At 41.3% G+C, this 115,343-nt stretch carries 86 protein-coding genes, 2 tRNA genes and 1 pseudogene (2 of these 89 cut by a window edge); 29 read left to right on the forward strand and 60 right to left on the reverse strand.

Features of this window, described 5'->3' with window-relative positions; all coding sequences use genetic code 11:
• The 3 genes from mazG to rlmD all read right to left on the reverse strand — a co-directional run.
• On the reverse strand, positions 1–502 hold the 5' portion of the coding sequence (gene mazG / locus EGC86_RS07670; RefSeq protein ID WP_165872392.1) for a nucleoside triphosphate pyrophosphohydrolase. Its footprint begins 350 nt before the window's first position; 502 of the gene's 852 nt are visible here — the first part of the coding sequence; the start codon lies at positions 500–502; the stop codon falls past the left edge of the window.
• A 61-nt stretch (positions 503–563) separates the two neighbouring features.
• Positions 564–2,771: a GTP diphosphokinase gene (gene relA, locus EGC86_RS07675; protein ID WP_059746431.1), complete on the reverse strand. Its 2,208-nt coding sequence runs from the start codon at positions 2,769–2,771 to the stop codon at positions 564–566.
• Positions 2,772–2,955: 184 nt separating this feature from the next.
• Complete coding sequence (gene rlmD, locus EGC86_RS07680; RefSeq protein WP_123777138.1) at positions 2,956–4,323, reverse strand: 23S rRNA (uracil(1939)-C(5))-methyltransferase RlmD; 1,368 nt, start codon at positions 4,321–4,323, stop codon at positions 2,956–2,958.
• 102 nt (positions 4,324–4,425) lie between these two features.
• On the opposite strand from rlmD, the gene barA reads away from it, so the two are divergent.
• The 6 genes from barA (at position 4,426) to EGC86_RS07710 (ending at position 12,212) form a co-directional block, all read left to right on the forward strand.
• Positions 4,426–7,284, forward strand: coding sequence for a two-component sensor histidine kinase BarA (barA, locus tag EGC86_RS07685; protein ID WP_123777139.1), 2,859 nt, complete (start codon positions 4,426–4,428; stop codon positions 7,282–7,284).
• Positions 7,274–7,870, forward strand: a complete 597-nt coding sequence (locus EGC86_RS07690; RefSeq protein WP_123777140.1) for a YjaG family protein — start codon at positions 7,274–7,276, stop codon at positions 7,868–7,870. Before barA ends, EGC86_RS07690 begins: the two co-directional genes overlap by 11 nt.
• Before the next feature lie 84 nt (positions 7,871–7,954).
• The gene (locus tag EGC86_RS07695; RefSeq protein WP_011636519.1) at positions 7,955–8,155 is read left to right on the forward strand and encodes a DUF3319 domain-containing protein; all 201 of its coding nucleotides are present in this window, start codon (positions 7,955–7,957) and stop codon (positions 8,153–8,155) included.
• 88 nt (positions 8,156–8,243) lie between these two features.
• Positions 8,244–9,212, forward strand: coding sequence for an AEC family transporter (locus EGC86_RS07700; RefSeq protein ID WP_059746435.1), 969 nt, complete (start codon positions 8,244–8,246; stop codon positions 9,210–9,212).
• Between the two features lie 128 nt (positions 9,213–9,340).
• Positions 9,341–10,999, forward strand: a complete 1,659-nt coding sequence (gene recN, locus EGC86_RS07705) for a DNA repair protein RecN (RefSeq protein ID WP_123777141.1) — start codon at positions 9,341–9,343, stop codon at positions 10,997–10,999.
• A gap of 148 nt (positions 11,000–11,147) precedes the next feature.
• The gene (locus EGC86_RS07710; RefSeq protein WP_123777142.1) at positions 11,148–12,212 is read left to right on the forward strand and encodes a hypothetical protein; all 1,065 of its coding nucleotides are present in this window, start codon (positions 11,148–11,150) and stop codon (positions 12,210–12,212) included.
• Between the two features lie 131 nt (positions 12,213–12,343).
• Here the strand turns inward: EGC86_RS07710 and EGC86_RS07715 are convergent, their stop codons facing one another.
• The 9 genes from EGC86_RS07715 to glyA all read right to left on the reverse strand — a co-directional run bounded on the left by EGC86_RS07715 (position 12,344) and on the right by glyA (position 19,886).
• Positions 12,344–12,835 carry a phosphatidylglycerophosphatase A family protein gene (locus EGC86_RS07715; protein ID WP_011636515.1) on the reverse strand — a complete coding sequence of 164 codons (492 nt, stop codon included), beginning with the start codon at positions 12,833–12,835 and terminating at the stop codon, positions 12,344–12,346.
• 9 nt (positions 12,836–12,844) lie between these two features.
• Positions 12,845–13,801 carry a thiamine-phosphate kinase gene (gene thiL, locus EGC86_RS07720; RefSeq protein ID WP_123777143.1) on the reverse strand — a complete coding sequence of 319 codons (957 nt, stop codon included), beginning with the start codon at positions 13,799–13,801 and terminating at the stop codon, positions 12,845–12,847.
• An 87-nt stretch (positions 13,802–13,888) separates the two neighbouring features.
• Positions 13,889–14,293, reverse strand: coding sequence for a transcription antitermination factor NusB (gene nusB / locus EGC86_RS07725; protein ID WP_011636513.1), 405 nt, complete (start codon positions 14,291–14,293; stop codon positions 13,889–13,891).
• A 13-nt stretch (positions 14,294–14,306) separates the two neighbouring features.
• Complete coding sequence (ribH, locus tag EGC86_RS07730) at positions 14,307–14,783, reverse strand: 6,7-dimethyl-8-ribityllumazine synthase (protein ID WP_011636512.1); 477 nt, start codon at positions 14,781–14,783, stop codon at positions 14,307–14,309.
• 123 nt (positions 14,784–14,906) lie between these two features.
• Complete coding sequence (gene ribBA / locus EGC86_RS07735; RefSeq protein ID WP_011636511.1) at positions 14,907–16,010, reverse strand: bifunctional 3,4-dihydroxy-2-butanone-4-phosphate synthase/GTP cyclohydrolase II; 1,104 nt, start codon at positions 16,008–16,010, stop codon at positions 14,907–14,909.
• A gap of 124 nt (positions 16,011–16,134) precedes the next feature.
• Entirely contained in the window at positions 16,135–16,794 is a 660-nt protein-coding gene (locus EGC86_RS07740; RefSeq protein WP_123777144.1) for a riboflavin synthase, read from the reverse strand.
• A 64-nt stretch (positions 16,795–16,858) separates the two neighbouring features.
• The gene (ribD, locus tag EGC86_RS07745; protein ID WP_123777145.1) at positions 16,859–18,004 is read right to left on the reverse strand and encodes a bifunctional diaminohydroxyphosphoribosylaminopyrimidine deaminase/5-amino-6-(5-phosphoribosylamino)uracil reductase RibD; all 1,146 of its coding nucleotides are present in this window, start codon (positions 18,002–18,004) and stop codon (positions 16,859–16,861) included.
• Between the two features lie 64 nt (positions 18,005–18,068).
• Positions 18,069–18,518, reverse strand: a complete 450-nt coding sequence (gene nrdR, locus EGC86_RS07750; protein ID WP_011636508.1) for a transcriptional regulator NrdR — start codon at positions 18,516–18,518, stop codon at positions 18,069–18,071.
• A gap of 114 nt (positions 18,519–18,632) precedes the next feature.
• Entirely contained in the window at positions 18,633–19,886 is a 1,254-nt protein-coding gene (gene glyA, locus EGC86_RS07755; RefSeq protein ID WP_123777146.1) for a serine hydroxymethyltransferase, read from the reverse strand.
• Between the two features lie 261 nt (positions 19,887–20,147).
• On the opposite strand from glyA, the gene ettA reads away from it, so the two are divergent.
• The 8 genes from ettA (at position 20,148) to EGC86_RS07795 (ending at position 34,280) form a co-directional block, all read left to right on the forward strand.
• Complete coding sequence (gene ettA / locus EGC86_RS07760) at positions 20,148–21,815, forward strand: energy-dependent translational throttle protein EttA (protein WP_123777147.1); 1,668 nt, start codon at positions 20,148–20,150, stop codon at positions 21,813–21,815.
• 288 nt (positions 21,816–22,103) lie between these two features.
• Complete coding sequence (locus EGC86_RS07765; protein ID WP_011636505.1) at positions 22,104–23,339, forward strand: hypothetical protein; 1,236 nt, start codon at positions 22,104–22,106, stop codon at positions 23,337–23,339.
• A 320-nt stretch (positions 23,340–23,659) separates the two neighbouring features.
• Positions 23,660–24,700 carry an efflux RND transporter periplasmic adaptor subunit gene (locus EGC86_RS07770; protein ID WP_425376022.1) on the forward strand — a complete coding sequence of 347 codons (1,041 nt, stop codon included), beginning with the start codon at positions 23,660–23,662 and terminating at the stop codon, positions 24,698–24,700.
• Entirely contained in the window at positions 24,700–27,804 is a 3,105-nt protein-coding gene (locus tag EGC86_RS07775) for a multidrug efflux RND transporter permease subunit (protein ID WP_123777148.1), read from the forward strand. Before EGC86_RS07770 ends, EGC86_RS07775 begins: the two co-directional genes overlap by 1 nt.
• A gap of 17 nt (positions 27,805–27,821) precedes the next feature.
• Entirely contained in the window at positions 27,822–28,295 is a 474-nt protein-coding gene (locus EGC86_RS07780; protein ID WP_123777149.1) for a LabA-like NYN domain-containing protein, read from the forward strand.
• Positions 28,296–28,828: 533 nt separating this feature from the next.
• Entirely contained in the window at positions 28,829–32,659 is a 3,831-nt protein-coding gene (locus tag EGC86_RS07785; RefSeq protein ID WP_123777150.1) for an EAL domain-containing protein, read from the forward strand.
• 342 nt (positions 32,660–33,001) lie between these two features.
• Complete coding sequence (locus EGC86_RS07790) at positions 33,002–33,814, forward strand: substrate-binding periplasmic protein (RefSeq protein WP_123777151.1); 813 nt, start codon at positions 33,002–33,004, stop codon at positions 33,812–33,814.
• A gap of 34 nt (positions 33,815–33,848) precedes the next feature.
• Positions 33,849–34,280 (forward strand): acyl-CoA thioesterase, encoded by a 432-nt coding sequence (locus EGC86_RS07795; RefSeq protein ID WP_123777152.1) that lies wholly within the window; start codon positions 33,849–33,851, stop codon positions 34,278–34,280.
• 65 nt (positions 34,281–34,345) lie between these two features.
• Here EGC86_RS07795 and EGC86_RS07800 read toward each other — a convergent pair whose 3' ends face one another.
• Positions 34,346–35,848 (reverse strand): putative bifunctional diguanylate cyclase/phosphodiesterase, encoded by a 1,503-nt coding sequence (locus EGC86_RS07800; protein WP_123777153.1) that lies wholly within the window; start codon positions 35,846–35,848, stop codon positions 34,346–34,348.
• Between the two features lie 124 nt (positions 35,849–35,972).
• Complete coding sequence (locus EGC86_RS07805; protein ID WP_011636497.1) at positions 35,973–36,815, reverse strand: HDOD domain-containing protein; 843 nt, start codon at positions 36,813–36,815, stop codon at positions 35,973–35,975.
• A 247-nt stretch (positions 36,816–37,062) separates the two neighbouring features.
• Here EGC86_RS07805 and trhP point away from each other — a divergent pair, with 247 nt between their 5' ends.
• Positions 37,063–38,427 carry a prephenate-dependent tRNA uridine(34) hydroxylase TrhP gene (gene trhP, locus EGC86_RS07810; RefSeq protein ID WP_123777154.1) on the forward strand — a complete coding sequence of 455 codons (1,365 nt, stop codon included), beginning with the start codon at positions 37,063–37,065 and terminating at the stop codon, positions 38,425–38,427.
• A 12-nt stretch (positions 38,428–38,439) separates the two neighbouring features.
• On the forward strand, positions 38,440–38,697 hold the full coding sequence (locus tag EGC86_RS07815) for a YfhL family 4Fe-4S dicluster ferredoxin (RefSeq protein WP_123777155.1): 258 nt from the start codon (positions 38,440–38,442) through the stop codon (positions 38,695–38,697).
• 192 nt (positions 38,698–38,889) lie between these two features.
• Here EGC86_RS07815 and EGC86_RS07820 read toward each other — a convergent pair whose 3' ends face one another.
• On the reverse strand, positions 38,890–40,440 hold the full coding sequence (locus tag EGC86_RS07820; protein WP_011636494.1) for a sigma-54-dependent transcriptional regulator: 1,551 nt from the start codon (positions 40,438–40,440) through the stop codon (positions 38,890–38,892).
• On the reverse strand, positions 40,440–43,049 hold the full coding sequence (locus EGC86_RS07825) for a PAS domain-containing hybrid sensor histidine kinase/response regulator (protein ID WP_123777156.1): 2,610 nt from the start codon (positions 43,047–43,049) through the stop codon (positions 40,440–40,442). Before EGC86_RS07825 ends, EGC86_RS07820 begins: the two co-directional genes overlap by 1 nt.
• Before the next feature lie 553 nt (positions 43,050–43,602).
• Here EGC86_RS07825 and EGC86_RS07830 point away from each other — a divergent pair.
• From EGC86_RS07830 to EGC86_RS07840, 3 genes and pseudogenes are all read left to right on the forward strand, one after another.
• Positions 43,603–46,281 carry an Ig-like domain-containing protein gene (locus EGC86_RS07830; protein WP_123777157.1) on the forward strand — a complete coding sequence of 893 codons (2,679 nt, stop codon included), beginning with the start codon at positions 43,603–43,605 and terminating at the stop codon, positions 46,279–46,281.
• Between the two features lie 292 nt (positions 46,282–46,573).
• Positions 46,574–48,022, forward strand: coding sequence for an ice-binding family protein (locus tag EGC86_RS07835; RefSeq protein ID WP_123777158.1), 1,449 nt, complete (start codon positions 46,574–46,576; stop codon positions 48,020–48,022).
• Positions 48,023–48,125: 103 nt separating this feature from the next.
• Positions 48,126–48,359, forward strand: a pseudogene (locus EGC86_RS07840) (4Fe-4S dicluster domain-containing protein).
• A 110-nt stretch (positions 48,360–48,469) separates the two neighbouring features.
• On the opposite strand, the gene ubiT reads toward EGC86_RS07840, so the two are convergent.
• Entirely contained in the window at positions 48,470–48,967 is a 498-nt protein-coding gene (gene ubiT, locus EGC86_RS07845) for a ubiquinone anaerobic biosynthesis accessory factor UbiT (protein ID WP_123777160.1), read from the reverse strand.
• A gap of 140 nt (positions 48,968–49,107) precedes the next feature.
• Here ubiT and ubiU point away from each other — a divergent pair, with 140 nt between their 5' ends.
• The 4 genes from ubiU to EGC86_RS07865 all read left to right on the forward strand — a co-directional run bounded on the left by ubiU (position 49,108) and on the right by EGC86_RS07865 (position 53,303).
• Entirely contained in the window at positions 49,108–50,109 is a 1,002-nt protein-coding gene (gene ubiU, locus EGC86_RS07850; protein WP_123777161.1) for a ubiquinone anaerobic biosynthesis protein UbiU, read from the forward strand.
• Between the two features lie 9 nt (positions 50,110–50,118).
• Positions 50,119–51,060, forward strand: a complete 942-nt coding sequence (locus tag EGC86_RS07855; protein ID WP_123777162.1) for a U32 family peptidase — start codon at positions 50,119–50,121, stop codon at positions 51,058–51,060.
• 443 nt (positions 51,061–51,503) lie between these two features.
• Positions 51,504–52,781: a YjiH family protein gene (locus EGC86_RS07860; RefSeq protein ID WP_425376023.1), complete on the forward strand. Its 1,278-nt coding sequence runs from the start codon at positions 51,504–51,506 to the stop codon at positions 52,779–52,781.
• Between the two features lie 156 nt (positions 52,782–52,937).
• Positions 52,938–53,303 carry a PilZ domain-containing protein gene (locus tag EGC86_RS07865; protein WP_102035935.1) on the forward strand — a complete coding sequence of 122 codons (366 nt, stop codon included), beginning with the start codon at positions 52,938–52,940 and terminating at the stop codon, positions 53,301–53,303.
• An 89-nt stretch (positions 53,304–53,392) separates the two neighbouring features.
• On the opposite strand, the gene radA is transcribed toward EGC86_RS07865, so the two are convergent.
• Positions 53,393–54,772 carry a DNA repair protein RadA gene (gene radA / locus EGC86_RS07870; protein WP_123777164.1) on the reverse strand — a complete coding sequence of 460 codons (1,380 nt, stop codon included), beginning with the start codon at positions 54,770–54,772 and terminating at the stop codon, positions 53,393–53,395.
• 429 nt (positions 54,773–55,201) lie between these two features.
• Between radA and EGC86_RS07875 the strand changes: the two genes are divergently transcribed.
• Positions 55,202–57,586: a PilZ domain-containing protein gene (locus EGC86_RS07875; RefSeq protein ID WP_123777165.1), complete on the forward strand. Its 2,385-nt coding sequence runs from the start codon at positions 55,202–55,204 to the stop codon at positions 57,584–57,586.
• A 149-nt stretch (positions 57,587–57,735) separates the two neighbouring features.
• Here the strand turns inward: EGC86_RS07875 and EGC86_RS07880 are convergent, their stop codons facing one another.
• Together EGC86_RS07880 and serB are read right to left on the reverse strand one after the other, a co-directional pair.
• Positions 57,736–58,644 carry an alpha/beta fold hydrolase gene (locus EGC86_RS07880; RefSeq protein ID WP_123777166.1) on the reverse strand — a complete coding sequence of 303 codons (909 nt, stop codon included), beginning with the start codon at positions 58,642–58,644 and terminating at the stop codon, positions 57,736–57,738.
• 118 nt (positions 58,645–58,762) lie between these two features.
• Entirely contained in the window at positions 58,763–59,749 is a 987-nt protein-coding gene (gene serB / locus EGC86_RS07885; protein WP_123777167.1) for a phosphoserine phosphatase SerB, read from the reverse strand.
• 162 nt (positions 59,750–59,911) lie between these two features.
• Between serB and EGC86_RS07890 the strand changes: the two genes are divergently transcribed.
• Positions 59,912–60,604: an AhpA/YtjB family protein gene (locus tag EGC86_RS07890; RefSeq protein ID WP_123777168.1), complete on the forward strand. Its 693-nt coding sequence runs from the start codon at positions 59,912–59,914 to the stop codon at positions 60,602–60,604.
• Between the two features lie 75 nt (positions 60,605–60,679).
• Here the strand turns inward: EGC86_RS07890 and deoD are convergent, their stop codons facing one another.
• The 10 genes from deoD to pnp form a co-directional block, all read right to left on the reverse strand.
• Positions 60,680–61,390 carry a purine-nucleoside phosphorylase gene (gene deoD, locus EGC86_RS07895; RefSeq protein WP_123777169.1) on the reverse strand — a complete coding sequence of 237 codons (711 nt, stop codon included), beginning with the start codon at positions 61,388–61,390 and terminating at the stop codon, positions 60,680–60,682.
• A 101-nt stretch (positions 61,391–61,491) separates the two neighbouring features.
• Positions 61,492–62,709 (reverse strand): phosphopentomutase, encoded by a 1,218-nt coding sequence (locus tag EGC86_RS07900; RefSeq protein WP_123777170.1) that lies wholly within the window; start codon positions 62,707–62,709, stop codon positions 61,492–61,494.
• A 12-nt stretch (positions 62,710–62,721) separates the two neighbouring features.
• Positions 62,722–64,053, reverse strand: a complete 1,332-nt coding sequence (gene deoA / locus EGC86_RS07905; protein WP_011636477.1) for a thymidine phosphorylase — start codon at positions 64,051–64,053, stop codon at positions 62,722–62,724.
• 127 nt (positions 64,054–64,180) lie between these two features.
• A complete protein-coding gene (gene deoC / locus EGC86_RS07910; protein WP_011636476.1) occupies positions 64,181–64,954 on the reverse strand; it encodes a deoxyribose-phosphate aldolase in 774 nt (257 codons plus the stop codon).
• A gap of 379 nt (positions 64,955–65,333) precedes the next feature.
• The gene (locus EGC86_RS07915; protein ID WP_011636475.1) at positions 65,334–66,173 is read right to left on the reverse strand and encodes a nucleoside-specific channel-forming Tsx family protein; all 840 of its coding nucleotides are present in this window, start codon (positions 66,171–66,173) and stop codon (positions 65,334–65,336) included.
• Between the two features lie 362 nt (positions 66,174–66,535).
• Positions 66,536–67,798 (reverse strand): NupC/NupG family nucleoside CNT transporter, encoded by a 1,263-nt coding sequence (locus tag EGC86_RS07920; protein ID WP_011636474.1) that lies wholly within the window; start codon positions 67,796–67,798, stop codon positions 66,536–66,538.
• Positions 67,799–67,975: 177 nt separating this feature from the next.
• Positions 67,976–68,737 carry a TatD family hydrolase gene (locus EGC86_RS07925; RefSeq protein ID WP_123777171.1) on the reverse strand — a complete coding sequence of 254 codons (762 nt, stop codon included), beginning with the start codon at positions 68,735–68,737 and terminating at the stop codon, positions 67,976–67,978.
• Between the two features lie 275 nt (positions 68,738–69,012).
• Complete coding sequence (gene prfC, locus EGC86_RS07935; protein WP_011636471.1) at positions 69,013–70,593, reverse strand: peptide chain release factor 3; 1,581 nt, start codon at positions 70,591–70,593, stop codon at positions 69,013–69,015.
• Between the two features lie 76 nt (positions 70,594–70,669).
• Positions 70,670–71,581, reverse strand: coding sequence for a lipoprotein NlpI (gene nlpI, locus EGC86_RS07940; RefSeq protein WP_123777172.1), 912 nt, complete (start codon positions 71,579–71,581; stop codon positions 70,670–70,672).
• 146 nt (positions 71,582–71,727) lie between these two features.
• On the reverse strand, positions 71,728–73,824 hold the full coding sequence (gene pnp, locus EGC86_RS07945; protein WP_011636469.1) for a polyribonucleotide nucleotidyltransferase: 2,097 nt from the start codon (positions 73,822–73,824) through the stop codon (positions 71,728–71,730).
• Between the two features lie 396 nt (positions 73,825–74,220).
• Here pnp and EGC86_RS07950 point away from each other — a divergent pair, with 396 nt between their 5' ends.
• A complete protein-coding gene (locus tag EGC86_RS07950) occupies positions 74,221–76,257 on the forward strand; it encodes a putative bifunctional diguanylate cyclase/phosphodiesterase (RefSeq protein WP_123777173.1) in 2,037 nt (678 codons plus the stop codon).
• A gap of 1,135 nt (positions 76,258–77,392) precedes the next feature.
• Here EGC86_RS07950 and rpsO read toward each other — a convergent pair.
• From rpsO to rlmE, 14 genes are all read right to left on the reverse strand, one after another.
• Positions 77,393–77,662: a 30S ribosomal protein S15 gene (rpsO, locus tag EGC86_RS07955; protein WP_011636467.1), complete on the reverse strand. Its 270-nt coding sequence runs from the start codon at positions 77,660–77,662 to the stop codon at positions 77,393–77,395.
• A gap of 141 nt (positions 77,663–77,803) precedes the next feature.
• The gene (truB, locus tag EGC86_RS07960) at positions 77,804–78,757 is read right to left on the reverse strand and encodes a tRNA pseudouridine(55) synthase TruB (protein WP_011636466.1); all 954 of its coding nucleotides are present in this window, start codon (positions 78,755–78,757) and stop codon (positions 77,804–77,806) included.
• The gene (rbfA, locus tag EGC86_RS07965) at positions 78,757–79,188 is read right to left on the reverse strand and encodes a 30S ribosome-binding factor RbfA (RefSeq protein WP_011636465.1); all 432 of its coding nucleotides are present in this window, start codon (positions 79,186–79,188) and stop codon (positions 78,757–78,759) included. The genes truB and rbfA overlap by 1 nt, the downstream gene beginning before the upstream one ends.
• Positions 79,189–79,254: 66 nt before the next feature.
• On the reverse strand, positions 79,255–81,900 hold the full coding sequence (infB, locus tag EGC86_RS07970; RefSeq protein WP_011636464.1) for a translation initiation factor IF-2: 2,646 nt from the start codon (positions 81,898–81,900) through the stop codon (positions 79,255–79,257).
• A gap of 25 nt (positions 81,901–81,925) precedes the next feature.
• Positions 81,926–83,425, reverse strand: coding sequence for a transcription termination factor NusA (gene nusA / locus EGC86_RS07975; protein WP_011636463.1), 1,500 nt, complete (start codon positions 83,423–83,425; stop codon positions 81,926–81,928).
• A 31-nt stretch (positions 83,426–83,456) separates the two neighbouring features.
• A complete protein-coding gene (gene rimP / locus EGC86_RS07980; protein ID WP_041413431.1) occupies positions 83,457–83,912 on the reverse strand; it encodes a ribosome maturation factor RimP in 456 nt (151 codons plus the stop codon).
• Positions 83,913–84,081: 169 nt separating this feature from the next.
• A tRNA-Met gene (locus EGC86_RS07985) sits at positions 84,082–84,157 on the reverse strand.
• An 81-nt stretch (positions 84,158–84,238) separates the two neighbouring features.
• Positions 84,239–84,325: transfer RNA gene (locus EGC86_RS07990), tRNA-Leu, on the reverse strand.
• Between the two features lie 13 nt (positions 84,326–84,338).
• Positions 84,339–84,674 (reverse strand): preprotein translocase subunit SecG, encoded by a 336-nt coding sequence (gene secG / locus EGC86_RS07995; RefSeq protein WP_059746473.1) that lies wholly within the window; start codon positions 84,672–84,674, stop codon positions 84,339–84,341.
• 4 nt (positions 84,675–84,678) lie between these two features.
• Positions 84,679–85,461 carry a triose-phosphate isomerase gene (gene tpiA, locus EGC86_RS08000; protein ID WP_011636460.1) on the reverse strand — a complete coding sequence of 261 codons (783 nt, stop codon included), beginning with the start codon at positions 85,459–85,461 and terminating at the stop codon, positions 84,679–84,681.
• Positions 85,462–85,600: 139 nt separating this feature from the next.
• Complete coding sequence (gene glmM, locus EGC86_RS08005) at positions 85,601–86,938, reverse strand: phosphoglucosamine mutase (protein ID WP_011636459.1); 1,338 nt, start codon at positions 86,936–86,938, stop codon at positions 85,601–85,603.
• Between the two features lie 54 nt (positions 86,939–86,992).
• Positions 86,993–87,772, reverse strand: a complete 780-nt coding sequence (gene folP, locus EGC86_RS08010) for a dihydropteroate synthase (RefSeq protein WP_425376024.1) — start codon at positions 87,770–87,772, stop codon at positions 86,993–86,995.
• Positions 87,773–87,895: 123 nt separating this feature from the next.
• The gene (ftsH, locus tag EGC86_RS08015) at positions 87,896–89,869 is read right to left on the reverse strand and encodes an ATP-dependent zinc metalloprotease FtsH (protein WP_123777175.1); all 1,974 of its coding nucleotides are present in this window, start codon (positions 89,867–89,869) and stop codon (positions 87,896–87,898) included.
• Positions 89,870–89,915: 46 nt separating this feature from the next.
• A complete protein-coding gene (gene rlmE / locus EGC86_RS08020) occupies positions 89,916–90,545 on the reverse strand; it encodes a 23S rRNA (uridine(2552)-2'-O)-methyltransferase RlmE (protein ID WP_011636456.1) in 630 nt (209 codons plus the stop codon).
• A gap of 90 nt (positions 90,546–90,635) precedes the next feature.
• Here rlmE and yhbY point away from each other — a divergent pair, with 90 nt between their 5' ends.
• Entirely contained in the window at positions 90,636–90,935 is a 300-nt protein-coding gene (gene yhbY / locus EGC86_RS08025) for a ribosome assembly RNA-binding protein YhbY (RefSeq protein WP_011636455.1), read from the forward strand.
• Between the two features lie 67 nt (positions 90,936–91,002).
• Here yhbY and secF read toward each other — a convergent pair whose 3' ends face one another.
• From secF to dnaK, 12 genes are all read right to left on the reverse strand, one after another.
• The gene (gene secF, locus EGC86_RS08030; protein ID WP_123777176.1) at positions 91,003–91,926 is read right to left on the reverse strand and encodes a protein translocase subunit SecF; all 924 of its coding nucleotides are present in this window, start codon (positions 91,924–91,926) and stop codon (positions 91,003–91,005) included.
• 4 nt (positions 91,927–91,930) lie between these two features.
• Positions 91,931–93,742: a protein translocase subunit SecD gene (gene secD, locus EGC86_RS08035; RefSeq protein ID WP_123777177.1), complete on the reverse strand. Its 1,812-nt coding sequence runs from the start codon at positions 93,740–93,742 to the stop codon at positions 91,931–91,933.
• A gap of 136 nt (positions 93,743–93,878) precedes the next feature.
• The gene (locus EGC86_RS08040) at positions 93,879–94,514 is read right to left on the reverse strand and encodes a hypothetical protein (RefSeq protein WP_011636452.1); all 636 of its coding nucleotides are present in this window, start codon (positions 94,512–94,514) and stop codon (positions 93,879–93,881) included.
• Between the two features lie 447 nt (positions 94,515–94,961).
• Positions 94,962–95,438, reverse strand: a complete 477-nt coding sequence (greA, locus tag EGC86_RS08045; RefSeq protein WP_011636451.1) for a transcription elongation factor GreA — start codon at positions 95,436–95,438, stop codon at positions 94,962–94,964.
• Between the two features lie 230 nt (positions 95,439–95,668).
• Complete coding sequence (carB, locus tag EGC86_RS08050; RefSeq protein ID WP_011636450.1) at positions 95,669–98,890, reverse strand: carbamoyl-phosphate synthase large subunit; 3,222 nt, start codon at positions 98,888–98,890, stop codon at positions 95,669–95,671.
• A 23-nt stretch (positions 98,891–98,913) separates the two neighbouring features.
• Positions 98,914–100,071 (reverse strand): glutamine-hydrolyzing carbamoyl-phosphate synthase small subunit, encoded by a 1,158-nt coding sequence (gene carA / locus EGC86_RS08055; RefSeq protein ID WP_123777178.1) that lies wholly within the window; start codon positions 100,069–100,071, stop codon positions 98,914–98,916.
• A gap of 174 nt (positions 100,072–100,245) precedes the next feature.
• The gene (dapB, locus tag EGC86_RS08060; protein ID WP_101085767.1) at positions 100,246–101,058 is read right to left on the reverse strand and encodes a 4-hydroxy-tetrahydrodipicolinate reductase; all 813 of its coding nucleotides are present in this window, start codon (positions 101,056–101,058) and stop codon (positions 100,246–100,248) included.
• Between the two features lie 83 nt (positions 101,059–101,141).
• Positions 101,142–101,759 carry a BamJ family beta-barrel-assembly machinery protein gene (gene bamJ, locus EGC86_RS08065; RefSeq protein ID WP_101085769.1) on the reverse strand — a complete coding sequence of 206 codons (618 nt, stop codon included), beginning with the start codon at positions 101,757–101,759 and terminating at the stop codon, positions 101,142–101,144.
• A 79-nt stretch (positions 101,760–101,838) separates the two neighbouring features.
• Complete coding sequence (locus tag EGC86_RS08070; protein ID WP_123777179.1) at positions 101,839–102,645, reverse strand: M48 family metallopeptidase; 807 nt, start codon at positions 102,643–102,645, stop codon at positions 101,839–101,841.
• A gap of 122 nt (positions 102,646–102,767) precedes the next feature.
• Positions 102,768–104,000: a DEAD/DEAH box helicase gene (locus EGC86_RS08075; protein WP_123777180.1), complete on the reverse strand. Its 1,233-nt coding sequence runs from the start codon at positions 103,998–104,000 to the stop codon at positions 102,768–102,770.
• Positions 104,001–104,103: 103 nt separating this feature from the next.
• The gene (gene dnaJ / locus EGC86_RS08080) at positions 104,104–105,234 is read right to left on the reverse strand and encodes a molecular chaperone DnaJ (RefSeq protein ID WP_011636444.1); all 1,131 of its coding nucleotides are present in this window, start codon (positions 105,232–105,234) and stop codon (positions 104,104–104,106) included.
• Positions 105,235–105,345: 111 nt separating this feature from the next.
• Positions 105,346–107,262, reverse strand: a complete 1,917-nt coding sequence (gene dnaK / locus EGC86_RS08085; RefSeq protein WP_123777181.1) for a molecular chaperone DnaK — start codon at positions 107,260–107,262, stop codon at positions 105,346–105,348.
• Between the two features lie 779 nt (positions 107,263–108,041).
• Here dnaK and EGC86_RS08090 point away from each other — a divergent pair.
• A complete protein-coding gene (locus EGC86_RS08090) occupies positions 108,042–108,377 on the forward strand; it encodes a hypothetical protein (RefSeq protein ID WP_011636442.1) in 336 nt (111 codons plus the stop codon).
• A gap of 82 nt (positions 108,378–108,459) precedes the next feature.
• Here EGC86_RS08090 and EGC86_RS08095 read toward each other — a convergent pair whose 3' ends face one another.
• The 4 genes from EGC86_RS08095 to EGC86_RS08110 form a co-directional block, all read right to left on the reverse strand.
• Entirely contained in the window at positions 108,460–109,734 is a 1,275-nt protein-coding gene (locus tag EGC86_RS08095; RefSeq protein ID WP_123777182.1) for a glutamate-5-semialdehyde dehydrogenase, read from the reverse strand.
• A gap of 10 nt (positions 109,735–109,744) precedes the next feature.
• Entirely contained in the window at positions 109,745–110,854 is a 1,110-nt protein-coding gene (proB, locus tag EGC86_RS08100) for a glutamate 5-kinase (protein WP_123777183.1), read from the reverse strand.
• A gap of 283 nt (positions 110,855–111,137) precedes the next feature.
• On the reverse strand, positions 111,138–112,427 hold the full coding sequence (locus tag EGC86_RS08105; RefSeq protein ID WP_123777184.1) for an NCS2 family permease: 1,290 nt from the start codon (positions 112,425–112,427) through the stop codon (positions 111,138–111,140).
• A gap of 885 nt (positions 112,428–113,312) precedes the next feature.
• Positions 113,313–114,851: a M17 family metallopeptidase gene (locus tag EGC86_RS08110; protein ID WP_123777185.1), complete on the reverse strand. Its 1,539-nt coding sequence runs from the start codon at positions 114,849–114,851 to the stop codon at positions 113,313–113,315.
• Positions 114,852–115,033: 182 nt separating this feature from the next.
• Between EGC86_RS08110 and EGC86_RS08115 the strand changes: the two genes are divergently transcribed.
• On the forward strand, positions 115,034–115,343 hold the 5' portion of the coding sequence (locus EGC86_RS08115; RefSeq protein WP_123777186.1) for an aminoacyl-histidine dipeptidase. It continues 1,154 nt past the right edge of the window; the window shows 310 of its 1,464 coding nt (coding positions 1–310); its start codon is at positions 115,034–115,036; its stop codon lies off the right edge, out of view.

Raw genomic sequence — 115,343 nt, forward strand, 5'->3', positions numbered from 1 at the left:
CTCGATGTTGAATTTTTCGTGCTCTAGATAACGCTGGTAATGCTTGAGGGATATCATCTAACGCTGAGTGCAGTTGTTTTTGCTGACGTTCATTGGCTTTTAACGAATCCCACGCTTGGCTTAAATCGTGAGTATTGGTAATGGCACCAACAACGTTGTTTTCTGGCTGAGCAAATACATGTGGATGACGGCGAATAAGCTTATCGCTAATTCGCGCTACTACCGTAGAAAAATCGAACTTACCTTGCTCTTGCCCTAATTGGCAATAAAACACTATCTGAAACAATAAGTCGCCCAGTTCATCAGGTAACTCTTCCCATGCTTGTCGCTCAATAGTATCAACAACCTCATAAGCTTCTTCTAAGGTAAAGGGCACAATACTGGCAAAATCCTGCGCTTGATCCCAAGGACAACCAGACTCGGGGTTGCGCAATTGCTGCATGATGGTCAGTAACGATTGAATATCTGCCACAGAAACGGTCCTCTCTTGTAAAGATAAAATCTAATGAAAAAGGCACCTAACAAGTAGATGCCTTCTCGATAAGTCCATGATGTTAATTACGTTATAATCGGCGCGACTCAATCACACCATCAACAAGCGACAGTTTACCGAGAATCCGTGATAAGCCATCTAAATTATACAATTCAAGTTCAAGCTCTACGGTGGCCGTTTGGCTTTTAACATCAGAAGATGAACTCATGGCCATCACATTGGATTTCTCTGCCGCTAGCACTGTGGTTAAATCTCGTAATAAGCCACTGCGATCATGGGCAAGTACTCTAACGCGAATACGATAACCACCAGAGTAGTTTTCACCCCAAATCACATCGACACTGCGTTCTGGGTGGGCACGCATTAATTCTTTCACTTGCTCGCAATCACTACGGTGCACAGAAATTCCCCGCCCCATAGTAATATAACCAAATATTTCATCGCCGGGAACGGGTTGGCAACAACGCGCAATGTGGCTCATTAAATTACCAACGCCATTAACTTCGACTTGGCCTTTACTCGACTTTTTAGGCTTATGCGATGCTTTCTTTATAATGTCTTCAAGTAAGTTTTCGTCAGTGTCTTCTACTTTGCGAATTTTGGTATCGGTAAAATTAACCACTTGATTTAAGCGTAAATCGCCGCCACCGATAGCCGCCAGCATGTCATCCATAGAGTTTAAATTAAAGCGCTCTACCGCCACTGCCGCATCTTTAACTTTAAGACCCACTCGGGCTAATTCAGACTCAAGCATCTCTTTACCCGCGGCAATATTTTTATCGCGGTCTTGTTGCTTAAACCAATGTTGAATTTTTGAACGCGAACGTGACGACTTGATATAACCTAAATTAAGATTGAGCCAGTCACGCTTTGGGTTAGGCGTTTTTGAAGTGATAATCTCAATGCGCTCACCCGTTTCAACTTGGTACGTGAATGGCACAATACGGCCGTCGACTTTTGCACCAATACATTTATGACCCACTTGAGAGTGAATATAATAAGCAAAGTCGAGCACAGTTGAGCCTAAAGGTAAGTCAACGACTTCACCACTTGGGGTAAATACATAGACTCGGTCTTCAAATACTTGGCTGCGGACTTCGTCAACCAAATTACCACTTTCAGCGACATCTTCTTGCCACTGTAAAATTTTACGTAACCAGTTAATTTTTTCTTCGTAACCCGTTTGTTTGGTATTACTGGCACCTTCTTTGTATTTCCAGTGCGCGGCAACTCCAAGCTCAGAATCTTGATGCATCGCCTCAGTACGAATTTGAATTTCTACTGTTTTGCCTTCAGGACCTACGACTACTGTATGAATAGATTGATAGCCGTTCGGTTTTGGATTTGCTACGTAATCGTCAAACTCACGCGGAATATGGTGCCAAAGGTCATGTACAACCCCTAACGCGCCATAGCAATCTTGTAATCTTTCGGTGACAATACGCACTGCACGAACGTCAAAAAGCTCATCAAACTTGAGATCTTTGCCCTTCATTTTTCGCCAAATACTGTAAATGTGTTTTGGGCGACCGTACACTTTGGCGCGAATATCATCGCTATCTAAACGTTGCTGTAACTGGGTGACAAACTTGTCGATAAACACTTCTCGGTCGACACGCTTACCATCAAGCTGTTTAGCAATGTCTTTATAAACGGTTGGATGCAAGTAGCGAAAAGAAATATCTTCAAGTTCCCACTTTAATTGACCAATGCCCAAACGGTTAGCGAGTGGCGCATAAATATCAGCAATTTCACGTGCTAATAACACCCGAGTTTCTTCATCGGCGTTTTTGACCGCACGCAGTAAGCATACACGTTCGGCTAATTTGATCACTACGGCGCGAACATCTTCAACCATGGCTAATAACATTTTTCGAATGTTATCTATTTGCGGTTCGGCATCGCGCGAGTTTTGACTGACTTTTAATGCGCCAATGGCATTCATGGTCACAACACTGGCAACTAACCTCGCAAGGTTTTCACCGTATTGCTCTAGAATTTGCTCTTCGTTGAGAACACCCGCATCGAATAGCAAAAATAATACTGCGGCTTGTAACGTTTCGATGTCCATATTCAGCGGCGCTAAGATTTCGATCATTTCGCGAGCGCGCGCAAGCAGTTCAGTATGAGCCAGTTTGTTTTTAACCGGTAGGGCCTCAACTTGCTGGATCAATACCAATAACTTCTGAGCATCATCTTTGTCGTCGAGATAACGAGCGACCCACTCATCTAATTGGAATGCTTGCGTATTAAAATGTGCTTCGCGAACAGATACCATGAACCCTTCCTTAGCCGCATGACCGACTGACATCCAACCATATGCACATGGCATAGTGTGCATAAATGGTGTTAACACCAACTGAACAACCTATCTTGAAGCGCTATATTCTTTTGTCAATTCAATAGCGTTCAGTTGGCCAATTTTTTAGCATACCTATCGTAAGCGGCTAAAAAATCGTTGTTTAAATATTTAATTCAAATAACACCATGGCTTCAATATGATGTGTCTGTGGAAACATATCGACTAATCCCACTTGGGCAATTCGATATCCACTGGCTAATAATACACTACTGTCACGTGCTAAACTTGCCGGATTACATGAAACATACACCACTTTTTTAGGTTGCATTTTCTGTAACCATTGTAAACTTTCAAAAGCACCGGCTCGAGCAGGGTCCAGCAACAGTTTATCAATTTTGCCTAACCATGTTTGTGCCGATAGATCAGCACTTAAATCCGCATGATAGAAAGTCACATTATCCAATTGGTTGTCGACAGCGTTTTGCTTGGCTTGTTGCACCATCTCAGGCACACCTTCAACACCAATGACTTCTGCAGCCTTTAATGCCAACGGTAAACTGAAATTACCCACACCACAGAATAGATCTAAAATACGTTCACCTGGTTGAGGGTCTAACCATTCGATGGCTTGATCGACCATGGCCTGATTAATAGCACCATTAACTTGGACAAAATTACCAGGAGTGAATGAACAACGAACAGCCTCCTGTGCAAGATGATAATAAGGTAACGCGACAGCTTCATCACCAGCTGGCAGCAAGGGAAACAATTGGGTTAATTGACCAGCATCATCTTGCAATAACAAGTTAAGTTGGTGCTTTTCGGCAAACCCCGTTAACCAACGAATATCAGATGCTGGCAACACTTTAGTCACTCTTAATACCGCAAATTTACCGTTATCAGCTTGGGTGAGTTCAACATGCCCTAAACTGGCCTTAGCTTTAAGTTGATTTAAATTAGCCGCTAATGGGGTAATTAAAGCGGACAATGACTCAGATAACACAGGGCACTGTTGAATAGAAACAATTTTATTGCTATTTCCTGCGCGAAACCCAAGTTGTAACCGCTGAGTATTTTTATCAAATAATGTGGCCAATCTTGCGCGTCGTCTATAATGCCACGCCTCACCCGCTATAGGGTCAGCGACAATATCAGCATCAATAGCTTTAGCACTCGACAACTTGCTGATGAGATCAACCAAAGCAGTTTGTTTATGCTCGCGTTGTGCATTAGTGTCCATGTGCTGCAAATCACAACCGCCACATTGTTGATAATGTGGACAATGAGGTTTGATTCGATTAACCGATGCAGACTCAATAGAGATGAGCTTGGCTTTAGCGTAGCTTTTCTTTTGTTCGACAAATTGCACCGTAGCGGTCTCTCCCGGTAACACTCCCGGAATAAACACTATTTTGCCTTGATGTTGCGCTATACCTGCACCTAAATGGTCAAGTTGAGTGACACTGAGGCTTAACTTTGCTGATAATTGCTTAGATTTGTTCGGTTTTGCTTGGAAAAATTGTGCCATTTCGGCCTCAGGTATTGAATAAAAAACTAGTCAAGAGTGCGCCATATCTGGCAGTCTAGACGGAATAACAGCGATTTAGTAACAGGGATATACCTAACAGCCATGAAAAGTGCCAACAATATGACCAAATACAGCCTACGCTCTTGGGTTCTGGTACTTGCGTTAGCGCCCACGATTGTAGTAGGTATTCTACTTGGAAGTTATTTCACGATAAACCGCTTTTATGAATTGGAACAAACCTTAATTGAAAAAGGCAGCAACATTGTTGAGCCATTAGCCATTGCTAGCGAATTTGGCATTATCACTCAAGATCGTGAATCAACTAAACTTTTACTCGCCGCCTCGCAAATAAACAATGCATCCCTGATCCTATCTATTGCTGTTTTTGATGCCGAAAACCAACTCTTTGTCACTTCGCACTACCACAAAGATTTTGAAACTATGCGTTACAAACAAACGTTGGCAAACTTAATCGGCACAGAACATGAAACAATTGGCGATACCTTGGTCATTCGTGTGCCAATAATATCCCATACAGGGTTAGAACCAAAACATGTTGCCAGTATAAATCGCCAAAGTAACGGTGATATCAATAATAATACTTCTGCCAATGGCGTCGTTACGCCTATTTACAATAATCAACAAGAGCGAATTTTAGGCTATATATCAGTATTACTAAATAAAGAAAACGCCCTACTCGAACAACATCGAGCAGCTATAGCCGCGTTTATTATCGTATTAATCGGGGTGCAATTTAACCTATTTTTTACCTTCCGCTTAGTCAAGCACGTGAACTACCCCATTACTGAAATGGTGCGAGTGGTAGCCAAAATTCGTGAAGGTAAACTCGATACTCGCCTAGAAGGCAACTTGATTGGTGAACTGGATCTGCTTAAACGAGGGATCAACGCAATGGCTGGCTCATTGTCTGAATACCACGATGAAATGCAGCAAAATATTGATCAAGCGACCTCTGATTTACGTGAAACCCTCGAGCAGATTGAAATTCAAAACGTTGAGCTCGATATTGCCAAAAAACGCGCGCTTGAAGCGAGTCGGATTAAATCAGAGTTCTTAGCCAACATGTCGCACGAGTTACGAACGCCACTCAATGGTGTCATCGGATTTGCACGACAGTTATTAAAAACACCACTGCATACTAGCCAGCTCGATTACATAAAAACCATTGAACGCAGTGCCAGTAACCTACTGGGTATTATTAACGATATTCTCGACTTCTCTAAACTGGAAGCCGGTAAAATGATATTAGAAAAAATGCCTTTTGCACTGCGAGAAACGCTAACTGAAACCCTGACTATTATTGCAGGTAGTGCGCAAGAGAAAGGCCTAGAACTGGTTATCGACATTGATGCTAATGTGCCAGAAAGTGTCAGTGGCGACGCGATGAGAGTCAGCCAGATTATTACTAACTTAGTTGGTAACGCTATCAAATTTACCGACAAAGGCAGTGTCATACTCAAAATACACTTAGTGGGTCAGGACGAAGATAACATTACCCTGCGCTGCGAAGTTATTGACACCGGTATTGGTATTGATGAGAGTCAGCAAGAATATTTATTCCAAGCATTTGGTCAAGCCGACTCATCCATTTCACGCCGCTTTGGTGGCACAGGATTGGGCTTAGTGATTACTAAACGCTTAATCAATCAAATGGGTGGCCAGATAGGCTTCACCTCTGCCCCTAATAAAGGCTCAAATTTCTGGTTTATTCTGCCGCTTGGGATCAGTCAATTTGAAATTGGCGAAGTGTTGCCGGTTGATGCGTTGCTGCACAAATCAGTCTTATTGTATGAACCACGGGAATTAACCCGCGATACATTAAATCGCCGCTTGGTGTCATGGCAATTAATTATCACTAATGTTGCTAATCCAGAAAATCTTACCTCAGTGTTACAAACTAAAAACAGCAAATTTGATTACATCATCATGAGCTGTCATGGTTTTGCCGACAATGCGTCTTTTATCCATTTATTACAACAAGCCAAACAACATACCGACTGCCTGATTTTGTTGCATGACTGCTTAGACCAAGACATGATAATCAATGTGCTAAAAGTCAACGCTGATGTGTTGCTCAGCACCCCGGTGAGCGATTTTACCCTAGCGCATCATTTAATATATCCGCCAGTACCTTCTACTTTTGTGAGTTTACCTGAGCAGATAAATCTCGATGTAACACAACGCCTCAATGCATCAGTATTGGCCGTTGACGACAACATGGCCAATCTAAAGTTAATTGATACTTTGCTCAAAGAATTAGTCGACAATGTGGTGACCGTTAACAATGGCGCGGATGCGATTCAACAAGCTAAAAAACAACCATTTGATTTAATCTTCATGGATATTCAAATGCCAGGAACCGACGGCATAACCGCAACCCAGCAAATACGTTCAGAATCACTAAACCGTAATACGCCGATTATTGCAGTAACGGCACATGCTATAGCCGAAGAGCGTGAGAATATTTTGGCTAGCGGTATGGATGGTTTCTTGCCTAAACCGATTGATGAATTATCACTAAAAAGCGTCATTAGCCGCTGGATAATTAAACCCCAATTTACCCATTTTGATACTCATGTTCTCAATTGGGATTTATGCTTAACCCAAGCAAACCAGAAAACCGATTTAGCCTTAGATATGTTAAAGATGTTGGTTAATTCATTACCTGAAACAACCGCTACTATCGATAAGGCATTAATAGCCAGAGATGCAGAGACACTATTGCAGGCAGTGCATAAACTTCATGGCGCAACATGTTATTGCGGCGTACCGACCACACAAAAGCTGTGCCGGGATATTGAGTCAGCATTAAAGCATAAAATTGACATCGATGACCTAGAACCTGAAATACTAGAGTTACTTGATGAGTTAACTAAGGTAGAATCAGCTGCAAATCAAGTGATAAACCAGCTATCAGTGGATGTTCCCCATGACCAGTAAAACCGGTTTTTTTAAACGCCTAAAGGCATTGTCGTTACCTCAGAAGCAGCTTTTTGCACTCGCACTGTGTCAAAGAATGCTCCCAAACTATCAATTATTTTCTGAAGTATGTGAATTTGGCCAACCGCAGGTATTAGGTACTGCACTAGAGTTATTATGGCAAAGCCAATATGACAAAAAGCTTAAGTTCAATATTGATGTGCATTTACAGCGCCTCGATGAAAACACCCCTGATCCTAGCGACTTTGAAGCCTATGGTGCTTATCCTGCCATGGATGCGGCTGTTGCCATCGCCACCTTAATGGGTGCGATAGATGGAAAAATAGAAGAAGATATTACTAACATCAGTAAGTTATCATCAAGCACCGTCGCCAATTATATTGAAGCTATTAGTGATGAATCATTAATGGATGAAGAACTCGATGAGTTTGTTTTTTCGCATCCAGTAATGGAACAAGAAAAAGAATTACAAGGCATGTTACTCGACATTATCGAAGCCAATCCAGACATAACCAGCGAACTGGTTAAAGGTTTGCGTAAGGATATTATCGAAGCTGGTGTGTCTAATATTGGTATTAGCCTGTAGTTCGAACTTGTAGAACAAATCGATTAATGTCAATCAACATCATTTAGCCTGAAATTATTCAGGCTTTTTATTGAGTCTCGTGCAATGAGAAGAATTTTTTATCAAGGTTTCACTTTCAGTAACGCCAATGGTAAAACTGATGACTGGACACTAGTAATTGGTAATCAAGTACGAGTAGGTTCGTTATTTGAATTAAGAAGGCAAGTGCATTTTTTTTCTGAACTGGGAATATTACCCCCTCCGAAAATATCAAAGGCGAATTTAGCCTTAAAATCTGACAAATAATCACTCGTTTAACTTTAGCCTAATTGCATCTGCCTATCGAAAAGCAGTAAAGTGATCTTATTATCATTTTGCTAAGGAATTGCGAGGGATGTCCAGTATTCTTACCCCGCTAATCGCTGTATTTATTATTATGCTGCTCGGCAGTATTGTTCAAAAAATGCGACTGTTGCCAGCAGACACCGATTTGATCCTCAATCAGTTTGTCTATTACATTGCTTTCCCCGCAATATTACTGATTGTGCTAGCTGAAACGCGCATTGAAGACATTATTCAATGGGGCTTTATCGGTGGGTTTAGCCTAGCGATGGTCATTACTTACGCCTTAGTGATTGTTGTATCACTACTTAGCACACCTAAGAAGCAAGCCGTTGCGGCAATGCGCGCATTAAACGCTACCTTTGGTAATACCGCATTTATTGGTATTCCATTGCTGAGTTTATTATTCCCAGGTCATAAAATGGCATTAGTCGCTGCAGCGATTGCCAGCTTGTTGTCGGTGTTCATGTTTGCTTTTGCTTTAGTATCAATTGAGCTAGCCAGCCGTGATAAACAATCAACCGACCATGCCATCGTCATCATGGCTAATGCCCTGTATAAAAACCCCATCGTGGTTGGCAGTGTTATTGGCATTGGTTTATCAGCACTGCATATTACCTTACCGGATAGTCTGGCCTTAATGTTACACCAGGTGGGAAATACCTCTAGCCCATGTGCACTGTTTGCCATAGGAATGGTACTTGCCAAAGCGTTACGACATCAATCTGACACAAAGATGTTCAGTATTGGTTTGATTGCGGAACTGAATTTAATCAATTTACTCAAGTTAATTATTCAACCATTAATCGCCTTTGGATTACTCAAACTGTTCGGCGTAGAAAAGGAATTACTGACCATGGGAGTTATTTTAGCAGCGTTACCAACGGCAGCAAGTGTGTATCTTTTAGCCGACCGCTACCAAATTAACGCCAACGTCAGCGCCCAAGGCATTTTATATGGCACATTAATCACTTTTATCAGCTTGCCAATAATAGAAACACTCTTAAAATCCATTGCTTAATGATCAATCAAACCTAGATGATAAAATAGTCAACGATAATTATTGCTCAACCACTTTACTGTATATAAAATCAGTATATACTGTTTATCAATACAGTGGTTTGGTAGTTTCATTGACAGGAATTCATTATGCTTTGCCAACTCAGCATCAACAACTTTGCTATAGTGCGCTTTTTAGAACTCGACTTTAAAGCCGGTATGACAAGCATCACCGGCGAAACAGGTGCAGGTAAATCGATTGCTATCGATGCGCTTGGATTATGTCTTGGTAATCGAAGTGATGCCAACACTGTCAGGCCTGGAGCCAACAAAACTGAAGTAAGTGCACGATTTACCCTTCATGATGTTCCTTTAGCCAAACGCTGGCTTGAAGATAGCGATCTTGATGCTGAAGATGAGTGTATATTGCGTCGAACCATTAACAGTGATGGACGCTCAAGAGCCTACATAAATGGTAATCCTGTGCCTGTGACGCAATTAAAAGCCATCGGTCAACTATTGATTGGTGTTCACGGTCAACATGCACATCACGCAATGCTTAAAAGCGAGCATCAATTAAACCTACTCGACCACTATGCTAACCACAAAATACTGCTTGATAGCGTTAGCGCTAGCTATCAACGCTGCAAACAAGTGGAAAATGAGCTAAAGCATCTTGAGCAAGCTCAGCACGAACGCATTTCTCGTCAACAGCTACTGCAATATCAAGTAGAAGAGCTTAATGAGTTTAACTTAGGCTTGGAAGAATTTGATGAAATTGAACAAGAACACAAACGCTTAGCCAATGGCACAGATTTAATTGAACGTTGCCAAGCAGGGTTACACTTATTGACCGAAAGTGATGAAGGCAATATAGAATCTCTGCTTAATAAAGTGGCCAGTATTGCTGATACGCTTCAAGGTTATGATGAATCCCTTGCGCCTATTAGTACTATGATTAGCGATGCGTTAATTCAAGTACAAGAAAGCGCTAGCGAAATTGAAAGTTATTTAAGCAGTTTAGAACTTGACCCAGAACATTTTGCCTATTTAGAAAAACGCCTTTCAACGGCAATGCAATTGGCGCGTAAGCATCATGTGAGTGCAGATAAGTTGGCGCTACATCATCAAGCATTGATGAATGAATTAACCGAACTTGCTGACGATGAAACTAAATTAGATGGTATAAGACAACAACTTGAAACCACCAGAAATGCCTATTTAACCAATGCACAAAAACTGAGTCAAAGTCGTAGTCGTTATGCCAAAGAATTAGACAAGCTAGTCACTCAGTCTATCCATGAGCTCAATATGCCTAAGGGTAAATTTACCATTCAGATTAATCATAATCCGGACAACATTTCAGTTAATGGCTGCGATAGCATTGAATTTATGGTTACCACTAACCCTGGGCAACCATTACAACCGATTTCTAAAGTAGCCTCTGGCGGTGAGTTATCGCGTATTGGATTAGGGATTCAAGTGATCACAGCTAAAAAAGTCGCCACTCCAACACTCATATTCGATGAAGTTGATGTGGGTATTTCTGGACCAACGGCATCGGTAGTCGGTCGTATGTTACGTAGCCTTGGTGAGTCGACTCAAGTGTTATGTGTCACCCATTTGCCGCAAGTTGCGGGTAATGGCCATCAACATATGTTTGTGAATAAATTTAATAAAGGTGGCAACACCGAAACGACCATGCAGACCCTAGATAAAGATCAACGGGTGAATGAACTTGCGCGCTTATTAGGTGGTGATGTCATTACAGAAAATACCTTGGCTAATGCCCGTGAGCTGTTGCAATAATCGTTATGCACTTATAAAAAGTAAATCAATATGTTAACGTAAAGTTAAATAGATTTACGGATAAATCATAATGATGAAAGTAATAAAGGGCTTGGGTATTTTTGTCGGGCTAATATGTAGCTTACTGGTATTTACCGTTGTCTGTTTAGTGGCCATTAATGCAACAGACAGAACAAAGTCACCTAACACTCTTTTAGTTGAAAACTGGCTAAAACAGCAACCTATAGATCCTAGCGAAAATGGCTATGAGTATGCAATTACTATCGTAGGCACAATAGGAGATGATAAAACAAATGATAAAAAACCATTAATCAGCTTCAGCGAGCAAGAAGTTGAGTTAACTGACAATTTTAAAACCGCTTGTTATCAAACGGATTTGATAATATGCAGTGAATTTATTAGCGATAATAGCGATAGTATTAGAAATGTTATTGGCGCTCATAAAGCCAATATACAACAATATAATACATTATTAGATATGCCTTATTGGCAAGAAGAACCACAGTCTTTAACCCCAAATAATCAAGCTCACTGGGGTCTGCTTTTTAAGTTAAGAGATGTTCGTCAGCTTGCTGCGATAATAAGTGTAGATACATCTGACAACAAACTTGACCAACAAGCTGCAGTAGCATTTTTAAACAAAGATGCACATTTTTGGAATATGGTTTATCACTCATCTCGCTCAACACTCAATCATATGATTGCCGTTAACATGATAAAATATCAGCTTAATTTAGCTAGCACTTTAGCTAAGACCACAGATGCAGCTGTTGTAACCAAAGTCACAGCTTGGCAAACATCATTCGAGTTAACTGATAGTGATTTTGAACGGATATTTTCTGGAGAATGGCTTTTTGCCCATAACGTTACAGAACAAATGTTAATTGAAGTGCAGTCTGATAGCGTGGCTTTTTATGAGAAATGGTTAGCATATGCGTTGCTTAAGCCAACAGACAGTGACAATCTCATGGCCGAGTATATTGTCAGCCTAGTAAAGGAACCGGTTTCAACGACCTCTATGCACACACTCAAAGAACCAAATTATTGTTCTAACGACAATTATTTTCAGCAATTATGGATGTTACGCTACAATCCGATTGGTAAACTATTTAACTGCACTGTTTATGGAACAGATTACAAACAACGTTTAACTAATATGAATACAGAGTTAGAGCAATTGCGGACTAATCTACTTACCGCAAAATCATCCTAATAAGTAGCTGCAACTGATTAAGTATAAGTATTATCGACAAAAAAGAGCACAAATATGCTCTTTTTATGTATTAGGTGCGTTTATAATCATTGTTATAATCAGCTACTTATAATCTGGTATTGATAAAATATTTATAGATAATAGACCGCTAGTTGTACACCGATTAACGAAAATATTCCCGCCAATACATCATCAATCATTATCCCAAAACCGCCATGCACTTTGGCATCGAGCCAGCGAATAGGCCATGGTTTTACGATATCAAAAAAGCGAAATAGTACAAAACCAAGTGCTAACCACATAAAACCTAAAGGCGCTGCAATCATGGTGATCATCAAGCCAACTACTTCGTCCCATACAATTGCACCATGGTCATGTACGCCCATATCTTTAGCTGCTTTGCCACAAATATAGAATCCAGCGAGCATGCTAATACAGGTAATGATAAGGTAATTAGTTAAGCTTAACTGTTGCATGAGTAGCACGATGGGAACAGCGGCTAAAGTACCAAAAGTACCCGGTGCTTTTGCCGCTTTACCGCTGCCAAAGCCTAATGCCAAAAAGTGAATTGGATTGGCTAAAGACAGTTTTTTTACGAATTTATCTTGGGTTAATAGTCTCATAGTAATCAATTAAAAATGCACAAAGCCACGTGAAATTGGGTTAAATTCTAGCCCATTTTCTACTAGTTTTAATTTATCACCTGCACTGATTTGGCCAATTTTAACAAATTTTACACCAGCATGAATTAACGCTGTATCAATTGCGCCACGTTGAGACTCAGGAACCGTAAACAATAACTCGTAGTCTTCACCACCAGTAAGTGCATAACTTAATGCATCTTCATGGCTGAGATTGGCTTTAATTGAGTTTGATAACGGAATTTGATTCACATCGATGACGGCGCCCACTTTTGATGCCGTTAATATATGCCCAATGTCAGACATTAAGCCATCTGATAAATCGATAGCACTGGTGGCGAGTGTACGAAGCGCTTGGCCTGCTAAAACACGAGGCGTTGGGTAATAATGACGATTAATTAGGTATTCTTTATCTTCAGTGTTAACTGTTTTGACTCCTCTGAGGATATCAAGACCTAAAGCTGAGTCACCTAATGTGCCTGTCACATAAATCCAATCACCTATTTTTGCACCATCACGGGTTAATGCAGTGCCTTTAGGAACTTGGCCATTAATCGTAATACTGATACTGCGAGGTCCACGGGTAGTATCACCACCAATTAAGGCAATACCATAATATTCTGCAATCTCGAACAAGCCTTCACTGAAATGTGCTAACCAAGGCTGGTCAACATCAGGTAAGGTCAACGCTAAGGTAAACCAGGCAGGTTCAGCTCCCATTGCGGCGAGGTCAGAAAGGTTAACCGCTAACGATTTATAACCTAAAGCATGAGCAGGAATGTTTGCTAAAAAGTGGACGTTTTCAACAAGGGTATCACAAGAAATCGCTAACGATTTATTGTCTGCAGGATTCACTAACGCACAGTCATCGCCGATGCTTAACTCAACATCGCGCCTTTTTAGGCCTTTATTGCGGAAGTAATGTTCGATGAGTTGGAATTCTTTCACATTCAGTCTGGTACGGTAAACCGTCCACCTTAATTTTGAAACAATTGATAACAAATGAAAACGGTATCCGAAGATACCGTTCTGGTGTTACTTATGCTTCACTAACTTATCAAGCAAGCCGTTGACAAATTTGTGACTATCTTCAGCACCAAACGCTTTCGCTAACTCGATACCTTCGTTAATCGCCACTTTAAACGGCACATCTTTACGGAAGGTCAACTCATAAGTTGCCAGACGCACAATGGCTTTTTCTACTGGTGATACTTCTTCAAACTTACGATCAAGATGCGGCTTTAACAGCTCATCAATTTGCGATGTTTTTGATGCTACACCAGTTAACAACTCACGAAAATAAGCGACATCAACACCGTCAGTGTTCTGTTCAGTTAAAAACTCATGTTCTACGTCAGCAACTTTGTTTTGACTTAACTGCCATGAATAAATGGCTTGAACGGCTAAACGGCGGGCCTTACGGCGCTCTGAAGGTTTCATACTTTTCCTACTATTACAGCTGTTGTTCTAGTTGTTGCAGTACATTAACCATTTCAAGCAAACTAAGGGCTGCTTCGCCACCTTTATTACCTGCTTTAGTACCTGAACGCTCAATAGCTTGTTCAATGGTATCTGTAGTTAATACACCGAATGAAACAGGAAGATCATACTCTAATGCAACTTGTGCAAGACCTTTGTTACATTCACCAGCAACAAATTCAAAATGAGGTGTACCGCCACGAATGACAGCACCTAATGCAATGATACCGTCAAACTTTCCACTTGCAGCCACACGTTTTGCAGCAAGTGGTAATTCAACTGCACCAGGTACGCGAACAACTGTAATGTTGTCGTCACTGACCTGGCCGAAACGCTTTAATGTGTCTATTGCACCATCAAGCAGACTTTCAACTAAAAAGCTATTGAATCGCGATATTACGATCGCCACTTTGGCATTTTTCGCTTCGATATTACCTTGAACTACGTTCATTCTATCTTACCTAAATTAGCTAAAGCACCCAGCTCGGGGCAAAAAGAGGCGTCATGATATCACAGCCAAAAGCCCTGAGCGCTATGCAATTAATGAATTTGTTAAATTTACCATCAGCCAAAATTATTCAGCTATATAATCAGTCACTTCTAAACCGAAACCAGACAGTGAATGATAACGTTTTGGCGAACTGAGTAAACGCATAGTGCTGACACCTAAACTCGACAGAATTTGCGAGCCTACGCCAACACGACGAGATGTTCCTTGCCACATAGCTGGCGCTGGAGATTGACCATTGTCTTCAGCTTCAAACGCTTTTACTTTGGCCAATAAATTACTCGTATGTTCATCATTACCCAATAACACTAAAACACCACCTTCTGAAGCTATCCGCTCCATGGCTTTTTCTAATGGCCAACTGCGCTTTTGATCACGTTCCGAATGCAGTAAATCATTGAAGGTATTTTGTAAATGCACTCGTACTAAGCAATTCGGTTTTACGTCATCTTTAATCAAGGCGTAGTGTAGTTGATTATCGATAGTGTCTCTGAAGGTCACCATAGTAAACTCACCAAAACGAGTCGGTAATTTACACTGAGCTTCGCGTACAACCGTGGTTTCATTCGTATTACGGTATTCAATTAAGTCTGCAATAGTACCGATTTTAATCCCATGCTTTTCGCTGAATATTTCTAAATCGGGCCGGCGCGCCATGGTGCCATCTTCGTTTAAAATTTCAACAATCACACCAGAAGGCTCACAGCCAGCTAAGCGTGCTAAATCACAACCGGCTTCAGTGTGACCAGCGCGTATTAATACTCCGCCCTCTTGTGCCATCAACGGAAAAATATGCCCAGGTTGCACTAAATCAGAGGCTTTGGCGTCTTTGGCAACAGCAGCTTGTACAGTCACTGCACGGTCATGAGCAGAAATACCTGTTGTGACTCCAGTAGCCGCTTCAATTGACACGGTAAAATTCGTCGAGAACTGGGCATTGTTATTGGTAACCATTAAAGGCAAATTAAGCTGCTGACAACGCTCTTTGGTCATTGTTTGGCAAATTAATCCACGGCCATAGGTTGCCATGAAGTTGATTGCTGCTGGCGTCACTTTATCAGCGGCCATGATCAAATCACCTTCATTCTCTCTGTCTTCATCATCCATCAAGATAACCATCTTACCTTGACGAATATCTTCAATGATTTCTTCTATGCTATGTAGCGCCATTGTCAGACCTTTATTTAGTAAGTGTTTGATTTAACATTTAGGTATTAAATCTACTGGTATTGCGAATTATCTATAGAGTACAAATGCTGTTTTACTGTCGCAATTAACGTAAAAATTGTCGCGTTTAACGTAAAAAACCTGATTTAACGAGTAACTCCATGGTCACGCCCGATGAAGGCTGCACATGGTTAGCCTCCGGTTGCATTAAACGCTCTAAATAGCGCGCGATTAAATCGACTTCGATATTGACACTATCACCTACTTTTAAATCCACCAGCGTGGTTTCACCAGCAGTGTGAGGCACAATCGTTAATCTAAAACGAGCACCATCAACTTCATTCACGGTCAGACTAACGCCATCGATAGTGATCGAGCCTTTGTGAGCAATATAGCGACTTAATTGAGCTGGTACCGATAACCAAAACTCGAGTGCCTTGCCTCTGTAAGCGCATTGCTCAACTTTGGCAATGCCATCAACGTGTCCACTCACCATGTGTCCACCCAATCGAGTGGTTGCCGTCACCGCTTTCTCTAGATTAACTTTCTGACCTACTTGATAATGACTAAAGCCCGTTAAGTCAACGGTTTCTGCCGATATATCAGCAACGTAACCATCACCTAAACGCTCAACAACGGTCAAACACACGCCATTGGTTGCAATACTATCACCTAGCTTTACGTCGGTTAAATCCAACTTACCACTGGCAACCGTTAAGCGGATATCGTTACCTTTACGATCAATTTTACGTAATGTGCCAAGGGCTTCGATTATTCCAGTAAACATAATGACTCACTTTTTGCTGTTAAACTTTGCTGTTGCTCAGGTTTTAGCCATAGCAACTCGCACATTAATAGGGTTGATTATATCTGAGGATATAACGCTTATCTTGTCCTACGTTACGTTCATCAATTAGTTGCAGTGCAGGCGTTTGTTCCATTGTACTGTAATCAGGTAACTGCAACATATTACGTCCATGGCTACCGAGGATTTTAGGCGCTTGATAAAGCACTACCTCGTCAACGAGCCCTTGGGCGACAAATGCCCCCGCTAAAGTGGCCCCCGCTTCAACTAAAACAGAATTAGCATGCTGACCTAAATACGTTAGCAAGGCTAACAATGGAATTCTGCCCGACGAGTCACACGTTAACTGAAGAAAAGATACATGTTCTGGAAATTCTGCCTTGACGCTTTCGGGATAATGGCAACCAGAAACCAGTAAAATAGGACTTTGAATTGAAAATAATTGCTGTGTTGCGGTTAATCTTGCGCGACTGTCTAGCACAACCCTTAAGGGTTGAAAGAATTCATCTTTTGTATGACGAGTGGTTAACTCACCTAGCGTCTCATAGCGCACATTAAGGCTAGGATCATCGACAAGAATGGTTTCAACACCTGTGATTAATGCACAGTGGCTAGCACGGTATTTTTGCACATCAGCTCTTGCTGCACTGCCGGTAATCCACTTTGACACTCCATTAGACAAGGCCGTTTTACCGTCTAAGCTGGCGGCTATTTTGACGGTTATCCAAGGAAGCCCTGTTTTCATCCGTTTCATAAAACCCAGGTTAAGGTCATAGGCCTGTTCGCAGAGCAATCCAACATCAACCTCAACACCAGCCTCACGTAATAGGGTAATCCCGCGGCCAGACACTTCAGGATTTGCATCGGTCACTGCGACCACAACTCTGGCAACTTTGGCGTTAATTAAGCCTAAAGCACAAGGTGGTGTGCGACCATAATGGCTACAAGGTTCAAGAGTGACATACGCGGTGGCACCTTCAGCAGACAAGCCATTATCATGCACCATTTGCAGTGCATTAACTTCGGCATGCCCTTGGCCCGCACGTTGATGATAACCCTCACCAATAATCTTATTCTGATAAACAATGACACAACCGACACAAGGATTTGGCCGTGTTGTATAACGGCCTTTCTCGGCAAGGGCGATGGCACGATTCATCATTTGGGTGTCAAAGGTGGACCAGTTAGACATGGGAGATAATCTCTTATTGCTTAAATGCCATTAAAACCATTAAAACAGATATTATTACGCAACATTACTTTTGCAATTTAGCAATGGCTTCACCAAATTGGGATACATCTTCAAATGCGCGATAAACCGATGCAAAGCGGATATATGCCACTTTATCAAGGCTCATCAACTGTTCCATCATCAGATTACCAATCATTTCAGAATTCACTTCACGCTCACCTGTCGCGCGCAGCGTTGATTTAATTTTAGTTAATGCTTGCTCAATTTCATCAATTGAGACTGGGCGTTTTTCGACCGCACGTAGCATGCCGCCACGCAATTTTTCTTCATCGAATGGTTGTCGAGTGCCGTCGCGTTTGATGACGCGAGGCATGACTAATTCTGCGCCTTCAAACGTGGTGAAACGTTCATGGCATTCAGTACATTCCCGGCGGCGACGTACTTGGTGACCATCAGCCACTAATCGAGAATCTATAACTTTGGTATCGGTCGCGCTACAAAAAGGGCAATGCATTGAACCTCCTGCAGAAAAAAACAAAATGGCCGCTAACAATTAGCGGCCATTAAAGTTTATCCTATTTGTTGAACAAGGTTAACCTAAACCTGTATCAACAAACATCCAATACGATTAACCGTATACAGGGAATCGAGCACATAAGGCTAAAACTTGGCCTTTGACGCGGTCGGTTACAGCAGTATTAGTTGCATCATCAAGAATGTCACAAATCCAACCGGTCAATTCTTTCGCTTCTGCTTCTTTAAAGCCACGACGAGTGATTGCTGGCGAACCAATACGGATACCAGAGGTAACAAACGGTGAACGAGGATCGTTAGGCACTGAGTTTTTATTAACAGTAATGTTTGCGCTGCCTAATGCGGCATCAGCTTCTTTACCGGTTAAATCACGACCAATTAAATCAACCAACATTAGATGGTTTTCAGTACCGCCAGAAACGATTTTATAACCGCGAGCTAAAAACACTTCAACCATGGCTTTCGCGTTTTTAACCACTTGCTGCTGGTATACTTTGAATTCTGGCTCTAATGCTTCTTTAAATGCAACCGCTTTACCCGCGATAACATGCATTAAAGGACCACCTTGGCCACCCGGGAATACCGCTGAGTTCAACTTCTTATACAACACTTCATCATCGGCTGCAGAAATAATAATCCCGCCACGAGGACCCGCTAATGTTTTATGAGTTGTAGACGTAACCACGTGTGCATGTGGAACTGGCGTTGGATAAACACCAGCAGCAATTAAGCCTGCTACGTGTGCCATATCAACAAATAAGTATGCACCAATTTTGTCTGCAATTTCGCGCATTCTTGCCCAATCAACAATACCTGAGAATGCAGAGAATCCGCCGATAATCATTTTAGGCTTATGCTCAATGGCTAAGCGTTCCATTTCGTCATAATCAATTTTGCCAGCTTCATCGATACCGTAAGGAATGATGTTGTAAAGCTTGCCAGAAAAATTCACTGGTGAACCATGGGTCAAATGACCACCATGAGCAAGGTTCATCCCTAAAACGGTATCACCCGGTTGTAACAACGCCATAAATACTGCGCTGTTTGCTTGCGAGCCTGAGTGAGGCTGTACGTTGGCATAAGTTGCACCAAATAATTCTTTTGCGCGTTCAATAGCCAATGTTTCAACAACATCAACGTATTCGCACCCACCATAATAACGCTTGCCTGGATAACCTTCAGCATACTTGTTAGTTAACTGTGAACCTTGCGCTTCCATCACACGTGGACTGGTATAGTTTTCAGACGCAATCAATTCAATGTGTTCTTCTTGACGACAAGTTTCATCTTCAATGGCTTTAAATAATTCTGGATCATAATCCGCAATATTCATCGCTTTCTTCAACATGGTAGCTCCAACATCATTATATAAATAGTAGGGTTGCGCGGTATTCTACTCTGCAACGATAATGATTTACAGTACAAACAACATGAAATTCACTGTGTTCTGAATACAAAACGATTCATGTTAATAACGCTAAGCTAGCAGATTCTTTAGCGAATTGAGTCTAATAAGCACGCTAGATAAAATCACACAATTGCCTGTTGAGTTCAGCACATAATACAGTAGAATTATCACCATCTTTGTTGACAATTAGACAATATAATTATGGCTCAATTTGTATACAGCATGCTTCGTGTGGGTAAAATTGTCCCACCTAAAAAGCAAATATTAAAAGACATTTCATTAAGCTTCTTTCCTGGCGCCAAAATTGGTGTACTCGGGTTAAACGGTTCAGGTAAATCAACATTGCTGCGCATCATGGCGGGAATAGATACCGAAATTGAAGGTGAAGCACGCCCAATGCCTGGGTTAAAAATTGGCTACCTACCGCAGGAACCGCGCTTAAACGAACAACAAACTGTGCGCGAAGCCGTTGAAGAAGCCCTAAGCGAAGCTAAAAATGCACTAATACGCTTAGACGAGGTCTATTCTGCTTATGCTGAGCCCGATGCAGACTTCGACACACTTGCAAAAGAGCAAGGCGAATTAGAAGCCATCATCCAATCTCAAGATGCACATAATCTTGATCATATTCTTGAACGTGCTGCTAACGCATTACGTCTCCCCGATTGGGATGAGAAAATTGCCGTACTCTCTGGTGGTGAACGTCGCCGAGTGGCCATTTGTCGTTTATTGCTTGAAAAACCAGAAATGCTATTACTCGACGAACCAACCAACCATTTGGATGCCGAGTCAGTGGCATGGTTAGAGCACTTTTTACAAGAATATAACGGCACTGTGGTCGCTATTACTCACGACCGTTATTTCTTAGATAATGCTGCAGGTTGGATTTTAGAACTCGACCGCGGCGAAGGTATTCCATGGGAAGGTAACTACTCATCTTGGCTTGAACAAAAAGATGCGCGCTTGTCCCAAGAATCGTCCACAGAAAGCGCACGCCAGAAAACCATTGCTAAAGAATTAGAGTGGGTACGCCAAGGTGCTAAAGGTCGTCAATCAAAAGGTAAAGCCCGTATGGCTCGCTTTGAAGAATTGAACACCAACGATTACCAAAAGCGTAACGAGACCAATGAACTGTTTATCCCACCAGGACCTCGCTTAGGCGACAAAGTCATTGAAGTAACTAATTTAACCAAGTCATATGGTGACCGCGTACTGATTGATGATTTGACCTTCACGGTTCCTAAGGGCGCTATCGTCGGTATTATTGGTGCTAACGGTGCGGGTAAATCAACCTTATTCAAAATGATCTCAGGCGAAGAACAACCAGACAGTGGCTCTATTTCTGTCGGTGATTCGGTTCAAATTGCCTCGGTTGATCAGTTCCGTGATTCGATGAATGACAAAAATACCGTGTGGCAAGAGATTTCTGGCGGCCAAGATATTATGCGCATCAACAACACTGAAATTTCTAGCCGTGCTTACGTAGGCCGCTTTAACTTCCGTGGTGGCGATCAGCAGAAAATAATTGGTTCATTATCGGGTGGTGAGCGCAACCGAGTTCACTTAGCTAAGCTATTACAAGCTGGTGGCAACGTATTGTTACTCGACGAACCCACCAACGACTTGGATGTTGAAACATTACGAGCACTAGAAGAAGCTTTATTAGAGTTCCCTGGTTGTGCAATGGTTATTTCCCATGACCGTTGGTTCCTTGACCGTATTGCGACCCATATATTGGATTACCGTGATGAAGGTAAAGTGAGTTTCTATGAAGGTAACTACACTGAGTATTCAACTTGGTTAAAGGCCACCTTAGGCACCGATGTAGTGGAACCGCATCGATTAAAATACAAGCGCTTAAATAAGTAACCTGTCTGTAGTAAAAGTGTTGAATAATAAAGCAGAGCCTTAGCGCTCTGCTTTATTATATTAGCCACTATTTGAAAGATTATTGTCTATATTGAACAATCGAGATGCCGACAAGTGTCAAAATTTTGTCAATTTATTGTGAGCAATGCACCACAATCTGTTTGTAAAGCCAAAATAACTTCAGTATTATAAATTATTAATGGATTATTTTACTCTTTGCTGATTACACTCAGCGCAATACAGAGTGTCGATGGTTCCAGCTTGTAGAGAAATTTAATGGAGATATCAGTGAGATACGGTTCAATTAGCCTTGCTTTATTGTGCTTATACGCAAGCAACTCATTTGCGGCACTCGAAGTCATTACCACGTCAGAAAAGCAGACTCTCAATAAAATTGAAAATCAATATGATATCGATACCCTGCTAATCACTGTTAACGACAAATTCTCACAGCTTAATAAAAAAGCCTATGACGTTGAAGGACTGAAAAAAACAATCGTTTCAGAACAACAACGTTATGATGAGCTAATTACAGAATTACCTAAGGTTATTCGTGCTAAAACGGGGCTTCCTGAAACCTATAAACAAATTGAAGAATCCGTCAATTTAGTCGATGAATTAACCCTAAAAGCAGAAGAAGACAGCAAGCGTCTTGAAACTGAAAAAGTTGAAATATTAACTGAATATGAGGCGATAAATAAAAAACGTGCCGCTAAAAGTCAGCAACTATTTAAACTCAAAACTGATATTACTAATCGTTTAATTGCAGATTTATCTAAATCAAGCAGCACACTGCCAGTCAATATTAATGGTTCGACTGAGTGTTCAAAATATCAAACTATCGCAGATTGTTTGAAAGAGTCTAAAAGCAGCATTTTATCAAATACCCGTAATGAATCGCCGTTTTTAAATGACAAAAGTGTTTTATTGTCATATGAAGTTATCGACGCCAACATGAATATGAGAGGCGATTTACATTATAAAGTGGCGATGAACTTTAAGCCTTCTTATAACGATAAAATCGACTCAATGTTAAATGAAGAATTAGGCCTTAAGTCAGCGATGGTGACGTTAATCAGTAACGTACCCGCAGATTGGTATATCAATGGCACCAAAGTGGGCACGGGCAAAAAACTTTTTCACGAGATCCCTTTAGGTAAACACGGCATTTTAGCGTCTTACCAAAATCAAGATAAATCTAGCGTAGAAAATGTTGAAGGTAATGGCGTATTTAATTATAAATTTGCCAATGTTACTTCGTCTAACAAAGCCAGTAACCAAGCTAAAGTGGTGGCAGCAGAAGTCCCTAAAGGCATTCTTAAGCCAACAGTTAAACAACCACAACCTATCGCCCAAAAAGCGAAAGCTAAATACACCTTGTTTTCTGACCAAACCAGTATTAAGTTGAGTGATGATGACGCAAAAAAGAAATCATCAGATAAAGGTTATGAATATTTTATGGGTGTTACACCTGTCAATAAAAAGCAAAACATTGAATTTACTAACGAGCCTATCGAGAAGTAATGTTCTAACCAGTGTTTTAACATAACTGTTTATTCAGCTTGGCTGACATAAATCAAAGCCATATCTTCGGATATGGCTTTTTTTGTTGCTATAACATCATTAAAACGACTATCGATATGCGCCTTGTTACAAAGAAAATTAAAAGATTTACATTACTTTACGCTGAATTAAGCAAATATACTTACAATAAGCTGGCATCAATCACCGGCTAGTCGTTAGCCTATGTCGTTGTGCAACGACACCATCAATTATTGCTTATAGAGATGTGTATTTACATGATCAACAAACTTGGCCAATGTCTTTTTTCAACTACCGTATTGATGATGGGATATATTGGGTTTATTCCCAATGGTATTGCCGCGCCCACACCTCCCCGCGCAGAAAAAGTGGTTCCGGTCATCACCGCCACCGTTGAACAGCATGAGCTTTCGCAATCAATTACCTTAATCGGAAAACTGGCTGCTACTCACTCGGTAATGATAGCGCCGCAAGTCGCAGGCAAAATAGATAGCATAGCGGTCACATCCAACCAATATGTCAATAAAGGCCAGGCTCTGCTGACGCTTGATAACCGCAAAGCTAAAGCCAGCGTGACCGAAGCTCAAGCTTATTATCAAGATGAAGTGCGTAAGCTTAATGAGTTTAACAAGTTGATTCACGTTAACGCCATCACTCAAACAGAAATAGAAGCTCAAAAGTCCAGTGTTGATATCGCTTTCGCTCGACTTGAATCAGCCAAAACAGATCTTGATTACCATACTCTAGCCGCGCCATTTTCCGGAAATACTGGTTTGGTTAACTTCAGCCGAGGCAAGATGGTCAGTATCAATGAGTCACTATTAACACTTGATGATTTATCGGTGTTACAGCTCGATTTACAAGTTCCAGAACATTATCTCTCTTTGTTAAGTACAGGGATGTCGGTAAACGCTTCCAGCAGAGCATGGAATAAAACCATTTTTACAGGCAAGATTATCGCAATTGATCCACGCGTCAATTCACAAACACTCAACCTCAATATTCGCAGTCAGTTTGATAATCAAAAGGGTAAATTAAAGCCCGGTATGATGATGTCGGCAACACTGGTATTTCCAAGCGTGTCTTCCCCTATTGTTCCGGTACAAGCACTTGAATATTCTGGTACCAAACGTTATGTCTACGTAATCAACCAGGACAACATCGCCACACGCACCGAAGTGATGTTAGGGGCCAGAATTGACGATCAAGTGTTACTCGAATCTGGCATTAACATCGGCGACCACATCGTCGTCCAGGGGCTGGTAAATATGCGTGACGGTGTCAAAGTAAAAGACTTAGCTAAGCAAAATAAAACAAGCCCTGTTAAACAGGAGCAACAATAATGTGGCTAAGTGATACGGCGGTAAAGCGCCCTGTAGTTGCGATTGTTTTAAGTTTATTACTGTGTGTTTTTGGCTTGGTATCGTTTTCTAAATTGTCAGTTAGAGAAATGCCCGACGTACAAAATCCGGTAGTGACAGTGATGACCACTTATAGCGGTGCATCAGCCACTATTATGGAAAGTAAAATCACTAAGAGCCTTGAAGATGAATTAACTGGCATCAGCGGTATTGATGAAATCACCTCAACCACTCGAAATGGCATGTCACGTATTTCCATCGAGTTTGAACTAGGGTGGGATTTAACCGAAGGCGTGAGTGATGTACGAGATGCCGTTGCTAAAGCCCAGCGTCGCTTACCTGATGAAGCTGATGATCCAATTGTATCTAAAGATAATGGCACTGGTGAACCGTCGATTTACGTCAACTTAAGCTCTGAAAATATGGATCGTACTCAACTCACTGATTACGCCCAGCGGGTATTGGAAGACAGATTTAGCTTAATTACTGGCGTGAGTTCAGTTAATATTTCTGGTGGCTTATATAAAGTCATGTATGTACAACTAAAACCGCAATTAATGGCCGGTAGAAATGTAACTACCAACGACATTATTAGTGCCTTAAATACCGAAAATCTTGAAACACCCGGTGGCGAAGTCCGTAACGACACCACCGTCATGTCTGTTAGAACAAAACGTCTATATTACAGCCCAGAAGACTTCAACTATTTAGTTGTCCACACCGCTGACGATGGTACGCCTATTTACCTTAAAGATGTCGCTAGCGTATTCATCGGTGCAGAAAACGAAAACTCGACCTTTAAAAGCAACGGCATCGTTAACTTAAGCTTAGGTATAGTGCCGCAATCTGATGCCAATCCATTAGACATATCACTGCAAGTACAACAAGAAGTCGATAAGGTGCAGAGCTTTTTGCCAAAAGGAACGCAATTGGTTGTCGATTATGATGCCAATGTGTTTATTGCGCGCTCGATTAATGAGGTTTACAACACCCTATTTATTACTGGGGTACTGGTTATTCTTGTGCTGTACATTTTTATCGGTCAAGTACGGGCAACCCTTATTCCAGCAGTAACAGTACCTGTATCGTTAATTGCCGCATTCATGGCGGCATATAGCTTAGGTTACTCCATTAACTTATTGACCCTAATGGCGCTTATTTTAGCCATTGGCCTAGTGGTTGATGACGCCATCGTTGTGGTTGAGAATATCTTCCACCATATTGAACAAGGTGAACAACCTATACTTGCTGCGTATAAAGGGACTCGCGAAGTCGGTTTTGCTGTGATCTCAACAACACTAGTACTGGTAATGGTATTTTTACCTATTTCATTTATGGATGGCATGGTCGGGTTATTGTTTACAGAGTTCTCCGTAATGTTGGCAATGTCGGTGCTGTTTTCATCCCTTATCGCCCTTACACTTACCCCAGTGATGAGCAGTAAACTATTAAAGGCCAATGTGAAGAAAAATCGTTTTAATATCGCTATCGATAATGGCTTTAATCGTTTAGAGCAACGTTATCGTAGTATGGTCAAATGGGCATTACACTGGCGCATAGCAGCACCATTCATAATTATTGCCTGCATCGGTGGTAGCTACTTACTCATGCAACAAGTCCCTTCGCAACTCTCACCACAAGAAGATCGCGGAGTATTATTTGCGTTTATTAAAGGCGCCGAAGGCACCAGTTATAATCGGATGGTTGCCAATATGGACATTGTTGAAAACCGATTAATGCCACTATTGGGTCAAGGAGTGGTGAAATCATTTAGTGTTGAAGCGCCAGCATTTGGCGGAAGAGCGGGAGATCAAACCGGATTTGCGATTATCCAGTTAGAAGACTGGCAAGATCGTGATACCGATATTAAACAAGCATTAGCATTAATCAGCCAAACGTTAAAAGACATTCCCGATGTCATGGTACGCCCAATGCTGCCAGGATTTAGAGGTCAATCAAGTGAACCCGTTCAATTTGTACTTGGTGGCTCTGACTATGCTGAGTTATTTAAATGGGCCCAAGTACTGCAACAAGAAGCCGATGCAAGCCCTATGCTGGACGGGGCAGATTTAGATTACGCAGAGACCACACCAGAACTTGTTGTGACGGTAGACAAGCAACGAGCTGCAGAGTTAGGGATTAGCGTTGCAGAAATAGCGACAACCTTAGAAATCATGTTGGGCGGCCGCAGTGAAACAACCTTTGTTGAACGTGGCGAAGAATATGATGTATACCTTCGCGGTGATGAAAACAGCTTTAACAGCGTCACAGACCTCAGTAAGATTTACTTTAGAAGCAGCAAAGGCGAATTAATCACCCTTGATACCGTCACCAAAGTTGAAGAAGTAGCTTCACCACAGCGATTAAGCCATACCAACAAGCAGAAATCGATCACCATCAAGGCAAATTTAGGCGAAGGTTATACCCTTGGCGAAGCCCTCGACTTTTTAGAACAACGCGCAATAACATTACTGCCAAACGATATTTCAATTGCCTACACGGGTGAGTCAAAAGACTTTAAAGAAAACCAAGCGGGAGTGCTGATTGTATTTGCTTTAGCACTGCTGATTGCTTATCTGGTATTAGCGGCTCAATTTGAAAGTTTTATCAATCCTGCAGTGGTGATGTTTACTGTTCCAATGGGTATTTTTGGTGGTTTTATTGGTTTAGTTCTAATGCATCAAGGGATGAATATCTATAGCCAAATTGGCATGATCATGTTAATTGGTATGGTAACTAAAAATGGTATTTTAATCGTTGAGTTTGCTAACCAACTCCGTGACAGAGGCTTATCGCTCGACAACGCTATTATTGACGCATCAGCTCGTCGCTTAAGACCCATTTTAATGACAGCCTTTACCACCCTTATTGGTGCTATACCATTAATAGTATCTACCGGCGCGGGGAGTGAAAGCCGCATTGCAGTTGGAACTGTGATATTCTTCGGCATGGCATTTGCGACGGTTGTCACCCTATTGGTTATCCCCGCAATGTACCGACTTATTTCTTCGTCAACCCACTCTCCAGGGTTTGTTGAAGCACAACTTAATGACGCCATTGCTGCTCAAAAAGCGCAACAGCCTTAATCTTCACAGGTGTAATAATGACAACGCTTGCCGTATTTGTAGATGTGCAAAATATTTATTACACCTGTAAGCAAGGTTTTGGGCGTTCATTCAATTACCGAGCTTTATACAAACATTTGTCGGCACAGGGCACTATTAGCCACGCTATCGCTTACGCTATAGCCCCGGCAGATGACGGTCAGGTTAAATTTCAAGATGCACTAAAACATATTGGCTTTACGGTTAAAACTAAACCTTATATCCAGCGTAGTGATGGTTCTGCCAAGGGAGATTGGGATGTTGGGATTACCATCGACATGCTTGAGATAGCACCTACGGTGGATGAGGTTATTTTACTGTCTGGTGATGGTGATTTCGATTTATTACTCAAAAAAATCAATCAAACGACCACATGCTACACCCATGTATTAAGTGTTGAGCGCCTCACAGCAAAATCATTAACAGATCAAGCGCAGCACTTCACCGCAATCGATGCCTCGCTTCTTATTTAAATAACCTAAACTCGGCATAACAAACGCCCCCTCAAACAGCACTTTGCCTTGCTAACGGCGTTATTTTTCTACACGTGAAGACTTGTAATAGGTCAGCTATTGCCCCTTCAATTCGCCTTGTTAGCAAAAAAATAACAAACTTAATAGTGGTTAATGACTAAGGTATGAATATTCATATTTCAAACGCTTACAAAAACTTCAGGTTATATACAAACACTTAGAATATCGACCCACCTATTAGCGTATACAACAAAACTGCACATGCGACAAAAACATCGCTAACAATGATACCGACAATAAAAAAGTTTCATTTATTCCACATCTATTCGGCATTAATTACCAAAGATGTACTCTTATCAGTATTGTTTAAATTGGATGAGAGAAAGTATGGGTAGACCCCAAACTCATAAACAATGTTATTATTTTGTTGTGTAAAATAGCGACTGTATTTACAATATACCATCCTGTTATTATAGGTGCCAAAATCAGCTTCCAATAAAATAATAATAATAATAATAATAATAAGGTATCTAATGGTGTTCTTTTTCCAAAGATGGTTATGCTCACTGTTATGCTTACTTCTCTCCGTTGCCTTCACTTCAGCCACAAGTGCGAAACAGTTTCAGATAGATAGACTCAATATCGCAGACGGCTTGCCGTCAACCATGATCACCTCTATCTATCAGCAAAAAAATGGTTTCTTATGGTTTGCCACCGATGCTGGGGTGAGCCGTTATGATGGCCAAGAGTTTATCCATTTTCAATTTTCACCGGGATCTAACAGGCATATATCGAATAACTTTGTTACGGATATTATCGAAGATACCCTAGGCAATATTTGGTTTGCCACTGAAGATGGTCTCAATCAACTCACCGTCGATGATGAACTTAACATCTACTCCACCTCGCAACAGCCTTTTGCTCAAAATACCAATTGGATAATGCGCTTATACTTGGATTCAAAACAGCAGTTATGGATAGGTACAGGCAGTGGATTGCAATATAAACCTGAAAATGGGTCTAATTTCATCTCGGTTCCATTATATTTAAACCAGCAAGAGACTCCTGTAGAAACATCTATTTACAGCATAGTAGAAGACACTCAGCACCGTCTTTGGGTAGGAACAGACCATGGTCTCGCATTATTAGAACCCAACAGTACAACAATGCGGTTATATCAATCAGATAAAGCACAAGCAATATCCACAGTAGGCTCATCCGTTGCTACGACAGATTTATTTAGTGATTACATTCTGACGAGTCAAATAGACCATCACGGTCAACTTTGGTTTGGTAGCCAACATTTTGGCTTAATTAAATTTATGCCCAACGACAACACATTCCACCATTTTTTTAGTACAACACAACCCAAACCAGGTCAAATCCCCAGTAACTACATCACCAGCATCGCTATTGAAGACGAGCAACATATCTGGATCGGTACCGACAAAGGCGCGGCAAATTTAACTGTAGCATCCGAACATTTTGACTGGTTAACCTCGCAGACGTTTAATCAACAATCATTACCTACCAATGATGTTGATGATGTATTTATCGACCATTCAGGAGTCGTTTGGTTTGCAACTAACCAAGGTGCGGCATATTACACGCCATTGAAAAAATCAAGTCGACTGTATAAACCGCTTGCCAGCGAATCAGAGCTATCAGGAGGCAATGTTTACGCAATAGCGTTAACACAATCTGGTGATGCCTGGGTAGCAACAAATAAGGGTATTGATAAGATAAACATCGATAACAAAACCGTTCAATTAGGTCCTTTAAAAGATAAAACCATTCCATCATTAATAAACAATATTTGGAACGTAAAAACAGACAAAGACAATAATCTGTGGTTTTCTGACGCAGAAGGCCTGAGTTTTTACGATCAACGTTCTGGCACTGTGCAACGCTTTAGTAATAAAGTGAATAACCCCTATGGGTTTCCTAATACTGATTTCTATACTGTTGACCCCGACCAAGAAGGCAATGTGTGGATCACAGGCTATTTAGACGCTGGCGTAATGCTATTTAACCCACAAAAAGGCTTAATAAAACATTATTTTAACGATGCGGATAATCTCTATACTTCGGGTGGAAATTTCACCTTCGACAGTTTAATCGCTACCCAGGGTGAGTTATGGTTAGCCACCACTAACGGTATTTTTATTATTGATCCTAAAACAGATATCACATCACATTTAAGTTTAGGTAATGAAAGAGAGAACATCCGGATAGGCGGTATTTACCAAGACGAACAAGGCATTATGTGGGCGGCAACCCAAGGGCTCGGGTTAGCAAAAATAATTCCAACGCCAGATGCCCCTCAGGGGTTTGTCATTGAATACATTACCCGCAAACAAGGCTTACCAGATAACCGTTTAAAAGCCGTCATCGGTGATAACCAGGGTAATTTATGGCTAACGAGCCAGCACACCTTAACTAAATATAACCTAAAAACCGGTCAAATAAGTGTTTACCCTAGCGTGATAAACACCGACAACTTAACTTTTAATGAAGCAGCGATTGCCATTTATCAACACCAGTTACTATTAGGCACTAATAAGGGTGTGATACAGATAGATATCGACACTATTAGCCAAAATGATTTTGCGCCTCCTGTGCATATCACTTCGGCAAAAATAGCCAATAAATCGTATATTAATATTAACAGCCATAACCCTCCACCGAAGCCCATACTTGATTACGACAACAACATGATCCAGTTTTCATTTGCGTCGTTAGACTATACCGCCCCTAAACGAAATCGATATCGATATATGTTAGCGGGGTTCGATCAAGATTGGCTGACTACAGTGCTACCTCGGGCGATGTACACTAATCTAGCGGCGGGTGATTATGTGTTTAAAGTGCAAAGCACTAATAGCGACGGAGTGTGGAGCAACCAACAGGCAGAATTTGCTTTTAACATAAAAAAAGCCTGGTGGTATTACGCATTAATAGCTTCGGGCACCATCATTATATTGATCATGATTTTATTTGGGTTATCTCGAATTAAACAAATGAAAGAGCTCAGTCGCCGAGCTAATTTTGACAGCTTAACTGGATTGGCAAACCGCTTTCATTTTAATCAACAACTGTCATTACTTATGTCTAATCCATATAACACCGCTGCGGTCGTGTTTATCGATTTAGATCACTTTAAAGAAGTTAACGATTCTATGGGCCATGATGTAGGCGATGAGCTCATTATCCAAGTTGGTAAACGGCTTCAGCATTGTTTAAGCCAACAAGATGTATTAGCTCGACTAGGCGGAGATGAATTTGCCTTAATCATTCCATACGAGCAAGTTGCGGCTGACGTGAACCGAGATTTAGTCAATATCATTGAACGAGTTCGTCAAACGCTCAATAAAGGCTATCAAATCAATCAATATTGGCTAAACAGTTCTGCCAGTATTGGTGTGGCATGTTTCCCTGACGATGGTAAAGATGCCAAAACATTATTAAAACACGCTGATACAGCCATGTACGCCGCTAAACAGAATGGTCGTAACGGAAGTTACTTTTTTAACGAAACCTTATCCACGGCATTATTAGAAAGATTATTAATTAAAGACCAACTTAATAATGCCATGTCAGATGCGCAACTCGAAGTACATTACCAACCAAAATGTTGTGTTGATACTCATGAAATTGTCGGTTTAGAGGCGTTACTTCGTTGGAATCATCCCCAACACGGCATGATTTCCCCTAGCCGCTTTATTGATCAAGCTGAAGACAGCGGCTTAATTATCGATATCGGATTATGGGTACTTGAACAAGCCTGTCAGCAAGGATATCGCTGGCATCAACAAGGGATACTGAGAGGCAATATATCGGTCAACATTTCACCGGTACAGTTATCGCAACCGACCATTGTCGATGACATCGCAGCCATTTTAGAACGAACCGCCTTTCCTGCTCATCATCTTGAACTTGAAATTACCGAGTCGTTACTCATTAAAGATTTAAAAACCGCACAAGACGTTCTGTTAGCACTCAAACAATTACGCGTACGTATTGCTCTAGATGATTTTGGCAAAGGTTATTCGTCATTAAACTATTTGACTCAGTTCCCTATTGATACTTTAAAAATTGATAAGGGATTTTTAAGCAGTATCTTGCCTGAAGAGACCAGCAATATAGTATTACGAAACATCATTACCTTAGGTAATGAGCTGAAATTAGATGTCATTGCAGAAGGCGTCGAAACTCATGCTCAGCTGCTAAAATTGAAACAGTATAATTGTAAAATAGTTCAGGGTTTTTTATTCAGTCATGCTCTTGATGTCACTCAATTAGAAATATGCCTTCTACATAACCAGTTAACCTTATGTGAATATGTTGAAGTGGAAAACGAATAATGAGAACGGCAACTTATTAGCGATTCATGCATAAGCAGCACCCAAACTGTTAACGGCTTACTGCGACGTCTGCAAACACACATAACCTTCACTAACGATGCTGTTACCTATCAATCTGTATTCTAAACTAACCCTAATAAGGTGCCTTAAACTCTCGTTATTGATGCGAAAGACACATTCATTTCAAGGCAGATAATTGCCTGTGAAATGCTTATTCATATCGCATTACATTGTTATTATTTAAATCAATAATGAGAGGGCTCACATGATTGGGAATATCACTTTATTTGCAAAAGTGTTATTCTTGCTGGGCCGTAGCAGGACACTTCTATAAAGGATTATATGTCGTTAATACGTTACAAAAAAACAACTTTTGATTACACTTTTATGCCCAAACGAGTTCGTTTATTTATCTACTTGCTATTCATATCAGTGAGCGTTATATACACATTTAACTCGACCATCACCGTGGCAGAACCATTAAAAATCACTTTAGCTGCAGAAGACAGTTGGCCTCCTTTTGCTGATGAAGTGGGCAATGGCATTTCTCATAACCTTATCAAACAGGCTTTTAAACAAGTTGATGTTGACGTTTCTACTATTGTTGTACCCTATGCTCGAGGTTTGATTATGACCGAGCGAGGTTCAGTTGATGGCGTTTTTAATGTGACAAAAGAACAAAGCACTATTGATCGATTTATATTCGGTAATGAACCTTTGTTTACGGTAACCGCTTCTTTTTTCTTTGCTAAAGAGCACCCTACCATTGCGGATAATAAATGGCAGATCCCAACAAAAAGTACTATTGGTATTGTGAATGGTTATGAGTACGGCGACGAATTTACGACGCTTATTGAACAACAACAACTGCAAGTCATCACGGTGAATAACCAGCGCCAACTAATCAATTTGTTATTGGTCGGCAGAATTGATACCGCCATTATGTATGATCTTGTTGCTGATGTTTATATCAAACAAATGGGTGTTAGCCATGACATAAAAGCTAAGTTTAATAATCATACCAGTAAAATTTTTGTCGCATTTTCTAAACTTAACCCTCAAGCTGAGCACATTAGCCAATTACTCGACAAAGGGCTGATAACGTTACAAAAACAAGGTAAGTACCAGCAACTGCTTCTGCCCTCAAATGATTAACCACAATACAATGAAAACATAAGGTCATAGTGTAATGAGTCACACCTCTGTGGAGCACCAATACAGCCCAGTTCACTCTTTTTCAGTGCAAATTTATTATGAAGACACTGACTTTTCTGGTGTGGTATATCATCCTAATTTCTTAAAGTATTTCGAACGTGCGCGTGAACATGTCATCGGCGCAGATGTACTCAGCCAACTTTGGCAGCAACAACAATTGGGTTTTGCCGTTTATCGCAGCGATATGTTATGTCACGATGGGGTTGAGTTTGCAGATATTATTGATGTACGCACTCAATTCTATTTTGAAAGTAAATATCGTACCGTATGGAAACAACAAATATGGCGTCCTAATGCTAAAAAACCTGCAGTAACAGCTACAATTGAAATGGTCTGCATGAACCAGAAGCGTCAACTTGCACCTATGCCTGTAGAGTTAATCGCCCATTTATCCGCAGGATCTTAGCGCTTTATCACGAAATGTCACGAAACTTACCTTGCGAAGAGTTAATTTTTGGAACGCTAGCATTATCAATGATTATGCTGCAGATGATTATGTTGCTGATAATTAAGTTGCGGATAAAGATGTTCAAACTCACTGGCAGTAGATGGTTTAGCAAAGTAATCACCTTGAATGGTATCGACTCCAAAAAGATGTAATGCATCTAATACCGACTTAGATTCAACGCCTTCAACCGTCACTTCAAAACCTAAATTTTTAGCCAGTTCGATACTCGTCTTCACAATTTGTTTCGCCGCGTGAGAGGTTTCAAACTCATCTAAAAAGGCTTTATCAATTTTCACTTCATCAACAGGTAAATGACGCAAATAAGCTAAAGAAGAATGGCCAGTGCCAAAATCATCAATGGCAAGTTTAACCCCAATATCACGTAATTGATTTAAGGTAACAATCGTTTGCTCGAGCGATTTCATCAACACACTTTCAGTGATTTCAATGGTAATGGTTTCGGCAGGAACCAGATACTGGGATAGTTTGGTGGCGACATCGACTGCAAGGTTTGGATTGTCTAAGTCAGTAGATGACAAATTAATGGCTACATTAACGTAAACCCCCATATTTCGCCATTTGGCTTGTTGAGCCAATACGTTATCTAACACCCAACTACTCAGAATATCGATCATTCCGGTCTGTTCCGCTAATGGAATAAATTCATTTGGAGAAATTAATCCTAAGCCTTCATGTTGCCAACGAATTAACGCTTCGACCTGCTTACATCGGCCGCTTTTTATATCTAGTTTTGGTTGAAATACCATAAATAATTGACCTTGCTTTAACCCTTTAGGTAAGCCATTAATAATCAACAATTCTCGGTATTGTGCTTTATCATCATCTTGATCGTAAAAAGCAATCGGCTGTTTTAATGCTTTGGCTTTCTTCAGTGCTAAATCTAAACGGCGCAACATCAAACTGACATCAGCATGATGCTCATTTAACGACAACACTCCGAGCTGCATTTTGATACTGATTGGCTGTTGTTCAATTTCAAATGGGCTTTGTAAGTCATTTTTGATTGTTTGCAATTGCTCGATAGTCAACGGTTGCTGGAAAAACAACAAGAACTCATTACCGTTCATACGTGAGATGAACTGTGCTTTACAGTTCAGGTTATCTATCCGCTTGGCAAAAGCTTTCAGCAGTTTGTCACCAAATAAAAAACCAAATAAATCATTCACAAAACGAAATTGACGAATATCCACCAGCACTAACATACCTTCTGAAATAGGCATTTTTGACAACATTTTTCGTTTAAAGCCGACACGGTTAGCTAAGCCAGTTAGCTTATCTCGTTCGGTGCTAAATAGGCTTGATTGATGCAAATGATGAAGGACATTAATGAGCGGTTTTAAGGATTTTGAAGGGGAATCTATGTTAAATGAATCTTGATTGAGTAATTGTAATTCTAACGAGTGAGTTAATTGTTTAATAAAACGATGCTGACGCCAATGGAGACATGCAATGGTACACAGCATGATCACAATCATAAACAACACTGTTATTAGTAAATAATTCATTAAGTATTCATCATGTTACAATTTTAATCATCGGTTGTTTAAACGTCAAAAACATCTCACTTAGATATTAATCATTTAATGTTAACTCATTGACTAATATCCGTGAGACGCACTCAAAGTAGCATTACTCGTAACTTTGCATAATTGAATGGTACATATTAATAAACTCATCACTAGCTAGATCTTCTGGTGTAACAGGCAAGCCACGTTGAGCGAAGACACCTAACCTTTCTTCTAACTCTTCACCAGCTCTAAGTTCGCCAGTATAAAATGCCGCAGAACGGATAAAGTCGAGATAAGTCACTTTTTCAGGTAAATAATGAAGATCAGCCCAACGCTCAACCACTTCCATCACCTCTGGGGCAAAGTCCCACGTTTTTAATACCGCACGGCCAATCGGCCCCTGCATTTTACGGACTAAACTGCGTAGGTCATCAATTCGGCCAAACAACTCTGGGTGAACTTCTGCCTCGGTTAATACTGGTAAAGCACCAATATTGTGCACCAAGCCAGCAAGAGTAAGCGTATCACGATCTAATTTTTTAGTAGGATGACGTTTGTTATACATTTCAAGCATTGCACAAGATGAAGCCGTCACTTCAATGGAGGTTTTCCATACCTCATCCATCACTTCCCACACCATTTCGTTGGTTGAGATAAAGAGCTGCTCCATCGCAACTGACGTGGTAATAGATTTGATTTGCACTAAACCAATGCGACTCACCGCGGCATTAATGCTTTCTGCTTTATTGCCGCGAGAATACAAAGCACTGTTAGCGACTTTAATAATACGGGCTGAAATAGCGGCATCTTGCCCAATGATGTCGGCTACTTGTTTAAGGCTTGAATCTTGACGAGACACCACTTCTTGAACACGCATGGCCACTTCAGGTAATGTTGGTAAAACTAAAGCATCATCTTTGAGCTTTTTTAATAGTCCAACCAAGAGTTGATGTTCCGTAGACATGAGTTCTCCATAAATAAATAGTCTCTAATGCTGGATTATATACCCAAACCGATAACGTTTGCGATTACTCAACTGACGACAACTCAATTATTTATATCTTCCTGTTCTGATTTATCAGTCATAAATCCCTTTGATGTAATAAAAATACAACCAACCTCACAAATACCAAGGCTATATTTGTCCTCGCTAATATCCTTAAGTAAGCTTCGGCCCTTTCATCACACAATGTTCTATTAGGTCGAAAAACATGTTTAAACCTGAATTATTATCTCCCGCTGGTACGCTTAAAAATATGCGTTACGCCTTTGCTTATGGTGCTGATGCCGTTTACGCAGGCCAACCTCGTTATAGCTTACGAGTTAGAAATAATGATTTCAAAATGGAGACTCTTGCCAGCGGTATTGAAGAGGCTCACGCCCTAGGTAAGAAATTGTATGTTGTCAGTAATATTGCCCCACATAATGCCAAGCTAAAAACCTATATTAAAGACATGGAACCGGTGATTGCGATGAAACCCGATGCGGTGATCATGTCAGATCCTGGGCTTATTATGATGGTACGCGAAACATTTCCAGATCAAGTCGTTCACTTATCGGTTCAAGCGAATGCGATTAACTGGGCATCGGTTAAATTCTGGCAACAACAAGGCATCAAGCGAGTCATTTTATCCCGTGAATTATCATTGGATGAAATTGAAGAAATTCGCCAACGTTGCCCCGATATTGAATTAGAAGTGTTTGTTCATGGCGCACTTTGCATGGCTTATTCTGGCCGTTGTTTACTCTCTGGTTACATGAATAAACGCGATCCCAACCAAGGGACTTGTACCAATGCATGTCGGTGGAAATACGACGTACATCAAGCAGAGCAAACCGATACAGGCGATATCATCCCTGTTGCCCCAACCGTTCAATTTGAAAACCCAACACTGGGTTCTGGCCAACCCAGTAGCGACATAGTGCTACTGCAAGAAGCTGGTCGCCCTGGCGAATACATGCCTGCTTTTGAAGATGAACATGGCACTTATATTATGAATTCAAAAGATTTGCGCGCTATTCAACATGTGGATCGCTTAACCAAAATGGGCGTTGATTCATTAAAAATTGAAGGTCGCACTAAGTCCTTTTACTATGTTGCGCGCACGGCACAATTATATCGCCAAGCCATTGAAGATGCCGCTGCTGGCAAAGACTTTGATCGTACGTTGATGAGTAATCTTCAAGGACTTGCGCACCGAGGTTATACCGAAGGATTTTTGCGTCGTCACGTGCATGACGAATATCAAAACTATCAATATGGCCACTCGGTAAGTGATAGCCAGCAATTTGTTGGTGAGTTTACCGGTAAACGCAATACTGAGGGTTTGGCTGAAATTGATGTTAAAAATAAATTTTCCGTCGGCGACAGTGTTGAAATAATGACAACTGAAGGTAATTTTGTTATCACTATTGAATCGTTAATTAATCGCAAAGGCGAATCGATTGACTCTGCTTTAGGCTCAGGCCATTTTGTGTTTCTAGCGCTTCCGGTAGATATTAATATCGACAAAGCCATGTTAATGCGTAATTTACCTGAGGGAATGGATACACGAAACCCTCATCAACCAGCTTAAATTAAGGTTTTTATGGCACTAATCATTGACGATAGCTGTATCAATTGTGATATGTGCGAACCCGAATGTCCTAACGAAGCCATTACTATGGGTGAAGAGGTGTATGAAATCGATCCTTCGTTGTGCACCGAATGTGTTGGCCATTATGACAAGCCAACCTGTATTTCAGTTTGTCCTATCGATTGTATTGCCATAGACCCAGCACATAAGGAATCTCAGGACGATCTCCTCGTCAAATACGCTAAGCTCACGGGCAAGTTTGTGGGCTAGTTAAACAGATAAACAACTATTAATACCATACAAAAAACGCTCAACACCAGGCTCTGTTTAGTCTAGCCTTAAATGTCATAGACTGAGCCGAGGCTGGCTGATATGCAAAATCCTCGACGACACAAAGAGTTTTTGTGAATAACCCTATACAGGACGGAATCACAATTCATTGTATTACCACTTAGCCTTGAACTACTGCCGAGTGATACCCTGTTTGCGCATTCTCGCTCGTAAAGTACTGGGATTGAGACCGAGGATAAGTGCAGCGCCTTTATTACCTTCTATCCGCCAACCAGTCTGCTGCAAGACTTTGACAATATGCTCATATTCTAACTCAACCAGAGCTTTCATCGAAGGTTCCTCGATAGTAGCGAGTTTATCAAAGCTTTCGAATCGATCGAGTATTTGCAGTGATTTCCCTTCACTGAGGATGACGGCTCGTTCAATGGCACTCTCCAGCTCTCGCACATTGCCAGGCCATTGATGTTGCTGCAATGTATTCAGAGCATCCTGAGTGATTATGTCAATCTGCTTACCTATTTTTTTGTTGAATTTAATCAAAAAATGGTTAACCAATAATGAAATATCTTCCTTACGTTGCCTTAAAGGAGGCAAAGTGATCGGGAATACGTTTAGTCGGTAATAAAGATCTTCGCGGAACTTACCATTACGCACTTCTTCTATCAGGTTACGGTTAGTCGCAGCAATAATTCTCACATCGACCTTTATAGTGCGGGGACTTCCTAGACGTTCAAATTCACCATCTTGAATAACCCTCAGCAGTTTAGCTTGCATTTCTAGCGGCATCTCACCAATTTCATCTAGGAATAAGGTGCCGCCATCAGCAAGCTCAAAACGACCGATTTGTTTGCTATCAGAACCAGTGAAAGCGCCACGCTCTCGGCCAAACAATTCGCTTTCTATCAACGCCACTGGCAAGGTGGTGCAATCCACCGTAATTAAGGGGCGTTTTTTTCGTGAACTCCGGCTGTGGATGGCGCGGGCCACAACACCTTTACCGGTGCCTGTTTCACCAAGCAGTAACACGGTTGCATGCATTGGTGCAACTTGCTCAACTTTTTGAAAAACCTGCGACAACAGCTTACTACTGCCGATGATTTCGTCGAAATTAAACTGCCGTGCAACTTCCTTTTGAAGATAAGTGTTTTCGGCCTGAAGCTTGTCCTTTAATTGCTTTATTTGTGTATAAGTATCTCTCAGTGACGCTTCAGCCTTTTTACGTTCCTCAATTTCCAATCCAAGTTGCAGGTTAGTTTTAGTCAACTCTACCGTACGCTTTTGCACAATGTCTTCTAGAGTGATGTTATTTTTTTCCAATTTTTTATATAATAAACGCACTTCCAACATATTATGAATACGCGTTTTAACTTCGACCAAGTCAAAGGGTTTACTAATAAAATCCTTGGCGCCCGCTTGTAATGCCTGCAGTTTATGATTGGGTTGAGCTGTGAGCACCAGCACAGGTAAATAGTCCATGCTATGGTCGGCCTTAAGCGCAGCCATGACTTCAAATCCATCCATTTTTGGCATCTGTAGATCAAGCAAGATCAGATCATAGTTATTGATTCGGTTCAGGTCGCAAACAACCTGGGGATCCATGGTTGTAGTTACCATGGTATAACCGCTTTCAAGTAGCAATTGCTCCAACAGAAGCACATTAGGCTCTTGATCATCGACAATCAAAATCTTAGCGTTAAGAATATCGTTTGCAGTGATTTCCATTATTTTTCCTCATCATCAGCGATTACAGCAGACTTATTGGCATACTCAAGCGCTATGTCCAGAGTCTTCAGAAACTCATTGATCCGCAGTGGTTTAGTAAGATAATGAAAGAAGCCAGCATCCAAACCTTTTTCAATGTCCCGGGGAATGGCATTTGCACTGAGAGCTACCACAGGTATCGATGCTGTTATCGGACTTTCCCTGAGAATTTTCAATGCGATCAAGCCGCTAATTCCCGGTAGATTAATGTCCATCAAAATAACATCCGGCTGATGCGTATGTGCCATTTCAATACCTTGAATAGCATCCGCAGCACTGAGAAAACGCAAATTAGGCCGACGAGAAATAATATTCTCAACAAGCATCAAATTAGCCGGATTATCTTCGACATATAGTAAGGTTTGCAAACGCTCAGAATCTTCATATTGTAGCGTTTCCGTGACCATTATTGCGCTGTCAGCAAGGTTAGATACGGGTTCGTCAGTTCGCTTTAGTTCAAACCAGAAGACACTGCCCACGCCAACGGTACTTTGCACGCCAATGACTCCCCCCATAGATTCAACCAAACGCTTACTAACCACCAGACCGATTCCTGTACCTTCTTGATTATTGGCTTCTTGACCGAGGCGATTAAAGGGCTGGAAAAGTTGCCCAAGTTGCTCAGCTGATAATCCTTCACCTGTATCTCGAACACTGAACCGCATCATATCGTCGCTGCTTTGGCTGTGTTCCAGTATCACGCTTCCGCCCTTCCGGTTATATTTAATTGCATTGGAAAGCAGATTAATAATTACCTGCTTTAGTCGGGTTCTATCGACATTAAGAAAATCTTTAGTCGTAGATCGGGTAAAGACGACTTTGATGTCATGGAGTTGAGCTTGCGGCTCACTCATCAACACACATTCTTGCATGACTTCGGACAGCGAAACAGCTTCCAGTGACATGGGTAGCTTGCCGGATTCGATTAGTGCTAGGTCGAGTATTTCATTGATAAGCTCCAACAAGTACCATCCTGCTTTGAGGATCTGAGCAATGCTGCGTTTTTGAGCAGGAGGCGGCGCAGGTGTACTCGATTCCATGAGCTGTGCAAAACCTAGAATCGCACCCAGTGGTGTGCGTAGCTCATGGCTCATACTGGAAAGAAAATCCGATTTGGCGAGATTGGCTTTCTCAGCCACCGCTTTAGCATTTTCCAGTTCGATGTTTTTTTCCAGCAGTTTTTGATTTAGGCGATTACGTTCAGTTACATCGCGAGCGCCATAAAAAATACCTTGCAGTTTATTGTCTCGGTGATAAAAGGTGGTCGCATTAATGGAAACCACGGTTTCTTTACCGTTCTTGGTGCGGGCGGTCAATTCATAATCAGAGATTATCTTCTCACTTAACACCCTTTTTATGCCAGCCGCAGCAAACTCAGGATCGGTGAAGTAGTCTTTGAATGGAGTGCCTATAAGGGAGTCACGGTTGTTACCTGTAAGTTCTTCCATTTGTTTATTCACATCGGTAATGATACCGGAAGGATCTGTGGTCGTCAGAGCATCAATGTTGGATTCAATCAGATTACGGGTATAGAAATGTTGATCTTGCAAACGCCGACCGAGTTCTTTTTGCTCCTCCTCGATACGTTTACGCGCGGTGTTATCGGTACCGATTAACAAATAACCAATGATAGCCTTGTGCTCATCACGCAAAGCAGTGACTGACACTACTGCCGGGAAGCGGCTGCCATCTTTGCGTATGTAAGTTAGCTCGTAGATATCCTCAATGCCGCGCCGGGCCTTGAATACTAACGCATCAAAACCAGGTGTGATTGCAGTATCCAGTTCAATACTGAGCTCTTTAGCTCGCTCGATGACTTCTTTGGGGTCGGAGATATCTGCGGGTGTGATCTTGTTCATCACCTCGTCAGCTGTATAACCCAGCATTCGCTCGGCACCCACATTAAATATCTGGATAACGCCATGAGCGTCGGTAGCAATACTGGAAAAGTTAGCACTGTTGAAAATGGCTTTCTGCAGTGCACCTGCTTTGAGCAAAGCTTCTTCCGCCTGCTTGCCAACACTGTTATCTGTGCCGATCAAAAGATAACCTATGATAATACCTTGATCGTCGCGTAGTGCGGTAACCGACACAACAGCAGGAAAGCGACTACCGTCTTTACGGATATAAGTTAATTCGTAAATGTCTTCAATACCGCGTGTGGCTTTAAACACCAGCGCGTCGAAACCAGGTTCTATTGGCGTACTGAGTTCTACAGAAAGCGCCTCGGCACGGGCGATGATCTCCTGAGGGTCTGATATCTCTGCAGGGGTGATGTTGTCCACTACTTCGATGGCCGAATAACCTAGCATCCGCTCGGCACCAACGTTAAAAATTTGGATGACCCCTTTAGCATCAGTGGCAATACAAGAGAAGTTAGCGCTATTAAAAATTGCTCGCTGCAACGCACCTGCATTTAACAATGCCTCTTCTGCATGTCTGCGTTCAGTGACTTCTTCAATTGCTGCTTCGAACAGATCGACATCATCCTCACTGTTGAGGCCAAGCAAAGTTTCAATGACATCAGACTTGGCTAAACTTGATGGACTTCTTTTGTTCTCACCTTTCATGACTAACCTCTATGACCATACGTTGGTTTTTGACTGGAACCGAAATGGCGACCCAGAGAAAAAACCTGCCATATCGGTGTATTTATCTGACGATAAAGATGGCAATTTCGACGTGAATTTTGTTATTTTTCAGTTAGCCAATATAACATTGCTTGGCTGAAAACCACTAAGTATATCCTCTTGCAAACCACAACATAACACTGCTTATGATAATTAAACCCTCAATATATAACAGATCTTTCATATATCGACGCATCATAAAAACAAAAACATAAACAATTAAAACAACAAAAAACAATAAACCATTGTTACTAAATGGTTAAATAATACAACCAACCAAAGAATACATCTTGGTACAATAATTGCTTTAATTAAGTTAGCTTTCTCGACATCTTATCCAGAACTGTACTCTGATTTTTTCAAAATGTGGATGCAACACAACAAAAAAATCGAACAGAATTATCAACACTCATCGCTATAAAACATGAGCCGTTTGTACAGGAGTAGGAAAGAGAAATAAATGTAATTTCACAGAGTTATGAGGAAGAATAGAATGAATCATTCCATAAAAAAGACTTATCTCGTATTCGCTATGCTATTAGGGTTTATCCTTTTAGCTGGGTGTAATGGAGACAATAATAACGACAATAGTAATAACGACAATAACGGTGTGCTACTCACATCAATTGCGGTTACTCCTGCCACCCCTAGTATGCCACTAGGCTTAAAGCAACAGTTCACAGCAATGGGCACCTATTCGGACGGCACATCATCTGATATCACCAACTCAGCAACTTGGTCATCTGATGACTCTACAGTTGCCACTATCAATGCCAGCGGTCTAGCCATGGGAGTTATCCCTGGTTCAGTTGCTATCACAGCATCCCTTATAGACTCATCATCAAACGAGCAATCCGCAACGACCACGCTAACTATCACTGATGCAACCTTAACGGCTTTGGCTATCACACCAGTCAACCCTAGCCTAGCTAAGGGTCTGACCAAACAATTTATGGCCACAGGCACTTATTCGGATGGCACTTCCCCAGATGTTACCACTTCAGTAACGTGGTCATCGGCTAATACGCTAGTTGCCACAGTGAATGCAAGTGGTCTTGCTAGTGGAGTTGCCATTGGATCTTCGGTTATTACCGCATCGTTAGGTTCTGATGAAACAACGACTGAACTCAATATCACAGATGCTATTTTGAGTTCAATAGCGTTAACGCCAGTTGAACCAAGCATTGCCAAAGGCATAACCCAGCAGTTTACTGCTATCGGTACTTATTCCGATGGTATCTCTGTTGATATTACCGCTTCGTCAAACTGGTCATCTGCGGATACACTGGTTGCCACAATGAATACCAGTGGGGCAGCTAAAGGAGTTAGCATAGGTTCATCTATTATTACGGCGGATTTTCAAGCTCAATCAGCAACTTCATTGCTGACAGTGACTGATGCCAGCTTAACGTCAATCATGTTAACACCTGCCAACCCACATATTCCTAAAGGTAATACCCTTCAGTTGACTGCTACGGGTATTTACTCGGATGGGATCTCTGTTGACATAACTAGCTCTGCAGTCTGGTCATCAGCTGATACCCTTATTGCGACAGTAAATGCCGATGGTGTAGTCAGTGGTATTACTTCAGGTTCAGCTATTATTACCGCAACATCAGCTGCGCTGTCGGCCACAACTACTGTAACAGTTACTGATACAACGTTGACTTCAATTGCGGTAACACCAGGAAATCAAACCATAGTTAAAGGTTCGAATAAACAGTTAACCGCTACAGGAACTTATTCAGATGGTTCGCTAGCTAATATTACTGCCTCTGTAACTTGGTCATCAGCAGATACCTTAGTTGCCACAGTAAATAATTCTGGACTAGCTAGTGGTATCGAAACCGGCTCATCGCTAATTAGTGCAAGCTCAGGTGCTTTATCCGGTAGTACCAATTTAACAATTACCGGCGCAGCTTTGAACTCAATAGTGGTATCGCCAACCAATTTAAGCCTTGTTAAAGGTATGAACAAGCAGTTTGCTGCAACCGCTACTTATTCTGATGGATCTGTAGCAGATATTTCGACCTCGGTTACCTGGTCATCTGCTGATACCTTGGTTGCTACAATTGATGTCAATGGTCTTGCGAATGGCAAGGCGGCTGGCTCATCACTTATTACCGCAACTTCAGGTGCACAATCAAACAGTACTAACTTAACCGTTACCGATGCCACCTTGAATTCGATTGATGTAACACCAATTAATCCAAGCATTATTAAAAACTCAAGCCAAAACTTTGTGGCTACTGGGCATTATTCAGACGGTAGTACAACAAATATTACCTCGACAGTGATGTGGTCTTCAGCTGACACTCTAGTTGCCACATTGAATCCCAATGAACAGCTAAATAGCGGGCGTGCCACAGCTATTGAAGTAGGCTCATCGGTGATTCAAGCATCACTAAGTGGAGTATTTGCGGATACAACACTTAATGTTACTGCTGCCCTACCAAACAATCCACTGGCACCAGAATTAGGTGAAGTGGCGCGTTTTGCCATTCTTGCCTCACAAGCCATTACTACCACGAGTGGTTCTGCCATTGTTGATGGTGATTTAGGTATTCTTGACCAGGCACGTTCTTATTACGCAGGATTTACTCCAGGAGTTAATGCTGGCGAATTTACTGAATTAACCAATGGTTTGTCTTATGCTGGCGACGATAGTACTCCCCCCTATGTTGTTCCTGTGCCTTATGCATCTATGGTCGCATTTATTAACCAGTCCAGAACGGATCTTGGTATTGCATATAACTTCCTAGCTGCAGATCCTAACCCAAACGCAGCGACTCAGGTTTGTCCTATTGAATTGGGGAATCTGACTCTGACTCGTGGTGTCTATAAAACTGCAGCTGATGTGACCCTCCAAACAGGCACTCTCACCCTTGATGGCGAAGGAGATCCTGATTCGGTGTTTATTTTCACCATAGGCGGAAACCTGACATCTGGTGCTCCAGGTGGCGACATTGTGCTAATCAATGGCGCACAAGCAAAGAATATCTATTGGAGAACAGCCGGAAAAACAGTTATCGGAACGAACACAAACTTCTCAGGCAATGTTTTTGCTTGGTCAGAAGTGAATGTGCTGACTGGTGCTAACGTCACAGGCCGATTATTTGCCGTTACCGATCAGGTCACTCTGGATGCTAACGCAGTAACCAAAGCTAACTAGTTTTAAGCTCGGCTTACCCAAGTTGACAAAAATAGATAGAAAGAATGAGGGAACAGATAGTCTGTCTCCTCATTAACCACTACTGTGCAATGAGGCCCATTTAGGTGCTGATATAAGCAGTAACCGTTCTGTTTATGGTCAAGGTTATCAATCTAACATTTGTCTATATACGTGACTTCAGCTATCAAAAACTATCCACAGTGCAAAGAAACATCTATTCATCGGTTAATTTCTGATGGGGGGCGTGAGCATTCTTTGAATTGCGATGTTAATTTTTTAAAGGATAAAAATAATGCACACAACACATAAATATTATAACCAAACTATATTGGCTAGCTCGATATTGATGGCGAGCTTAATCTCAGGTTGTAACAATGACGATAACGATAACGCGGCAACTGTGCCAGTCATTAACGCCAGTAACCCTATTAATCTTTCTATTGATGTAGCGATAAACCAACAAATCACTGCAACCTTCAGTGAAGCGATGAATGAGCAAACGATTAACGATGCCAGCTTTACCTTAACGGCTCCGAGCCAAACAGCCGTGTTAGGCACCGTTTCTTATGATGAAACAAGTCATACCGCCGTATTTGCTCCAAGCAGTGATTTTACTCATAACACCCTATATCAGGCATCAATCACCACTGAAGTAACAAATACAGCAGGCATAGCGCTTGCTAGTGGTTTTAGTTGGTCATTTACTACCTCAGCATTACCAGATGTTATTGCCCCACAGGTAGTATCAAATTACCCCGTAGACCTCGCACAGGATTTTGCCTTAAATAGAAATATGACTGCTGAGTTTAGTGAAGCACTTTCTCCTAATACGGTAAACGGCTCTAGCTTTACGCTAAGTGATGGAACAAATCTTGTCACTGGTGTGGTTAGTGTTCAAGGAACAGTTGCAACTTTTAATCCAGACGATAATTTAGCAGCCAATACGCTTTATACCGCAACCTTGACAACTGCTATCAGCGATTTAGCGATCCCAGCGAATCTATTAGCAGCGAGTTTCAGCTGGAGTTTTACCACCAGTGATGTTGCCGCTATTGGACCTGAACCTGTGAAGTTAAGAACTTCGGGTGATTTTGCTATTTTAACTAAGACCGGTATTACCAATATCCCTGCTTCTGCTATAACAGGTAATATAGGTTCAAGTCCTATTACGGCCGCAGCGATGGATAACGTGTTTTGTAATGAAATCAGCGGAACTATTTATGGTGCTGATGCGGCTTATACAGGCAGCGGTGCGATTACTTGTTTTGCAGGCGCCGCAGAAGATAACACCCTCGTCGCCAACGCGGTACTTGATATGGGCACTGCCTATAACGATGCAGCAGGCAGAACCTTACCTGACTATACCGAGCTAGGCGCTGGTGATATCAGTGGCATGACACTGGAGCCAGGTTTATATAAGTGGAGCTCAGGTGTGTTGATCTCTACTGACGTAACTCTTTCAGGCAGTGCCAACGACGTGTGGATTTTCCAGATAGCCGGTGACCTTACTCAAGCAGCTGCCAGTCGTATTAATTTACAAAGCGGCGCTCAGGCAAAAAATATCTTCTGGCAGGTTGGCGGAAGTGCGGGAGTAGCACTTGATACCACAGCGCATTTTGAAGGTGTGATCTTAGCTGAAAAAGGCATAAGCATAAACACAGATGCGACGGTTAACGGCAGATTAATGTCACAAACCGCTGTCACATTAGATCACAATATAGTAACTCAGCCTACAGAGTAGTTCTGATAGTAGCCGAGCATTAGCAATCGTCTAATGCTCGCAATCCTTGATGCTACTCATCAGAAAATCAACATCCACTAAAACCTGTTTGGCGGATGTTTTTATGTCATTGATCATTAGCAATATCGCAATTGATTGTGATATTTTCAACCCTAACGCCATGGATTAAGTGGTATATAAAGTCGACCCTGCATTGTGCACCGAATGTGTTGGTCATTACGACAAGCCGACTTGCGCGTCTGTTTGCCCTATCGATTGTATCGACCCCGACCCTAAACATGTCGAGTCACATGATGCGCTATTACTAAAATACGCTGCACTCACGGGCAATGTGTAACCTCAGGATTGAACAACTAAGAGCTTATATTTAGTACCTAGCATCTAACATCTAGCATCTGCAAAAACGGCGCTTAATGCGCCGATTTTTAGAGTCAAATAACACCATAACTATTCACTGGCTGTTAATGTTTGTAATACTTTTGCCAGTTGCTCAATGCCGATCCGAGCGGGTTTGGGTAAGTTATCTAACTCTATAGACAACAATAAATTTTTAACCTCTAACCCCAACTCTGTATCCCCTTCTATACGTAATTTACGCTGAAAAAATAGCGTGTCGGGATCTTCTTTGCCTGCTGCAACCAAAATTAACTCAGGCACATTGGCACTTAATGTCACATCAGGCTGAGTAAAAGCACGCACCCGTAGTTGTTGTTCGACACCCACCTCAAAACGCAAACCAATATCATCAACACAAATGCCTACCCACTTTTGTTTGAGAAAATGGAGTTCATTTGCCTTCAATTGTTCCGCTAACACTAAATTAAGCAGTTTATTGATGACGATTATTTTTAACGCTTCCGGCATCAAGTTTAGCGAGCGACGGCTTACTTGGGGCGCAAAATGTAACAAGTGCGCCGATAATTGTTGTGTAAATGCTTGTGCCATCGAGAGTACCTACTTGCAAATAGAACCAATAATCAAGTGAGTTTACTGGCAATTTATCTAACGAAACCTGTTTTAAATCAAATCATGTTAACTCAATCACATTTACACTCCTGTTCTTTGAAAAAAATGAGAACACCAACATGGAACTCTTATGCCCTGCAGGTAATTTAGCGTCACTCAAAGCCGCTCTTAACGCTGGCGCTGACGCGGTTTACCTCGGACTAAAAGATGACACTAATGCGCGCTCGTTTGCAGGACTAAACTTTTCTGCAGTACAACTAGCACAAGCGACAAAACTGGCCCAAAGCCAAGGGCGAAAGGTATTTTTAACCTTAAACACTTTTCCTAAACCCGGTGAAGAACACCGCTGGTATCAGGCCGTTGATTTAGCTGCACAATTAGAAATGGATGCCCTCATCGTAGCGGATTTATCATTACTCGATTATGCCCACCAGCATTATCCACACCTTCCGCTACATTTATCGGTACAAGCCAGCGCCACAAACTTAGGGGCTCTGTCATTTTATCAACAAGCTTTTAATATCGAACGAGCAGTATTGCCACGAGTGTTGTCGATTAAACAGGTTCGAGACTTAGCTAAAGTGAGCCCTGTTGAACTTGAAGTATTTGCTTTTGGTAGTTTATGCATCATGGCTGAAGGACGCTGCCATTTATCATCATATGTAACAGGACAATCACCTAATACAGGCGGTTCGTGCTCACCCGCTAACCATGTGCGCTGGCAAGATTCTGGCAGCGATAAATTGACCCGACTCAATAATGTATTAATTGATAAATCTGAAGCTAACCAACAACTGGGTTATCCGGTGGTCTGTAAAGGCCGTTATGTTGCCGAATACGATCATGATGCAAAGTATTTATTGGAGTCACCTACCAGTTTAAACACCTTAAGCTTGTTACCCGAGCTCGCCCAAGCGGGAATTAAATCACTTAAAATAGAAGGACGTCAGCGAAGCCCTGCTTACGTCAGCCAAGTCACCCACGTTTGGCGTAGCGCTATCGACACTTATTTAGCCAGCCCCGAGTCTTTTTGCGAGCAACCACAATGGTCGCAAGCGTTAGCAAAAGTATCCGAAGGACAAATCACTACATTGGGCGCTTATGAGCGTCAATGGCAATAAGGTTTTACAATGAAAATATCTCTCGCTCCAATTAGTTACTGCTGGTCAAAATCTGACGTTGAACACTTTTATCAGCAAGTAGCATTGAGTAACATCGATACCGTTTATTTAGGTGAAACCGTATGCAGCCGCCGCCGCGAACTGAAGTTTAACGACTACCTTGAACTCGCCAAGATGCTTAAGTCTCATGGCAAACACGTGGTGTTATCAACCATGGCTTTGATAGAGGCGCAATCTGAACTTAATGAACTGAAACGAGCTATTGATAATGGTGATTTCAGTATTGAAGCTAATGACATGGCTGCGGTACATTATGCGCACCAAGCGAAAGTCCCCTTTGTGTGTGGGCCAACAATCAATAATTATAATCGGACCAGCCTTAATTTATTGCACCAAAAAGGAATGTATCGTTTTGTGATGCCTTGTGAATTATCACAACAGTGGTTAAACACTGTCATCAACCAGGGTGATAAACCCGCTTTTGAAATAGAGGTGCTCGGTCACGGCTATTTGCCGTTAGCACATTCTGCACGCTGTTTTACCGCCAAACATTACCAATTGCCAAAAGATAAGTGTCAAACTATTTGCCAACGCCATAGCAAAGGCTTACTGGCTCAAACTCAAGAGTCACAACCCTTACTCCGCTTAAATGGTATTCAAACTCAATCTGCGGCGCAGGTAAACCTGATTAACCAAATTCCACAAATGATAGACATGGGAATTGATTATTGGCGTATATCACCCAATAAATTAACCGATGTCGCCATGGGTTCAGAACTTGCTCATGTATTAGCGCAAATAACAGAGGATCCAATTAATAGTAAGGCGCTAATCACAAAACAGTTTAACGACAATAAACAGGCATCGATTATCAATCATCATTGCAATGGCTATTGGTTAGGGTTACCGGGCATGGACTATTCCCTTGAGCCCAATTCTCCAGCGAGATAACGTTACAAACGCTACTTGATAGCCATTAATAAAAGTGGTCATGAACCGTAATCATATCCATGTTTATTAATGGCATACAAACCATAAAAAAGCCCCCACCTCAAAGAGAACACACTTCCGCAACAAAATATTAACCAACTGATTAAATTAGATTTTAACGATATACTCCGACACTTTCTTAAAGTAAATATCTACTCACATTTAACTAATATCTATTCGGTTAAGTTATCATTTTACATACTGCAAATAAGGGGGTAACCTTGCCTACCAAAAAAAAACTACTGAATGGACATTCAATTTCGGTCCATAATAAACAGTTGGGTAGCACAGCTGGCCAACTTAGAACACATAAGTAAGGTGTATTTAACGTGACACATAAAAAACATAACATTAAAACAATTCTCACCTTTATTATTCCGTCACTGATTGGCTTGTTACTGTTTATGACGCCTATCAATGTCGATGGTTCGATTACCATTCCGATTGCAATCATCTCAAAAGCATTGCAAAGCCAAATGGGCAGTTCGATTCAGCTTATTATGACCTGCATAGTGGTACTAATGGCATTGGCCTCATTACTCACTCAACTCATTAATCCTAAATTCGTTCGTAAAAGTATTTTTTTACGCACACTGCTAAAAGTAAATTTATTTTGGTTAGCGGTGCGAATTCTAGGCGCAATCTTTATCGTCATGGTTTATTGGCAAGTGGGACCCGAAGCGATTATTTCATCTGCAACCGGTGGCTTGGTTCTGAATGATTTAGTACCAGTACTATTTTCAGTATTTATTTTTGCTGGCATGTTATTACCGCTATTGCTCAATTTTGGTTTATTAGAATTTTTTGGCACATTATTAACCAAAGTGATGCGTCCAATATTCAATTTACCTGGTCGCAGTGCTATTGACTGTATGGCATCTTGGTTAGGTGATGGTAGTGTGGGCATTTTAATGACCACCAAACAATACGAAACTCGTTTCTATACTGCACGTGAAGCTGCTGTTATTGGCACAACCTTTTCTGCCGTGTCAATAACCTTTAGCTTAGTGGTGATATCACAAGTCAAACTTGAGCACTTATTTGTGCCATTTTATCTGACGGTGTGTTTAGCAGGGTTTATTGCCGCAATAATAGTACCTAAACTACCGCCATTATCATGGAAGAAAGATCTGTATATCGATGATACTCCTCGCCATGAAGATGACGAAACAATCCCAGCCAGTCATGGCGTATTTTCGTGGGGATTTGAACAAGCAATGCAACGGGCATCTTCTGCTGGTGGCATTAAGCATGTGCTAACTGAAGGAATTAAAAACGTTGTCGATATGATATTCGGGGTGATCCCTGTTGTTATGGCTATTGGTACCGTCGCATTAGTGTTGGCTGAACATACACCTATTTTTAATTACTTAGGTATGCCATTTATTCCGCTATTAGAACTGCTGCATATTCCAGAAGCTACCGAAGCCTCGAAAACGATTGTGGTGGGATTTGCCGATATGTTTATTCCATCGATTTTGGCCAGCTCTATAGAATCAGATTTGACCCGCTTTGTTATTGCGGCATTATCGGTTACTCAGCTTATTTATATGAGTGAAGTAGGTGCTCTTTTAATTGGTAGTAAAATCCCGGTTAACTTTTTTGAGCTATTCGTTATCTTCATTCTACGAACCTTAGTGACACTGCCAGTAATTGCCTTAATGGGTCATTTACTCATTTAGTTGAAGTCAGAAAGTAAACAACTCAATATCACTAAGGAGCGCAATGCGCTCCTTTTTTAGACTAAATATTCTCAGCGTAATCGAAATAAATCGAGTATGCTTAAACAATAAACACTGACTTTGTGTCATTGCGATATTGATTATTAAGGGTAAACCATGGATGACAGACGTAAGTTTTCTCGTATTTTTTTTGCAGCCAGTGCTCATCTTGCGCAAACAGAACAAACTTGGCGCACTAAAATTTTAGATTTAAGTCTTAATGGTGCACTAGTAGAATTGCCATCTGGGTATACAGGTCAGCTCAATAGCATTTTAACCTTAGAGTTTGTGTTACCCGACTCTGACATTGAGCTGAAAATGGAAGCGGCAATTGTCCATAAAACCCCAGAACACCTTGGCTTAAAGTGTACTCACATTGATGTTGACAGCATTACCCATCTTCGCCGAATTATTGAATTGAATATGGGTGATCCAGAGCTATTAAATCGTGAGTTGACCTCTTTAATCACTTCAGCGCCTTAAACAGCCGATCTAACAAGTTAAGATGCAAAAAAGGTAAGTCAATGACTTACCTTTTTTATGTTCAAATTTTGCTTTTTATCACCCGAGGCTTAATTAATTAGTTCAAGCAGCTCATGGATAGTTTTCACTGGGATAATTTTTGCCCCTAGCCCTTCCATGGTTTTGTGATAATTACGGAATGGGATAAAAATCTCTGTAAAACCATGCTGCGCAGCTTCTTTGACTCTCGGTACACCGCTATCAATTGGGCGCACATCGCCATTCAAACTCAACTCCCCCATAATACAAGTGGTTCTAGGCACGATAAAATCATTTAAACTGCTCAGTAATGCCGTAACAAGCGCTAGATCGATGCAGGTTTCCGACTCATCAATTTTTAAACCGCCCACTATATTAAAAAACGTATCATGAAAAATTTTGGTTTTAGTATGCTTACGTAAAATACCGGTTAGCATTTTAATCCGATTCATGTTTAATCCCACACACACACGTTGTGGAAACTCAGATTCAGTCTCGGTGGTTAAACATTGTATTTCCAACAGTAAATTACGGTTACCTTTACGAATACAAGTGATAGTCGAGCCTGGCGATTCAGTGGTTGAGCCCGACAAAAATATTTCACTAGGGTTATCAACACTGATCATACCGCGTTCACTCATGCGGAATATCCCCACGGTATCAACATCACCAAAACGGTTTTTATTAGCGCGTAAGGTACGAATTTGTCCATCGTTGGTGTCGATATGTAGCAATGAATCTACGATATGAACCAAGGTTTGCGGCCCGGCTATTTCGTTATTTTTATTCACATGAGCAATAATGAACATGGTGACATTATTTTTCTTACAATATTGAGTAAACGCTTGCGCCGCTGTTTTAACTTGTGAAGGCGACCCTGGACTGCCATTGGCTGCATCGGTGACAACCGCTTGAATAGAGTCGATGACAGCAAACTTGATCTGCTTGGCTTCTAATTCCTCAATAATGGCTTCTACACTGGTTTCAGACAGCAAAAATAAGTTATCTTCGTTGTAATTAAGCTTTAAACGATTAACACGGTTTTTGAACTGAGATAATGACTCTTCTGCAGTACAGTACAGTGAAGCCATAGATTGTGACATCCGAGCGACCAAATCGGATAGTAATGTTGTTTTACCAGCACCTGGGTCGCCAGAAATAATATTCACCGATCCTGTCGTCAAACCGCCACTTAGTACCCTATCTAACTCACCGATTTCAGTGAGTCTTTTCTCGGCATCTTCTGACTCAACTTCACTGAGTTTTTTAGAGCCACCACCCACTGCACCAGCGTATCCCAATACAGATGATCGTGAAGTTGAACTCTTTGAGGCTGACAATTTCATTTCTACCAAAGAATTCCACGCACCACAACGACACTGTCCCTGCCAACGCGGATAATCAAGGCCACAATCGTCACAAACAAATGCCATTTTTGGAGCTTTTGCCATGTTAGTTCCTATGTTGTAAATCAATTAGTACTTTATGCTTGATGTTATTCGGCTTAAGAATCAATAAACCATCATTATTAACACATTTTCTATATCACCTAAACCTAACATCGGTCGAATCAAAATGACGATTTAGGCAACACATAAGTATAATAATAACAACGATCTTTAGTCAGAGTCTTGCCAACGATTAAAATATTGTCCACACTCATGTAAACAAACTGTAAAAAAGCAATAAACTAACGTTACATCAATACAGCATTGCTATTAATACGCTATGTTAATCTTCGTTTCGAGGGTATTAACAACGATATCATTTGTGCATTCCTATCGAACAACATTGAAATGTATATTACTATAAAGATCAGCGCTTTCTTGCCGATAAAATTATCAGCCAGACTCACAATAAGCATTTAAAACGATAAAATAATGAGTTTAGATAACCACAGGGCATTAATAGAACAACTGAAACCGTTGATCATGGAACCTGATTTTCAGGACGTATTTGAACAGTTAACAGTTGATGAATCGAATTCAACCCGTTTTCTATTGAAAATGGAGCTAAATCGCATCTCATCTTTGTGCACGCGAATTATCGATTTACGAGATAAAACAGAACTGCCATGTGAAGAAGTTGTCGTCGCCAATCAAAGATATTTCCTAGACGAGCCCGCTAAAGAAGCCTTGCTACAAGCGCTACCATTATACCGTAACAAATATACCTTAGGTGTGTACGAGCACGTTATAAAAGCGCATAAACTTCGACGTCTTAAACTCAGAGAGAATGTTTCAGTTGAGGTCATTGACGAAGAAAATCCCTTTTTGGTGCCTGGTGTTGTGCTTGGCAGTTATTTTAATCGCTGTGAAGAACGAATGAATTATAGCATTCGAATTATGGTTTCTCAGCAAGGAATAACCGAAGTCAGTGGTGCAACGCTAGATTTATCTGTCGGCGGAGCTCGCATTAAGTTACCGTTAAAGCATCATTTAGACCAAGACAAACCTTTACTGGTAAAACTACTTGAACTCAGTGATGAATTTTATCTCGATGATCTAAAGCAGGGTGTTGAATATCAAATAGTGGATATTCAAAACAAAGATGATAGTGCTGTTTTTAGATTGAAAAGACTGGGTGGCGGAGAAGCATTAGACAGCTTGTTATCACAGCTTATCCGCGGCTATAAGTTTCGTTATAAAGTAGATGTCAACGACGTCATTGTTACCGCTACCGGGTTAGGTTATGAGCGACATTACTTACCTCTGTTAACACATTTACCTCTGTTCGTTTCCATCATTGAAGGTAAACCACTCATAAACTACGAATTATTGGGTAGAGGTAACAAACCAATCCAACATTATTTTCAAGATGAAAATGAAATTAGTCAGTTACCGAGTTTTATTAATACCAGACGTTTAACCCAAATGCTCAAAAACATTGATAATAGTGAGCATTGTTATTTATTCAGTTTTATTCATAACTCTAACGGTAAATTACATTTTTATTCTGCAACCTTAGCGGAGCTAAAAGCGACCAAAAATATTCATCTGTTTTTGGGTTTTGCGTCTACCAAAACAAGTTGGCGCGTATTTAAAATTGTAATGCAACCTATTGATCATAGCAAAAACTACAAAACGTCCACTTTACCGGGGGATGATGCACGTTATGCTGCCCTCACTGAGCAACAATTAGCTCAATTTAGTCATACTGTACAACTTATTGATTTAACCAACGAGGAAGCTCGTAAAGACTATCAATGCTGGTTTGATCAATCTGATGTGAATGGCTTAAAGATATTCTCCCAAGCAAAAATAAAACAACACAGCATCAAAAAAGTATCAATGCCATTTAGTGAGCGGCGCCATGAGGCTCGATTCATTTTTAAAACCTTAATCACAATTCAACAAGGTGACAAACAGGCCACTGGTATTACCCATGATATTTCGAGTCGAGGTTTACAACTGACGTTAGAGAAATCGGCTAACTTCAACGAACCTGGAGCAGTCACATTGTCATTTCCACGCCTGCAAGCCGCTGCGGGTAAAACTAATTTATCAAATTTACCTTACCAGTTAATTCGCAGCAGGATGAATGGTGTGACTTTACATTTGAGCGCCATCATAGGTCACTCCCCGCATGAAGGTGTAGAGTTTTTAAGTAAATTGATTGCTCACAATAAACAAAAACTCGAGCAGTTATCAGATAATGAAGGCCAAAAAAAAGAACTGGCTGATGGCATGAAAAACCTTGTGATGCGCCAATTACCAGGAGTGCCATATTTTATTGAAAAAACAGTAAAAGCGGCTCAAATGGCTTACATAGGTATTGGCACAACAACGGATGAAATAAGCCATTTATTTGCTCAAGACAGCGATAAAGTACTGCAATACAATTTAAAACCACTACTGGACAACAATGTATTAAAACAACACATCATAGATCCTATCAAGTTAATGAAACCGACTCATGGTATGGCCTTTTTTGAAGTGTTTATGCAACTCACCCGTCACCCTAGAGGTGCAGTACAGATCCAATGTAAACTTAAATCTGAACTGGGTAATAGAGAACAACAAATTCAATTTATTACTCAAAGTAAAAAAGTGGGTCGCTTCATGGCGTTAAGGGTGTATATAGGAGCAACTGACAAGCCCGATATGAGCTATATTCGACGCGAGCTAGAATATATCCACATACATGCTAATCACCGTGCAAAGCAATTAGAAGAGCAATTGTGGAGAGTTATCGGTTCAGGTGAGCTATTAGATATTACTACTGAAGTTGAAATCCGTTTTCCAAGCTTAATGACACTAGCCTAAGTAATCTTTCAGAAACCGCTAATCATAATTAAAAATAGCATAAATCGATGATCTGAATTTATTTAAAAACTGCATTTTTACTAACCAAAGATTGGCTAACCAAAGAATAGGTTAATAACCACGTACTATTTCTCTACAGCTAACTTGGCTCACATTGATAAATACCATTGTTTAATTTGTACAAAGTGATCTTGCTCGGCTTGTCGAGCAGTCAACATACCGGCATGATTGTAATCCAATAAATTGCCCTTTTCTTTGGCGAGCAAAGTGTACTTAACCTGGCTAAAACCACATTCATTAATCATATCGCGTACATCTGACGGATTGCCTAATACATGATCATTTTTACCTGCGATAAACCATGCTGGTGGCCATACCGCTTTGGTTGCGGCTTCTGCATAATGAAAATTATCATCATGATCTACCCAATCACCTCGCACCCAATCAATCGTTTGTAATAATGATGCACTGCTTTCATTATCCATACCAACGCGCAGTCGACTGGCATCAAAGTAGCCTTGTCTGCCAATATAAAAAGGCGCAAAACGATTCCAGAAAAAATCGACCATAAGCCATTTTTTAAATGACTTCACTTTGATAGTACGTTTGGAACCAAAGGTTAATAACGATGCCACACTAGACTGTAGATGGCTATAACGAGCCAAACTGCTGGCCATTAACACCCCGCCCCATGAATGGGCACACCAATGTACTTTATTAACCAATGGATGACGCTGTAGAATAAACTGCTGCACTAATGGCAATTGCTCACGAATGACTTCTCCTTGGCCCAAAGTGAAGTCACGATGAATTTTAGGCTCGCTTAAGCCTCGTCCTGCGGTATCCATCACATAAACATCAAAACCAGCGTTAGCTAAAAAACAGCCTAAACCACGACCAGAGCTGCTATAAAACACTCTTCCATTGGACATAGCACCATGCAACATCAAAATAGGAATACCGAGTGCTATAGGCGAAGTAGGACGAATATGCCGCAGATGCAATTGGCCATCTCTGTATGGTATAAACAGTGAGTTTTGGAGGATATCTATAGTCAAAATAGGCAGTTATGTTAGTGATTATAAATATAAAACTAACATTACTACCGTGAAATACAACTAGAATAGAGTAATAATTCTATATTTATTCTTGTTCATAAATGTAAACACTAACTAATTACAGTTGTAGGCAAAAGACTAATGCACGTAAATCAACATTTTGGATTGATGCATCTGCAGCAGCAACTAATTTAGGCTTAGCATGAAATGCTAATCCTAAATCGGCGGCTTGGATCATCGGAATATCATTGGCGCCGTCACCAATGGCAACTCGCTGACCAGATGGAATAGCCCACTGTTCCGCACACAGACTAATCACGTTAGCCTTATATTGAGCATCGACCACTTCACCTGTTACTTCACCACTCAGCTTGCCATCAACAATAACTAACTCATTGGCAAATGCCGCATCAAGATTAAGCAATGTTTTTAAATGACCGACAAATGGCGTAAACCCACCAGAAGCGACAACCAGTTTCCATTGATGTGTTTTTAACTCGGCTAACATTACTTCAAGACCAGACATTAACGGCAAGTTGTCGCACAACTGCTGAATAATAGAGGCATCAGCACCGGTAAGCTTACTGACTCGTTGTCTTAAAGACTGTTCAAAATCTAATTCGCCACGCATAGCACTTGCCGTAACTGCGGCAACTTCCTCACCCACACCAGCCATAGCAGCGAGTTCGTCAATACATTCAATTTGAATAGCAGTAGAATCCATATCCATCACCAATAACCCCGGTTGATTGAGGCGAGCTAATGGTTGTTGAATAAGCACTATTTCAGCAGCTATATTTGTTGGGAATGACGCAATTAAAACATCATTAGCGGTTTGAGCCGACAGCTCAAAACCTAATAAATCGTTTTGCCTGTCAAGCTTTGCGATATGAGTATCGATAGATATGGAAGATAACCAGGCTTCTATCTCTGCTGAGCATTGCGCACTAAAAATAACTCGACAACGATACGGTAGGTGAGATTGTAAGTTAAGTAAGTAATCTGACTCTTGATAACGATATAACACACAGCCTAAATGTTGATATGTCTCACAAGTATCTGAAAATAAAAAATTTAGTAAAACATTATCACGTTGTTCAAGCATCAATACGGCCTCTTAGTATGTTACGACTATCTACTGACAAATTTTTCGATTAGTATAGCTTTTTGATAATTCTCTGTAATTGGGTTAGCACAGAATGGTTGCTCGATAAAAGAACTCCCCAAAACAGCTTCCAATTAAATAGAAAAAACACTGAGGATTAAAGTGATTTTTGTTAAAGGTCTTAAGAAAAGGCAAAAAATCAGCCGGATTGTGCAAATCATTGTCGCAATAACCCTGATCATCGGTCTAATGTACTTGTGGCAATCAAGTTTACGTAATGGTCAAAAATTACTAAATTCACAAACAAAAGTGATGGCAAGACTATTAGCACAACAAGCCGCTAATGGTGCAGCTCCGGCAATGTTTTTACAAAATGATGAGCAACTGCAATGGTTAGCATCAGCACTTGCTGCTGATCCTAAAGTGATGTCGGTGAATATCTATAATTCGCAGGGTGTAAGGTTAGCATTTGCTCAAAGTGTTTCTTATGAAAACTTAGAAGCCGACTCTGAAATATTAAAAGGCTTATTAAAACCATATCCACCTTTGATTGAAAATGTTATTCAAGACGACAATAATTTAGGTTACGTTGAAGTACGTTTAAATCTTGATATATTTTTCGATGAAATAAAAATATTGCACGAACAGAACATGCAATTACAGCAGATGATGTTAATTGTAGCTGGCTTTATTGGTTTACTATTATCACGGGCACTTTCATTTAAACGTGCTGATTTTGACCGCCGAAAAGCCCAAGCTAAATTACGTAAAAAGCCTAAAAAATCGGCCTTGCTCGCTTCAAACGAAACGCAAGCAGACGAGTCAGAAGATATACAACAAGACCCTCCAGCCTAGACAGATTGCTGACATAAATCACAAACATAAAAAATGGGCACTCAATGAGTGCCCATTTTATGACTAACGTTTAAATTACAGTGTTAACGCTGCATCTAAAGTCATGATAATCATGTCGCTGAATGTTGTTTGACGCTCATCAGAGGTCGTCTTCTCACCGGTACGAATGTGGTCTGATACCGTTACAACACATAACGCTTTAGCACCTAATTCATGTGCAACACCGTATAAACCAGCAGCTTCCATCTCGACGCCTAAAATACCCATTTTTTCCATAACATCAAACATTTGAGGATCTGGAGTATAAAATAAGTCGGCAGAGAAAACGTTACCAACACGGATTTTAGTGCCGTGTGCTTTAGCCGAATCAACAACAGCACTTAGTAAGCTGTAGTCTGCGATTGCAGCAAAATCGTTATCTTTAAAACGTAAACGGTTAACTCTAGAGTCAGTACATGCACCCATACCGATAATCACATCACGTACTTTTACGTCTGCGCTGATTGCGCCACAAGTACCAACACGGATTAAATTCTTAACACCGTAGTCTTTGATAAGTTCGTGTGCATAGATTGAACAAGATGGGATACCCATACCTGAACCCATAACAGAAATACGCTTACCTTTATATGTACCGGTAAAACCTAGCATGTTACGTACATCAGTCACTTGCTCAACATTTTCTAAAAATGTCTCAGCAATGTATTTTGCACGTAATGGATCGCCTGGGAAAAGTACCGTTTCAGCAAAAGCACCTTCAACAGCGTTAATATGTGGTGTAGCCATGTTATAACCCCTATGTTTCTATTTTATTTGTATTGCTTAGTCATGTTTACAGTTTAGCAAAGCCATTAAACTTTATATAGAACCGTCGTTTGAAAATGTGACTAATTAATAAAAGATTCACCATAATTCATCGGTTCTAACTTAAAATAACTCGCAATAGACTGACCAATATCAGCAAAAGACTTACGACGGCCTAGTGAGCCTGCAGATAAACCTGCACCATAGGCGAGAACCGGCACACGTTCACGAGTATGTTCAGTGCCAACCCAAGTAGGATCACAACCATGATCAGCTGTGAAAACAACTAAATCTTCAGGTTGTAAAATCGCTAATAATTCCGGTAAACGAGAATCAAAGTACTCAAGTGCTTTAGCATAACCGGCGGTGTCACGACGATGACCATAATGAGAGTCAAAATCAACGAAATTAGTAAACACAATGGTGTTATCACCAGCACGTTTAATTTGCGCTAAAGTTTCGTCAAATAACTCTTCAAGACCAGTCGCTTTAAATTGTTGAGTAATACCACTGTGAGCATATATATCAGAAATTTTACCGATACTAACCACTTCACCGCCAGCATCTTTAAGCTTATCTAATACTGTAGGTGCTGGTGGTAATACCGCATAGTCATGACGGTTACCAGTACGAGCGAAATCAGCAGCGCCAGTACCAACAAATGGTCGAGCAATTACACGACCAATGTTATAAGGCTCTAACTCTTCACGCGCAATTTTGCACAAGTTATATAAATTTTCTACACCAAAACTTTCTTCATGACATGCTATTTGGAATACAGAGTCAGCAGAGGTATAGAAAATAGGCTTGCCTGTTTTCATGTGCTCTTCGCCTAACTCTTCAAGAATTTGAGTACCTGAAGCATGGCAGTTACCTAAAAACCCATCTAAACCAGCACGTTCAAGGATTTTATCTGTGAGTTCTTTAGGAAATGAATTGGTTAAGTCACTAAAATAACCCCACTCATAAAGGACAGGAACACCCGCCATTTCCCAGTGACCACTAGGAGTGTCTTTGCCTGAGCTTAATTCGTCAGCATGACCATAAGCACCGATGACTTCGACATTATCAGCAAATCCAGCTGCAAACTTACCAGTACTTTCAAAACCAGCATGGCCTAAACCAAAGCGAGCAAGATTAGGTAATTTCAATAGACCTTGACGGCCGATATCCGCTTTGCCGTCAGCACAGGCTTGTGCGATATGGCCAAAAGTATCAGAGCCAACGTCACCAAATTTATCGGCGTCGGTAGCAGCACCAACACCAAAAGAGTCGAGCATTAAGATAAAAGTACGTTTCATTATTTGTTTCCTTTATAAATCTGAAGCGCGAATATAACGATATATTTCAGGCGTTTTCTCAGGCGCGCTATCACCAATAATAATGGCTTGCTGAATAGCAGCGGCAGCTTCGGCGAAAGCATCTTCAGATTGAGCATGGATCATCGCTAACGGAACATCTTTGTTAACTTCCTGACCCAATGCGCATACTTGAGTTAATCCAACACTGTAATCCAGTGCATCACCTGGTTTGCGACGTCCACCACCTAAGGTCACTACGGCTAAACCAAGTTCTCGTGTATCCATTTTGTAAGCAAAGCCAGATGTGTTGGCATATACAGGTCGTACAATTTTCGCATGAGGTAAATACTTATCGTATGCCTCAACAAAGTCTGTTGGGCCACCTAAGCCAGATACCATTTTAGCAAATGCCTCAGCTGCTTTACCATTATCTAATACAGTATTTAGTTTATGACGAGCTTCTGCTTCATTCTGTGCAATACCACCCAAAATTAGCATTTCTGCACATAATCCCATGGTGACAGCATATAAACGAGGATTACGATATTGACCAGTCAAAAAGTTTATCGCCTCACGAACCTCAACCGCATTACCTGCACACGAAGCCAATACTTGGTTCATGTCAGTTAACAATGCCGTTGTTTTAGTTCCTGCGCCATTAGCAACAGCAGTAATACTGCGAGCTAATTCTTCAGATGCTTCGTAAGTTGGCATAAATGCACCGCTGCCGACTTTGACATCCATTGCAAGAGCATCAAGTCCCGCGGCTAACTTTTTAGATAAAATAGATGCGGTGATTAACGAAATAGATTCAACGGTGGCGGTATTATCACGAATCGAATAGAAACGTTTATCAGCAGGGACTAAGTCACCGGTTTGACCAATAATGGCAACACCAGCGTCTTTAACCACTTTGCGGAATAATTCACTTGAAGGCTCAGTTTGATAACCAGGAATGGCATCAAATTTATCTAACGTACCACCGGTGTGACCTAAGCCACGACCTGAAATCATTGGCACATAACCGCCACAAGCTGCAGCCATAGGGCCAAGCATTAGGCTGATTACATCGCCAACACCACCAGTGCTATGCTTATCGATAATCGGGCCATTGAGGCCGAGAGAATCCCAATTTAATACGGTTCCGGAATCACGCATCGCAATCGTTAATGCAATCCGTTCATCCATATTCATATCTTTGAAATACACCGCCATGCCGAACGCAGCAATTTGGCCTTCTGAAACCGTGTTATGAGTGATGCCATCAACAAAGAATTGAATTTCTGCAGTGCTTAATACATCGCCATTACGTTTTTTACGAATAATTTCTTGAGCTAAAAACATGTTACGTCTCCCTTTAGGCAACCCATCACCTTTAGGGTCGCCTTTAATAATAGGATGCTATCAAGTGATAGCGCCTCAGTACGGCAATGATCCAGGGCCATACTGAGATTTTGGACTATCTATGCGATTAGTAACCTGAAGTAGGTTTAGGAGCATCTACTAATTCTAATGTATGCAACAAGCTGTTTAACAAGCTAGAAGCACCAAAACGGAAAGTTTGTGGGGTAACCCAATCATCACCTAATATGCGCGCAGCCAAGTCTAAAAATTCAGCTGTTTGAGCTGCATCACGAACACCGCCGGCAGGCTTAAAGCCTACATTGCGATTTTTCTCGCTGATCACAGTTAACATAATTTCAGCCGCTTCAAGCGTAGCGTTTACCGGTACTTTACCCGTTGATGTTTTAATAAAATCAGCACCTGCATCAATAGCTAACTCTGATGCTTTGCGGATCAAAGCAGGATCTTTTAACACACCAGATTCGATGATAACTTTTAAAATCGCATCATCGCCGCACTCTTCCTTACACGCTTTAACCATTTCAAAACCGACAGTTTCGTTACCATCCATTAATGCACGGTATGGAAACACAACATCGACTTCATCAGCACCATAAGCAACTGCTGCACGAGTTTCTAATACTGCGATGGCAATATCATCATTACCGTGTGGAAAATTCGTCACTGTTGCAATTTTAATGTCTTCACAATCAAGTTCATTTAATGTTTTACGTGCAATAGGAATAAAACGAGGGTAAATACAAATTGCGGCAGTATTACCTGCTGGAGACTTGGCTTTATGGCACAAATCGATGACCTTTTGATCAGTATCATCGTCATTTAAAGTGGTTAAATCCATTAACTCAATACCACGTTGTGCCGCTTTTTTTAAATCAGTCATAATTGCTCTCCGAAACGATAAATCAAAGTTGATAAATTTTTTTCAGGCAACACTATGTAGCTGGCATATGATTATAATTATGGCCGGGCCTTCAGTATTGCCAGTAAATCTTGCTGCTATTTACTAACCTAAGTATTCAATCTGATAACGAGTACCACGACTTGAATCCTTGAAGACCGGAAAAGATAAAACAAAGATATTTGTTTCAACTGTTCCGCGAAAAATCCTTTTTAGCGCGTAAAAATAAAACTTTGTAGAGTACAAACTTTTATATAAAAACACTCTTGTTAGGCAATGATTTTAAATGAAAGTTCGATATTACTTTTATTATAAAATATGGAGCCGCAAATGCGGCTCCAACTGATTCACTATACCAATCTTAGAACTTGTAAGTTGCAGATAGGTAATGTGACCAACCAGTAGATTCTAGGCCAACCAATCCGCCTTCATCTTCAAGTAGGTATACGTCTTTGAAGCCTTTTAAGCCATAACCAAGCGCGTAACGATCTGAATGCCAGTATAGACCAAAGAAGATGTTACCACCGCTTGAAGTCTTAGGAACGAACATGTTGTCGTCTTCATCAGCACCAAATTGGTAATCGATATAACCTTGGAATGATAAGAAGCTCTTGTTGTCGAAGAAGTAGAAAGGCTTGAACCAGTTAGCTGAGAACTGATATCCGTTCCACTCTTTAGCGTTCATGTCGTAGTAACCATAAAGGTTCATACCAGTTTTGCCTAACCAAGGTACGTTTACATCAGCACCAACACCCCAGAATGTAGAGTTAACGCCTTCGCCGTTAAGACCATCCCAGTTGAACAAGGTTGAGAAATATACTTCTTGGATTGGACCAAAAGATAAATCTTTACCAGTAATCGCATCGATAGAGAAACGTGGAGCAAATTTCATGAACAATTTACTAGTGCCTGAACCAGGATTTTTGTCACCATTGTCAGTAGATTCATTTGCTAAGTTGAACACATCAACATAACCATAAAGATCAACAACACCAGAACGACCACCAAACTCCATTTCTAAGTAGTTATGTTGATCACCAGAAGCTGGGTTATCTGGCTTTTCGCCGATAGAGTACATAGCATTAAACTGCAACCATTTGTAATCAGTAGCGTGAAGATCTGTACGATCTGCAGCGAAAGCATTACCAGAAATAGCAGCGACTGTTGCACCCGCTAAAGCTAACATTTTTACATTTTTCATCATCAACCCCATGTATATTATTTAACTATCTTCTTGGATAGCACTTCTTTTTAATCATTCGTATTTTACCGTTACTGATATAAATCTCAATATTTAATCGATAAAAAACGAATACAAAATTCTTTTTTGTGAACAATGTCGCGACTTTTTGTCCACACATCATTAACAATTTGACATTTCAATCTTGACTAGAGAATTTAATGCATCCTCTTTTGCAATCAATAAAACAGCATAACTTCGTATTGGGAAACGGTGGATTAACACAAAAATCAATAACAACTTTATTACAAAACTGGGTCTCTAATTATTATTAACGTAAAGACCCAGCTGTAGGAGGTATTCCCCCTGGAGTTACTCTTAACTTAGATAGCTAAGAATAAACCGGCTAATGTCGCGCTCATTAAGTTAGCTAATGAACCAGCGATAACAGCACGGATACCTAATTTTGCAAGGTCATGGCGACGTGCAGGAGCCATAGCACCTAAACCACCAAGTAAGATTGCAATAGAAGATAAGTTAGCGAATCCACACAAAGCAAAAGAGATAATTGCTTTAGTACGGTCAGACATCATTGCGCCTGTTTCAGCTACTACTTTGAAGCCTTCAGCAGATGCATCAAGTAGATACGGAGCGAAGTTTAAGTAAGCAACAAATTCGTTAACAACAATCTTTTGACCGATGAAAGAACCAGCAACAAGTGCTTCGTTCCAAGGTACACCGATTAAGAAAGCAAGAGGCATAAAGATATAACCAAGGATAAGTTCTAGAGTAATACCTTCTAAACCAAACCAACCTGTTACACCACCGATGATACCGTTGATCATTGCAATTAAACCAACGAATGCGATCAACATAGCACCAACGTTCAATGCAAGATGCATACCTGATGCAGCACCTGAAGCAGCAGCATCTAACACGTTTGCTGGCTTATCTGGGTCATCTGGTAAATCTTCCATTTCGTTGATAGAAGCTTCTGTTTCAGGGTGCATCAGTTTAGCCATTAATAGACCACCTGGTGCTGCCATGAATGACGCTGCTACTAAGTATTGAATTGGAACACCCATTTGAGCGTAACCAGCTAATACAGAACCAGCGATTGATGCTAAGCCACCAACCATGATTGCGAATAACTCAGACTGAGTCATTGTCGCAATAAACGGACGCACAACTAATGGTGCTTCTGTTTGTCCAACGAAAATATTCGCTGTAGCTGACATAGATTCTGTACGACTAGTGCCTAATGCTTTTTGTAGTCCACCACCGATAATACGGATGATCCACTGCATAATGCCTAAATAGTAAAGCACTGCAATTAGAGAAGAGAAGAAAATAATGACAGGTAATACGTTAATGGCAAAAATAAAACCAACTTTAAAGTTAGCTAAATCACCAAATAAGAAGCTGGTACCTGCTTGTGCATAACTAATAACACTTGATACCGCATCAGAAACACCTTTCAGTATATCTTTACCGACTGGAACATATAAAACAAAACCAGCGAAGAATGCTTGAATTAATAAAGCACCACCGACAGTACGTACGTTAATTGCTTTTCTATTGTTTGATAGTGCAAAACCTATCAATAGTAAGGTGACCACCCCTACTAAACTCATTACTATATCCATTAATCATCACCCTTTTGTTAACAGTTTTTTTGAATGTTGTTAACTCACCTAATTTCCGTTGATGATTATAACTGAGCGTGAAACGAAAAGCGTCGTTTTGATCAAGTTTTTAAAGTTTAATTTCAAACCCTTACGACATTAAAAACAATTTAAGTCTCTATGTTCATTAAAAAACAATTAAAGCTCAAACAGTTGCAACGCATTTTTATTCAACTGTTCTAATATACAAACAGTTGGCTTTTTCTTCAAAAATGCGATTTCGGACACAATTCGAGGCAGAATAAGAGGAGTGTTTCGTGATTTAGGATGGTCAAAAGGTGGCATGCTTGGCGAATCCGTTTCCAATAAAAAATGCTCTAAAGGTAAATTAACCACTGTTTCTCGAAGCTTTTTTGCACTTGGATTGAGTATTAAAGCACCAATGCCTAATTTAAAACCCAGCGAAATATAACGTTTCGCAATATCACTGTTGCCATAAAATCCATGTACAACACCGCCTTTAGATAGCTTAATACGATCCAACAATGACAATAATTCTTGATGAGCTTTAACGGCATGTAAAATGACGGGCAATTGATAAATTTGAGCAAGTGATAACTGTTTCTCAAGTAACAACAATTGTTTATCTGACCAATGATGTAATTTATCCAGCCCACACTCCCCAACAGCAACCAAACGCCTATTCTTGCTATATTGTTGTATCGTTGCTTCAAGTGTAATAATAGCCGCATCAATATCATCCGGCACATACCAAGGATGAATACCGAGTGAGAAATAACAATTAAACTGCTGCGCTATTAGGATTTGCTTTTGCCATTGATCGACTGACACTCCTGGTAAAATAGCAGAGCTAATACCATGGCGATGCATGGCATCGAATAATTGTGTTCTATCATTATCGAACTCTGACATGTCGAGATGGGCATGAGTATCAATCATAATGTCGCTCTTTTTTATTACCAATAACATTCTGTTTTATGACGGGCTCAGATATCGATGCTTCATTTGTAGGTTCACTCAATCGTGGTACACAGCTACGTTTATTTTCTAGGGTTAATCCCATCTCATCGCACCATAAAATGTACCTTTGCCAGGGTTTCACAATAAATAGTCTAAAAATAGCCTTAATCATCTTAATTCCCTCTTAAAAATAATAATAAAAAAGGCGGCAAAGCCACCTTTTTTTAACATATCTGTAAAACACTTCTTAACATTTAATGTTCGCGTGTTTTGGCAAACTCAACATCTGGGTAGCGTTCCATAGATAAATTTAGATTAACCATTGTTGGAGCAATATAGGTCAAGTTATTTCCGCCATCGAGGGCTAAATTTTGACTACATTTACGACGAAACTCTTCTAATTTACGCTCATCTTTGCAATACACCCAACGTGCGGTACTCACACTAATACCTTCGTAAATAGCTTCTACGTTATATTCACTTTTTAATCGTCCAACAACCACTTCAAACTGTAGCACACCAACCGCGCCTACGATTAAATCGTTAGAATCAATTGGTCTGAAGACCTGTACAGCTCCCTCTTCAGATAATTGTACTAAGCCTTTAAGCAACTGCTTTTGTTTTAGTGGATCTTTTAAACGAATACGACGGAACATTTCAGGTGCAAAGTTTGGCACCCCAGTAAAGCGTAGTTTTTCGCCTTGAGTAAATGTATCACCAATTCGCATGGTGCCATGATTATGTAATCCAATGATATCGCCTGGATAGGCCGCTTCAGCACGGCTTCGATCTCCAGCCATAAAGGTCAAAGCATCGCTGACATTAACATCTTTACCGATACGCACATGGTGCATTTTCATACCTTGCTCATATCGACCTGAGCAAACACGCATAAAGGCAACACGGTCTCGATGTTTTGGATCCATATTGGCTTGAATTTTAAAAATAAAGCCAGAGAACTTTTCTTCATCCGGCGTGACATTTCGTACATCACTTTCACGAGGAAGCGGCTTTGGAGCCCACTCAACGATGCCATCCAAAATATGATCCACACCGAAGTTACCCAAGGCTGTACCAAAATATACTGGCGTAAGCTCGCCTTTTAGAAAAGCTTCTTGATTGAATTCATTTGAAGCGCCGGCAACAAGTTCCATTTCATCGCGTATTTCATTGGCGTACGATCCAAGCACTTTATCTAATTCCGGATTATGTAATCCTTTAATAATGCGTTCTTCTTGGATGGTATGGCCCATACCGCTCTGGTATAAAATGATTTCATCACGCAAGATGTGATACACACCTTTAAATTCCTTACCTGAACCTATTGGCCAAGTAATAGGTGCACAAGCTATTTTTAAGATGTCTTCTACTTCATCCATCAATTCAATGGGGTCGCGAATATCACGATCACATTTGTTCATGAATGTCACAATCGGTGTGTCACGCAAACGCGTCACTTCCATAAGCTTAATGGTACGATCTTCAACACCTTTCGCAGAGTCAATAACCATTAAACAAGAATCTACTGCGGTTAGTGTACGGTAAGTGTCTTCCGAAAAGTCTTCGTGACCAGGCGTATCAAGTAAATTGATGAGCGCGCCACCGTAAGGAAATTGCATCACAGAAGTGGTAATCGAAATACCACGATCTTTTTCCATTTCCATCCAATCAGATTTAGCATGTTGACCAGACTTTTTGCCTTTTACCGTGCCAGCCTTTTGTAAGGCGTTTCCGAATAAAAGTACTTTTTCGGTGATGGTGGTTTTACCCGCATCGGGGTGCGAAATGATGGCGAAGGTACGACGCTTGTCGACCTCAACTTTATTGCCTGACATGTTAACCTTGCACTAGCCGCTAAAAAAGGCGCAAATTATAGCGCCTATCGATAGAATTGGCTAGGCAAAGTGTTTTTTAGCTCTTCGATGACAATTCGCTAGACTGTTGAATCATATTTTTCATTCTAGCCAATTCAATTCTCGCATAACGATGCTCAACAAAATCATAGATATTGGTGGCTAATGTTAAACGATAAAAATTAGCGGCTTGCTGATATTGACCATTTTCAGCAGCATGTTTCGCTAAGTAAAAATACGCTTCACATAAACGTTCTGCATATTCTTTGGGCTGAGATAAACCTTCTTTCGCAGCTGCAAATACTTGTTCTTGATTGATCTTACCTAAATAAAAATCGACTAACACACTGGCCCAATCTTGATCCTTTAACTGCTGACGCTGTATCCCAAGATCAGCCAAGGCCAGCTTGCTATCAATAGATGAAGACATCAAATACAGCCACAAAGCTCGATAACCGTCACTAGGATCACGATCATAGAAAGCTTTCATATCATTAACGGCTAATTCGTAACGTTCGCCATAATATAATGCAATACCACGATTTAAAAAGGCATAGTCATAGTTTGGTGACAATTCAAGGACACCATCAAATGCTTCATAAGCACTGTCGAACTCACCTTCTTGAGTGTAATAAATACCAAGAAAGTTATACGCATCGGCTAGATCGGGTTGTAATTTTAATGCTTGATGAAAATCGATTCGGCCAAGTAAACGCAATCCGACACTGTCATAAATGACCCCACGATCGTAATGAAAACGTGCACGTTGTTCGTCAGTTAACTCCATAGTAGCCAAAATTTCATTTAGCTTTGCGAGTGTCACTTCCAATTTATAATCAGGCATGACAGGCGCAACAATCATCTGCCCTGCAATATTATCCTTTGAACCTAACGTTGCAGCACACCCTGACAACAACATACTTGCACCGACAACAACGGCAACGATTGTGGTGCGTAGTTTACATTCCATCCGCTTTACCTTATCAGGTTCTATTAATATTCAATATCATAGCAATCTGGCAATCTAAGAGCCATGCACATTACAGATTATTTTTTGTAGATAAAAAAAAGGAGATCAAATGATCTCCTTTTTTGTCGTTAAGCCTTTAAATTACATTACTCAGCAGTTTCTTTCGCTTGAGCTTCTTTAATTGATAGTCTTACACGACCTTGACGATCCACTTCCATAACTTTAACAGCTACTTCTTGGTTCATTTCTAAATGATCTGACACGTTAGCAACACGTTCATCACTGATTTGTGAAATGTGTACTAAACCGTCTTTACCAGGAAGAATGTTAACGAATGCGCCGAAATCAACGATACGAATAACTTTACCGTTGTAGATACGACCCACTTCAACTTCAGCAGTAATTTCTTCAATACGACGGATAGCTTCTTTAGTTGCTTCACCGTTTGAAGAGGCAATCTTCACAGTACCATTGTCATCAAGCTCAATCGTAGTACCCGTTTCTTCGGTTAGCGCACGAATTACCGCACCGCCTTTACCAATAACATCACGGATCTTCTCAGGGTTAATCTTGATGGTAGTGATACGTGGAGCATGAGCAGAGATATCGCCACGATGTGTGCCAATAGCTTGGTCCATCACGTTTAGGATATGAACTCGTGCACCATAAGCCTGTTGCAGTGCAATATCCATGATCTCTTTAGTGATACCTTCAATCTTGATATCCATCTGCAGAGCAGTAATACCATCACGAGTACCAGCTACTTTAAAGTCCATATCGCCTAAGTGATCTTCATCACCTAAGATGTCAGAAAGTACAACGAAATCGTCGCCTTCTTTAACTAGACCCATTGCAATACCAGCAACTGAAGTTTTAATCGGTACACCGGCATCCATTAATGCTAATGAAGTACCACATACTGAAGCCATAGAGCTTGAACCGTTAGATTCAGTAATCTCAGATACAACACGAATGCTGTATGGGAATTCTTCAGCAGAAGGCATAACGGCATTCATACCGCGCCATGCTAACTTACCATGACCAATTTCACGACGCTTAGGTGAACCAACCATACCTGTTTCACCAACAGAATACGGAGGGAAGTTATAATGAAGCATAAAGCGATTAGTACGTTCGCCCATAATGCTATCAATTTTCTGAGCATCACGTTCAGTACCTAATGTACAGGTAACTAATGCTTGAGTTTCACCACGAGTAAATAATGAACTACCGTGAGTACGTGGAAGTACACCCGCTAAAACACTTAACGCGCGGATCATATCTGGTTCACGACCATCGATACGTGGCTTACCACTGATAATACGGCCACGTACAACGCTTTTCTCTAAACTACCAAGTAAGTTGTCTACTTCACGAGTATCAACATCTGGATTCTCTGCAACTAATGCAGCTTTCGCGGCAGCTTTAACAATACCGACTTGTACATAACGGTCTTGCTTAACTTCAATTTGGTAAGCTTCTGTCATGCCAGCTTCTGCAAGCTCTTTGATTTTAGCTACTAATGCCTGATCTTGAACTGGTGCAGTCCAATCCCATGTTGGTTTGCCAGCTTCTGCTTTGAACTCAGCAATAGCATCAACAACAACTTGTTGTTGATCATGGCCGTAAGTTACAGCACCTAACATGATTTCTTCTGCAAGCGCTTTAGCTTCAGATTCAACCATAAGTACAGCAGCCTTAGTACCAGCAACAACTAAGTTTAGTGAACTTGTTGCAAGCTGATCAACCGTTGGGTTAAGTACATATTCATCGTTGATATAACCAACACGCGCCGCACCTAGTGGGCCACTGAAAGGAATACCAGAAATAGCTAACGCTGCTGAGGTACCAATCATCGAAACAATATCTGGCTCGATTTGTGGATCAACAGAAACCACAGTGATGATAACTTGAACTTCGTTTTTAAAACCGTTAGGGAATAAAGGACGAATAGGACGGTCAATAAGACGCGCAATCAGAGTTTCATCTTCTGATGGACGACCTTCACGCTTGAAGAAACCACCAGGTATTTTACCTGCAGCATAGGTTTTTTCTTGATAGTTAACAGTTAGCGGGAAGAAGTCACGGCTTAAATCCGCTACTTTTTTACCAACTACAGTAACTAATACTGTGGTATCGCCCATGCTTGCTAAAACTGCAGCATCAGCTTGACGTGCAATAACACCTGTTTCTAAGGTGACTGTATGTTGACCATACTCAAAACTCTTTACAATTGGATTCACGTGACCCATTCCTTAATTTAATGACCTTTAATTACGCGCACAAGTATACTTCAATTCAGCTGAATAGTTAAATAGACGCGAGTTACAGAATGTGAAAATCTTTAAAATAATCATTTTCCTACGTGAGATCATCGTATTAACAAATGATTTAGACGTTTTTGAACATAGATTTTTTCGATTAAGTGACCTGAGGTTTACTATTTGATTTGATTATTGATGACAAGACAGATGAATTTGACTAAAGTTGTAGCTAATAGTGTCAATTTTTGTAGGGTTAACTAATTACCTAACCACGTTAAGATTGATTTTATATCGCCTATAAATCATGAGTACTTTTAGCAATCAAATTGCGAAAGTTAACGTAAAATTAGTCACTTATATGACATGGAATAATACATGACTGCCCGTTTTAAGTCTCTTACATGGAAACAAACAAACTTAGTGGTATTTACTGCTTTGTTTTTTGCAATTGCCATCTTTATAGTAGAAATTGCGTTTATGGTCATTACGACTAATCAACAGCTCACTGCAGCACAGCAAGAACTGCTAAATTCCGTAGAACAAACCACCACCAATGCAGTATGGTCGTTAGATGACAAACTTGCTAGTCAAACACTCGAAGGTATTATCAAAGTCGATAATGTCGGTTCAGCGGTCATTGAGCTTGATGATGGTTCATTATTTGTGTCTGAGGCCAATGAATCAGATGAATTCTCTAATAATTACATATCCTTAAGTAATCGCCTTTTTGGTGAAAGAAAAGAAATTTCCCGTTCGCTGTATCGTCCGTTCTATTTTGAAGGCAATAAACAACAGCAACTCATTGGCACACTAACCATTTTTTACGACACTCAAAAACTCACCACAAAACTTTTTAGCCAGCTACAACTTGGGCTAATAGCCACATTAGCTCGTGCATTATTACTCACACTTGTTCTAACAGTGGTGTTTCATCGTTTTCTAACACAACCTATCGCACGTATTAGTGAAGCTATCGATAAAATTGACCCAGATTATCCAGATGAAAACTTGTTGCCTATGTCTCAAGCCCATAAAGATGATGAATTAGGGCTCGTTACCAGTAAATTTAATCAAATTTTATTACAATTTAGTCAGACTCAAAATAAACTGCGCAAGATGGCGACGCGAGACCCATTAACTGGTTTACCAAACCGAACCTTATTATTAGAAACACTCAATGTGACGATTCAACGATCACGAGTTCATAAACGAAATTTTGCTCTACTCTTTATCGATTTAGATCGGTTTAAAAACGTCAATGACTCTTTAGGCCATGCATTAGGGGATCAATTCCTCGCACGAATCGCACGTATTTTAGAAAGAGTGGTCGGTGATCGAGGCAGCGTGGCGCGTTTAGGTGGCGATGAATTTGTGATTTTAGCCGATGAAATACAAACCCCGGCACAAGCAGCTGATTTTGTGGATAAGTTACTGATCCAATTAAATACTCCGATTCAACTAAATGAGCATGCTATCCATCCAGCGGCTTCTATCGGGATATCAATATATCCAGAAGATGGTAACACCGCAGAGGATTTAATTCGTCATGCAGATATTGCTATGTACAGCGCTAAAGCCGCTGGTTCTAATCAATGGTCGTTCTTTAAACAACAAATGACAGAACGTGCAGCTGTGAGATTACGTACAGAAGCCTCATTACACGATGCGTTGAAAAACAACGAATTTTTACTATATTTCCAACCTAAGTTTGACTTAAACACCAATCAAGTCGTCGGATGTGAAGCACTTATTCGCTGGCAAAAAGACGGTCGATTAATCAGCCCAATGTCATTTATCCCTGTTGCTGAAGAAACCGGTATTATCATCCCTATCGGCCGTTGGGTTATCGAACAAAGCTGTAAAGTCATTAGGGAATGGCAACGAAAATACAATTATGCTATTCCTATTGCTGTTAATGTGGCCTCGCAACAATTTGCCGATGCCAGTTTAGTACCTGATATAAAGCAACTGGCAATTCGTTATCAAATACGTCCAGAATTGCTTGAAATAGAAATAACAGAAACGTCACTGATGAATGATGTTGAACAAGCAATTACCAAATTGGAACAACTCAAGTCAGCTGGTTTTGGTATTGCGGTCGATGACTTTGGTACTGGGTATTCTTCATTATCATATTTACGACACTTGCCGATTACCACGATGAAAATTGATCGTGCATTTGTTAGCGATCTTCCAGAAGATAGCGCAATTGCGTCAACTATTTTAATGCTCGGACGCCAGCTTGATTTGACCATTGTTGCTGAAGGTATTGAAAATATTCAACAGCTGGAATGGCTCAAAGAAAATCAATGTGAAATCGGCCAAGGTTTTTACTTCAGCCAGCCATTACCAATAGAAGAGTTTGAAGAGAAATATATTGCCTGTAATACTGCGAAAATAATGCACGTTTAACCACTACAAGCTCAATGTCTGGTATCAGATGCCGAAACACATTCATTAGCGACTGCCTTGAACATAAGAGTTAGTCAGTGGTTCATCAATTTAAAACGACATTATTTTGAGGTGGCAGTGGCCGTATTAACCTTCCGCAGGTAACATATTACCTCATCTAAAGGGCTTAATTCATTTGGCAAAATGGTAAGCTGCCCCTTATTCTCTATTCTCTATTCTCTATTCTCTATTCTCTATTCTCTAAAAAATCCTAGCAGAACTCTTTTGCAATATGGTCATCAAAATTAATGTTTCAGCCGTAATTGTTTAAGGCAAATGTAAGGTTCAAATTGTTATTTTATTCACTCACTAGAAGATAGTGATGGCAGGATATTAAGTTGTCACCGCCCATCTATAGCTACAAGGAAGTACTGGTTAGGCATAGAAATACCAAATACTACCATATCAAATTCATTGCCCATTAGGTCTCTCAGCAAGAGTTAAACATTCTCTAAGGAGAATGCGTAACAGTTAGCGTAATTGCAGTCGGTAACTGCTCCTGTGTTCCCTAGCGCCTTTAATCCTGCAATTACACGTATCAACTCAATGCGACTTAAGTATTCAATTTACTGTGTTGGCTATGATGTTAAAAGATATTGCAGATGAAAAATAACCTGAAGATTACGCCGAAACGTAAATGCTTAGACAAATAAATAGGTTATATTTTTATTGAAATGACCATATAGTTTCTGATCAATATCTTCCAAAATAATGAAATAAAACTTAGCGTAACGTTGATGACGATGAAAGAACGATCTAAAAATTAGCCATAACCAATTAAAAGGTTAATATCGATGGAATTAACTAGCAGAAAAAGTTTTTAGCGAGTGTCGGCAATGCAAGGGGAAAACAGCGATTTTCGTCCAGAAGACGATTCTAAAACAACTTACATAGAATATTTGACCATTAAAATAGCCCGTAGATATAATACCAAGATGCTATTGCTGTAGATTGGGTAGATAACGCCAAGACAACTAGTGGGTACTTGTTTTGCACAATTCTGAGGCGATTTGATTATTTTAGGCAATAAAAAAAGGAGGCTTATGGCCTCCCTCTTTACGGTTAAACTACTTACAAAAGTAAGCAGAATGTCGAATTAACGACGTAAACCTAACTTCTGGATCATAGCAGTATAACGAGCTACGTCTGTACGCTTTAAGTAAGCAGAAAGCTTACGGCGTGCACTAACCATACGTAATAAACCACGACGAGAGTGGTGATCATGGATGTGCTCTTTAAAGTGACCTTGAAGGTGGTTGATTTGAGCAGTTAACAAAGCTACTTGAACTTCAGTTGAACCTGTATCGTTTTCGCAGCGACCAAAATCAGCCAAAATTTTTGCTTTTGTTTCAGCACTTAGTGACATGTGTATCTCCAAAAAAAGTAAATGTATCTCAAGCCGATCACTAACTCAGCCAGAGTGAGCGCGACATTCTAACCAGATTGCTGGCTAACCGCAATAAAATTCGATTATTTATCTGAAAAAGTGAATGACTAAGTAAACAGACTACTCAGCGGCATCATTATCGTGGATCACAATTAAACGTTTGGGTGCTAATAAACCATCATCATTCATGATACCCATACCAACAAATCGGCGTTCATCGCCAATAGTGATCCGCACTAATTCATCAGGCTTAAGTCCCGCTGCTTGAATTGCTTGCCCTTGCATGACGTAATATAGCATCGCCTCAGGCAAGTTAATTTCAGCAAATTTAGCCACTGCAGTATCCATTGGTAACAATAACGGATCCATTAGGGTCTGAGGAGCAACATCTTGTCTATGAGCTTGTTCAAGTAGCGCTTCTAATTGGGCAAGCGTTACCATTTTTTCATAAGGATATTCGGCGACTTGAGTACGACGCAACATAACCACATGTGCTCCACAACCAAGCATTTCACCTAAATCATCAATAATGGTGCGAATGTAAGTCCCTTTAGAACAATGAATGTCTAAGGTTAATTCATCACCTTCAAGCTTAATAAAATTTAGCTCAAACACGGTAATAGGTCGCGACTCACGTGGAACTTCAATCCCCTCACGAGCATATTTATACAAAGGCTGACCTTGGTATTTTAATGCCGAATACATTGACGGTATTTGCTGAGTGGTTCCTCGAAAAAATGCGAGCTTTTCATCAAGTAATGCTTGAGTAACGTTAACAGGGCGCGTTTGCACGACTTCCCCATCTGAATCACTTGTGTCAGTACGTTGACCCAATTTAGCTGTCACCAGGTAGCGCTTATCCGAATCTAATAAATGCTGAGAGAACTTAGTCGCTTCTCCCAGGCAAATAGGCAACATACCTGTTGCTAACGGGTCTAAAGCACCTGTATGGCCAGCTTTATTGGCATTAAAAAAACGCTTTACTCTTTGCAGGGCAAAATTAGAGCTCATGCCAGTATCTTTATCGAGTAATACGATTCCGTCGATGAAGCGACCTTTAGGGCGACGAGCCATTAATCTTGCTCCTTTTCACCGTCAACAGACTCGCTGTTATCAGGTGTATCAGGCGTAAATTGCTGCTGTTTGGCTTTATCTTTATTAATGACTTGTGTCACTAGGTTAGACATACGCATGCCTTCTACTAGCGAACTATCATAAATAAAACGTAATTCAGGCATGACGCGTAATTTCATGCGGCCAGCGACTAAAGTACGGACATAAGGTGCAGCTACAGTAAGCGCATCAATTTTTTGTTGAACAAGTTCAGTATCTTCTTCAAAAAAGGTCACATAAACTTTTGCATAACTTAAATCACGAGAGACGTCGACGTCATTTACTGTGACAAAACCAATGCGAGGATCTTTCATATCGCGTTGCAACACCATTGCAAGTTCTTGCTGGAGTTGTTGTGCAATACGGCGTGTACGACTAAATTCTTTTGCCATGATGATATGCCATATCGTTAGGTCTACAATCAAAAAGGGCGGCTAAAGCCGCCCTTCCATTGGTACTTATAAGGTGCGAGCTATTTCGACTGTTTCGAAGACCTCAATTTGGTCTCCTACACGAACGTCATTATAGTTCTTCACACCGATACCACATTCCATCCCATTACGGACTTCTGGTGCATCGTCTTTAAAGCGGCGTAATGATTCAAGTTCACCTTCGAAGATAACCACGTTATCACGTAGAACACGAATTGGTGCGCTACGTTTAACGATACCTTCGGTAACCATACAACCAGCGATAGCGCCAATTTTAGGAGACTTAAATACGTCACGAACTTCTGCAAGACCGATAATTTCTTGTCTAAATTCAGGCGCTAGCATACCTGTCATTGCGGCACGAACTTCATCAATTAAGTTGTAGATGATGCTGTAATAACGTAAATCAACACTTTCTGAATCAATGGTCTTACGAGCCTGTGCATCAGCACGGACATTGAAACCAACAAGAATCGCATTTGAAGCAGCGGCTAATGTTGCGTCGGTTTCGGTTAATGCACCTACACCGCGAGCAATAATATTCACTTTAACTTCATCTGTAGACAGTTTAGCTAAAGATTCACAAATCGCTTCAAGAGAACCTTGAACATCCGCTTTAAGTACGATGTTCAACTCTTGTACTTCGCCTTCTTCCATGTTCGCAAACATGTTTTCTAGCTTAGACTTTTGCTGACGCGCTAACTTAACATCACGGAACTTGCCTTGACGATACAATGCAACTTCACGAGCTTTACGTTCATCACGTACCACTGTCGCTTCATCACCTGCAGACGGCACACCAGAAAGACCTAAAATCTCTACTGGAATAGATGGACCCGCTTCAGTAATAGCATGACCGTTTTCGTCTTTCATCGCACGAATCTTACCGTACTCAAGACCACATAAAACGATATCACCTTGGCGTAACGTACCTTCTTGAACCAGGATAGTTGCCACAGGGCCACGACCTTTATCAAGTTGCGATTCGATAACAACACCAGCAGCCATACCATCACGTACTGCTTTAAGTTCTAAAACTTCAGATTGAAGCAAGATGCCTTCTAACAATTCGTCAACGCCCATACCAGTTTTGGCTGATACGTGAACGAACATGTTATCTCCGCCCCAATCATCTGACATGATGCCATGTTGAGACAGTTCGCTCTTAACACGCTCTGGATCAGCATCTGGCTTATCCATTTTGTTAACAGCTACGATTAACGGTACGTTACCCGCTTTAGCATGTTGAATCGCTTCAATCGTTTGTGGCATTACACCATCATCGGCAGCAACAACCAAAATAACAATATCAGTCGCCTTAGCACCACGAGCACGCATTGACGTAAACGCCGCGTGACCAGGAGTATCAAGGAAGGTGATCATGCCGTTTTCAGTTTCAACGTGATATGCACCAATATGCTGAGTAATACCACCGGCTTCGCCAGCAGCAACTTTCGCACGACGGATATAATCAAGTAATGACGTTTTACCATGGTCAACGTGACCCATGATAGTCACAACCGGAGCACGAGACTCTAGTTGGATATTATCATCACGATCTTTTAATACTTGATGCTCAAGTTCGTTTTCACGAATAAGTACAACTTTATGACCTAATTCTTCAGCAACCATTTGGGCTGTTTCTTGGTCAAGTACTTGGTTAATCGTTACCATGGTGCCCATTTTCATCATTTGCTTGATGATAACAGTGGCTTTGATTGCCATTAAATGCGCTAGTTCAGATACGGTTACAGTTTCACCGATACGCACATCACGACTAACAGCTGCAGCAGGTTTATTAAAACCGTGCGCCATAGATTCAGGTGCTGTACTGCGGTTACGCATGTGTTTTTCACGACCGTCACGAGCATCTTTACCGCCACGTTTTTTGTTAGCGTTTTTGTTGCGCGCACGACGGCCACGTTTTTCATCATCAGCATCTGAACTGTCTTCTGCTGCACGAGCAACTTTAGACGTTGTTATGTGGTGATCGCCATTCTTTTCTGCATCTAAACGTTGGCGCTCTTCTTCAGCCCAACGCTTTGAGTTTACTTCAGCAAGTTGACGCGCAGTTTCTGCGGCTTTAGCAGCTTCATCTTTTTGCTTTTGAGTAAGCACGGCTTCTTGAGTCGCTTTTAAACGATCTGCTTCAACTTTTGCTGCTGCAGTTTCTGGGTCAGCAACTTTAGTTACTTTAGGTTCAGACTTTACTTTTTCTGATTTCAATTTGGCTTCTGCTTCCGCTTTTTTCTTCGCATCTGCAGTAGCTTTCGCTTCTGCAGCTGCTTTTGCTTCAGCTTCCACTTTTGCTTGGGCTTCAGCTTCTGCTTTGGCTTTAGCTTGAGTTTCTAATTCAGCTTGTTTTGCTAATTCTGCATCATCGCGCTTAACAAAAGTACGTTTTTTACGAACTTCTACCTTCACGTCTTTCGACTGACCGCCAGTGCTTGCAACACTTAACGTAGACACCGTTTTACGCTGCAATGTCATTTTAGTCGGAACTGAATCTGCACCATGCTGTTTTTTTAGATAATCAAGAAGCTGTTGCTTCTCTTTTTCTGAAACAGTATCGAGTTGTTTTTTGTTCATACCAGCTTGTGAGAATTGCTCGATTAATCGATCAACCGATTTTCCCACTTCCGCTGCTAATTTTTCTACGCTTGTATCTGCCATCAATTAGATCCCCCTGTTGATCGACTTATGCTTCTTCGCCAAACCAACAGATATTGCGGGCAGCCATGATGAGCTCGCCTGCTTTTTCTTCTGTTAATTCTTCAATATCAATTAAATCGTCAATACCTTGCTCGGCCAAGTCTTCTAAAGTCACTACGCCTTTGCTCGCAAGAACATAAGCTAAATGTCTTTCTAATCCTTCCAATGCTAGTAAATCATCACTTGGCTCTGCACCATCTAACGCTTCTTCCGACGCTAATGCTCTTGTAGAGATTGCCGCCTTTGCACGTTCACGTAATGCTTCAACGATTCCTTCGTCGAAACCTTCTACTGCCAATAGTTCAGATTCTGGGACATAAGCAATCTCTTCTAGCGAAGTGAATCCCTCATCAGCCAATACGGCTGCAAAATCTTTATCTACATCTAGATAAGCCACAAACAAATCAATCACTTTTGCACTTTCGGCTTGGTGTTTTTTGTTCATGTCTTCAACTGTCATTACGTTTAGTTCCCAACCAGTAAGTTGAGTCGCTAAACGTACGTTTTGGCCATTACGACCAATAGCCTGTGCCAAACTGTCAGCTTCTACAGCAATATCCATCGAGTGGTTGTCTTCATCCACAATGATAGATGCAACATCAGCTGGCGCCATGGCATTAATCACATATTGTGCAGGATTATCATCCCACAACACGATATCTACGCGCTCGCCACCTAATTCGTTTGATACGGCTTGTACACGTGCGCCACGCATACCAACACATGCACCAATAGGGTCAATGCGACGATCATTTGATTTCACGGCAATTTTAGCGCGAGCACCTGGATCACGAGCTGCACCCATTACTTCAATCAATTCGTCGTAAATTTCTGGCACTTCAACCCGAAACAGTTCAATCAACATTTCAGCTTTACTGCGAGTTAAAAATAACTGCGCGCCACGCGCCTCTGGACGTACTGAGTACAATAATGCACGCACACGGTCACCAGGACGGAAAGATTCACGGCTGATTAAGTCTTCTTTAAATAACACGCCATCAGCATTGTTACCTAAATCAACAACTACGCTTTCACGGGTGCTTTTCTTAACAACACCAGTAACAATCTCACCTTCACGTTCAATAAATTGTTCAACAATTTGTGCACGTTCAGCTTCACGTACTTTCTGTACGATAACTTGTTTCGCGGTTTGCGTGGTGATACGGTCAAATGCAACGGAGTCGATTTGATCTTCAATAAACTCACCCACTTGAATCTCTGGTTCTTCATAACGAGCGGCTTCAAACGTAATTTCGCTGTATGGGTTTTCCAGAGCTTCACCTTGATCGTCAACCACCATCCAACGACGGAAAGTGTCGTAATGGCCTGTTTTACGATCAATAGCTACGCGAACTTCAATATCGCCTTCATATTTTTTCTTTGTTGCGGTAGCCAGTGCAATTTCTAGCGCTTCGAAAATTTTCTCGCGCGGAAGGCCTTTCTCATTGGAAACCGCTTCTGCGACTAGCAGGATCTCTTTATTCATTTGGTCTTGCCTCGTTCTTCACCTGAAACTATCAAAACTTAGCTATAACGTTGCCTTTACGGATATTATCCAAAGCAACAATCAAGTCTTTACCATCAACGGTGATAGTGAGCATTTGCCCATCAACACTACTGATGACGCCTTTTAAATTACGACTACCGGCAACAGGCATAGTCAATTGTACTTTTGTTTCTTCACCTATATAAGCTCTATATTGCTCGGCAGTAAATAACGGTCTATCTACGCCAGGTGAAGATACTTCTAATGTGTATTCTGTAGAAATAGGGTCTTCAACATCCATAACTGCGCTAACTTGACGACTGGCTTCTGCACAATCTTCAATATTGATGCCATTCTCGTGATCAATAAACACACGAAGAATTGAGTGACGACCAGCTTGAATATACTCAATGCCCCATAGTTTAAAGCCTAGAGCTTCAACAGGTACTGTTAACATTTCAACTAGCTTGGATTCTATTGTTGCCAAAAATGACCCCCAAAAAAACAAAAAAAGGGCTAATAGCCCCATTGCAACCCGCATCTGACACGGATATTTAAAAGTTCATATAACAAAAAACCCCGTAATCACGAGGTTATTTTATTATAAAACCTGTAAATTGTGATTTATTTTCTTACGAAACTAAATCACAAGGAGCTGGTTGCGGGGGCCGGATTTGAACCGACGACCTTCGGGTTATGAGCCCGACGAGCTACCAACTGCTCCACCCCGCGTCAACTGATGCAAGTATATTGATTTACACTATATCTTGCAATAACTAATCAAACTCAATCCATGATTTGTTAGTTTAAATCTGGTGCCGAGAGCGGGACTTGAACCCGCACGTCCGTTAAGACACAGCCACCTCAAGGCTGCGCGTCTACCAATTCCACCACCTCGGCGACACCTGGTATACTAGTCAGGAATTTTCGTTTCTGACTGTTCGGTCTGAACAGGCGCATCATCAATGATTTGCTCTGCTGCTGGACCTAAATCTTTCCACTGATCATTTTGCTCAGTGTGATTAGCGCTTAAATTACCAATCACTAAACTTAATGCAAAAAAGCCAATGGCTAATACTGCAGTACTGCGAGTCAGGAAGTTACCTGAACCACTTGAGCCAAATAGAGTGCCTGAGGCACCGGCTCCGAAAGATGCGCCCATATCGGCACCCTTTCCTTGTTGAATTAAAATTAAGCCTATAAGGCCTAACGCTACCACCAAGTATACAACTATCAGAACTTCGTACATATAATTACGCGCTCATTGCTATGGTACATAAACTTAAAAACTCACTTGAGTTCAAACTTGCACCGCCAATCAGACCACCATCAACATCAGGCTGGGCAAAGATATCTGCCGCATTGCTTGGGGTGACGCTACCACCGTATAGAATTCTGATATTCTCACCAATAAAGGGAGACACTTCAGAGAGGCGACTGCGAATAAACGCATGTACTTCTTGTGCCTGCTCTGGTGTTGCGCTTTTACCTGTCCCTACAGCCCATAAAGGTTCGTAGGCGATAATTGCGTTATCAAAAGCCATGGTACCGTTTTTTTCAATTACTATATCAAGCTCTTCCGCAATCACCTCAAAGGTACGTCTTGCTTCACGAGCTGGTCCTGATTCACCTACGCATAAAATCGGTGTCAGACCATATTTTTGTGCTGCGGCAAACTTCTCTGCCACGATATTACTCGTCTCTCCGTACATACGGCGACGTTCGGAATGGCCGATAATAACATATCGACATCCAGAATCTTTTAGCATCTGCCCGGATATTTCGCCGGTATATGCACCAAAATCATGTTGACTAAGATTTTGTGCACCCATTCTAACAAGCGCACCGTCTAAGGTTTGCTTATTGGCTTCAAGCAGCTGCCTAACACTTTCAAGATAAATTGAAGGCGGGCATAAAACCACTTCAGCGGAATCATTTTGGAGCTTTGTAGCAAACTTCTTAAATAGTTCTTCTGCTAGTGCTGAATTACCATTCATTTTCCAGTTGCCAGCGACCATAGGACGTCTGAGTGCCATTCACTGTCTCCTCTGAAAGCGGCGTGAATAATAGCGAACCACTTATCAAGTTACAAGAGCTAAAAGGGGAATATTTCACATAAAGTGTCGAAGCGTCTACTTTTTAAGCGAGCAACAACATATCTGAATATTCAAATGATTAACATGCTGCCTTTACCGCGTCAGCAATACGATTTGCATGTGCAAGCACTTGCGGATGATCATCACCTTCAACCATCACTCTGATTAACGGTTCGGTACCCGATTTTCTTAATAAAACGCGTCCGCGAGCACCTAATTGCAACTCAACATCAGCTTGCGCAGATTTCACCGCATCGGTATCTAACGGATTAGAGTCCCCTTCAAAGCGGACATTAACCAATACTTGAGGCAACATCTTCATTGGCTCGGTTAATTGTTCAAGAGATGCATTTTGACGACGCATCGCTGCTAACACTAAAATACCTGCAACAATACCATCACCGGTAGTACCATGATCTAGGTTGAGAATATGACCAGAGTTTTCACCACCTATACGCCATTCATTCTCCCTCAGCATCTCCATGACATACCTGTCACCAACTTTAGAGCGAACAAAAGGAATATCAAGTGCTTGCAGTGCTAAGTCTAAGCCTAAATTAGACATTAACGTGCCGACTACTCCGCCTTTTAAAATACCACGCTTTTGAGCATCTACCGCTAAAATATACAGGATCTGATCACCATCGACTACTTCACCATGGCGATTAACCATCATAATACGATCGCCGTCACCATCGAGTGCAATCCCTAAATCAGCTTTTTCAGCCAATACAGTCTCACAAATCTTAGCCATTGATGTTGCGCCGACTTTATCATTGATATTGAGCCCGTCGGGTTTATCTCCAATCGCAATCACGTCAGCACCCAATTCACGGAACACATTAGGAGCTATATGATACGTTGCGCCATGAGCACAATCGACAACAATTTTTAAACCTTCGAGAGTTTGGTCGGCAGGAAAATTCCCTTTGCAATATTCGATGTAACGTCCTGCAGCATCTTCAATTCGACGAGCCTTGCCTAATAAGTGCGACTCAACACACACTAACGGCTTTTCAAGTTCAGCCTCAATTTCTAATTCAATAGCATCATCAAGCTTACTGCCATCGGTAGAGAAGAATTTGATACCGTTGTCATAGTAAGGATTATGCGAAGCACTAATTACCACACCAGCTTCTGCACGAAATGTACGAGTTAAATAAGCAACAGCAGGGGTCGGCATTGGGCCAAGTAATAAAACGTTTAATCCAGCAGCTGATAATCCCGCTTCTAATGCCGATTCAAATAGGTAACCTGAAATACGGGTATCCTTACCAATAATCACTTTTTGAGTGCCATTTCGAGACAATACTCGTCCTGCCGCCCAACCGAGCTTCAATGCTAGTTCAGGGGTCATTTTACCCGCCCCTACTCTGCCGCGAATACCATCGGTTCCAAAAAATTTTCTTTGTTTCACAGGTCCCTTCTTAAGTGATTTCACTGTACTTATAACGTTATGGTGCCGCTGTCACTACAAGTAGGCCATTGTTTCTGACATCACTTTGAGTACATCGACAGTTTCGGGTACATCATGGACTCGAATAATATGTGCACCTTGCTGAGCAGCAATCAATGCCCCAGCGAGACTCCCCGCAAGACGCTGATCTGTTTCGCGTACTAACAGGTCACCAATCATGCTTTTACGTGATAAACCGACCAATAAAGGTAAGTGAAATTCATGTAATTTGGGTAACGCCGCTAATAGGCGGTAATTATGCGCTAAAGTTTTGCCAAAGCCAAAACCTGGATCAAGAATTAAGCGTTCGCGCTCAACTCCGGCGGCTTCGCAGTATGCAATACGCAATTCAAAGAAAGCAGCCACCTCATCAATCACATCTTGATACTCAGGTTCATCTTGCATAGTTTTGGGCTCGCCTTGCATGTGCATCAAGCAAATCGGCACATCTAACGTCGCAGCCATCGCTAAAGCTCCTGGCATTTGTAGGGCACGCACATCATTAATCAAATTAGCTCCAGCATTGACAGCTTGTTCCATCACTTCAGGTTTGCTGGTATCGATTGAAATCCATACGTCGTGTGTTTTAGCGGTATATTCGATAATAGGAATAACCCGAGCAAGCTCCTGCTCAACAGAGACTTCTGCAGCCCCTGGGCGAGTTGACTCACCACCGACATCAATAATTAATGCACCTTGTTCGACCATATAATCAACATGTTGGCAAGCTTGTTCGAAATCGATGTATTCGCCACCATCAGAAAAAGAATCAGGTGTCACGTTTACAATTCCCATCACAACAGGGGCTGATAAGTCGAGCGTTTTATTGGCATGAGTTAATTGAAACAATGGTATTTTCCTACAGTAGATTAAAAACAAGAAAACCCCTTTCGGGGTCTTCTTTATTCACTAAATTATTTATTTAGCTGGAGATTCATCCGCATCATTAGTATCGGCTTTATTATCGACTTTAGTGTCGGTTTTAGCTTCATCAACTGGCGTTTCAACTTCAGATTTAGGCGTGCTATTGCCATTATCTTTATCGTCAGATGATTCATCTTTTTGCCATTCAGCAGGCATACGCACTTCACGGCGGTGCATTAAATCATCAATTTGTAACGAATCAATCGTTTCATACTTCATCAGTGCATCTTTCATCGCATGTAAAATATCCATATTTTCTGTCAACATGGTTTGTGCACGTTGATAGTTTTTATCGATAAACATTTTGATTTCTGAATCAATTAACGACGCAGTATCACCTGACATAGCCTTTGATTTACCCATACTGCGACCTAAGAAAACTTCGTTTTCTTCTTCGGCATAGAGTAAAGGACCCAATTTGTCAGAGAAGCCCCATTGCGTAACCATGTTACGTGCAATCGATGTCGCGTATTTAATGTCTTGTGAAGCCCCTGTAGAGACTCGTTCACTTCCGTAAATAAGCTCTTCGGCTAAACGTCCACCGTAAGCAACTGAAATCTGTGATTCCAATTTGCGACGGCTTTGACTCACGGCATCAGCTTCTGGTAAGAAGAACGTCACACCTAAAGCACGACCGCGCGGAATAATTGTCACTTTATGTACAGGGTCATGCTCTGGCACTAAGCAACCAACAATAGCATGTCCGGCTTCATGATAAGCCGTCATCTCTTTGTCTTCTTCAGACATCACCATAGAACGGCGCTCAGCACCCATCATGATTTTGTCTTTAGCACGTTCAAACTCTTCCATACCGACTACACGACGATTACCACGAGCAGCAAACAACGCAGCTTCGTTAACAAGGTTTGCTAAGTCTGCACCAGAAAACCCTGGGGTACCACGAGCAATAACACTTGCTTTAACATCGTCTGATAAAGGCACTTTACGCATGTGTACTTTAAGGATTTGTTCACGACCACGCACATCTGGTAAACCGACAACGACTTGGCGGTCAAATCGACCTGGGCGAAGTAGTGCAGAATCGAGTACGTCTGGACGGTTAGTTGCCGCAATGACAATAACGCCTTCATTACCTTCGAAACCATCCATCTCAACCAATAACTGGTTTAATGTTTGCTCACGTTCATCGTGACCACCACCGACACCTGCGCCACGTTGGCGACCTACAGCATCAATTTCATCGATAAAGATGATACAAGGAGAAGATTTTTTAGCTTGTTCAAACATGTCACGCACACGAGATGCACCAACACCGACAAACATTTCCACAAAATCAGAACCTGAAATGGTAAAGAATGGCACCTTAGATTCACCAGCAATAGCCTTCGCTAGCAAGGTTTTACCTGTACCTGGCTGTCCAACCATCAACACACCCGTAGGAATACGACCGCCTAATTTTTGGAATTTAGTCGGGTCACGCAAATAATCAACCAGTTCTTTTACTTCTTCTTTTGCTTCATCACAACCAGCGACATCTGCAAAAGTGGTCTTAATTTGGTCTTCGCTCATCAATTTGGCTTTACTCTTACCAAATGACATTGCGCCCTTACCGCCACCACCTTGCATTTGACGCATGAAGAATATCCATACTCCAATCAGCAGTAACATTGGGAACCATGAAATAAAGATTTGAGTTAAAAAACCAGATTCTTCAGCTTCTTGGCCTTTATAGTCAATACCTTTAGTTTGAAGATCATTGATTAAGTCTTGATCATACATAGGCATGATGGTGGTGAACTTCTCGCCGGTACGTTTAGTTCCTTCAATAGTTCGTTGGTCGCTTTTTATTTCGACCTTGTTAACTTGACCATTTCGAACATTGTCCAAAAAGGCGGAATAATCCATCTTCTGCGAATTCGAAGAAGAGGGGGAATAACCCTGGAACACTGACATCAGCACAACAGCGATGACAACCCAGAGTATTAAATTTTTAGCCATGTCACTCAAATTACTCGACCTCTTAAACAGTCCTGCGATTATTAACTTTAGACTACTACAACTTGTAACCAGTCGCCACTAGATAGACTTCTCGAGAGCGCGCTCTAGAGGAGTCTGGTTTACGGGTTTTTACTACTTTGAATGCCTGTTTGACTGTTTTTATGTAGTCGTCAAAGCCCTCCCCCTGAAAGACTTTAACAGCAAAACAGCCGTTAGGCGTCAACACTTGGTGACACATATCTAGCGCTAATTCAACTAAATACATAGCCCTTGGCTGATCAACAGCACCCGAACCACTCATGTTCGGAGCCATATCTGATAGTACCACATCCACTTTATCTTGACCTACTCGCTCAAGCAATGCCTGCAGCACTTTATCCTCTCTAAAATCACCTTGAAGAAAATCAACGCCAACAATTGGATCCATCGGTAAAATGTCACAAGCAATCACTTTACCTTTGTCGCCAGTAAGTTTAGCAGCCACTTGTGACCAACCACCCGGTGCTGCCCCCAAGTCAACTACTGTCATTCCCTGTTTTATTAAGTGATCTTTTTCTTGGATCTCTTCTAACTTGAATGCTGCTCGTGAACGTAAGCCACGTTTCTGGGCTAATTTCACATAGTGATCATCAAAGTGTTCTTGCATCCAGCGAGTTGAACTCGCCGTACGTTTTTTTGTTGTCATTTAAATTCCGCAACGATTCAGAGTTACATAAGCTCTATATAAGGGTAGAATACCCGTTTTTCAACAGTAACTCAGCAAAAGTTGGTACAAATGAACTTAACAACCAAACAAAAACAGCATTTAAAAGGTCTGGCGCACAGTCTAAAACCAGTGGTGCTGCTTGGTGGCAACGGACTAACTGAAGGTGTTCTGGCTGAAATTGATAGCGCTCTTACACATCATGAATTGATTAAAGTGAAAGTAGCCTCTGCAGACAGAGAGCTAAAAAATGCCATCGTTGACGCCATTGTACGTGAAACCCAGTCTACGAAAGTGCAACTTATCGGTCATGTGTTAGTTATTTTCCGTCATTCGGCTGAAATGAAAATTGCTTTGCCTAAAGCCAAATAATTTCGCACCCTTTTATAAAAAGCCGCTGATTTCAGCGGCTTTTTTATTAGAGATGAATTATCGTTAATCAGGGATGATCAGGTATTGGGATAACTTGATAATGCTCAGCCTTTAAGCCTAGAAACTCTGGCAAGGTAGCTCCAATTGAAATCGATGACCAAGTACCGGTTAAAATACCAATAAACATCGCAATAGAAAAACCTTCAAGCGGTGCCCCACCCAAAATCCATAAAGCCACAACTGTTATTAACGTAGTGCCTGATGTGACCATGGTTCTGGAAAAAGTTGATTTAATCGCTAAATTGTTAATGTTAGTTATATTCCACTGTGGTTTAGCCACTAACTGCTCCCGGATCCTGTCAGCAATAATAATTGAGTCATTGAGCGAATACCCTAAAATTGCCATTATCGCGGCTAATACAGTTAAATTAAATTCCATTTGGCTTAACGCGAAAAAAGCTAACACAAACACTACATCATGTACCAAAGCAAACAGAGCGCCTGAAGCTAAACGCCATTCAAAGCGAAAGCTTAGATACCCCATAATGCATAGCATAGCGACGAGTAAGGCTAAACCACCTTGCTCAACCAACTCTTGCCCCACTTGTGGCCCAACGATACTGCTGTTTAACACGTTGATATCCGTATTTAATGGCGCTAATACTTCAGCCAGTTCTGGGCGTTGATTCTCATCTGGTATATTGGCATATCGTAATACCCAACGGCCTGGTTCACTGGCTGAAATAACACTAACATCTTGTTTGTAAGCGGCGGTCATCAATGGCTGTATCTCACTGGCAGTGATGCTATGGTCCACTTGAATTTCAGTAACCACACCGCCTGTAAAATCTAAGCCCCAATTAAACCCTTTTACTCCTATAACGGTTAATGATAACAGCATTAATGCAATCGAGATTAGACTCGATGCGTAACGCCACTTAGTTAAGTATTGCAGCTTGTCTGTTGAATAATTTGTTTGAGTTGAGTTCATAGAGTTACACCTTAATGGCGCGACGAGTGTCACGGCCATAAACTAAGTTGATTAATGCACGCGAAGCAAAAATACCAGTAAACATACTGGTTAATAATCCTAAACCTAAGGTCAAGGCGAAGCCTTGAATAGGACCATTACCAATTGAAAATAACACCACGGCAGTAATCATAGTGGTGAAGTTAGCATCAAAAATAGTTGAAAATGCACTATCAAATCCCACATCAATCGCACTGGCAAAGCTACGACCTTCTGCAAGCTTTTCTTTTATCCGTTCAAATATAAGTACGTTAGTATCGACTGCCATACCGACAGTAAGCACTAACCCCGCAATACCAGGCAAGGTCAATACAGCACCAGGAATGAGTGCTAACAATCCAAATAACATGACCAAATTGGCGATTAATGCCACATTAGCGACCCAGCCTAAACGGCGATACCAACAAGCCATAAACAGTAATGTTGCCGACAAACCTAAAGCGAGCGCAGCAAAACCATTAACAATATTCTCGGCCCCTAAACTAGGTCCAATAGTGCGTTCTTCAACAATAGTCACTGGTGCAGTCATAGAGCCAGCTCTTAATAACAAAGCTAATTGCTGCGCTTCTTGATGGCTGCCAGCTCCAGTGATTTCAAAGCGGTTACCGAGTTGACTCTGAATGGTTGCAACGCTAATAATTTTAGTGGTTTGCTTGGCTTTACCTTGCTGATCTCTGCTGTATTCGCTATAAGCAGTCGCCATAGGTTTACCGATATTATCGCGTGAAAAATCTGACATTAACTTGCCACCTGCCGCATCAAGACTGATATTGACTTTCGCCATACCAAAATCGCCAGTAGTGGCTCGAGCATCAATAATGTGATCGCCACCAAGTACTGGTTTTTTTGACACATAAACAGGCTTATTCTGCTCATCATTCATCACAACAGCATAAAGAGAGTCAGCTTGCACCACTGGATAAAATGCCAAACTAGCGGTTGCACCGATAACATTTTTAGCGGTGGCAGGATCTTGCACTCCTGGTAACTCAATCCTAATCCGGTTCTCTCCTTGACGCTGAACTAGCGCTTCGGTAATACCAAGTTCTTCAATACGGCTGCGCATAATTTGCAAGTTTTGCTGTACAGTTAAGTTGGTTAATTTGAGCTGTTCACTTTGGGAAAGATTGATACTCAATGTTTGTTGATGGCCTGTGACTTGCCATTGAGGGTACTGCTGACCAATAAATTGTCTTATTTGACCACGAGCATCATCACTGGCGCTGTTAACCGTCAGTTCCGCTCCAGTGCTAAAACGCACCATTACACCGCTGATATGCTGCTCTCTGACAAATTGCTTTACAGCATCACTCACTAATACTGCTTGGTTTTGAAACACTAAATCAAGATCCACATCCAGTAGAAACTGCACTCCACCGCGTAAATCTAAACCAAGTTTAATCGGTTTAACGCCTAAATTTAATAACCAATCTGGGGCCGCTGGAGCTAACGCTAAGGTCACTTGAGCCTGATGTTCAAACTGTTGTGCTAAGGTCTTTTTAGCTTGGGTTTGCATATCGGGATCATCTAACACCACAAGTAAATTATCTTGTTGCTGCTCGATACGCTTACTGTTTATGCCCGCTTGTTGTAACACATGGTGGATTTGTTCCACTGTTAATGATTGGGTCGGTTTAACGGCAAGTTGTACGGCAGGATCTTCACCATACCAAGATGGCAATGCACTCATAAATAAGATGATTAGTGTGCAAATTAATAGCCAGTATTTCCACTGAGCATATTGATTTAACGGTTTGGTATTCGATTTTGATTTCATAACACTTGATCTCACTACATCGGGGTAAAACCTCGATAAAAATGTATGTGAGTGATGATAGGTATTGACCCAATTCATCTACCCACAGCAAAACTCATTAGCAAGGCTAATGACATTTTTAATCAATATAATGTAGTTAACAGGTGTGAGCGTGAACGAAAAGTAAATTAGACTCTTTCCAAGCGGAAAGTCTTGAAGGGGCTGAAGCTGTTGATAATACCCAGTCCAATTGCGGACTAAAGTTAATTTGATAACCTATGGTTAAACTCGGTACTGGCGGAGAAACAAATTCATAAGCTAACAAATAATTAGGTTTTAATTCATCTGATTGATATTGAACAATACTGAGGTAACGCGCTGAATAAGTAGGAACAAAATGGATATCGTTTGAACTAGAGTGTTCAGAAACAGAACGTTGGGAGACAGGGTTTGTTGATGAAGGTTCGCCAACGTAGCCCAACAATGTGCTATTAACATCAATAAGCGTATCGGTTAACGCAGTTAGTTGATTTGAATCTACTCGACTGTTAACTAGTGTGTCTATTGAGCTGTCTACTGATTTTACTGACGCCAAGGTGATATCAAGAGGGGCTGAACTTATTGGTTGTTCACAAATCCGATCATCTGTCAGCAGATCCACATTATATGAACAAGAAGTAGACGTAGCAAAAGGCATCGATGCTAAAACTAACATACGGCTATTGAGGAGGAAGATTGAACACAACCCCACAATTACCAGCATTAGTAGTATACGAGCCCATGGAAACGTCATAATGACCTTAATTAACTAAGCAACACAATGTTTAAAATTCAACTTAACATGTCAAAAAATAGCCTACTAAAATAATCAAAAATACTATCTAATAATAGTCATCTAACAAACTAGTTTTAAAGCGATTTCTTAACGAATGCATTAAATAATATTGTTACTCATACGGTAAAATGTAACAAAAATGTAAACTACGTCGATAGTATCTATTGCACCTTTAATCTGCAAATGAATTTTTTTACATCTTTTATCATAGATAGCACATGCACTAGGTCTGTAATGGATATAAAAAAGCACTAAACAGTATTCTATTTAGTGCTATGTCAGGCTAGTGATCATTTATATCGGTATTTGGTGAAGATAAAAGTATGATTAATGCCTAAGCAGTTAGTTTAATATAATAACTAAAACAGACTGTTAAAAAATTATCACACTTCTTTCTCAACAAACCTAAAGGTATTGGACCTTTACGATTTCATAATCAGTTAATCCACCAGGAGTGGTGATTGATACTTCATCGCCTTCACTTTTGCCAATTAATCCACGTGCAATCGGTGAATTAACAGAAATTAAATTTTGCTTAATATCAGCTTCGTCATCACCGACTATGCGATACGTCACTTCAGCATCAGTATCTATGTTCAAAATAGTCACTGTTGTGCCGAAAATGACTCGGCCGGTATTTTCTAACTTTGTGACGTCAATAATTTGAGCGTTAGACAACTTGCCTTCGATGTCACGAATACGCGCTTCACAAATTCCTTGATCTTCACGGGCTGCATGATATTCAGCATTTTCTTTTAAATCGCCTAATTCGCGTGCTGAAGCAATTGCTTCAGTAATTTTTGGACGACGATCGAACTTTAACAATTCAAGTTCTTTACGTAATTGATCAGCGCCAACTACAGTCATTGGGACCTTACTCATAATGTCTTTGTCTCCTTTAAAAACAAAAGCATCCCGTGCTGACGATAAGTCAACACAGTAAAAATTCAGTTGGAAGTACGCAATCGACTTAGCGTGCGTATCTAGGATGCATCTTTTCGATGATGGCTGACAGCTTACCTAAGCTTTTACAGACTTGCTAGTCATCCATCATCAAAATGTCATAAAAAAGGTCGCCAAAAGGCGACCTTAATCATTAATGCACCAAAAAATTAGCTTTTGATGCGTTTGTGTAACTCTTGTAAAGACGTCACCTTAATACGATCATCTGCAGAATGCGCTAAACACGTCGCAAAAGCAGCATTTAATGTCGTAGTGTAATTCACTTTATATCGCAAAGCTCCACGACGGATCTGACGTGAGTCTTCAATTGCTTGACGACCTTCAGTTGTGTTAACAATGTAGGTATATTCACCATTTTTAATACGATCAAGAATGTGTGGACGACCTTCATGCACTTTGTTAACTAAGCGAGGGTTAATCCCTGCTTCACCTAAAATAATGGCGGTACCATGAGTGGCATCAATTTCATAACCTAGCTCAATCAGCTTAGAGGCTAAATCAGCAACGCGTTTTTTATCACTGTTACGTACAGATAATAACGCACGACCCGACTTAGGCACTTCAGATGTCGCACCTAGCTGTGCTTTTGCATAAGCTTCAGCAAAAGTATCACCCACGCCCATGACTTCACCGGTTGAGCGCATTTCTGGGCCTAATAACGGGTCAACACCTGGGAACTTATTAAACGGTAAGACTACTTCTTTTACTGAAAAATAAGGTGGAATAACTTCTTTAGTAAAGTTTTGCGAAATTAAGCTTTGGCCAGCCATCACTCGTGCTGCAATTTTAGCTAGCGGAACGCCAGTCGCTTTAGACACAAATGGTACTGTACGTGCGGCACGCGGGTTAACTTCAATCATATAGATTTCGTTATCTTTTACCGCAAACTGCACGTTCATTAAGCCAATTACGCCTAATTCAAAAGCCAGTTTAGACACTTGGTCACGCATTCTAGCCTGAATATCAGCACTCAAGGTGTAAGGTGGCAATGAACAGCCTGAGTCACCAGAGTGAACACCTGCTTGTTCGATGTGTTCCATAATGGCGCCAACCACCACAGTTTCACCGTCACACACAGCATCGATATCCACTTCAATCGCATCATCTAAGAAGTGATCAAGTAATACTGGTGATGCATTAGAGACTTTAACCGCTTCATTGAAGTAGCGTAGTAAATCTTGTTTGTCGTATACGATTTCCATCGCACGACCGCCTAATACATAAGATGGGCGTACAACCAACGGATAACCTATTTTTTCAGCTTCAATCACAGCACTTTCAACAGTTGTCACTGTCGCATTTTCTGGCTGCTTCATGTTCAAACGTTGAATCGCTTGCTGGAAACGTTCGCGGTCTTCTGCACGGTCAATCGCATCCGGGCTAGTACCAATAATCGGTACGCCTGCGGCTTCTAATTCTCGTGCGAGTTTAAGCGGAGTTTGACCACCGTATTGAACGATAACGCCTTTTGGCTTTTCGATACGCACGATTTCGAGTACGTCTTCTAGCGTTACAGGTTCGAAGTATAAGCGGTCAGATGTATCGTAGTCGGTTGATACCGTTTCAGGGTTACAGTTAACCATGATGGTTTCATAACCGTCTTCACGTAATGCTAATGCAGCGTGGACACAGCAATAATCGAACTCAATACCTTGGCCAATGCGGTTAGGGCCGCCACCCAGAATCATGATTTTGTCACGGTTCGATGGGTTAGCTTCACACTCTTCTTCATACGTTGAGTACATGTAAGCTGTATCAGTTGAGAATTCAGCAGCACAAGTATCGACACGCTTATAAACCGGGTGAATTTCATGGCGTTGACGTAATTTACGAATTTCGCTTTCATTAACACCTAACACATCAGCTAAACGTGCATCAGAGAAACCTTTACGCTTTAATTGGCGTAAGTAGTTTTTCTCTAGGCCTGACATACCAAGTTCAGCGACTTTTGCTTCTTGTGTAATCAAATCTTCGATTTGAACCAAGAACCAATGGTCAATATTGGTTAATGTGAAGATATCATCACGGCTTAAACCAGCGCGGAATGCATCTGCAATGTACCAAATACGGTCACAACCAGGCTCTTTTAGTTCATGGCGAATACGTTGAATAGCTTCAGGAGATTGTAAATCGACAACTGAGTCAAAACCGTTACGTCCCACTTCAAGGCCGCGTAACGCTTTTTGCAATGACTCTTGGAAAGTTCGCCCAATGGCCATAACTTCACCGACAGACTTCATTTGAGTCGTTAGGCGGTCATTTGCTCCAGCAAACTTTTCAAAGTTAAAACGTGGGATTTTAGTCACAACGTAATCGATTGCAGGCTCGAACGATGCTGGTGTTTTACCGCCAGTAATGTCGTTACTTAGCTCATCTAAGGTATAACCTACAGCCAATTTAGCCGCAATTTTAGCAATCGGGAAACCGGTCGCTTTAGACGCTAAAGCAGATGAACGCGATACTCGTGGATTCATCTCAATAATAACCATACGGCCAGTATCAGGACAAATACCAAACTGTACGTTTGAACCACCTGTTTCAACACCAATTTCACGTAATACAGCTAAAGAAGCGTTACGCATTAATTGGTATTCTTTGTCAGTTAGCGTTTGCGCTGGCGCAACGGTAATTGAGTCACCGGTGTGAACACCCATTGGGTCAAAGTTTTCGATAGCACATACGATAATACAGTTATCGTTGCGGTCACGAACCACTTCCATTTCATATTCTTTCCAACCAATTAATGATTCATCAATCAATAATTCGTTAGTTGGCGACAAGTCTAAGCCTTGAGAACAAATCTCTTCAAACTCTTCTTTGTTGTAGGCAATACCACCGCCGCTGCCACCCATAGTGAAAGACGGACGAATGATACAGGGGAAGCCCACCATATCTAATACGCCATAAGCTTCATCCATGTTATGAGCAATACCCGCACGTGGGCAGTCTAAACCAATGGATTTCATCGCTTTGTCGAAACGACTACGGTCTTCAGCTTTATCAATCGCATCCGCTGTCGCACCAATCATTTCAACATTAAACTCTTTTAGTACGCCTTGTGCTTCAAGCTGAAGCGCGCAGTTCAGTGCAGTTTGCCCACCCATCGTCGGTAGAATTGCATCTGGACGCTCTTTGGCAATGATGTTGCGTACCACTTCCCAATGAATAGGCTCGATATAAGTTGCATCGGCCATTTCAGGGTCGGTCATAATTGTTGCTGGATTAGAGTTAACCAGAATAACGCGATAGCCTTCTTCACGAAGTGCTTTACAAGCTTGCGCACCTGAATAATCAAACTCACACGCCTGACCAATAACAATTGGACCGGCACCTAGGATAAGAATACTTTTTATATCTGTACGTTTTGGCATTGCTTCTGTCTTCTCCCAGATAACTACTTGGCGTGCTGACGGTATTGTTCAATTAGCTCGATGAAATGATCGAACAGCGGTGCGGCATCGGTTGGCCCAGGGCTCGCTTCAGGGTGACCTTGGAAGCTAAATGCTGGCTTATCAGTTAGGTGAATACCTTGTAATGAACCATCAAATAACGACTTATGCGTGACCTTAATATTAGCTGGCAATGTGGTTTCATCTGCAGCAAAACCGTGGTTTTGACTGGTGATCATCACGTTGCCTTTTTCAATATTGCTCACTGGATGGTTTGCACCATGATGACCAAACTTCATTTTTAAGGTTTTCGCACCAGAGGCTAATGCAAGTAACTGGTGACCTAAACAGATACCAAATACTGGAATATCAGTCTTTAATATTTGTTGGATTGCAGTAATAGCATAATCACATGGTTCAGGGTCGCCAGGACCATTTGACAGAAAGACCCCATCAGGCTTCATGGCAAGTACGTCTGCTGCAGATGTTTGTGCTGGTACTACCGTCACATCACAACCACGGTCAACCAACATACGTAAAATATTACGTTTTACACCGTAATCGTACGCGACAACTTTATATTTAAGTTCCGCTGCTGGTGTTTCAGACGGTAAACCACCGACTAATTTCCAGCTACCGTTACGCCATGTATAAGCTTTATCGGTGGTCACTTCTTTGGCTAAATCCATGCCTTTTAGACCTGGAAACGCTTTCGCCGCTGCCAGAGCCTTCGCTTCATCTAGGTCACCAACCATAATACAACCGGCTTGGGCGCCTTTTTCACGCAAAATTCGAGTTAGTTTGCGGGTATCAATATCAGCAATGCCAACCACATTATTCGCTTTTAAATAATCGCTTAATGATTGTTGGTTGCGGAAATTACTCGCCATAAGCGGTAAGTCACGAATAATTAAGCCACATGCATGAACCGAATCCGATTCTGTGTCTTCATCATTAGTACCTGTGTTACCGATGTGAGGATAGGTTAATGTTACTATTTGGCGTGAATATGAAGGATCTGTAAGGATCTCTTGATAACCTGTCATTGAAGTATTAAATACCACTTCACCAACAGAGATACCGGTAGCACCAATTGCGGTGCCAGAGAATACTGATCCATCTTCGAGTACGAGTAAGGCAGACTGTGTCAACGCGACCTCCAGAAAAGAGCCAAGCCACTTAAAATTATGTGTTTTTATTTTGCACTAAAATACCAATTTTCGATAAATTACGAAATTTTGACAAATTCTAGCGATTGTATAAGAAATTCGTTTTTACGTCTATATTTTGTAGGATTGTTTTCAAAAAAAAACACCAACGAATGGTGTTTTTATTATCTAGTTCAATCCTAATACTTGTTGCATGTCATACAGACCTGCATTTTGATCGGAGAGCCAAAAAGCCGCCCTCATTGCCCCATTAGCAAAGGTCATTCTACTCGATGCTTTATGGGTTATTTCCAGCCGTTCGCCTATGTCAGCGAACATTGCGGTGTGTTCACCGACAATGTCACCAGCACGAACCGTTGCAAAACCTATGGTATTAGGATCACGTTCACCGGTAATACCTTCACGCCCAAATACCGCACATTGGTCTAAATCACGACCTAATGTTTGGGCTATAATTTCACCCATTTTAAGTGCAGTACCTGACGGTGCATCCTTTTTATGCCGATGATGCGCTTCGATTATTTCGATATCGGTATAATCACCCATCACCTCTGTAGCCAGTGCGAGCAACTTCCACATCACGTTAACACCGACAGACATATTAGGCGCTAATACCACTGGCACTTGTTCTGAATAGGCACCAATTTGCTCTTTTTGAGCATGATTAAAACCTGTGGTACCAATGACAATAGCTTTGTGATTTTTTGCGCACCAATCGAGATGAATAATGGAAGATTCAGGTGACGTAAAATCAATTAATACGTCAAAGTCGTCAACCACTTTATCCAGTGAATCGGTAATGGCAACATTCATCGCGCCAACACCAGCAAGTACACCAGCATCAATACCGATTAAACTTGAACCTGTACGTTCAATAGCTGCGCCAAGTATTATGACTTGTTGCTGTTTAGCAGATTCAATCAGTGTACGGCCCATACGGCCACTGGCACCAACTACAGCAATTCTCACTTTTGCAGTCATTTCATTCTCCCAGTGTTAACTAAAGGTAAACACACAAACAGCATATACAAAAACGCCTAAGTTAACTTAGGCGTTTTTAACAACTAGATAATTTCTAACAATTCAACTTCGAAGACCAAAGCTGAATAAGGCGGGATTGAAGCACCCGCGCCACGCTCACCGTAAGCCAAGTGATGCGGGACATATAATTTTAGCTTAGTGCCAACTGGCATTAACTGTAATGCTTCAGTCCAACCGGCGATAACACCAGATACTGGGAATTCAGCAGGTTGGCCACGAGCAACAGAGCTGTCGAACACATCACCACTGATGAAAGTACCATGGTAATGAGTACGTACAGTTGAATCATACGTTGGTGTTTCACCGTCGCCTTGTACAAGCACTTCGTATTGAAGACCAGACTCAGTTATCGTAATACCGTCACGCTTAGCGTTTTCAGCTAGGAATGTATCACCTTCAGCGGCAGCAGCTTCTGCAGCAGCTTCTTGTGCTTCTTGTAAACGACGACTAATTTCAGTAAATGCAACTTGAAGCTCTTCCATTGATACTGCGCTTTCTTTACCGGCAAATGCATCAGCAAGACCAGCTTGAACAGCAGGGATATCAATACCTTCAAAAGAGTTTGCTGCTAGTTGCTCGCCCATTTGACGACCTACACCGTAGCTAGCATGCTGTTCCATAGTGCTGAACAAATCTGACATAATAATTTTCTCTCAATAAACATAAAAAATTCGCACAAGAGTTTATCACAATAAACCCCGTAAATGTTGGCAAAAAACGCTATTTAACTTGAGCAATTTTACACTCAGCCAAAGACTGTTTTCTTGCCTGTGTATAAAGCGGCATCACTTGATTCTGTGCCGCTTGCAAGTCTTCAATTCGGTGACTGTGTGACGGGTGAGTCGATAACAGTTCAGGGCCTTGGGCTCCGCCCGCTTTAGCCATGTTTTGCCACAAATTAACACTTTGAGCTGGATTAAAACCTGCTTTGGCCATTAGCTCAAGACCAACAATATCAGCTTCAGATTCCTGACTGCGGCCAAAAGGTAAAATAATGCCCACATTCGCCCCTAGCCCCAGTCCGGCCATGTACAAATCTTTATTGGCAATACCCGATGCTCCTAATGCGGCATCCGCAGCTTGCATGCCAAGACCCGTTATCTGCGCTCGAGATACTTGCTCGTTTCCATGTTGTGCTAAAACGTGCGCCACTTCATGTCCCATAACCGTAGCCAACTGATCTTGATTCGTCGCCACATTTAGTAAACCGGTATAGACACCAATATGGCCACCAGGTAGCGCAAACGCATTGACTTGATCTGATTCAAACAACACGACATCCCATTGCTGCAATTGGTCGGGCAACACCGCAGTGATACGTTTGGCAACACAGTTCACATATTGAGTTTGCGCTTGGTTTTGACTTATTTTTTCACTTTGCTTCATGGTCTCAAACGACTGAGCACCCATTTGCTGCATCTGGGTATCAGAAAATAACAAGGTTTGCCCTCGCCCTGTTGGCGATTGACTATTAACACAGCCAACTAATAAAGCAGAAACGAGTAGGGTTAGCGCGAGAGGTTTCATGTTGTCATCCCTTAAAATTCATTTAGCCAAAAAGCTAATCGATCATTCATTTATTTTATACCAATCAACTGGACCAATGCACCATTTGCGATATTAAACATCAGCCAGCATTCATGTGTTGATTAACGTGTTGATTTACGTTTAGCGAAATCACTAATACTGCGTTTATTGGCGGTACGACGATTGGCTTGCTTATCGCGCGGCGCTCGCTTACTGTTTTCGCTAATCGGTTTGTCTGTTACCGCAAAACCAGCTAATTCAACTAATGGTAATGCCTGTCCGGTTAATTCTCGAATAGCCTCTAAACTGAGTAATTCAGAATGACAGACTAATGATAATGCCACGCCGCTTAATCCCGCCCGTGCAGTACGTCCAATACGATGAACATATACTGCTGCTTGGGCAGGTAAATCAACATTAATGACTACTGGCAATGCGTCGACATGAATACCGCGCGCTAATACATCGGTTGCGACTAATACAGTCAGTTGTGCCGTTTTGAATTGCTCTAAGGTCTTACTTCGCAGCGCTTGTTCTTTATCGCCATGAAGCGCCGCAGCGTTAATACCCGCTTTAATTAACTTTTTACACAATGCATCAGCATCATCTTTAGCATTCACAAACACCAATACTTGCGACCATTGATGTAAAGCAATTAAATGAATCAGCGCTTTGGCTTTGCTGCCTTTATTGACGTGATAGAGAGTTTGATCAATATCAGCCACGGTACTATTTAAAGCATGCGCTTCAATTCGTACGCAAGATGCAGACTGTACTTTTTGAGCTAATGCGACCAAAGATTCGGGTAACGTCGCCGAAAATAATAACCGTTGGCCACTTGGCATTAATGTAATCAGCGCATTAATATCGGCGATAAATCCCATGTCCAGTAATCGGTCTGCTTCATCAAGAACCAAACTCTGCAGATGTTCAAAATCAATAACACCTTGTTGTGCTAATGCGAGTAAACGGCCCGGTGTAGCAACGACGATGTTAACCGGTTGAGCTAAGCGATCAATTTGAAGCTCTATTGCTTCACCGCCACACAGTACCTCTACGCGCAAATTAAGCGATTGTGCCAGCGGCACTAAGTTTTGCGATACTTGTGATGCTAACTCTCTGGTCGGTACGATGATCACGGCAGACAAATGAGCCGTTGGAAGCAGACTAATGCGTTGCAATACAGGCAAACCATAAGCATAGGTTTTACCGCTGCCGGTTTGGGCTAATGCCAACACATCTTGCCCCGCCAATATAGTTGGAATAGCCAGTTGCTGAATACGACTCGGCTGATTCACTGTCGGTGGTAATGCGGCTAATAAACTTGAATCGAGTGATAACGCTGAAAATGACATGTTAACGCCTAATGTTAATAGGATAAATTGACGATATTCGCCAATAAAAAAGGCTGCTTACCCAAAGTAAACAGCCTTTAACGAGGTCGCTAGATCATCGCGATTAACTGTTTAAATCCTGAAAGAACTTTTTAACGCCATCAAAGAAGCCTTCAGCTTTAGGGCTGTGCTTTTTTGATTCGCCAGTTAACGTTGCTTCAAACTCACGCAATAACTCTTTTTGTTTTTCATTCAAGTTAACCGGTGTTTCCATTACCACTTTACACAGTAAGTCACCTACTGCATGGCTACGGACCGACTTAACCCCTTTGCCGCGTAGGCGGAACATGCGCCCTGTTTGGGTTTCTGTTGGGATTTTAAGGCTAACTTTACCGTCTAATGTCGGTACTTCAATCTCGCCGCCTAATGCTGCTTTACTGAATGAAATAGGTACTTCACAGTAAAGGTTATTGGCGTCACGGGTAAAGATAGCGTGTTCTCGCACACTAACTTGAACGTATAAATCACCTGGTGGAGCACCAAACTCGCCCGCTTCACCTTCGCCAGTAAGACGAATACGATCGCCTGTATCTACACCAGCAGGAATTTTAACTGATAAGGTTTTGCTTTTCTCAACACGACCTTCGCCATGACACTTGCCGCAAGGATCTTTAATGATTTTACCGCGACCATGACAAGTAGGACACGCTTGCTGAACAGCAAAGAAACCTTGACGCATTTGCACTTGGCCTTGGCCATGACACGTACCACATGTGGTTGCAGATGTGCCTTTTTTAGCACCGCTACCATCACACAAATCACACGCTGCTAAAGTAGGAATTCGCAGTTCTTTGGTTAACCCGCGTACGGCTTCTTCTAAAGACAGTTCAAGGTTGTATCGTAAATCACTACCGCGCGCAGCTTGGCGTTGACCACCACCACGGCGACCACCACCAAAAATATCACCGAATACATCACCAAAGATATCGCCAAAATCACCTTGGCCACCACCGTGTCCACCACGATTAGGGTCAACGCCAGCATGACCAAATTGATCATAAGCCGCTTTTTTGTCGCTGTCGGTTAAAATTTCGTACGCTTCTTTAATTTCTTTAAAGCTAGCTTCTGCGGCTTTGTCACCCGGATTACGGTCTGGGTGAAACTTCATCGCTAAGCGTTTGTACGCTTTTTTAATTTCGCGTTCACTGGTGTCACGTCCAACACCGAGAACTTCGTAATAATCACGCTTTGACATAGTGTTCTGTTTCTCGAAGGTGTGAGTAAATTGTTAAACTTAAATTATACAAACGGGCGTTTGAGGATACCCCCAACGCCCGCTTTAACGGTAACTAGCTGAAATTTCTAATTACTTTTTGTCGTCTTTAACTTCTTCGAACTCAGCATCAACAACATCATCAGCAGGCTTTTCTTGGCCAGCATCGTGTGCTTGACCTTCTGCTTCACCTTGAGCTTTAGCTTGAGCAATTTCCATTAACTTAGCAGACGCTTCGATTAACGCTTGAGTAGCTGTATCAATAGCTTCTTTATCTTTGCCTTTTATGGCAGTTTCTAAAGTTGCGATTGCTGCTTCAATCTTTTCTTTTTCGTCACTAGCTAGTGCATCGCCAGCTTCTTCAACTTGTTTTTTAGTTGAATGAGCTAAACCATCTGCTTGATTACGCGCTTTAACTAACTCTTCAAATTTAGCATCTTCATCAGCATGAGCTTCAGCATCACGTACCATTTGTTCAACTTCTTCATCAGACAAACCAGAAGAAGCTTTGATAGTAATGTTTTGTTTCTTACCTGTTTTCTTGTCTGTTGCAGACACATGTAAGATACCATCAGCATCAATGTCGAACATCACTTCAACCTGTGGTTGGCCACGTGGTGCTGGCTCAATACCTTCAAGGTTAAATTGACCTAATGACTTGTTGGCACTAGCTTGCTTACGCTCACCTTGAAGTACGTGAATTGTGACTGCACTTTGGTTGTCGTCAGCTGTTGAGAATACTTGCTGAGCTTTAGTCGGGATAGTGGTGTTCTTCTCGATAAGCTTGGTCATCACACTGCCCATGGTTTCAATACCAAGAGATAGTGGTGTAACGTCAAGTAGAAGTACGTCTTTCACTTCGCCAGAAAGTACGCCAGCCTGAATCGCCGCGCCAACTGCAACCGCTTCATCAGGGTTAACATCTTTACGAGGCTCTTTGCCGAAGAAGTTAGTTACTGCTTCTTGTACTTTAGGCATACGAGTCTGGCCACCAACAAGAATCACTTCATTGATATCAGATATTGATAAATCAGCATCAGCTAGTGCAACTTTAAGCGGCTCTAGAGTACGTTGAATTAAATCTTCAACTAATGACTCTAACTTAGCACGAGTAATTTTAACCACTAAATGCTTAGGACCTGATGCATCAGCAGTGATGTAAGGCAAGTTAACTTCAGTGTGGTTAGTGCTTGAAAGCTCGATTTTTGCTTTTTCAGCCGCTTCTTTCAAACGTTGCATTGCTAAAGGATCTCTACGAAGATCTAAGCCCTGGTCTTTTTTGAATTCATCAGCTAAATAGTTAATCATACGGTTATCAAAGTCTTCACCACCTAAGTGAGTATCACCATTGGTTGCTAGTACTTCAAATGTTTGGTCGCCATCGTTACTGTCGATTTCGATGATAGAGATATCGAATGTACCACCACCTAAATCGTATACTGCAACAATGTTGTCGCCTTGCTTCTTATCGATACCGTATGCAAGTGCAGCAGCAGTAGGTTCGTTGATAATACGCTTAACATCAAGACCTGCGATACGACCAGCATCTTTCGTTGCTTGACGTTGTGAATCGTTAAAGTAAGCAGGAACGGTAATAACCGCTTCAGTCACTTCTTCACCTAAAAAGTCTTCAGCAGTCTTTTTCATCTTTTTCAAGATTTCAGCTGAAACTTGTGGTGGTGCCATTTTATTACCACGAGATTCAACCCATGCATCACCATTATCAGCTCCGATAATTTTGAATGGCATGATGTTCACGTCACGTTGTACTTCGTCATCTTTAAAACGACGGCCGATTAAACGCTTAATGGCAAAGAATGTGTTTGTTGGGTTAGTTACAGCTTGACGCTTTGCTGGTTGGCCTACAATAATTTCATCATCGGTATAAGCGATAATTGATGGGGTTGTACGATCACCCTCTGCGTTTTCAATTACGCGTGCTTTGCCGCCATCAAGGACTGCTACACACGAGTTTGTTGTGCCTAAATCGATACCAATAATTTTGCCCATGGGGTCCTCCGAAATTGACGTTAGTCGTCACAAATATGTTATTTGATGTTGATATGGGGATGAACAACAAGTATTTCAAGCATTTTATTGCTTAACTTGAGATTCAAAATTGACCACTCATATCAGCCTTGATACCTATATTGGGACAACAAAGTCAATTACAAGGGTATAAGTAAATATTTATCATGTTTTATGGATTTTTTATACGAGGCATATTAGTAAGCTAAGGAGCTTCCGCTACACATAACAGCGATGGCTTAAGTAAGCTTAATGATGGGAGTCATTACAGTAAAACCAGCCGGAATCACGCAGCAACAAGTCATAGACCTGTGTTTTTTTACTAAATGGCACCCATATTGCCGATGAATTAGATGGTATTAGCGCCATATAATCGTCGCTAATACCAATATTCAGCGTATTGTTCATTATTGTGTGAGTTTCGGCTATTAGATAGTGAACTGCATCAGCAGCCATTATGGCAATTTAACAACGGTACTATCGATTGAATTTGCACTATTGATTGCCGCTGAGTTTTGCGCTTGGCATTATCATTTGGGGAGTGGATTAAATCATCACAATTTAAATCGACATTTGTTTGTGAGCCACACTAACCAACTTGGCATTTCAGCAGTATTGCTCGAGTTTTGAATGTAACACTGCAACAGAAAAGTATTAAATAACCCTAATCATTTGATAAAAAATCGAACTAGAGCTATAAAAGTACAAAGGATATTCAAAAAAGTACTAAAAATTCAAATGATTGTGGAGGAACCAAGGCAATGGGACTGCCAAGATGGAATTTCAGTGATAACACCGAACGTAAGATACGCATTGTTACCTTAACGATTGTTATGGTGATTCTAGTTTATGAAAAGCTTTATGGCGTAAGCACCACACAATATCCAGCAATGTATTTGTGCGTATTTTCACTTATCGCTACTTTTATGACCAATGCCGTACAACGTCGATATTTCACTTATGTAATGGAATACGCGCAAGTATTTAGAATTGTAGCGATATTAATGACCTGTGCCTTTTTTGCGATTTGGTTATTAACCACCTTTGAGCGTTTTACTGAGCCAGTAACGCCAAGTCACCTTATTTATAATTTATAACGCTCTGTTATTACCGAGCCGCCATACAAAAAGCAAAGGGCGCTAATGTGCGCCCTTCTTGTCATAAATAGAACAAAATGCATTATTGTCTGCAGGTGTAATCACCCCAAGCTAACCACTTATAAGTGGTCAGGGCATCTAACGCCATTGGACCACGAGCATGCAATTTCTGAGTACTCACCGCCACTTCCGCGCCAAGACCAAACTGCGAACCATCAGTAAAACGAGTACTGGCATTCACATACACTGCAGCGGAATCAACTTGATTCATAAAGTCACTCGCGGTGTGAATGTTATCCGTTAAAATGGCTTCAGAATGCCCTGTAGAATAATGACGGATATGTTCCACGGCTTCGTCAATATCGTTAACCACTTTGATCCCTAACGTGAGCGATAACCACTCTGTTGAAAACGATTCATCATGTGCCGCTGTTACATCAAAACCTAAACCATCAAGATAAGGCAAAGTGGTTGCACAAGCATGGAAACGAACCCCAAGCGAGTGTAAATGTGATGCTATTTTGGGAATAAACTCAGCGGCTACCTGTTGATGTATTAATAAGGTATCTAAAGCATTACACACAGTCGGACGTTGAACTTTAGCGTTAGCAATGACATCAATTGCCCGCACTAAATCAGCTTGTTTATCGACAAATAAATGACAGATGCCAATACCGCCTAAAATGACAGGAATGCTTGATTGCTCAGCACACAATCGCTGTAGGTTTTGTCCACCACGAGGAATAATCATATCGACATATTTGTCGAGTCTTAGTAAACCGCTGACAAGGCTACGCTCTGGTGAATCAATGAGCTGCACGGCATCTTTAGGTAAATCTAGACTCACCAGTGCATCACGGATAATGTCGCTTAGCATTTTATTGGAGGTTAGGGTTTCTTTACCGCCACGCAAAATCACTGCATTACCGGTCTTTAACGCTAACACGGCAATATCAACAGTGACATTTGGCCGAGCTTCATAAATAACCCCCACCACACCTAATGGGACACTGCGACGAGTTAAGCGTAAGCCGTTATCTAATACTCGACTATCAGCTTCCTTGCCGACAGGGTCTGCTAGTGCGATGACATTATCAATGTCAGCTATAATCCCGCCTAGCCTCCCTTCGTCCAGCATCAACCTATCTATCATGGCTTCGGTTAAACCGCTTTGCTTCGCTGCAATGATATCTTGTGCATTCGCTTGTAAAATATCATTTTTCCGCTGCGCTAAGTGATCGGCAATCGTAGCTAACAACACGTTTTTTTGTTTCGCAGTTAAACTCGCTAAAATAAAACTTGCAGCCTTAGCACGTTGCCCTAATTGAGTTAAATATTCTGTTTCTGTGGCTGACATATGCTTATCCTTAATTATCAAGTACGACCATATCATTGCGATGAACCACGGCATCGCCGTAGTTATAGCCCAGTAGACTTTCTATATCATCAGAATGTTTACCGCTAATTTTGGTTAAATCATTGGCGCAATATCGGCTAATGCCTTTAGCCAAAATCTTACCCGTTTGATTCACAATTAGTAAGGTCGCACCGCGTTCAAAATTGCCTTCAACATCGACAATGCCTTTAGATAATAGGCTACGACCATTAGCAACAACGGCAACAGATGCTCCAGCATCTACAACTAATTTACCTTGTGAAGCAGGACCCGCAAGGATCCACTGCTTGCGACTTTCTAATGGATTTTCGATTGCGCTAAAATGAGTACCGACAGACTCCCTCGCCGCCACTTTGGCAATAACATCGGGGTGATGACCGGAAGCAATAACAACTTCTATGCCCGCACGTCTAGCCACATCCGCGGCTTCGAGTTTGGTGGCCATTCCGCCCGTTCCAAGTCCAGACACTGAACCGCCGGCCAATAAACGCAAACTGTCGTCAATATTGACAACTTGTTTAATCAACTGTGCGTCGGGATGGGTACGTGGATCGGCATCAAATAAGCCTTTTTGGTCGGTCAGTAAGATAAGTAAATCAGCATCGCAAAGTAAGGCTGCGCGGGCAGATAAATTATCATTATCTCCCACTTTAATTTCATTGGTTGCCACTGCATCATTTTCGTTAATGATAGGGATAATATTGTGAGCTAATAATGCATTTAAGGTGTCGCGCGCATTAAGATAACGTTCACGATCTTGTAAATCAGCACGAGTTAACAATAACTGGCCAACATGTAATCCGTAAATACTGAACAATTGTGACCATGCCAAAATTAACTGACTTTGGCCTACCGCTGCAAGTAACTGTTTATTCGCCATAGTGTCGGGCAACACCGGATAATGTAAATGCTCCCGCCCAGCAGCTATCGCACCTGATGTACACAACACAACTTCTACACCAGAACGCATAAGCGAGGCCATTTGCCTGGCTAATTCAACCATATGTGCTTTATCAAGCTTTTTACTGCCCGATGTCAGCACGCTGGTGCCTAACTTAACTACTACGCGGCGATAACCCATTTGTCTTACTCAGCTTACAAAAAAATATTCAGTTCATTTTTATACCCAATTCACTCGATAATTCATAGTGAAAGCCGCTAATACTGGAATATTTGTCTAGATTAACTATTTTCAGGTTAATAAATGGTTATCAAACAGTCTCTAATCCTGCTAACTCAGTTTCATTAAGCTGAAATAGCTTGGCTATTGGCGCCTTATTTAGAAAAACAAAAAAAGGGCTAATAGCCCTTTTTTGTATTAGCCTTAGCCAATTTATTAATTCACTGTACGCATGGGCAGCTAATTAACCGTAAATAAACTTGGCAATAAACAATGCCGCCACCACTAAAATACCTGGATTTAAATCTTTAAAACGTCCTGTCATCAATTTGATCGCAGCATAAGAAATAAACCCAAGACCAATTGCATTGGCTATAGAGAAGGTTAACGGCATTAATAAACACGTCACAACAACGGGAGCTGCTTCAGTAATATCTTCCCAATCAACATTGACTAGACCAGACATCATTAGGATTGCGACATAAAACAAGGTACCTGTTGTGGCATATGCTGGCACCATACCGGCTAATGGCGACACAAATAACGCCGCTAAAAACAGTAATCCAACTACAACGGCAGTTAAACCTGTGCGACCACCTGCACTCACCCCTGCAATACTTTCGATGTAGCTCGTGGTAGTTGATGTACCTAATGCAGCACCAGTAATAGTGGCGACACTGTCTGCGGTTAAGGCACGTTTTACTCGAGATAAACGGCCTTTTTCATCAAGCAGTCCGCCACGTTGAGCAACAGCAACTAAGGTACCTGATGTGTCAAATAAATCGACAAATAAGAAAGCAAAAACCACCGATAACATGCTCACCTCTAATACACTAGACAAGTCCATCTTCATAAATGTCGGCGCGATAGACGGCGGCATAGAAATTAAACCTTGGTATTGCACATCACCAAAAATCATTCCTAAAACTGTCACTATTAGAATGCTAAAAATAACGGCAGCCTTTAGACCACGATGAACCATGGCAATAATTAAGAAAAAACCTAATGCGGCCATCAAGGCTGGAAATGAGGTGATATCGCCCATAGTCACCAATGTAGCAGGGCTTGCCACTACAATACCGGCATTTTTTAAGCCTATTAAGGCTAAAAATAATCCAATACCAGCAGCAATACCAAAACGTAACGACATTGGAATACTATTAACTATCCACTCACGTATTTTGACTAAGGATAAAATTAAGAAGCACACACCTGACATAAAGACCGCGCCAAGTGCCGTTTCCCAGCTATACCCCATTTCGCCAACTACGGTGTAAGTAAAAAAGGCATTCAGCCCCATACCCGGAGCCAATGCTATCGGGTAATTAGCTAATAATCCCATAACTAAACAACCTATGGCAGCCGCTAAACATGTGGCAACAAATACCGCACCATGATCCATCCCAGCATCAGCAAGCATCATAGGGTTAACAAAAATGATGTAAGCCATCGTTAAAAAAGTAGTCAGACCGGCCATAGCCTCTTGCTTAAGACTCGTGTTGTTCTGTTTAAGTTTAAATAGTTTTTCTAACATGGAACGGGGTTCCTTGGGCAAAGGTTAACGTTGGATTAATAGTCAAATTACGACAAATGAGGATACGGTAAGCCTTGTGCTATTGACCATACTCACAGAGTCGACATCTTTACAGAGGGCTTACTTTAATTGCGGGGAATTATAAATACTTACGACCTTGATAGCTATCAATAGCCTTTTTGTTGAAAGATTTCAGTTTTTTATATAGCGCACTAACCAATTAGCTTGAGTCTAACTAAAGCGAGCTAAATTCAAGACAAAAAAAAGCCTACTCAATAGAGTAGGCAGACATGTTACAAGCATCCCATATGGGGAAAGGAAAGCTAGCATCACTTAACGTGATGTGGCGATAAATTAATTAATTTACCACCTTGTCTAAAACCGTCAAACGAGACGAACAAAAGGTTGATGGATATTAAAACTACGTAAAGAGGGTCAATTCTTAACGTTTCATGGCGAATATACCGCCACGTAAAACTGTTACGTCGGCAAACCAAGTGTTCTGCCAATAAAATTTGCTGTTACCTGTATAAGACATAGTCGTGCTCCTGATTAAAGTAAAGTTGTATAAACCTAGTAAAGCTTGGCTCGGTTCCCTGGAACGTACATTTCTCAAATCCATTGAGACAACTTGTCACTCAGATCCTTGGAGGTTATATCCATCCTGGATTAACTAGAGTCGACAAACACATTGCTTGCCGACGAAATGAATTATACAAAACTGTAATTTAATTACAAGTATTATTTGCTTTAATTCACAAAAACTTCATTAAAAGTGATTTAATTACAATATTTTCGTATTAAAACTATGTATAACTATTGTTATCAACATGTAACCTAAAAATCAAGCCCTTCAAAAACAACTACTTAACAACGAAAAAACCTCTAATTTGAAAACTGTAATAAAGCTACCAAAGGGCTTGCGGTTGGCTTTCCATACAGAGGATCGCCCTCAACAGCACTGCCTGCAATATCGATATGAGTAAATGCCAGTTCTGTTTCTGTTAATCCAGAGGCTTTTATCAAGAAAGCGGCAGGATATTGATGCCCACGAGCCGTAATGGAAGACGGACCATTATTCGATGACACCACATCTGCAGCGCCGTTTTTATCGGCAATTTTATCAAAGTCTTCCGGACGTAATCGTGAAACCTCGAATGGCTCCCCCCATAACTGACCCACTTCAGCAAGTGTTGCTGCAACCCCTTGCTTTTTAGCTGCGCTATTCTCAACTAATGCAGGATAACCACCATAGGCTCGTACAACATGGCCGGTTAACGTCGCCACCGAAAATAACTGTGGATTCACCGCTGTTTGAGCCTGTAAACGCAAATGTGATAATAAGTCAGCCAACACTAAGCGACCTTCTGCATCAGTATTACCAATGCGAACTCGCACACCTGCGTGGCTAGTAATGATTTCATCAGTGACAAATGCATCACTGCCAATACTGTTTCTTACTAATCCGAGTTCAGCAATGACTTTAATACCTTTAGGTTTCAGTATTGATAGTGCTTTCATTAGACCGGCAACTGCTGCCGCGCCACCTTTATCACGGCTCATTCCAGCCATAGATCCTGCAACTTTAATATCAGCGCCACCTGTGTCGTAAACCACACCTTTGCCAGCAAAGAATAAGGTTTTTGTAATAGGGCCTTCACCAACATATTCAAGCTTTACCACTCGTGGATGATGACGTGCAACATCAAAAGAGCTTCTACCCACTGCGCTGAGTAATGGGTATTGCGCTTTTAACTGCTCGACTTGATCAACCACAGATACAGCCAAACCGCTATCAGCAAAAGCATCAACACAATATTGTGCAAAACCAATAGCGGACATACGCTCAGGTTCTGTACCACAAAGATCGCGCGCCAATACTCGTCCAGATTCTGCCGCATTAAGTAATAAACTATGGGTGGCAGTATTCAATAATCCAATCGCGGTTAAACTCGGTTGTAAAGACTTTGCTTCTCGCGCCTCTAACGGTTGCCAAAGCTCTTGTCCACAAGCCAGTGCGGCAACTTGTTCTGCATTAGCAAAGCGATTGTCAGTTACACTTGGAACAACTAGTAAAGGTTTAGTGGCACCTGCGGCTTTAGCAATGGCAATACCTTCTCGAGCGGCTTTGGCAAAAATCCTGACATCGCTATACTCATTGTCGCTATCTGTCACTGGGGAGAGAATCAAACGACAACCGGCTAACCCTGGCGCAAAAAGCAACGTGGCACTTTTACCGACACGGAAATCTATTTGACTAGCGTGTGCAGCAAGCAAACTCACTTCATCTTGTTTGATGTCAGCTAAACTCGTCGCTATCACGACAACAGCGTCCCAACCTTCGCCTTCAAAAATAGCCTCATCAGTTGTGACATCAATAATTGGCACTTGGAACGCAGTAAGCGCTTTATTCACTTGGGTCATATAAGATCCTTACTCTTTAGGGATATAGATAAATTAGTGGGTTCATAATTATTTACAGATTTGTGGACTAAACCTTGGCAAATCGGTATCGCAATATCAAGTAACTGCGCAGAATATGTTAAAATAGTCGCAGTTATATTTTGTGTCGTATATCGACTTGATTTCATCTTAGAGGGCGTTTCGTGACTGCATTAACTCAATTATATCCTCAGCCTCTATGGCAATGGTTTGAACAAATTTGCGCTATTCCACATCCATCAAAGCATGAACATGCGTTATCACAACATATTCAACAATGGGCAAAAGCTCAAGGCCTTGCGGTTGTTGAAGACAAAGTGGGTAATTTAATCATCCGTAAGCCTGCTACTGCAGGAATGGAAAACTGCAAAATAGTGGTGTTACAAGCGCACATTGATATGGTGCCGCAAAAAAATGCCGACAAAGTACATAATTTTGAAACCGATCCGATTGAAGCCTATGTTGACGGTGATT

Source organism: Shewanella frigidimarina (assembly GCF_003797125.1).
Classification (GTDB): Bacteria; Pseudomonadota; Gammaproteobacteria; order Enterobacterales; family Shewanellaceae; genus Shewanella; species Shewanella frigidimarina.

What these genes read in the sequence shown, in the direction of transcription:
- EGC86_RS07830 (WP_123777157.1), top strand. Translation starts at nt 43,603, where the DNA reads ATGAATCATTCCATAAAAAAGACTTATCTCGTATTCGCTATGCTATTA.
- deoD (WP_123777169.1), bottom strand. Translation starts at nt 61,390, where the DNA reads ATGGCTACACCACATATTAACGCTGTTGAAGGTGCTTTTGCTGAAACG.
- EGC86_RS07800 (WP_123777153.1), bottom strand. Translation starts at nt 35,848, where the DNA reads ATGAATTATTTACTAATAACAGTGTTGTTTATGATTGTGATCATGCTG.
- EGC86_RS08040 (WP_011636452.1), bottom strand. Translation starts at nt 94,514, where the DNA reads ATGACGTTTCCATGGGCTCGTATACTACTAATGCTGGTAATTGTGGGG.
- rpsO (WP_011636467.1), bottom strand. Translation starts at nt 77,662, where the DNA reads ATGTCACTAAGTGCTGAAACAAAAGCAAAAATTTTGGCTGATTTTGGT.
- EGC86_RS08090 (WP_011636442.1), top strand. Translation starts at nt 108,042, where the DNA reads ATGGGACTGCCAAGATGGAATTTCAGTGATAACACCGAACGTAAGATA.
- carB (WP_011636450.1), bottom strand. Translation starts at nt 98,890, where the DNA reads ATGCCAAAACGTACAGATATAAAAAGTATTCTTATCCTAGGTGCCGGT.
- radA (WP_123777164.1), bottom strand. Translation starts at nt 54,772, where the DNA reads ATGGCAAAAGCTCCAAAAATGGCATTTGTTTGTGACGATTGTGGCCTT.
- recN (WP_123777141.1), top strand. Translation starts at nt 9,341, where the DNA reads ATGCTTTGCCAACTCAGCATCAACAACTTTGCTATAGTGCGCTTTTTA.
- EGC86_RS07875 (WP_123777165.1), top strand. Translation starts at nt 55,202, where the DNA reads ATGAGTTTAGATAACCACAGGGCATTAATAGAACAACTGAAACCGTTG.
- folP (WP_425376024.1), bottom strand. Translation starts at nt 87,772, where the DNA reads ATGGGAATTGTAAACGTGACACCTGATTCTTTTTCTGATGGTGGCGAA.
- truB (WP_011636466.1), bottom strand. Translation starts at nt 78,757, where the DNA reads ATGGCTCGTCGCCCTAAAGGTCGCTTCATCGACGGAATCGTATTACTC.
- EGC86_RS07780 (WP_123777149.1), top strand. Translation starts at nt 27,822, where the DNA reads ATGACAACGCTTGCCGTATTTGTAGATGTGCAAAATATTTATTACACC.
- greA (WP_011636451.1), bottom strand. Translation starts at nt 95,438, where the DNA reads ATGAGTAAGGTCCCAATGACTGTAGTTGGCGCTGATCAATTACGTAAA.
- trhP (WP_123777154.1), top strand. Translation starts at nt 37,063, where the DNA reads ATGTTTAAACCTGAATTATTATCTCCCGCTGGTACGCTTAAAAATATG.
- EGC86_RS08105 (WP_123777184.1), bottom strand. Translation starts at nt 112,427, where the DNA reads ATGTTAGAAAAACTATTTAAACTTAAACAGAACAACACGAGTCTTAAG.
- infB (WP_011636464.1), bottom strand. Translation starts at nt 81,900, where the DNA reads ATGGCAGATACAAGCGTAGAAAAATTAGCAGCGGAAGTGGGAAAATCG.
- deoC (WP_011636476.1), bottom strand. Translation starts at nt 64,954, where the DNA reads ATGACTGATTTAAAAAAAGCGGCACAACGTGGTATTGAGTTAATGGAT.
- EGC86_RS07700 (WP_059746435.1), top strand. Translation starts at nt 8,244, where the DNA reads ATGTCCAGTATTCTTACCCCGCTAATCGCTGTATTTATTATTATGCTG.
- dnaK (WP_123777181.1), bottom strand. Translation starts at nt 107,262, where the DNA reads ATGGGCAAAATTATTGGTATCGATTTAGGCACAACAAACTCGTGTGTA.
- ettA (WP_123777147.1), top strand. Translation starts at nt 20,148, where the DNA reads ATGGCTCAATTTGTATACAGCATGCTTCGTGTGGGTAAAATTGTCCCA.
- ribH (WP_011636512.1), bottom strand. Translation starts at nt 14,783, where the DNA reads ATGAACGTAGTTCAAGGTAATATCGAAGCGAAAAATGCCAAAGTGGCG.
- serB (WP_123777167.1), bottom strand. Translation starts at nt 59,749, where the DNA reads ATGCTTGAACAACGTGATAATGTTTTACTAAATTTTTTATTTTCAGAT.
- proB (WP_123777183.1), bottom strand. Translation starts at nt 110,854, where the DNA reads ATGGGTTATCGCCGCGTAGTAGTTAAGTTAGGCACCAGCGTGCTGACA.
- rbfA (WP_011636465.1), bottom strand. Translation starts at nt 79,188, where the DNA reads ATGGCAAAAGAATTTAGTCGTACACGCCGTATTGCACAACAACTCCAG.
- EGC86_RS07790 (WP_123777151.1), top strand. Translation starts at nt 33,002, where the DNA reads ATGTCGTTAATACGTTACAAAAAAACAACTTTTGATTACACTTTTATG.
- EGC86_RS07950 (WP_123777173.1), top strand. Translation starts at nt 74,221, where the DNA reads ATGACTGCCCGTTTTAAGTCTCTTACATGGAAACAAACAAACTTAGTG.
- ubiU (WP_123777161.1), top strand. Translation starts at nt 49,108, where the DNA reads ATGGAACTCTTATGCCCTGCAGGTAATTTAGCGTCACTCAAAGCCGCT.
- EGC86_RS07715 (WP_011636515.1), bottom strand. Translation starts at nt 12,835, where the DNA reads ATGAGACTATTAACCCAAGATAAATTCGTAAAAAAACTGTCTTTAGCC.
- prfC (WP_011636471.1), bottom strand. Translation starts at nt 70,593, where the DNA reads ATGTCAGGCAATAAAGTTGAGGTCGACAAGCGTCGTACCTTCGCCATC.
- EGC86_RS07690 (WP_123777140.1), top strand. Translation starts at nt 7,274, where the DNA reads ATGACCAGTAAAACCGGTTTTTTTAAACGCCTAAAGGCATTGTCGTTA.
- secF (WP_123777176.1), bottom strand. Translation starts at nt 91,926, where the DNA reads ATGAACTCAACTCAAACAAATTATTCAACAGACAAGCTGCAATACTTA.
- EGC86_RS07815 (WP_123777155.1), top strand. Translation starts at nt 38,440, where the DNA reads ATGGCACTAATCATTGACGATAGCTGTATCAATTGTGATATGTGCGAA.
- EGC86_RS07865 (WP_102035935.1), top strand. Translation starts at nt 52,938, where the DNA reads ATGGATGACAGACGTAAGTTTTCTCGTATTTTTTTTGCAGCCAGTGCT.
- relA (WP_059746431.1), bottom strand. Translation starts at nt 2,771, where the DNA reads ATGGTATCTGTTCGCGAAGCACATTTTAATACGCAAGCATTCCAATTA.
- dapB (WP_101085767.1), bottom strand. Translation starts at nt 101,058, where the DNA reads ATGACTGCAAAAGTGAGAATTGCTGTAGTTGGTGCCAGTGGCCGTATG.
- ribD (WP_123777145.1), bottom strand. Translation starts at nt 18,004, where the DNA reads ATGTCTAACTGGTCCACCTTTGACACCCAAATGATGAATCGTGCCATC.
- nusA (WP_011636463.1), bottom strand. Translation starts at nt 83,425, where the DNA reads ATGAATAAAGAGATCCTGCTAGTCGCAGAAGCGGTTTCCAATGAGAAA.
- glyA (WP_123777146.1), bottom strand. Translation starts at nt 19,886, where the DNA reads ATGTTGAAGAAAGCGATGAATATTGCGGATTATGATCCAGAATTATTT.
- rlmD (WP_123777138.1), bottom strand. Translation starts at nt 4,323, where the DNA reads ATGGCACAATTTTTCCAAGCAAAACCGAACAAATCTAAGCAATTATCA.
- barA (WP_123777139.1), top strand. Translation starts at nt 4,426, where the DNA reads ATGAAAAGTGCCAACAATATGACCAAATACAGCCTACGCTCTTGGGTT.
- EGC86_RS07925 (WP_123777171.1), bottom strand. Translation starts at nt 68,737, where the DNA reads ATGATTGATACTCATGCCCATCTCGACATGTCAGAGTTCGATAATGAT.
- dnaJ (WP_011636444.1), bottom strand. Translation starts at nt 105,234, where the DNA reads ATGTCAAAGCGTGATTATTACGAAGTTCTCGGTGTTGGACGTGACACC.
- secG (WP_059746473.1), bottom strand. Translation starts at nt 84,674, where the DNA reads ATGTACGAAGTTCTGATAGTTGTATACTTGGTGGTAGCGTTAGGCCTT.
- EGC86_RS07805 (WP_011636497.1), bottom strand. Translation starts at nt 36,815, where the DNA reads ATGTCTACGGAACATCAACTCTTGGTTGGACTATTAAAAAAGCTCAAA.
- tpiA (WP_011636460.1), bottom strand. Translation starts at nt 85,461, where the DNA reads ATGGCACTCAGACGTCCTATGGTCGCTGGCAACTGGAAAATGAATGGT.
- EGC86_RS08095 (WP_123777182.1), bottom strand. Translation starts at nt 109,734, where the DNA reads ATGTCAGCCACAGAAACAGAATATTTAACTCAATTAGGGCAACGTGCT.
- secD (WP_123777177.1), bottom strand. Translation starts at nt 93,742, where the DNA reads ATGAAATCAAAATCGAATACCAAACCGTTAAATCAATATGCTCAGTGG.
- EGC86_RS07855 (WP_123777162.1), top strand. Translation starts at nt 50,119, where the DNA reads ATGAAAATATCTCTCGCTCCAATTAGTTACTGCTGGTCAAAATCTGAC.
- EGC86_RS07795 (WP_123777152.1), top strand. Translation starts at nt 33,849, where the DNA reads ATGAGTCACACCTCTGTGGAGCACCAATACAGCCCAGTTCACTCTTTT.
- EGC86_RS07770 (WP_425376022.1), top strand. Translation starts at nt 23,660, where the DNA reads ATGATGGGATATATTGGGTTTATTCCCAATGGTATTGCCGCGCCCACA.
- nrdR (WP_011636508.1), bottom strand. Translation starts at nt 18,518, where the DNA reads ATGCATTGCCCTTTTTGTAGCGCGACCGATACCAAAGTTATAGATTCT.
- EGC86_RS08110 (WP_123777185.1), bottom strand. Translation starts at nt 114,851, where the DNA reads ATGACCCAAGTGAATAAAGCGCTTACTGCGTTCCAAGTGCCAATTATT.
- EGC86_RS07825 (WP_123777156.1), bottom strand. Translation starts at nt 43,049, where the DNA reads ATGAAAGGTGAGAACAAAAGAAGTCCATCAAGTTTAGCCAAGTCTGAT.
- ribBA (WP_011636511.1), bottom strand. Translation starts at nt 16,010, where the DNA reads ATGGCGCTACATAGCATAGAAGAAATCATTGAAGATATTCGTCAAGGT.
- EGC86_RS07835 (WP_123777158.1), top strand. Translation starts at nt 46,574, where the DNA reads ATGCACACAACACATAAATATTATAACCAAACTATATTGGCTAGCTCG.
- EGC86_RS07915 (WP_011636475.1), bottom strand. Translation starts at nt 66,173, where the DNA reads ATGAAAAATGTAAAAATGTTAGCTTTAGCGGGTGCAACAGTCGCTGCT.
- nlpI (WP_123777172.1), bottom strand. Translation starts at nt 71,581, where the DNA reads ATGGAATGTAAACTACGCACCACAATCGTTGCCGTTGTTGTCGGTGCA.
- EGC86_RS07740 (WP_123777144.1), bottom strand. Translation starts at nt 16,794, where the DNA reads ATGTTTACTGGAATAATCGAAGCCCTTGGCACATTACGTAAAATTGAT.
- ubiT (WP_123777160.1), bottom strand. Translation starts at nt 48,967, where the DNA reads ATGGCACAAGCATTTACACAACAATTATCGGCGCACTTGTTACATTTT.
- EGC86_RS07785 (WP_123777150.1), top strand. Translation starts at nt 28,829, where the DNA reads ATGGTGTTCTTTTTCCAAAGATGGTTATGCTCACTGTTATGCTTACTT.
- EGC86_RS07775 (WP_123777148.1), top strand. Translation starts at nt 24,700, where the DNA reads ATGTGGCTAAGTGATACGGCGGTAAAGCGCCCTGTAGTTGCGATTGTT.
- nusB (WP_011636513.1), bottom strand. Translation starts at nt 14,293, where the DNA reads ATGAAACCTTCAGAGCGCCGTAAGGCCCGCCGTTTAGCCGTTCAAGCC.
- EGC86_RS07820 (WP_011636494.1), bottom strand. Translation starts at nt 40,440, where the DNA reads ATGGAAATCACTGCAAACGATATTCTTAACGCTAAGATTTTGATTGTC.
- bamJ (WP_101085769.1), bottom strand. Translation starts at nt 101,759, where the DNA reads ATGTCAGATTTGTTCAGCACTATGGAACAGCATGCTAGCTACGGTGTA.
- yhbY (WP_011636455.1), top strand. Translation starts at nt 90,636, where the DNA reads ATGAACTTAACAACCAAACAAAAACAGCATTTAAAAGGTCTGGCGCAC.
- EGC86_RS08075 (WP_123777180.1), bottom strand. Translation starts at nt 104,000, where the DNA reads ATGTCATTTTCAGCGTTATCACTCGATTCAAGTTTATTAGCCGCATTA.
- rlmE (WP_011636456.1), bottom strand. Translation starts at nt 90,545, where the DNA reads ATGACAACAAAAAAACGTACGGCGAGTTCAACTCGCTGGATGCAAGAA.
- EGC86_RS07900 (WP_123777170.1), bottom strand. Translation starts at nt 62,709, where the DNA reads ATGAAACGTACTTTTATCTTAATGCTCGACTCTTTTGGTGTTGGTGCT.
- EGC86_RS08070 (WP_123777179.1), bottom strand. Translation starts at nt 102,645, where the DNA reads ATGAAACCTCTCGCGCTAACCCTACTCGTTTCTGCTTTATTAGTTGGC.
- EGC86_RS07695 (WP_011636519.1), top strand. Translation starts at nt 7,955, where the DNA reads ATGAGAAGAATTTTTTATCAAGGTTTCACTTTCAGTAACGCCAATGGT.
- EGC86_RS07860 (WP_425376023.1), top strand. Translation starts at nt 51,504, where the DNA reads ATGACGCCTATCAATGTCGATGGTTCGATTACCATTCCGATTGCAATC.
- EGC86_RS07920 (WP_011636474.1), bottom strand. Translation starts at nt 67,798, where the DNA reads ATGGATATAGTAATGAGTTTAGTAGGGGTGGTCACCTTACTATTGATA.
- deoA (WP_011636477.1), bottom strand. Translation starts at nt 64,053, where the DNA reads ATGTTTTTAGCTCAAGAAATTATTCGTAAAAAACGTAATGGCGATGTA.